Annotated in this window: 122 protein-coding genes, 1 other RNA gene and 2 pseudogenes (2 of these 125 running past the window's edge); 82 read left to right on the top strand and 43 right to left on the bottom strand. The window is 67.7% G+C overall.

The features are described from left to right. From rplD to panC, 41 genes are all read left to right on the top strand, one after another. Positions 1-361, top strand: the 3' portion of a protein-coding gene (gene rplD, locus ACTVZP_RS11595; protein ID WP_443212298.1) for a 50S ribosomal protein L4. It extends 260 nt beyond the left edge of the window; 361 of the gene's 621 nt are visible here — the last part of the coding sequence; its start codon lies off the left edge, out of view; its stop codon occupies positions 359-361. Then, the gene (locus ACTVZP_RS11590; protein WP_443212297.1) at positions 358-654 is read left to right on the top strand and encodes a 50S ribosomal protein L23; all 297 of its coding nucleotides are present in this window, start codon (positions 358-360) and stop codon (positions 652-654) included. The genes rplD and ACTVZP_RS11590 overlap by 4 nt, the downstream gene beginning before the upstream one ends. Positions 655-776: 122 nt before the next feature. Continuing rightward, positions 777-1,616: a 50S ribosomal protein L2 gene (gene rplB, locus ACTVZP_RS11585; protein ID WP_443212296.1), complete on the top strand. Its 840-nt coding sequence runs from the start codon at positions 777-779 to the stop codon at positions 1,614-1,616. Between the two features lie 3 nt (positions 1,617-1,619). Continuing rightward, positions 1,620-1,898, top strand: coding sequence for a 30S ribosomal protein S19 (rpsS, locus tag ACTVZP_RS11580; protein WP_002722496.1), 279 nt, complete (start codon positions 1,620-1,622; stop codon positions 1,896-1,898). 3 nt (positions 1,899-1,901) lie between these two features. Next, positions 1,902-2,282, top strand: coding sequence for a 50S ribosomal protein L22 (gene rplV, locus ACTVZP_RS11575; RefSeq protein ID WP_443212295.1), 381 nt, complete (start codon positions 1,902-1,904; stop codon positions 2,280-2,282). Continuing rightward, complete coding sequence (rpsC, locus tag ACTVZP_RS11570) at positions 2,282-2,998, top strand: 30S ribosomal protein S3 (RefSeq protein WP_443212294.1); 717 nt, start codon at positions 2,282-2,284, stop codon at positions 2,996-2,998. Before rplV ends, rpsC begins: the two co-directional genes overlap by 1 nt. Positions 2,999-3,010: 12 nt before the next feature. Continuing rightward, on the top strand, positions 3,011-3,424 hold the full coding sequence (gene rplP, locus ACTVZP_RS11565) for a 50S ribosomal protein L16 (protein WP_011909481.1): 414 nt from the start codon (positions 3,011-3,013) through the stop codon (positions 3,422-3,424). A 240-nt stretch (positions 3,425-3,664) separates the two neighbouring features. Further along, complete coding sequence (gene rpmC / locus ACTVZP_RS11560) at positions 3,665-3,871, top strand: 50S ribosomal protein L29 (protein WP_002722500.1); 207 nt, start codon at positions 3,665-3,667, stop codon at positions 3,869-3,871. A 13-nt stretch (positions 3,872-3,884) separates the two neighbouring features. After that, complete coding sequence (gene rpsQ / locus ACTVZP_RS11555; protein WP_443212293.1) at positions 3,885-4,127, top strand: 30S ribosomal protein S17; 243 nt, start codon at positions 3,885-3,887, stop codon at positions 4,125-4,127. Positions 4,128-4,200: 73 nt separating this feature from the next. Further along, a complete protein-coding gene (rplN, locus tag ACTVZP_RS11550) occupies positions 4,201-4,569 on the top strand; it encodes a 50S ribosomal protein L14 (protein WP_002722508.1) in 369 nt (122 codons plus the stop codon). Next, a complete protein-coding gene (rplX, locus tag ACTVZP_RS11545; protein ID WP_443212292.1) occupies positions 4,569-4,874 on the top strand; it encodes a 50S ribosomal protein L24 in 306 nt (101 codons plus the stop codon). The genes rplN and rplX overlap by 1 nt, the downstream gene beginning before the upstream one ends. Continuing rightward, complete coding sequence (gene rplE, locus ACTVZP_RS11540; protein ID WP_443212291.1) at positions 4,874-5,434, top strand: 50S ribosomal protein L5; 561 nt, start codon at positions 4,874-4,876, stop codon at positions 5,432-5,434. The genes rplX and rplE overlap by 1 nt, the downstream gene beginning before the upstream one ends. A gap of 19 nt (positions 5,435-5,453) precedes the next feature. Continuing rightward, the gene (gene rpsN / locus ACTVZP_RS11535; RefSeq protein ID WP_002722514.1) at positions 5,454-5,759 is read left to right on the top strand and encodes a 30S ribosomal protein S14; all 306 of its coding nucleotides are present in this window, start codon (positions 5,454-5,456) and stop codon (positions 5,757-5,759) included. A 12-nt stretch (positions 5,760-5,771) separates the two neighbouring features. Beyond that, on the top strand, positions 5,772-6,170 hold the full coding sequence (gene rpsH / locus ACTVZP_RS11530) for a 30S ribosomal protein S8 (RefSeq protein ID WP_002722516.1): 399 nt from the start codon (positions 5,772-5,774) through the stop codon (positions 6,168-6,170). Between the two features lie 10 nt (positions 6,171-6,180). Then, positions 6,181-6,714 (top strand): 50S ribosomal protein L6, encoded by a 534-nt coding sequence (gene rplF / locus ACTVZP_RS11525; protein ID WP_443212290.1) that lies wholly within the window; start codon positions 6,181-6,183, stop codon positions 6,712-6,714. A gap of 11 nt (positions 6,715-6,725) precedes the next feature. Continuing rightward, positions 6,726-7,085 carry a 50S ribosomal protein L18 gene (gene rplR / locus ACTVZP_RS11520; RefSeq protein WP_443212289.1) on the top strand — a complete coding sequence of 120 codons (360 nt, stop codon included), beginning with the start codon at positions 6,726-6,728 and terminating at the stop codon, positions 7,083-7,085. A gap of 11 nt (positions 7,086-7,096) precedes the next feature. Next, entirely contained in the window at positions 7,097-7,660 is a 564-nt protein-coding gene (gene rpsE, locus ACTVZP_RS11515) for a 30S ribosomal protein S5 (RefSeq protein ID WP_002722522.1), read from the top strand. Positions 7,661-7,672: 12 nt separating this feature from the next. Then, positions 7,673-7,861, top strand: coding sequence for a 50S ribosomal protein L30 (gene rpmD, locus ACTVZP_RS11510; RefSeq protein WP_002722524.1), 189 nt, complete (start codon positions 7,673-7,675; stop codon positions 7,859-7,861). A gap of 368 nt (positions 7,862-8,229) precedes the next feature. Beyond that, on the top strand, positions 8,230-8,715 hold the full coding sequence (gene rplO / locus ACTVZP_RS11505; RefSeq protein ID WP_443212288.1) for a 50S ribosomal protein L15: 486 nt from the start codon (positions 8,230-8,232) through the stop codon (positions 8,713-8,715). Positions 8,716-8,815: 100 nt separating this feature from the next. Further along, the gene (gene secY, locus ACTVZP_RS11500) at positions 8,816-10,174 is read left to right on the top strand and encodes a preprotein translocase subunit SecY (RefSeq protein WP_443212287.1); all 1,359 of its coding nucleotides are present in this window, start codon (positions 8,816-8,818) and stop codon (positions 10,172-10,174) included. Between the two features lie 10 nt (positions 10,175-10,184). Continuing rightward, positions 10,185-10,838, top strand: a complete 654-nt coding sequence (locus ACTVZP_RS11495; RefSeq protein WP_443212286.1) for an adenylate kinase — start codon at positions 10,185-10,187, stop codon at positions 10,836-10,838. Between the two features lie 174 nt (positions 10,839-11,012). Further along, positions 11,013-11,381, top strand: a complete 369-nt coding sequence (gene rpsM / locus ACTVZP_RS11490; protein ID WP_443212285.1) for a 30S ribosomal protein S13 — start codon at positions 11,013-11,015, stop codon at positions 11,379-11,381. Between the two features lie 13 nt (positions 11,382-11,394). Then, on the top strand, positions 11,395-11,784 hold the full coding sequence (gene rpsK, locus ACTVZP_RS11485; RefSeq protein WP_011909468.1) for a 30S ribosomal protein S11: 390 nt from the start codon (positions 11,395-11,397) through the stop codon (positions 11,782-11,784). Positions 11,785-11,899: 115 nt separating this feature from the next. Then, positions 11,900-12,916: a DNA-directed RNA polymerase subunit alpha gene (locus ACTVZP_RS11480; RefSeq protein WP_002722536.1), complete on the top strand. Its 1,017-nt coding sequence runs from the start codon at positions 11,900-11,902 to the stop codon at positions 12,914-12,916. A 107-nt stretch (positions 12,917-13,023) separates the two neighbouring features. Next, on the top strand, positions 13,024-13,443 hold the full coding sequence (gene rplQ, locus ACTVZP_RS11475) for a 50S ribosomal protein L17 (RefSeq protein ID WP_443212284.1): 420 nt from the start codon (positions 13,024-13,026) through the stop codon (positions 13,441-13,443). Positions 13,444-13,709: 266 nt separating this feature from the next. After that, positions 13,710-14,321, top strand: coding sequence for an autoinducer binding domain-containing protein (locus tag ACTVZP_RS11470; protein WP_443212312.1), 612 nt, complete (start codon positions 13,710-13,712; stop codon positions 14,319-14,321). A 54-nt stretch (positions 14,322-14,375) separates the two neighbouring features. Continuing rightward, entirely contained in the window at positions 14,376-15,761 is a 1,386-nt protein-coding gene (locus ACTVZP_RS11465) for a trypsin-like peptidase domain-containing protein (RefSeq protein ID WP_443212283.1), read from the top strand. Positions 15,762-15,799: 38 nt separating this feature from the next. Continuing rightward, positions 15,800-17,113, top strand: a complete 1,314-nt coding sequence (locus tag ACTVZP_RS11460) for a replication-associated recombination protein A (RefSeq protein ID WP_443212282.1) — start codon at positions 15,800-15,802, stop codon at positions 17,111-17,113. Positions 17,114-17,144: 31 nt separating this feature from the next. Continuing rightward, positions 17,145-17,519, top strand: coding sequence for a fluoride efflux transporter CrcB (gene crcB, locus ACTVZP_RS11455; protein WP_443212281.1), 375 nt, complete (start codon positions 17,145-17,147; stop codon positions 17,517-17,519). Further along, the gene (locus ACTVZP_RS11450) at positions 17,516-18,556 is read left to right on the top strand and encodes an RluA family pseudouridine synthase (RefSeq protein WP_443212280.1); all 1,041 of its coding nucleotides are present in this window, start codon (positions 17,516-17,518) and stop codon (positions 18,554-18,556) included. The genes crcB and ACTVZP_RS11450 overlap by 4 nt, the downstream gene beginning before the upstream one ends. Beyond that, positions 18,556-19,263 carry an ATP12 family chaperone protein gene (locus ACTVZP_RS11445; RefSeq protein ID WP_443212279.1) on the top strand — a complete coding sequence of 236 codons (708 nt, stop codon included), beginning with the start codon at positions 18,556-18,558 and terminating at the stop codon, positions 19,261-19,263. The genes ACTVZP_RS11450 and ACTVZP_RS11445 overlap by 1 nt, the downstream gene beginning before the upstream one ends. A 228-nt stretch (positions 19,264-19,491) precedes the next feature. Beyond that, positions 19,492-20,508, top strand: coding sequence for an amino acid ABC transporter substrate-binding protein (locus ACTVZP_RS11440; RefSeq protein WP_443212278.1), 1,017 nt, complete (start codon positions 19,492-19,494; stop codon positions 20,506-20,508). Between the two features lie 141 nt (positions 20,509-20,649). Further along, the gene (locus tag ACTVZP_RS11435; RefSeq protein ID WP_443212277.1) at positions 20,650-21,912 is read left to right on the top strand and encodes an amino acid ABC transporter permease; all 1,263 of its coding nucleotides are present in this window, start codon (positions 20,650-20,652) and stop codon (positions 21,910-21,912) included. Position 21,913: 1 nt separating this feature from the next. Beyond that, complete coding sequence (locus ACTVZP_RS11430; protein WP_443212276.1) at positions 21,914-23,242, top strand: ABC transporter permease subunit; 1,329 nt, start codon at positions 21,914-21,916, stop codon at positions 23,240-23,242. Between the two features lie 10 nt (positions 23,243-23,252). Continuing rightward, complete coding sequence (locus ACTVZP_RS11425; RefSeq protein ID WP_443212275.1) at positions 23,253-24,041, top strand: amino acid ABC transporter ATP-binding protein; 789 nt, start codon at positions 23,253-23,255, stop codon at positions 24,039-24,041. 223 nt (positions 24,042-24,264) lie between these two features. Beyond that, on the top strand, positions 24,265-24,633 hold the full coding sequence (locus ACTVZP_RS11420; RefSeq protein ID WP_443212274.1) for a 2Fe-2S iron-sulfur cluster-binding protein: 369 nt from the start codon (positions 24,265-24,267) through the stop codon (positions 24,631-24,633). Positions 24,634-24,963: 330 nt separating this feature from the next. Next, positions 24,964-26,169 (top strand): M24 family metallopeptidase, encoded by a 1,206-nt coding sequence (locus ACTVZP_RS11415; protein WP_443212273.1) that lies wholly within the window; start codon positions 24,964-24,966, stop codon positions 26,167-26,169. 83 nt (positions 26,170-26,252) lie between these two features. Continuing rightward, complete coding sequence (locus ACTVZP_RS11410; RefSeq protein ID WP_443212272.1) at positions 26,253-28,421, top strand: esterase-like activity of phytase family protein; 2,169 nt, start codon at positions 26,253-26,255, stop codon at positions 28,419-28,421. A 519-nt stretch (positions 28,422-28,940) separates the two neighbouring features. After that, complete coding sequence (locus tag ACTVZP_RS11405; protein ID WP_443212311.1) at positions 28,941-29,672, top strand: L,D-transpeptidase; 732 nt, start codon at positions 28,941-28,943, stop codon at positions 29,670-29,672. A 259-nt stretch (positions 29,673-29,931) separates the two neighbouring features. Continuing rightward, positions 29,932-30,765 carry a 3-methyl-2-oxobutanoate hydroxymethyltransferase gene (panB, locus tag ACTVZP_RS11400; protein WP_443212271.1) on the top strand — a complete coding sequence of 278 codons (834 nt, stop codon included), beginning with the start codon at positions 29,932-29,934 and terminating at the stop codon, positions 30,763-30,765. After that, positions 30,762-31,604, top strand: coding sequence for a pantoate--beta-alanine ligase (panC, locus tag ACTVZP_RS11395; protein WP_443212270.1), 843 nt, complete (start codon positions 30,762-30,764; stop codon positions 31,602-31,604). Before panB ends, panC begins: the two co-directional genes overlap by 4 nt. A 113-nt stretch (positions 31,605-31,717) precedes the next feature. Here panC and ACTVZP_RS11390 read toward each other — a convergent pair whose 3' ends face one another. Beyond that, positions 31,718-32,986: an acetylornithine deacetylase/succinyl-diaminopimelate desuccinylase family protein gene (locus ACTVZP_RS11390; RefSeq protein WP_443212269.1), complete on the bottom strand. Its 1,269-nt coding sequence runs from the start codon at positions 32,984-32,986 to the stop codon at positions 31,718-31,720. Positions 32,987-33,105: 119 nt separating this feature from the next. Here ACTVZP_RS11390 and ACTVZP_RS11385 point away from each other — a divergent pair, with 119 nt between their 5' ends. Then, the gene (locus ACTVZP_RS11385) at positions 33,106-33,375 is read left to right on the top strand and encodes a hypothetical protein (RefSeq protein ID WP_443212268.1); all 270 of its coding nucleotides are present in this window, start codon (positions 33,106-33,108) and stop codon (positions 33,373-33,375) included. Between the two features lie 7 nt (positions 33,376-33,382). Further along, on the top strand, positions 33,383-34,033 hold the full coding sequence (locus tag ACTVZP_RS11380) for a DUF1523 family protein (protein WP_443212267.1): 651 nt from the start codon (positions 33,383-33,385) through the stop codon (positions 34,031-34,033). A gap of 136 nt (positions 34,034-34,169) precedes the next feature. On the opposite strand, the gene pheT is transcribed toward ACTVZP_RS11380, so the two are convergent. Further along, positions 34,170-36,587 carry a phenylalanine--tRNA ligase subunit beta gene (pheT, locus tag ACTVZP_RS11375; protein WP_443212266.1) on the bottom strand — a complete coding sequence of 806 codons (2,418 nt, stop codon included), beginning with the start codon at positions 36,585-36,587 and terminating at the stop codon, positions 34,170-34,172. 137 nt (positions 36,588-36,724) lie between these two features. Between pheT and ACTVZP_RS11370 the strand changes: the two genes are divergently transcribed. Then, positions 36,725-36,880, top strand: coding sequence for a hypothetical protein (locus ACTVZP_RS11370; protein ID WP_443212265.1), 156 nt, complete (start codon positions 36,725-36,727; stop codon positions 36,878-36,880). Positions 36,881-37,107: 227 nt separating this feature from the next. Here the strand turns inward: ACTVZP_RS11370 and ACTVZP_RS11365 are convergent, their stop codons facing one another. The 6 genes from ACTVZP_RS11365 to pyk all read right to left on the bottom strand — a co-directional run bounded on the left by ACTVZP_RS11365 (position 37,108) and on the right by pyk (position 41,528). After that, positions 37,108-37,824 carry a hypothetical protein gene (locus tag ACTVZP_RS11365; protein ID WP_443212264.1) on the bottom strand — a complete coding sequence of 239 codons (717 nt, stop codon included), beginning with the start codon at positions 37,822-37,824 and terminating at the stop codon, positions 37,108-37,110. A 32-nt stretch (positions 37,825-37,856) separates the two neighbouring features. After that, positions 37,857-38,939, bottom strand: a complete 1,083-nt coding sequence (gene pheS / locus ACTVZP_RS11360) for a phenylalanine--tRNA ligase subunit alpha (protein ID WP_443212263.1) — start codon at positions 38,937-38,939, stop codon at positions 37,857-37,859. Positions 38,940-39,140: 201 nt separating this feature from the next. Then, a complete protein-coding gene (gene rplT, locus ACTVZP_RS11355; RefSeq protein WP_443212262.1) occupies positions 39,141-39,503 on the bottom strand; it encodes a 50S ribosomal protein L20 in 363 nt (120 codons plus the stop codon). 12 nt (positions 39,504-39,515) lie between these two features. Continuing rightward, complete coding sequence (gene rpmI, locus ACTVZP_RS11350) at positions 39,516-39,716, bottom strand: 50S ribosomal protein L35 (RefSeq protein WP_002722593.1); 201 nt, start codon at positions 39,714-39,716, stop codon at positions 39,516-39,518. Between the two features lie 111 nt (positions 39,717-39,827). Then, positions 39,828-40,061 carry a hypothetical protein gene (locus tag ACTVZP_RS11345; protein WP_443212261.1) on the bottom strand — a complete coding sequence of 78 codons (234 nt, stop codon included), beginning with the start codon at positions 40,059-40,061 and terminating at the stop codon, positions 39,828-39,830. A gap of 21 nt (positions 40,062-40,082) precedes the next feature. Continuing rightward, a complete protein-coding gene (gene pyk / locus ACTVZP_RS11340; RefSeq protein ID WP_443212260.1) occupies positions 40,083-41,528 on the bottom strand; it encodes a pyruvate kinase in 1,446 nt (481 codons plus the stop codon). A gap of 140 nt (positions 41,529-41,668) precedes the next feature. Here pyk and ACTVZP_RS11335 point away from each other — a divergent pair, with 140 nt between their 5' ends. Beyond that, entirely contained in the window at positions 41,669-42,406 is a 738-nt protein-coding gene (locus ACTVZP_RS11335; protein WP_443212259.1) for an N-formylglutamate amidohydrolase, read from the top strand. Between the two features lie 254 nt (positions 42,407-42,660). Here the strand turns inward: ACTVZP_RS11335 and ACTVZP_RS11330 are convergent, their stop codons facing one another. The 3 genes from ACTVZP_RS11330 to dgcN all read right to left on the bottom strand — a co-directional run bounded on the left by ACTVZP_RS11330 (position 42,661) and on the right by dgcN (position 45,656). After that, positions 42,661-43,521, bottom strand: a complete 861-nt coding sequence (locus ACTVZP_RS11330) for a D-amino-acid transaminase (protein ID WP_443212258.1) — start codon at positions 43,519-43,521, stop codon at positions 42,661-42,663. A 2-nt stretch (positions 43,522-43,523) separates the two neighbouring features. Then, positions 43,524-44,486 (bottom strand): N-acetyl-D-Glu racemase DgcA, encoded by a 963-nt coding sequence (dgcA, locus tag ACTVZP_RS11325; protein ID WP_443212257.1) that lies wholly within the window; start codon positions 44,484-44,486, stop codon positions 43,524-43,526. Between the two features lie 168 nt (positions 44,487-44,654). Next, complete coding sequence (dgcN, locus tag ACTVZP_RS11320; protein ID WP_443212256.1) at positions 44,655-45,656, bottom strand: N-acetyltransferase DgcN; 1,002 nt, start codon at positions 45,654-45,656, stop codon at positions 44,655-44,657. A 269-nt stretch (positions 45,657-45,925) separates the two neighbouring features. On the opposite strand from dgcN, the gene ACTVZP_RS11315 reads away from it, so the two are divergent. Continuing rightward, entirely contained in the window at positions 45,926-46,882 is a 957-nt protein-coding gene (locus ACTVZP_RS11315) for an L-malyl-CoA/beta-methylmalyl-CoA lyase (protein WP_443212255.1), read from the top strand. Between the two features lie 90 nt (positions 46,883-46,972). On the opposite strand, the gene ACTVZP_RS11310 is transcribed toward ACTVZP_RS11315, so the two are convergent. Beyond that, entirely contained in the window at positions 46,973-47,437 is a 465-nt protein-coding gene (locus tag ACTVZP_RS11310) for an AraC family transcriptional regulator (RefSeq protein ID WP_443212254.1), read from the bottom strand. Between the two features lie 217 nt (positions 47,438-47,654). On the opposite strand from ACTVZP_RS11310, the gene ACTVZP_RS11305 reads away from it, so the two are divergent. From ACTVZP_RS11305 to ACTVZP_RS11290, 4 genes are all read left to right on the top strand, one after another. Then, positions 47,655-48,614, top strand: a complete 960-nt coding sequence (locus tag ACTVZP_RS11305) for an acetyl-CoA carboxylase carboxyltransferase subunit alpha (RefSeq protein ID WP_443212253.1) — start codon at positions 47,655-47,657, stop codon at positions 48,612-48,614. Beyond that, positions 48,611-48,925, top strand: a complete 315-nt coding sequence (gene sugE, locus ACTVZP_RS11300) for a quaternary ammonium compound efflux SMR transporter SugE (RefSeq protein ID WP_443212252.1) — start codon at positions 48,611-48,613, stop codon at positions 48,923-48,925. The genes ACTVZP_RS11305 and sugE overlap by 4 nt, the downstream gene beginning before the upstream one ends. A gap of 102 nt (positions 48,926-49,027) precedes the next feature. Beyond that, positions 49,028-49,621: a Hint domain-containing protein gene (locus tag ACTVZP_RS11295; protein WP_443212251.1), complete on the top strand. Its 594-nt coding sequence runs from the start codon at positions 49,028-49,030 to the stop codon at positions 49,619-49,621. A 161-nt stretch (positions 49,622-49,782) separates the two neighbouring features. After that, entirely contained in the window at positions 49,783-50,967 is a 1,185-nt protein-coding gene (locus tag ACTVZP_RS11290; protein ID WP_443212250.1) for a PQQ-dependent sugar dehydrogenase, read from the top strand. Between the two features lie 130 nt (positions 50,968-51,097). On the opposite strand, the gene ACTVZP_RS11285 is transcribed toward ACTVZP_RS11290, so the two are convergent. Continuing rightward, on the bottom strand, positions 51,098-52,054 hold the full coding sequence (locus tag ACTVZP_RS11285; RefSeq protein ID WP_443212249.1) for a hypothetical protein: 957 nt from the start codon (positions 52,052-52,054) through the stop codon (positions 51,098-51,100). 10 nt (positions 52,055-52,064) lie between these two features. Further along, positions 52,065-52,535, bottom strand: coding sequence for a transcription elongation factor GreA (greA, locus tag ACTVZP_RS11280; protein WP_443212248.1), 471 nt, complete (start codon positions 52,533-52,535; stop codon positions 52,065-52,067). Between the two features lie 273 nt (positions 52,536-52,808). Between greA and ACTVZP_RS11275 the strand changes: the two genes are divergently transcribed. The 4 genes from ACTVZP_RS11275 (at position 52,809) to ACTVZP_RS11260 (ending at position 57,670) form a co-directional block, all read left to right on the top strand. Continuing rightward, positions 52,809-54,464, top strand: a complete 1,656-nt coding sequence (locus tag ACTVZP_RS11275; protein WP_443212247.1) for an electron transfer flavoprotein-ubiquinone oxidoreductase — start codon at positions 52,809-52,811, stop codon at positions 54,462-54,464. 99 nt (positions 54,465-54,563) lie between these two features. Then, positions 54,564-56,264, top strand: a complete 1,701-nt coding sequence (locus tag ACTVZP_RS11270; protein WP_443212246.1) for a tetratricopeptide repeat protein — start codon at positions 54,564-54,566, stop codon at positions 56,262-56,264. Continuing rightward, entirely contained in the window at positions 56,257-57,093 is an 837-nt protein-coding gene (locus ACTVZP_RS11265) for a 4-(cytidine 5'-diphospho)-2-C-methyl-D-erythritol kinase (RefSeq protein WP_443212245.1), read from the top strand. The genes ACTVZP_RS11270 and ACTVZP_RS11265 overlap by 8 nt, the downstream gene beginning before the upstream one ends. A 79-nt stretch (positions 57,094-57,172) precedes the next feature. Continuing rightward, on the top strand, positions 57,173-57,670 hold the full coding sequence (locus ACTVZP_RS11260) for a hypothetical protein (protein ID WP_443212310.1): 498 nt from the start codon (positions 57,173-57,175) through the stop codon (positions 57,668-57,670). Positions 57,671-57,738: 68 nt separating this feature from the next. Here the strand turns inward: ACTVZP_RS11260 and ACTVZP_RS11255 are convergent, their stop codons facing one another. Continuing rightward, entirely contained in the window at positions 57,739-58,740 is a 1,002-nt protein-coding gene (locus ACTVZP_RS11255; protein WP_443212244.1) for a polyprenyl synthetase family protein, read from the bottom strand. Positions 58,741-58,794: 54 nt separating this feature from the next. On the opposite strand from ACTVZP_RS11255, the gene ACTVZP_RS11250 reads away from it, so the two are divergent. From ACTVZP_RS11250 to ACTVZP_RS11240, 3 genes are all read left to right on the top strand, one after another. Next, on the top strand, positions 58,795-59,010 hold the full coding sequence (locus ACTVZP_RS11250) for a putative signal transducing protein (protein ID WP_443212243.1): 216 nt from the start codon (positions 58,795-58,797) through the stop codon (positions 59,008-59,010). Beyond that, complete coding sequence (locus tag ACTVZP_RS11245; protein ID WP_443212242.1) at positions 59,010-59,771, top strand: tRNA1(Val) (adenine(37)-N6)-methyltransferase; 762 nt, start codon at positions 59,010-59,012, stop codon at positions 59,769-59,771. Before ACTVZP_RS11250 ends, ACTVZP_RS11245 begins: the two co-directional genes overlap by 1 nt. A 98-nt stretch (positions 59,772-59,869) precedes the next feature. Then, positions 59,870-60,040 (top strand): YdcH family protein, encoded by a 171-nt coding sequence (locus ACTVZP_RS11240; protein WP_443212241.1) that lies wholly within the window; start codon positions 59,870-59,872, stop codon positions 60,038-60,040. A gap of 144 nt (positions 60,041-60,184) precedes the next feature. Here ACTVZP_RS11240 and ACTVZP_RS11235 read toward each other — a convergent pair whose 3' ends face one another. The 3 genes from ACTVZP_RS11235 to ACTVZP_RS11225 form a co-directional block, all read right to left on the bottom strand. Beyond that, positions 60,185-60,907 (bottom strand): beta-ketoacyl-ACP reductase, encoded by a 723-nt coding sequence (locus ACTVZP_RS11235; RefSeq protein WP_443212240.1) that lies wholly within the window; start codon positions 60,905-60,907, stop codon positions 60,185-60,187. Between the two features lie 98 nt (positions 60,908-61,005). Beyond that, positions 61,006-62,181, bottom strand: coding sequence for an acetyl-CoA C-acetyltransferase (locus ACTVZP_RS11230; RefSeq protein WP_443212239.1), 1,176 nt, complete (start codon positions 62,179-62,181; stop codon positions 61,006-61,008). Between the two features lie 222 nt (positions 62,182-62,403). Continuing rightward, the gene (locus tag ACTVZP_RS11225; protein ID WP_443212238.1) at positions 62,404-63,198 is read right to left on the bottom strand and encodes an EAL domain-containing protein; all 795 of its coding nucleotides are present in this window, start codon (positions 63,196-63,198) and stop codon (positions 62,404-62,406) included. 123 nt (positions 63,199-63,321) lie between these two features. Between ACTVZP_RS11225 and ACTVZP_RS11220 the strand changes: the two genes are divergently transcribed. Next, complete coding sequence (locus ACTVZP_RS11220) at positions 63,322-63,897, top strand: DNA-3-methyladenine glycosylase I (RefSeq protein WP_443212237.1); 576 nt, start codon at positions 63,322-63,324, stop codon at positions 63,895-63,897. Between the two features lie 14 nt (positions 63,898-63,911). Here ACTVZP_RS11220 and ACTVZP_RS11215 read toward each other — a convergent pair whose 3' ends face one another. Further along, a complete protein-coding gene (locus ACTVZP_RS11215; RefSeq protein WP_443212236.1) occupies positions 63,912-64,850 on the bottom strand; it encodes an L-threonylcarbamoyladenylate synthase in 939 nt (312 codons plus the stop codon). A 108-nt stretch (positions 64,851-64,958) separates the two neighbouring features. Between ACTVZP_RS11215 and ACTVZP_RS11210 the strand changes: the two genes are divergently transcribed. The 4 genes from ACTVZP_RS11210 to ACTVZP_RS11195 all read left to right on the top strand — a co-directional run bounded on the left by ACTVZP_RS11210 (position 64,959) and on the right by ACTVZP_RS11195 (position 68,668). After that, on the top strand, positions 64,959-66,647 hold the full coding sequence (locus ACTVZP_RS11210; RefSeq protein ID WP_443212235.1) for an acyl-CoA dehydrogenase: 1,689 nt from the start codon (positions 64,959-64,961) through the stop codon (positions 66,645-66,647). After that, a complete protein-coding gene (locus ACTVZP_RS11205) occupies positions 66,644-67,672 on the top strand; it encodes an MBL fold metallo-hydrolase (protein WP_443212234.1) in 1,029 nt (342 codons plus the stop codon). The genes ACTVZP_RS11210 and ACTVZP_RS11205 overlap by 4 nt, the downstream gene beginning before the upstream one ends. A 168-nt stretch (positions 67,673-67,840) precedes the next feature. Then, positions 67,841-68,026: an aa3-type cytochrome c oxidase subunit IV gene (locus ACTVZP_RS11200; RefSeq protein ID WP_443212233.1), complete on the top strand. Its 186-nt coding sequence runs from the start codon at positions 67,841-67,843 to the stop codon at positions 68,024-68,026. A 30-nt stretch (positions 68,027-68,056) separates the two neighbouring features. Then, entirely contained in the window at positions 68,057-68,668 is a 612-nt protein-coding gene (locus tag ACTVZP_RS11195) for a hypothetical protein (protein ID WP_443212232.1), read from the top strand. Between the two features lie 37 nt (positions 68,669-68,705). Here the strand turns inward: ACTVZP_RS11195 and ACTVZP_RS11190 are convergent, their stop codons facing one another. Continuing rightward, positions 68,706-69,038, bottom strand: a complete 333-nt coding sequence (locus ACTVZP_RS11190; RefSeq protein WP_443212231.1) for an AzlD domain-containing protein — start codon at positions 69,036-69,038, stop codon at positions 68,706-68,708. Further along, positions 69,035-69,742, bottom strand: a complete 708-nt coding sequence (locus ACTVZP_RS11185; RefSeq protein ID WP_443212230.1) for an AzlC family ABC transporter permease — start codon at positions 69,740-69,742, stop codon at positions 69,035-69,037. Before ACTVZP_RS11185 ends, ACTVZP_RS11190 begins: the two co-directional genes overlap by 4 nt. Before the next feature lie 73 nt (positions 69,743-69,815). On the opposite strand from ACTVZP_RS11185, the gene mobA reads away from it, so the two are divergent. From mobA to ACTVZP_RS11170, 3 genes are read left to right on the top strand one after another with little or no spacing between them, the layout of a single operon-like run. Then, the gene (gene mobA, locus ACTVZP_RS11180) at positions 69,816-70,397 is read left to right on the top strand and encodes a molybdenum cofactor guanylyltransferase MobA (protein ID WP_443212229.1); all 582 of its coding nucleotides are present in this window, start codon (positions 69,816-69,818) and stop codon (positions 70,395-70,397) included. Further along, positions 70,394-71,752, top strand: a complete 1,359-nt coding sequence (gene mobB, locus ACTVZP_RS11175; RefSeq protein ID WP_443212228.1) for a molybdopterin-guanine dinucleotide biosynthesis protein B — start codon at positions 70,394-70,396, stop codon at positions 71,750-71,752. Before mobA ends, mobB begins: the two co-directional genes overlap by 4 nt. Next, positions 71,749-72,339, top strand: coding sequence for a GNAT family N-acetyltransferase (locus ACTVZP_RS11170; RefSeq protein WP_443212227.1), 591 nt, complete (start codon positions 71,749-71,751; stop codon positions 72,337-72,339). Before mobB ends, ACTVZP_RS11170 begins: the two co-directional genes overlap by 4 nt. Positions 72,340-72,403: 64 nt before the next feature. Here the strand turns inward: ACTVZP_RS11170 and ACTVZP_RS11165 are convergent, their stop codons facing one another. Genes ACTVZP_RS11165 through ACTVZP_RS11150 form a run of 4 tightly spaced genes read right to left on the bottom strand, consistent with a single transcriptional unit; the run spans position 72,404 to position 75,064 of the window. Further along, on the bottom strand, positions 72,404-72,769 hold the full coding sequence (locus ACTVZP_RS11165; protein ID WP_443212226.1) for a TfoX/Sxy family protein: 366 nt from the start codon (positions 72,767-72,769) through the stop codon (positions 72,404-72,406). Next, positions 72,769-73,494, bottom strand: coding sequence for a lysophospholipid acyltransferase family protein (locus tag ACTVZP_RS11160; protein WP_443212225.1), 726 nt, complete (start codon positions 73,492-73,494; stop codon positions 72,769-72,771). Before ACTVZP_RS11160 ends, ACTVZP_RS11165 begins: the two co-directional genes overlap by 1 nt. Beyond that, positions 73,494-74,396, bottom strand: coding sequence for a cell division protein FtsX (locus tag ACTVZP_RS11155; protein ID WP_443212224.1), 903 nt, complete (start codon positions 74,394-74,396; stop codon positions 73,494-73,496). Before ACTVZP_RS11155 ends, ACTVZP_RS11160 begins: the two co-directional genes overlap by 1 nt. Beyond that, entirely contained in the window at positions 74,393-75,064 is a 672-nt protein-coding gene (locus ACTVZP_RS11150) for a cell division ATP-binding protein FtsE (RefSeq protein ID WP_443212309.1), read from the bottom strand. The genes ACTVZP_RS11155 and ACTVZP_RS11150 overlap by 4 nt, the downstream gene beginning before the upstream one ends. A 67-nt stretch (positions 75,065-75,131) precedes the next feature. Here ACTVZP_RS11150 and ACTVZP_RS11145 point away from each other — a divergent pair. Both ACTVZP_RS11145 and ACTVZP_RS11140 read left to right on the top strand, forming a co-directional pair. Further along, a pseudogene (locus ACTVZP_RS11145) lies at positions 75,132-75,290 on the top strand (hypothetical protein); the annotation flags it as partial. A 276-nt stretch (positions 75,291-75,566) separates the two neighbouring features. Further along, the gene (locus ACTVZP_RS11140) at positions 75,567-76,151 is read left to right on the top strand and encodes a hypothetical protein (RefSeq protein ID WP_443212313.1); all 585 of its coding nucleotides are present in this window, start codon (positions 75,567-75,569) and stop codon (positions 76,149-76,151) included. A gap of 84 nt (positions 76,152-76,235) precedes the next feature. Here the strand turns inward: ACTVZP_RS11140 and ACTVZP_RS11135 are convergent, their stop codons facing one another. The 6 genes from ACTVZP_RS11135 to argH all read right to left on the bottom strand — a co-directional run bounded on the left by ACTVZP_RS11135 (position 76,236) and on the right by argH (position 82,391). Continuing rightward, positions 76,236-78,785, bottom strand: coding sequence for a TIGR02302 family protein (locus tag ACTVZP_RS11135; protein ID WP_443212223.1), 2,550 nt, complete (start codon positions 78,783-78,785; stop codon positions 76,236-76,238). Positions 78,786-78,813: 28 nt separating this feature from the next. Next, positions 78,814-80,079 carry a diaminopimelate decarboxylase gene (gene lysA / locus ACTVZP_RS11130; protein WP_443212222.1) on the bottom strand — a complete coding sequence of 422 codons (1,266 nt, stop codon included), beginning with the start codon at positions 80,077-80,079 and terminating at the stop codon, positions 78,814-78,816. A gap of 208 nt (positions 80,080-80,287) precedes the next feature. Beyond that, the gene (locus ACTVZP_RS11125; protein ID WP_443212221.1) at positions 80,288-80,605 is read right to left on the bottom strand and encodes a DUF2834 domain-containing protein; all 318 of its coding nucleotides are present in this window, start codon (positions 80,603-80,605) and stop codon (positions 80,288-80,290) included. A 1-nt stretch (position 80,606) separates the two neighbouring features. Further along, positions 80,607-80,825: a hypothetical protein gene (locus ACTVZP_RS11120; RefSeq protein WP_443212220.1), complete on the bottom strand. Its 219-nt coding sequence runs from the start codon at positions 80,823-80,825 to the stop codon at positions 80,607-80,609. 4 nt (positions 80,826-80,829) lie between these two features. Further along, the gene (locus ACTVZP_RS11115) at positions 80,830-80,979 is read right to left on the bottom strand and encodes an argininosuccinate lyase (RefSeq protein ID WP_443212219.1); all 150 of its coding nucleotides are present in this window, start codon (positions 80,977-80,979) and stop codon (positions 80,830-80,832) included. Continuing rightward, positions 80,976-82,391 carry an argininosuccinate lyase gene (argH, locus tag ACTVZP_RS11110; RefSeq protein WP_443212218.1) on the bottom strand — a complete coding sequence of 472 codons (1,416 nt, stop codon included), beginning with the start codon at positions 82,389-82,391 and terminating at the stop codon, positions 80,976-80,978. The genes ACTVZP_RS11115 and argH overlap by 4 nt, the downstream gene beginning before the upstream one ends. Before the next feature lie 21 nt (positions 82,392-82,412). On the opposite strand from argH, the gene ACTVZP_RS11105 reads away from it, so the two are divergent. Next, positions 82,413-82,964: a TlpA family protein disulfide reductase gene (locus ACTVZP_RS11105; protein WP_443212217.1), complete on the top strand. Its 552-nt coding sequence runs from the start codon at positions 82,413-82,415 to the stop codon at positions 82,962-82,964. An 85-nt stretch (positions 82,965-83,049) separates the two neighbouring features. Here the strand turns inward: ACTVZP_RS11105 and ACTVZP_RS11100 are convergent, their stop codons facing one another. Next, the gene (locus ACTVZP_RS11100; protein ID WP_443212216.1) at positions 83,050-83,742 is read right to left on the bottom strand and encodes a glutathione S-transferase N-terminal domain-containing protein; all 693 of its coding nucleotides are present in this window, start codon (positions 83,740-83,742) and stop codon (positions 83,050-83,052) included. A gap of 104 nt (positions 83,743-83,846) precedes the next feature. On the opposite strand from ACTVZP_RS11100, the gene mscL reads away from it, so the two are divergent. Next, complete coding sequence (mscL, locus tag ACTVZP_RS11095; RefSeq protein ID WP_443212215.1) at positions 83,847-84,287, top strand: large conductance mechanosensitive channel protein MscL; 441 nt, start codon at positions 83,847-83,849, stop codon at positions 84,285-84,287. Between the two features lie 214 nt (positions 84,288-84,501). On the opposite strand, the gene ald is transcribed toward mscL, so the two are convergent. Then, positions 84,502-85,620 carry an alanine dehydrogenase gene (gene ald / locus ACTVZP_RS11090; protein WP_443212214.1) on the bottom strand — a complete coding sequence of 373 codons (1,119 nt, stop codon included), beginning with the start codon at positions 85,618-85,620 and terminating at the stop codon, positions 84,502-84,504. 139 nt (positions 85,621-85,759) lie between these two features. Here ald and ACTVZP_RS11085 point away from each other — a divergent pair, with 139 nt between their 5' ends. Next, positions 85,760-86,218: an Lrp/AsnC family transcriptional regulator gene (locus ACTVZP_RS11085; RefSeq protein WP_443212213.1), complete on the top strand. Its 459-nt coding sequence runs from the start codon at positions 85,760-85,762 to the stop codon at positions 86,216-86,218. Positions 86,219-86,318: 100 nt separating this feature from the next. On the opposite strand, the gene ACTVZP_RS11080 is transcribed toward ACTVZP_RS11085, so the two are convergent. The 4 genes and pseudogenes from ACTVZP_RS11080 to rpsU form a co-directional block, all read right to left on the bottom strand. Beyond that, complete coding sequence (locus ACTVZP_RS11080; RefSeq protein ID WP_443212212.1) at positions 86,319-86,933, bottom strand: class I SAM-dependent methyltransferase; 615 nt, start codon at positions 86,931-86,933, stop codon at positions 86,319-86,321. 24 nt (positions 86,934-86,957) lie between these two features. Next, positions 86,958-87,695: a CDP-diacylglycerol--serine O-phosphatidyltransferase gene (pssA, locus tag ACTVZP_RS11075; RefSeq protein ID WP_443212211.1), complete on the bottom strand. Its 738-nt coding sequence runs from the start codon at positions 87,693-87,695 to the stop codon at positions 86,958-86,960. Between the two features lie 3 nt (positions 87,696-87,698). Continuing rightward, positions 87,699-88,400 (bottom strand): annotated as a pseudogene (locus ACTVZP_RS11070) (phosphatidylserine decarboxylase); the annotation flags it as partial. A gap of 239 nt (positions 88,401-88,639) precedes the next feature. Beyond that, a complete protein-coding gene (rpsU, locus tag ACTVZP_RS11065) occupies positions 88,640-88,846 on the bottom strand; it encodes a 30S ribosomal protein S21 (protein ID WP_002720900.1) in 207 nt (68 codons plus the stop codon). Between the two features lie 198 nt (positions 88,847-89,044). On the opposite strand from rpsU, the gene ACTVZP_RS11060 reads away from it, so the two are divergent. After that, positions 89,045-89,737, top strand: a complete 693-nt coding sequence (locus ACTVZP_RS11060; RefSeq protein ID WP_443212210.1) for a COQ9 family protein — start codon at positions 89,045-89,047, stop codon at positions 89,735-89,737. 179 nt (positions 89,738-89,916) lie between these two features. Further along, positions 89,917-90,903, top strand: coding sequence for an NAD(P)H-quinone oxidoreductase (locus ACTVZP_RS11055; RefSeq protein ID WP_443212209.1), 987 nt, complete (start codon positions 89,917-89,919; stop codon positions 90,901-90,903). A gap of 313 nt (positions 90,904-91,216) precedes the next feature. Here the strand turns inward: ACTVZP_RS11055 and ACTVZP_RS11050 are convergent, their stop codons facing one another. Next, positions 91,217-91,837, bottom strand: a complete 621-nt coding sequence (locus ACTVZP_RS11050; protein WP_443212208.1) for a ribonuclease T2 family protein — start codon at positions 91,835-91,837, stop codon at positions 91,217-91,219. 121 nt (positions 91,838-91,958) lie between these two features. Here ACTVZP_RS11050 and ACTVZP_RS11045 point away from each other — a divergent pair, with 121 nt between their 5' ends. Continuing rightward, positions 91,959-92,714 carry a DUF1013 domain-containing protein gene (locus tag ACTVZP_RS11045; protein WP_443212207.1) on the top strand — a complete coding sequence of 252 codons (756 nt, stop codon included), beginning with the start codon at positions 91,959-91,961 and terminating at the stop codon, positions 92,712-92,714. 198 nt (positions 92,715-92,912) lie between these two features. Then, positions 92,913-94,133, top strand: a complete 1,221-nt coding sequence (gene opgC, locus ACTVZP_RS11040) for an OpgC domain-containing protein (protein ID WP_443212206.1) — start codon at positions 92,913-92,915, stop codon at positions 94,131-94,133. A gap of 77 nt (positions 94,134-94,210) precedes the next feature. Here the strand turns inward: opgC and recR are convergent, their stop codons facing one another. The 4 genes from recR to ffs form a co-directional block, all read right to left on the bottom strand. Then, positions 94,211-94,810 (bottom strand): recombination mediator RecR, encoded by a 600-nt coding sequence (gene recR, locus ACTVZP_RS11035; protein WP_443212205.1) that lies wholly within the window; start codon positions 94,808-94,810, stop codon positions 94,211-94,213. Between the two features lies 1 nt (position 94,811). Next, positions 94,812-95,156, bottom strand: a complete 345-nt coding sequence (locus tag ACTVZP_RS11030) for a YbaB/EbfC family nucleoid-associated protein (RefSeq protein ID WP_443212204.1) — start codon at positions 95,154-95,156, stop codon at positions 94,812-94,814. A 12-nt stretch (positions 95,157-95,168) separates the two neighbouring features. Beyond that, positions 95,169-96,917, bottom strand: coding sequence for a DNA polymerase III subunit gamma/tau (locus ACTVZP_RS11025; RefSeq protein ID WP_443212203.1), 1,749 nt, complete (start codon positions 96,915-96,917; stop codon positions 95,169-95,171). Between the two features lie 178 nt (positions 96,918-97,095). Further along, an RNA gene (gene ffs / locus ACTVZP_RS11020) (signal recognition particle sRNA small type) lies at positions 97,096-97,194 on the bottom strand. Between the two features lie 180 nt (positions 97,195-97,374). On the opposite strand from ffs, the gene nudC reads away from it, so the two are divergent. Next, a complete protein-coding gene (gene nudC / locus ACTVZP_RS11015) occupies positions 97,375-98,328 on the top strand; it encodes an NAD(+) diphosphatase (protein WP_443212202.1) in 954 nt (317 codons plus the stop codon). Between the two features lie 38 nt (positions 98,329-98,366). Next, complete coding sequence (locus ACTVZP_RS11010; RefSeq protein WP_443212201.1) at positions 98,367-98,861, top strand: SRPBCC family protein; 495 nt, start codon at positions 98,367-98,369, stop codon at positions 98,859-98,861. A gap of 174 nt (positions 98,862-99,035) precedes the next feature. On the opposite strand, the gene ACTVZP_RS11005 is transcribed toward ACTVZP_RS11010, so the two are convergent. Next, positions 99,036-99,869, bottom strand: coding sequence for a prephenate dehydratase (locus tag ACTVZP_RS11005; RefSeq protein WP_443212200.1), 834 nt, complete (start codon positions 99,867-99,869; stop codon positions 99,036-99,038). Between the two features lie 120 nt (positions 99,870-99,989). Between ACTVZP_RS11005 and ACTVZP_RS11000 the strand changes: the two genes are divergently transcribed. The 6 genes from ACTVZP_RS11000 to ACTVZP_RS10975 form a co-directional block, all read left to right on the top strand. Continuing rightward, complete coding sequence (locus tag ACTVZP_RS11000; protein WP_443212199.1) at positions 99,990-100,514, top strand: c-type cytochrome; 525 nt, start codon at positions 99,990-99,992, stop codon at positions 100,512-100,514. 174 nt (positions 100,515-100,688) lie between these two features. Then, positions 100,689-102,626 (top strand): extracellular solute-binding protein, encoded by a 1,938-nt coding sequence (locus tag ACTVZP_RS10995; protein WP_443212198.1) that lies wholly within the window; start codon positions 100,689-100,691, stop codon positions 102,624-102,626. Between the two features lie 16 nt (positions 102,627-102,642). Continuing rightward, positions 102,643-103,731: a microcin C ABC transporter permease YejB gene (locus ACTVZP_RS10990; RefSeq protein WP_443212197.1), complete on the top strand. Its 1,089-nt coding sequence runs from the start codon at positions 102,643-102,645 to the stop codon at positions 103,729-103,731. A 1-nt stretch (position 103,732) separates the two neighbouring features. Then, positions 103,733-104,839 (top strand): ABC transporter permease, encoded by a 1,107-nt coding sequence (locus ACTVZP_RS10985; RefSeq protein ID WP_443212196.1) that lies wholly within the window; start codon positions 103,733-103,735, stop codon positions 104,837-104,839. Beyond that, on the top strand, positions 104,836-106,476 hold the full coding sequence (locus ACTVZP_RS10980) for an ABC transporter ATP-binding protein (RefSeq protein WP_443212195.1): 1,641 nt from the start codon (positions 104,836-104,838) through the stop codon (positions 106,474-106,476). Before ACTVZP_RS10985 ends, ACTVZP_RS10980 begins: the two co-directional genes overlap by 4 nt. Before the next feature lie 8 nt (positions 106,477-106,484). Beyond that, on the top strand, positions 106,485-106,578 hold the beginning of the coding sequence (locus ACTVZP_RS10975) for a glycosyltransferase (protein WP_443212194.1). The gene runs 1,133 nt beyond the window's last position; 94 of the gene's 1,227 nt are visible here — the first part of the coding sequence; its start codon is at positions 106,485-106,487; its stop codon lies beyond the right edge, outside the window.

Genomic DNA, 106,578 nt, shown 5'->3' with positions numbered 1-106,578 from the left:
CTACAAGGGCCCGACCCCGCGCAGCCACGCCCACGACCTGAACAAGAAGTTCCGGGCGCTGGGTCTGAAGCACGCGCTGTCGTCCAAGGCCACGACCGGCAACCTGATCGTGATCGAGGACATCGCCATGTCCGAGGCCAAGACCGCCCTGCTCGCCAAGGCGGTGAAGGAACTCGGCTGGAAGCGCGTGCTCGTCATCGACGGCGCCGACATCAACGAGAACTTCGCCAAGGCCGCGCGCAACCTCGAGGGCGTCGATGTGCTGCCGTCGATCGGGGCGAACGTCTATGACATCCTGAAGCGTGACACGCTCGTGATCACGAAGGCGGGTGTCGAAGCTCTGGAGGCTCGTCTGAAATGACCGCCAAACCCGAACACTACGATGTGATCCGCAAGCCGGTGATCACCGAGAAGGCGACGATGACGTCGGAAGCCAACGGCGTCGTCTTCGCCGTGGCGATGGACGCGACCAAGCCGCAGATCAAGGAAGCGGTCGAGTCGATCTTCAACGTCAAGGTCAGGGCGGTGAACACCGTCGTGACCAAGGGCAAGACCAAGAAGTTCAAGGGCCGCCCCGGCGTGCGCTCGGACCGCAAGAAGGCCTATGTGACGCTCGAGGAAGGAAACACCATCGACGTCTCGACCGGCCTCTGATACAAGGCCGCCGAATCTCGCGGCCCCGGGCTTCCGGGGCCGTGATTTTTATCATCTGGGGATCTTCGGAGCCCTGTACCGGCCCCTTCCAAGGGGTCTCTAGCTGACGGAAGACAGGAAGCATGGCACTCAAGTCGTACAAACCGACGACGCCTGGCCAGCGTGGGCTGGTTCTGATCGACCGTTCGGAGCTGTGGAAAGGCCGTCCGGTCAAGACCCTCGTCGAGGGCCTGATCAAGACCGGTGGCCGGAACAACACCGGACGCGTCACGATGTGGCACAAGGGCGGCGGGGCGAAGCGCCTCTACCGCATCGTCGATTTCAAGCGTCGCAAGTTCGACGTTCCGGCCGTGGTCGAGCGCATCGAATACGACCCGAACCGCACCGCATTCATCGCGCTCGTGCGCTATGAGGATGGCGAACTCGCCTACATCCTCGCGCCCCAGCGCCTCGCCGTTGGCGACAGCGTCGTCGCCGGCACCAAGACCGACGTGAAGCCGGGCAACGCGATGCCGTTCTCGGGCATGCCGATCGGCACGATCGTGCACAACGTCGAGCTGAAGCCGGGCAAGGGCGGCCAGATGGCCCGCGCCGCCGGCACCTACGCCCAGTTCGTCGGCCGCGATGGCGGCTATGCCCAGATCCGCCTGTCCTCGGGCGAGCTGCGCATGGTGCGCCAGGAATGCATGGCCACCGTGGGCGCCGTCTCGAACCCCGACAACTCGAACCAGAACTTCGGCAAGGCGGGCCGCATGCGGCACCTGGGCGTCCGCCCGACCGTCCGCGGCGTCGCGATGAACCCGATCGACCACCCGCACGGCGGCGGCGAAGGCCGCACCTCGGGCGGCCGTCACCCGGTCACCCCGTGGGGCAAGGGCACCAAGGGCAACCGCACCCGCAAGAGCAAGGCTTCGGACAAGCTCATTGTCCGCTCGCGGCACGCGAAGAAGAAAGGGCGCTGAGCCATGGCACGTTCTACCTGGAAAGGCCCCTTCGTCGACGGGTACCTGCTGAAGAAGGCAGAGAAGTCGCGCGAGTCGGGCAAGAACGAAGTGATCAAGATCTGGTCGCGTCGCTCCACCATCCTGCCGCAGTTCGTCGGCCTGACGTTCGGCGTCTACAACGGCAAGAAGCACGTCCCGGTCAACGTGACCGAGGAGATGATCGGCCAGAAGTTCGGTGAATATTCGCCGACGCGGACCTACTACGGTCACGCCGCCGACAAGAAAGCGAAGAGGAAGTAATCCATGGGCAAGGACAAGAACCCGCGCCGCGTGGGCGAAAACGAGGCTTTTGCCAAGGCGAAGATGCTCCGCACCTCGCCGCAGAAGCTGAACCTCGTCGCGGCCCTCATCCGTGGCAAGAAGGTGGACAAGGCGATCGCCGACCTCACCTTCTCGAAGAAGCGCATCAGCCAGGACGTGCTGAAGTGCCTGCAGTCGGCCATCGCCAACGCCGAGAACAACCATGGCCTCGACGTCGACGAACTGGTCGTGACCGAAGCCTACTGCGGCAAGAACCTCGTGATGAAGCGCGGCCGTCCGCGCGCCCGCGGCCGGTTCGGCAAGATCATGAAACCGTTCAGCGAGCTCACGATCAAGGTGAAGCAAGTCGGGGAGACTGCGTAATGGGTCAGAAGGTCAATCCGATCGGCATGCGCCTTCAGGTCAACCGGACCTGGGACAGCCGCTGGTTCGCCGAGTCGAAGGACTACGGCAACCTGCTGCTGGAAGACCTCAAGATGCGCGAGTTCATCCACGACTACGCCAAGCAGGCCGGCGTGTCGAAGGTGATCATCGAGCGTCCGCACCGGAAGTGCCGCGTGACGATCCACACCGCCCGTCCGGGCGTGATCATCGGCAAGAAGGGCGCGGATATCGAGACGCTGCGCAAGAAGCTCTCGGCCTTCACCAAGTCCGAGCTTCACCTGAACATCGTCGAGATCCGCAAGCCGGAACTGGACGCCCAGCTGGTGGCCGAGTCGATCGCCCAGCAGATGGAGCGTCGGGTGTCCTTCCGTCGCGCCATGAAGCGCGGCGTGCAGAACGCCATGCGCATCGGCGCGCTCGGCATCCGGGTCAACGTCGCGGGCCGCCTCGGCGGCGCCGAGATCGCCCGGACCGAATGGTACCGCGAGGGCCGCGTGCCGCTGCACACGCTGCGCGCCGACATCGACTACGCGACCTCCGAAGCCTCGACCCCCTACGGGATCATCGGGGTGAAGGTCTGGATCTTCAAGGGCGAGATCCTCGAGCACGATCCGCAGGCGCATGACCGCCGGCACTCGGAAGCTCAGGAAGGCGCCGCCCCGCGGCCGCCGCGCCGCGACCGCGAACGCGCGTAAGGGAGCTGAACGATGCTGCAACCTAAACGGACGAAGTTCCGCAAACAGCACAAGGGCCGCATCCACGGCGAGGCGAAGGGCGGGTTCCTCCTGAACTTCGGCGGCTTCGGCCTCAAGGCCACCGAGCCCGAGCGCGTGACCGCGCGGCAGATCGAGGCGGCCCGCCGTGCGATCACCCGCCACATGAAGCGTCAGGGCCGGGTCTGGATCCGCATCTTCCCGGATACGCCGGTGACCTCCAAGCCCACCGAAGTCCGGATGGGTAAGGGCAAGGGCTCGGTCGATTTCTGGGCGGCCAAGGTGAAGCCGGGCCGGATCATGTTCGAGATCGATGGTGTGTCGGAAACCATCGCCCGCGAGGCGCTCCGCCTCGGCGCGATGAAGCTGCCGATCACCACCCGGATCGTGGTCCGCGAGGACTGGTAAGCGTTCCTCGCAACGCTTCGGAGATCGAGGCCCCCGGATGCCGATGCGTCCGGGGGCCTTTTCATCAGGACGGGGCCGGTGCGCGATTCTTTCGCTTGCCCTTCAGGCCAAGCTCCTGTAGCAGGCTGCATCCTGCGGATTCCGGGCCACCGGATTCGCGGATTTGTCATTGATCCACCAGGTTCAAGGTGACCCTGCCAAGGTCGGGGGCCCTCTGGTGATTGAAGAAGGAAAGAGGCGATGACCACCGCCCAGGAACTGCGGTCCAAGACCCCGGACCAGCTCCGCGACCAGCTCGTGGCGCTCAAGAAAGAGGCCTTCAACCTCCGCTTCCAGCAGGCCACCGGCCAGCTCGAGAACACCGCCCGCATGCGCGCCGTCCGTCGTGACGTCGCCCGCATCAAGACGGTCCTGAACGAGATGGCCGCTTCGGCCGCTGCGAACTGAGAGGGAGGCTTCCATGCCCAAACGCATCCTGCAAGGCACCGTGACCAGCGACAAGAACGAGCAGACCGTGACGGTCCTCGTCGAGCGTCGCTTCAAGCACCCGCTGCTGAAGAAGACGGTCCGCCTGTCGAAGAAATACCGGGCGCATGACCCGGAGAACCAGTTCAAGGTCGGCGACGTCGTCCGCATCGAGGAATGCGCGCCCATCTCGAAGACGAAGCGCTGGAAGGTCGTGACCGAAGCCGTCGTGGCTTGACGTCCGCCTTCCTGCCTGAACGAAACCCTGGGGCCGCGGGATCAAGCGGTCCCCAAAGGTCGGGAGAAACCAAATGATCCAGATGCAGACCAATCTGGATGTCGCTGACAACTCTGGCGCTCGCCGAGTTCAGTGCATCAAGGTTCTGGGTGGTTCCCACCGTCGCTATGCCAGCGTCGGCGACATCATCGTGGTGTCGGTGAAGGAAGCCATCCCGCGCGGTCGCGTGAAGAAGGGCGATGTCCGCAAGGCCGTCGTCGTGCGCACCGCCAAGGAAGTCCGTCGTGAGGACGGCACCACGATCCGCTTCGACCGCAATGCCGCCGTCATCCTGAACAACCAAGGCGAACCGGTCGGCACCCGTATCTTCGGGCCGGTCGTGCGCGAGCTGCGTGCCAAGAACTTCATGAAAATCATCTCGCTGGCTCCGGAGGTGCTCTGATGGCTGCGAAGCTGAAGAAGGGTGACCGCGTCGTCGTGCTGGCCGGCAAGGACAAGGGCAAGCAGGGCGAGATCACCGCGGTGATGCCGAAGGACAACAAGGCCGTGGTCGAGGGCGTGAACATCGCCATCCGTCACGCCAAGCAGACGCCGACCCAGCAGGGCGGCCGCCTGCCGAAGGCCATGCCGATCGATCTCTCCAACCTGGCGCTCGTCGATGCCAACGGCAAGGCGACCCGCGTCGGCTTCCGGTTCGAGGGCGACAAGAAGGTCCGCTACGCCAAGACCACGGGGGATGTCATCTGATGCTCGACCAGACCAACTACACCCCGCGCCTGAAGGCGGCCTACGCGAACACCGTTCGCGCCGCTCTGAAGGAACAGTTCGGCTACAAGAACGACATGCAGATCCCGCGTCTGGACAAGATCGTCCTGAACATGGGTGTCGGCGAGGCGGTCAAGGACACCAAGAAGGTGAAGACCGCCGCGGACGAACTCTCGATGATCGCCGGTCAGAAGGCCGTCATCACCCACGCCAAGAAGTCGATCGCCGGCTTCCGCGTGCGCGAACTGATGCCGCTGGGCTGCAAGGTCACGCTTCGCGGCGACCGCATGTACGAATTCCTCGACCGTCTGATCACGATCGCGCTGCCTCGCGTCCGCGACTTCCGCGGCGTCAAGGGCAACTCGTTCGACGGCCGCGGCAACTACGCGATGGGCCTGAAAGAGCAGTTCGTGTTCCCCGAGATCAACTTCGACAAGGTCGACGAGGTTCTCGGCATGGACATCATCATCTGCACCACCGCGAAGACCGACGCGGAAGCGAAGGCGCTGTTGAAGCAGTTCAACATGCCGTTCATCAGCTGATCGCGGGAGAGAGAAGAGTATGGCGAAGAAATCCATGATCGAACGCGAGATCAAGCGCGCGAAGATGGTGCAGCAATATGCTGCCAAGCGCGCCTCGCTGAAGGAGATCACCACCAACGCGGACCTGCCGATGGAGCAGCGCTTCAAGGCGCAGCTCAAGCTGGCGGAACTGCCGCGCAACTCGTCGGCCACGCGGATCCACAACCGCTGCCAGCTGACGGGCCGTCCGCATGCGTATTATCGCAAGCTGAAACTCTCGCGGATCATGCTGCGTGAACTGGCCTCGTTCGGCCAGATCCCCGGCATGGTGAAGTCGAGCTGGTAAGGAGATCGGGATATGTCTGTGAACGATCCGCTCGGCGATATGCTGACCCGCATCCGCAACGCGCAGCTGCGTGGCAAGTCCACGGTGAGCACGCCGGCCTCCAGGCTTCGCGCCTGGGTGCTCGACGTGCTCCAGGCCGAGGGCTACATCCGCGGCTACGAGAAGAAGGAAACCGAGAACGGCCAGGGCGAACTGGTCATCTCGCTGAAGTACTTCGAGGGCACCCCGGTGATCCGCGAACTCAAGCGCGTGTCCAAGCCCGGCCGCCGCGTCTACATGGCCACGAAGGACCTTCCGAGCGTCCGCAACGGCCTCGGCGTGTCGATCATCTCCACGCCGAAAGGCGTCATGTCCGATGCGAGCGCCCGCTCCGCCAATGTTGGCGGCGAAGTGCTCTGCACCGTGTTCTGAGGAGGGTTCAATGTCTCGTATCGGCAAGAAACCCGTTCCGCTGCCGAAAGGCGTGACGGCCTCGATCTCGGGCCAGTCCATCGAAGTGAAGGGCCCCAAGGGCACCCGCAACTTCTCGGCGACCGACGACGTGACCCTCGCCATGGACGAAGGCGCCGTCACGGTGACCCCGCGGGGCACCTCGAAGCGCGCGCGCCAGCAGTGGGGCATGGTCCGGTCGCAGGTCGAGAACCTCGTCACCGGCGTGACCACCGGCTTCAAGAAGGAGCTTGAGATCACCGGTGTGGGTTACCGCGCCCAGATGGCCGGCAACGTGCTGAAGCTGTCGCTCGGCTACTCGCATGACGTCAACTTCGAGGTTCCGGCGGGCGTGACCGTCACGACCCCGAAGCAGACCGAGATCACCGTCGAAGGCATCGACCAGCAGCTGGTCGGCCAGGTGGCGGCGAACATCCGCGAGTGGCGGCGTCCCGAGCCCTACAAGGGCAAGGGCATCCGCTACAAGGACGAGTTCATCTTCCGCAAGGAAGGCAAGAAGAAGTAAGGGGCGCGACAATGGCGAACACGAAAAGAGAGCTGTTCCTCAAGCGCCGCCTGCGCGTCCGGAACAAACTGAAAGCTTCGGCGAACGGACGGCTCCGGCTGTCCGTCCATCGTTCCTCGAAGAACATCAGCGTCCAGCTGATCGACGATGCGAGCGGTGTCACCCTGGCGGCGGCCTCGACCCTCGAAAAGGGCCTGGGCTTCGTCGGCAAGAACAACGTCGAGGCGTCGGCGGCCGTGGGTCGCGCAATCGCCGAGCGGGCGAAGGCGGCGGGCATCGAAGCCTGCTACTTCGACCGCGGCGGTTTCCTCTTTCACGGGAAGATCAAGGCTCTGGCCGACGCTGCCCGTGAAGGCGGCCTGAAGTTCTGAGGAGTAAGACGATGGCAGAGAGAGAGAACCGCCGGGACCGTCGCGACGATCGTTCGCGCGAGGAAACCCCGGAATTCGCCGATCGTCTGGTGGCGATCAACCGCGTCTCCAAGACCGTGAAGGGCGGCAAGCGCTTCGGCTTTGCGGCTCTGGTGGTCGTGGGCGACCAGCGCGGCCGCGTCGGCTTCGGCAAGGGCAAGGCCAAGGAAGTGCCGGAAGCCATCCGCAAGGCGACCGAGCAGGCCAAGCGTCAGATGATCCGCGTCGCCCTCCGCGACGGCCGGACGCTGCACCATGACCAGGAAGGCCGCCACGGCGCCGGCAAGGTCGTGATGCGCGCCGCCGTTCCGGGGACGGGGATCATCGCGGGCGGCCCGATGCGCGCCGTGTTCGAGATGCTCGGCATCCAGGACGTGGTTGCGAAGTCGCTCGGCTCGCAGAACCCCTACAACATGATCCGTGCCACGATGGACGGTCTGAAGCGGGAATCCAGCCCTCGTCAAGTCGCGCAGCGCCGCGGCAAGAAGGTGGCCGACATCCTGAAGAAGCCGGAAGCCGAAGTGGCGGAAGCGTAAGGAGTCCGGACCATGGCGAAAACGATCATCGTGAAGCAGGTCCGGTCGGCAGCGCGCCGCCCGGCCGTTCAGACCGCGGTCCTCAAGGGCCTCGGACTGAACAAGATGCACCGGACCCGGGAACTGGAAGACACGCCGTCGATCCGCGGCATGGTCGCCAAGATCCCGCATCTGGTCGAGATCATCGAAGAGCGCGGCTGAGCCCCGTCTTCGTGTGGATTGGACGCCCCGGATCTTCCGGGGCGTCCTGCGTTCAGGCCCGCAGGGGATGACGTGCATGGTGTGGGCAACGATTCTTGCCCTGCTGGTCGGGCTTGCCGGGGTCAATCCCGTTCCGGGCCCGGCGCATGGTGGCGGCTGTCGAAAGAGTTCGCCCCCGGGGCAATGCTGTCATATGGACCGCAAGCGGGGAGAGGTGCATTGCCATTGAGCGAGGCCCTTTCCTCCCTTGATCCAGGACGGCCAAGAGACTATAGGCGTGCGGCGGCCTGAGGGCCGCTTTCAAACAAGAAATGCCGTGTTCGTCCCATCCGTCGCTGGCGGGGCGGTTCCGGCCAGGAGATAGCGACATGAAACTGAACGAACTTCGCGACAACGAAGGCGCAGCCCGCAAGAAGAAGCGCGTGGCTCGCGGCCCGGGCTCGGGCAAGGGCAAGACCGCCGGCCGTGGTATCAAAGGCCAGAAGTCGCGGTCGGGCGTGGCCCTGAACGGCTACGAAGGCGGCCAGATGCCGCTCTACCGGCGTCTGCCGAAGCGCGGCTTCACCAAGCCGAACCGCAAGGAATATGCCGTGGTCAACCTCGGCCTGATCCAGAAGTTCGTCGACGCCGGCAAGCTGGACGCCAGCCAGCCGATCGACGAGACCGCGATCGTGGCCGCGGGCGTGACCTCGCACAAGCGCGACGGCATCCGGGTGCTCGGCAAGGGCGAGATCACCGCGAAGCTCGCGCTGACCGTCACGGGCGCCTCGAAGTCGGCGGTGGAAGCCGTCGAGAAAGCCGGTGGCTCGATCACCCTGACCGCTCCGGCTGCGGCGGCCGCCAGCGCAGAATAAGGTTGTGGCTGCGCCCTCGGGCGCATACATCACCTCCGAGTTTTCCCGCGCCGCCGACCCGGAGAACGGATCGGCGGCGCCGTCATGAAAGAGACCGGGCATGGCATCTGCTGCAGAGCAAATGGCGGCGAACCTGAGTTGGGGCGCCCTCGGCAAGGCCACCGACCTTCGCCAACGCATCTTCTTCACCATCGGCCTGCTGATGGTGTACCGCCTCGGAACCTACATTCCGGTGCCGGGCATCGACGGCTCGGCTCTGCGCGAGTTCATGGACAGCGCCACCGCCGGGATCGGCGGGATGCTGAACATGTTCACGGGTGGCGCGATCAGCCGGATGGGCGTCTTCGCGCTGGGGATCATGCCCTACATCTCGGCCTCGATCATCGTGCAGCTGATGGCCTCGATGGTGCCGAAGCTCGAGCAGCTCAAGAAGGAAGGCGAGCAGGGGCGCAAGAAGATCAACCAGTACACCCGCTACGGCACGGTGTTCCTGGCGACCTTCCAGGCCTGGGGCATCGCGATGAGCCTCGAGGCGGGCGATCTCGTGACTGATCCGGGGATGTTCTTCCGCGCCGCCTGCGTCATCACGCTGGTCGGCGGCACCATGTTCCTGATGTGGCTCGGTGAGCAGATCACCGCGCGCGGGATCGGCAACGGGATCTCGCTCATCATCTTCGTGGGTATCGTGGCCGAGGTGCCGGCTCATATCGCACAGTTCCTCAGCCAGGGCCGGTCGGGCGCGATCAGCCCGGCGGTGATCGTCGGCGTGATCGCCATGGTGATCGCGGTGATCACCTTCGTGGTCTTCATGGAGCGCGCGCTCCGCAAGATCCACATCCAGTATCCGCGGCGTCAGGTCGGCATGAAGATCTATGACGGCGGCTCGTCGCACCTGCCGGTGAAGGTCAACCCTGCGGGCGTGATCCCGGCGATCTTCGCCTCGTCGCTCCTGCTGCTGCCGGTGACGATCTCGACCTTTTCGGGCCAGCAGACCGGCCCGGTCATGTCGACGATCCTCGCCTATTTCGGCCCCGGCCAGCCGCTCTACCTCGCGTTCTTCGCCGGCATGATCGTCTTCTTCGCCTATTTCTATACGGCGAACGTGGCCTTCAAGGTCGACGACGTTGCCGAGAACCTGAAGAACCAGAACGGCTTCATTCCGGGCATCCGGCCCGGCAAGAAGACCGAGGAATACCTCGAATACGTCGTGAACCGGATCCTCGTGCTCGGCTCGGCCTATCTGGCGGCCGTCTGCCTGCTGCCCGAGATCCTGCGCAACCAGCTCGGCATTCCCTTCTACTTCGGGGGAACGTCGGTGCTGATCGTGGTCTCGGTCACGATGGATACGATCAACCAGGTCCAGTCGCACCTGCTCGCCCATCAGTACGAGGGGCTGATCGAGCGGTCGCAACTGAGGGGAAGGAAGCGGACCGGAGCAAAGGCTCCGACCCGCCGCTGAGGGAAGAGTAATGGTGAATGTGATACTTCTGGGGCCGCCGGGTGCGGGCAAGGGCACACAGGCAAAGCGGCTCGAGGAAGGCCGTGGCATGGTGCAGCTCTCGACCGGCGACATGCTGCGCGAGGCCAAGACCTCCGGCTCGGAGATGGGCCGGCGTGCGGCCGAGGTGATGGACCGGGGCGAACTCGTCACCGACGACATCGTCATCGGCCTGATCCGCGAGAAGCTGCAGTCGCCGTCCGCCGGTGGCTTCATCTTCGACGGCTTTCCGCGCACCCTGAAGCAGGCCGACACCCTTGGTGAACTTCTGGCCCAGACAGGTCAGCAGCTCGACGCCGTGATCGAGATGCAGGTGGACGACGCGGCGCTCGTCGCACGGATCACCGGCCGCTACTCCTGCGGCAACTGCGGCGCGGTCTATCACGACGAGACGAAGCCCACGAAGGTCGAAGGGGTTTGCGACGTCTGCGGCTCGACCGATCTGCGCCGCCGCGCGGATGACACCGCCGAAGCGCTCTCGAAGCGGCTGATGGAGTACTACAAGAAGACCTCGCCGCTCATCGGCTACTACTACGCGCGGGGGCAGCTGTCCTCGGTCGATGGACTGGCCGAGATGGACGAGGTCTCGGCGGCGATCGCGAAGGTTCTTGACAAGCGCGGGTGACTTTGCATCCGGCCTTGACGGCCGGATCAAAAGCCCATAGATCACGGCGTCCCGCGAGGGAATCGTCCGGGGCGGCATCCCGTCCTGCGGCGAACAGTCCGGAGCGACTGCCGTCTCCGGTGGTTGTGAAAAAAGGTCCTGGCATTACGGGACCGCAACAAAAGGAAGAAACGTTTGGCACGTATTGCTGGCGTCAACATCCCGACCGCGAAACGGGTTCCGGTCGCGCTCACCTACATCACGGGAATCGGCCCCTTCATCGCCGGCCAGATCTGCGAAGCCACGGGGATCGACCCGTCGCGCCGCGTGAACGACCTGACCGATGCCGAAGTTCTGGCGATCCGCGAGTACATCGACGCGAACATCACCGTCGAGGGCGACCTGCGTCGCGAGACCTCGATGAACATCAAGCGCCTGATGGACCTCGGCTGCTACCGCGGCCTGCGTCACCGTCGCGGCCTGCCGGTGCGCGGCCAGCGCACCCACACCAACGCCCGCACCCGCAAGGGCCCGGCGAAAGCCATTGCCGGCAAGAAGAAATAAGGGGCGCTGAGACATGGCTCGTGACAAGACCCGCATGAAGCGCAAGGAACGCAAGAACATCGCCGCCGGCGTTGCTCATGTGAACTCCTCGTTCAACAACACCAAGATCCTGATCTCCGACGTGCAGGGCAACGCGATCTCCTGGTCGTCGGCCGGCACGATGGGCTTCAAGGGCTCGCGCAAGTCGACGCCCTACGCCGCCCAGATGGCTGCCGAGGACGCCGCCAAGAAGGCCCAGGAACATGGCATGAAGACCATCGAGGTCGAGGTGCAGGGCCCGGGCTCGGGCCGCGAATCGGCGCTGCGCGCGCTGGCCGCTGCCGGCCTCAACATTACCTCGATCCGCGACGTGACGCCGATGGCGCACAACGGCTGCCGTCCGCCGAAGCGCCGTCGCGTCTGACGTCACACTCATCGGGTCGGGCCGTGCCATCTGGCGCGGCCCGATCGACTTGTTCAGATCCTCGGGCGTTGCCGGCTAACGGACATGGGCTGGCGACAGGTATGGAGGCAAACGCATGATCCACAAGAACTGGGCCGAGCTGATCAAGCCGACGCAGCTGGTCGTCAAGCCGGGTGCCGATCCGGCCCGGGTCGCCACCGTGATCGCCGAACCGCTCGAGCGCGGCTTCGGCCTGACACTCGGCAACGCGCTGCGCCGCGTGCTGCTCTCGTCGCTGCAAGGTGCCGCGATCACCTCCGTCCAGATCGACAACGTGCTGCACGAGTTCTCGTCCGTTGCGGGCGTGCGCGAGGACGTGACCGACATCGTGCTGAACCTCAAGGGCGTCTCCATCAAGATGGAAGTCGAGGGCCCGAAGCGGCTTTCGATCTCGGCCAAGGGGCCGGGCGTGGTGACGGCCGGTGACATCTCCGAATCGAATGGCATCGAGATCCTGAACAAGGATCACGTGATCTGCCACCTCGATGAAGGCGCGGACGTGTTCATGGAGCTGACCGTGAACACCGGCAAAGGCTATGTCGCCGCCGACAAGAACCGGCCGGAAGATGCGCCGATCGGCCTCATTCCGATCGACGCGATCTATTCGCCGGTGAAGAAGGTGAGCTACGAGGTCACGCCCACCCGCGAGGGTCAGGTGCTCGACTATGACAAGCTGACCATGCGGATCGAGACCGACGGCGGCCTGACTCCGGACGACGCCGTGGCCTATGCCGCGCGCATCCTCCAGGATCAGCTGTCGATCTTCGTCAATTTCGAAGAGCCGGAATCGGCCACCCGCCACGATGTTGAGGATGGGCTGGAATTCAACCCGCTCCTCCTCAAGAAGGTGGACGAGCTCGAATTGTCGGTGCGTTCGGCAAATTGCCTGAAGAACGACAATATCGTCTACATCGGCGACCTGATCCAGAAGACGGAAGCCGAAATGCTGCGCACGCCGAACTTCGGCCGCAAGTCGCTGAACGAGATCAAGGAAGTGCTCTCGGGCATGGGCCTCCACCTCGGCATGGATGTCGAGGACTGGCCGCCGGAGAACATCGAGGACCTCGCCAAGCGCTTCGAAGACCAGTTCTGAGGGCGGGGGCTTCGGCCCCCCTCTCGCTTCCCGGGCAATTCCGCCCCAATGACGCCCTCCGCAACGCACGAAGGGCCGGACAAAGCAAAACGCGATAGGAGACTCCCATGCGTCACGCCCGCGGCTACCGCCGCCTGAACCGCACCCACGAGCACCGCAAGGCGCTCTTCGCCAACATGGCCGGCTCGCTGATCGAGCACGAGCAGATCAAGACGACGCTGCCGAAGGCCAAGGAACTGCGCCCGATCATCGAAAAGCTGGTGACGCTCGCGAAGCGCGGCGACCTGCACGCCCGCCGCCAGGCGGCAGCCCAGCTGAAGGAAGACCGGCACGTCACGCGCCTGTTCGAGATTCTGGGGCCGCGCTATGCCGAGCGCGCCGGCGGCTATGTCCGTGTCCTGAAGGCTGGCTTCCGTTACGGCGACATGGCGCCCATGGCGATCATCGAGTTTGTCGACCGCGATCCGAACGCGAAGGGTGCCGCCGACAAGGCACGCGTTGCCGCAGAGGAAGCGCTGGAAGAATAAGGCCGCTGCTGCGGACGACCATTACCGGGCCCGCCTCTTCGGAGGCGGGCCTATTTCTTTTTGTGATAGCGGCTTATTCGATCCACCGCCTTACGGATGCCGTCTCGGCAAAAGGCAGCGTGACGCCGACTGATTCACCATTGCTAAAAAACGTGTTTGCTTCATGAGGTGATTGCAATAAAGCTGTGACTGTGGATGGTGCCTTGCTCGGTCTAAAAGTCGGCGCTTGTCCATCCCAATCGGTTTCGCTGCGTATTGTTTCCCAAATGACGCTAAATTCAAAACTAGATCTGGAAGTCAGCCAGTTGCGGCGCATCGCCACTTCGGGCTACTTCATGGGTCTGCATATTCGTTTTGCTTCGCCGTTGATCACGTTGCAATCATACCGGGAAGATTGGATCGAGTATTACACGGAAAAAGGATATGTATTGTATGATCCGTCGATCCAGTGGGCGCTGAGCAAGCAGGGTGTTTGCCGTTGGCGCGATCTTGCAGCCCATGATCGGCAAGGCGTTTTCGATGCCGCGCGAAAATTCGACCTCAACTACGGCATTACCTGCTCCTGGGAGTCGGAAGCCTCGCGGAGTATCGGGAGTTTCGCGCGAGCAGATCGGGAATTCACCGACCGCGAGATGGAGCTCGTTTTTGCGCTCTTTCAGCGTGTGCATGACCTCACGCTTCCGCCGGACCGGTTGACCCAGCCGCAGATCGAGGCGTTGCGCTGCATCGCCAACGGTGACCGTCACGCGGCGGCAGCCCTGAAGCTCGGCATTTCCGAAAGCGCGCTGAAGGCCCGCATCGCAGGAGCGCGCCAGCGCCTCGGCGCCCGCACGACGGCCGAGGCAATCCAGCGCGCCAAGGACTACCGGCTGATCTGACGCTTGCGCCGGCGCGGGGGCTGCCTACATATCGCCCCGTTCCATGAGGTTCCCATGCGCCAGGTCCTGCTCGTCCTTTCCGTGATCGTCTCGCTGTTTCCCGTGGCCGCCTCGGCCGAGACACGGGTGCCGGAGTCTGCTGCCGAGATCTCGTTGACCTTTGCTCCGGTGGTCCGCTCGGCCGCACCCGCGGTCGTGAACATCTATGCCACGCGGGTCGTCGCGCAGCGGGTGAGCCCCTTCGCTGCGGATCCCTTCTTCGACCAGCTGTTCCGTGACTTCGGTCGCCGCCAGCCGCGGGTGCAGAACTCGCTCGGTTCGGGCGTGATCGTCTCCGCGGACGGGGTGGTGGTCTCGAATTACCATGTGGTGGGGCAGGCGGACGCCATCCGCGTGGTGCTGAACGACCGGCGGGAATACGAGGCCGAGGTGATGCTGGCCGATCAGGACAGCGACCTGGCGGTGCTGAAGCTGAAGGGGGCGGATGGTCTGCCGCATCTGCCGCTTCGCGACTCGGACGGGGTCGAGGTGGGCGAGCTGGTGCTGGCCATCGGCAACCCTTTCGGCGTGGGCCAGACCGTCTCGCAGGGGATCGTCTCGGGGCTTGCGCGGTCGGGCCTGTCGATAGATGGCGGGCGCGGCTACTTCGTGCAGACCGACGCGGCGATCAACCCCGGCAATTCCGGCGGGGCGCTGGTGGACACGGCGGGGCGGCTCGTGGGCATCAACACCGCGATCCTCACCCAGTCCGGCGGCTCGAACGGGATCGGCTTCGCGATTCCGGCGAACCTCGTGCGCAGCTTCCTCGCGCAGGCGGAGGCGGGCGAGAGCCGCTTCCAGCGACCGTGGGCCGGGGTCAACGGTCAGGCTGTCGACGCGGCCATGGCCGAGGCGATGGGGCTCGACCGCCCCGAGGGTGTGGTATTGACCGAGCTCGACGCGGCGAGCCCCTTCCGCGCCGCGGGCCTGCGGCCGGGCGACGTGGTGGTGGCGCTCGGCGGCCAGCGCACCGACAGCCCGCAGGAGGTGATGTTCCGCCTTTCCTCAATGGGCATCGGCTCGCAGGCCATTGTCACCTACCTTCGCGACGGCGAGAGCCGCGAGACAAGGGTCGCGCTGATCGCGGCGCCCGAGACGCCCCCGCGCGAGACGCTGATCCTGCGCGACTCGGTCTTCGCCGGCCTCACCGTCGAGCGGCTGAACCCGGCGGTCCGCGCCGAGCTGAACCTGCCGCTGACGCTCGAGGGCGTGGTGGTGCGCGGGGCGGAGGCGACGGCCGGGCGCGCGGGCCTTCGGCCCGGCGACATCCTGCTCGAGATCAACGGCCGCCGCATCGAGCGTCCTCGCGACGTGGAGGCGGCCGCGCGAGAGCGGGTGCGCTGGTGGCAGATCGACGTGCTGCGCGACGGACAGCCGCTGCGTCTGCGCTTCCGTCTCTGACCCTTCCCCCGCCCCCGCGGCGCGCGTAGGCTTCGCCCATGTCCGACCTCTTCGACCGAGAGCCCGCGCCCGCGCAGCCCGATGCGCCCCGACCGCTCGCCGACCGGCTGCGGCCGAAGACGCTGGCCGAGGTGATCGGGCAGGAGAAGGTGCTGTCACCCGACGGGCCGCTGGGCGCCATGCTGGCCTCGGACAGCCTCTCGTCGCTGATCCTCTGGGGACCGCCGGGCGTGGGCAAGACCACAATCGCGCGGTTGCTCGCGAAGGAGACCGACCTCGCCTTCGTGCAGATCTCGGCGATCTTCACCGGGGTCCCCGACCTGCGGAAGGTGTTCGAGGCCGCCAAGCTCCGGCGCGCGAACGGGCAGGGGACGCTGCTTTTCGTTGACGAGATCCACCGTTTCAACAAGGCCCAGCAGGACGGCTTCCTGCCCCACATGGAGGACGGGACCATCCTCCTCGTGGGCGCCACGACCGAGAACCCGTCCTTCGAGCTGAACGCGGCCCTCATGTCGCGGGCGCAGGTGATCGTGCTCGAGCGGCTGAGCCTCGCCGATCTCGAGCGCCTCGCCCAACGGGCCGAGCAGGAGACGGGACGTGCCCTTCCGCTCGACGGCCCCGCGCGCGAGGCACTGCTGGAGATGGCCGACGGAGACGGCCGGGCGCTTCTGAACCTCGTCGAGCAGGTGATGGCCTGGAAGGTCACGGGCCACCTCGACCGCGACCAGCTTGCCACCCGGCTCATGCGGCGGGCCGCGAAATACGACAAGTCGGGCGAGGAGCATTACAACCTCATCTCGGCGCTGCACAAATCCGTGCGAGGGTCCGACCCCGATGCCGCGCTCTACTGGTTCGCCCGGATGCTCGAGGGCGGCGAGGATCCGCGCTTCCTCGCCCGGCGCATCACGCGGATGGCGGTCGAGGACATCGGCCTTGCCGATCCGCAGGCGCAGGGGATCTGCCTCGAGGCCTGGGCCACGTACGAGCGGCTGGGCTCGCCCGAGGGCGAACTCGCGCTGGCCGAGGCGCTGGTCTATCTGGCGCTCAGCCCCAAGTCGAATGCGGTCTATACCGCCTACAAGGCCGCGCGGGCGGCGGCGAAGCAGACCGGCTCCGAGCCGCCGCCGAAGCACATCCTGAATGCGCCGACGAAGATGATGAAGGAGATCGGCTACGGCTCGGGCTACCAGTATGACCATGATGCCGAGGACGGCTTCTCGGGCCAGAACTACTTCCCCGAGGGCATGAAGCGCCCGGTCTGGTATCTGCCGCAGGAGCGGGGTTTCGAGCGGGAACTGAAGAAGCGCACCGACTATTTCTCCAAGCTCCGCGCCAAGCGGCAGGGCGGTTGACATTGAGCTGTGCGGGGAACAGAGAAGCGCGATGATCAGCTCTCTTCTACAGGTGGCGCTTGGTGGCGCCCTCGGCGCGTCGGCGCGCTATCTGACCAATGTCGGCAGCATGCGTCTCTTCGGCTCGGGCTTCCCGGCCGGGACCATGATTGTCAACGTCGCAGGCTCGTTCCTGATGGGCGTGCTGGTGGTGGTGCTGGCCCACAAGGGCAACCGTTACGCGCCACTCCTCATGACGGGGATGCTGGGCGGCTTCACCACCTTCTCGGCCTTTTCGCTGGATGCGGTCACGCTCTACGAGCGCGGGCAGGTGGGGCTGGCCGCGACCTATGTGGTGCTTTCGGTGGTGCTGTCGCTCGCGGGGCTGATGGCGGGCATGGCGGCGGTTCGGGGATTGATGGCATGAGCAGCGTGCAGCTTCTGAAGGTGACGGCAGATGAAGGTGAGCAGCGGCTCGACCGCTGGTTCAAGCGCCGCTTTCCGCAGGTGACGCAGGGCGCCGTCGAGAAGATGTGCCGGACGGGGCAGGTGCGGGTGGACGGCGCGCGGGCCAAGGCTTCGGACCGCGTGGCCGAGGGGATGGAGATCCGCGTGCCCCCGCTGCCCGACCCGGACGCGCCGCGTCCGCAGGCATCGCGGGTCACGAAGTCCGACGAGCAGATGATCCAGGATTGCGTGATCTACCGCGACAATGACATCATCGTGTTGAACAAGCCCGCGGGTCTGCCCTCGCAGGGCGGCTCGGGGCAGGGCGAGCGCCATGTCGACGGGCTGACCGAGGCGCTGAAGTTCGGCTACAAGGAGCGGCCGAAGCTGGTGCATCGGCTCGACAAGGACACCTCGGGTGTGCTGGTTCTGGCGCGCACCGACCGCGTGGCGCGGGCGCTCTCCGAGAGCTTCCGCCACCGCAACACGCGCAAGATCTACTGGGCGCTGGTCGCGGGCGTGCCCAGCCCCAAGCAGGGCTCGATCAAGTATGCGCTGATGAAGGCGCCGGGCCACGGGCGCGGCGGCGAGGGCGAGAAGATGCTCTGCATCCATCCCGCCAAGGTGGGCGATCATCCCGAGGCCAAGCGGGCGCAGACCGACTTCTTCACCCTCTGGTTCCTTGGCAGCCGCTGCGCCTGGATGGCGCTGTCTCCGATCACCGGGCGCACGCACCAGCTGCGTGCCCACATGGCCGAGCTGGGTCATCCGATCGTGGGCGACGGGAAATACGGCGGGTCGAGCCAGGACAATATGGGCGACGGCTGGGGCGCGCAGATCGGCGGCGAGGTGAGCCGCAAGCTGCATCTCCACGCGCGCAGCCTGACCATCGAGCATCCGATCCGGAAGGAACCCGTGACCTTCACCGCACCTCTGCCGCCGCACATGACCAAGACGTGGAAGCTGCTCGACTGGAAGGAGGGCGACGTGCCCGAAGATCCGTTCGGGGCGCGCTGATGTCGGGCTGGGCGGCGAAGCGCTTCTGGAAAGAGGCGAGCGTGGTGGAGGAGGGCGAGGGCTGGACGGTCTGGCTCGACGGGCGCAGCGTCCGCACGCCGGCCAAGCGGCCGCTGATCCTGCCGACGCGGGCGCTGGCCGAGGCGGTCGCCGCCGAATGGCAGGCGCAGGAGGCCACGATCCGGCCCGAGACGATGCCTTTCACGCGCGCCGCCAATTCTGCGCTCGACAAGGTCGCCCCGCAGTTCGACGAGGTGACGGAGATGCTCGCCGACTACGGCGGCACCGACCTCGTCTGCTACCGCGCGACCGGCCCCGCGGCCCTCATCGCGCGGCAGGCCGAGGCATGGGATCCGATTCTGGCCTGGGCAGCCGAGGCCTTCGGCGCCTCGCTCGAGGCCACGTCCGGCGTGATGCACCGCCCCCAGCCGGAGGTGAGCCTCGTTCGGCTGTCTGCCCGCGTCCGCACACTTTCTCCGTTCCAGATCGCGGCCTTCCACGACCTCGTGGCGATCTCCGGTTCGCTTCTGCTCGCCTTGGGCGTGATCGAGGGACATATCCTTCCGGAGGAGGCCTGGGAGTTGTCGCGGGTCGACGAAAACTGGCAGATCGAGCAGTGGGGCGAGGACGAGGAAGCGGCTGAAATCACCGCCGCCCGGCGCAGCGCCTTCCTCCAGGCTGCGCGATTCTACGCATTGTGTGGATGACCATTCTCCGGCAGGAGCAGGGGCATCGTCGCAATTTCGCACAATAGATTCGCAAAGACGTGAATTTGCTGCGATATTGACCGCTTCAGCGGTTTGACTTGACGATTGAAACGGCTTCGGTCGACACTGACATCCACTGTGAGGAAGGTGTCCTCCACAAGAGACGTCCTCGCTCACCGGGGATCAAAGAACCGCTCTGCATCGGGCGGCAATCAGGAAGAGGTACGCATGAAAAAATCCGTTTTTCTCGGCACGCTGACCGTCGCGGGCCTTGCTGCCGGCCTTGCGTCGGCGGCGACGCTCGATGACGTGAAAGCGCGTGGCGAGCTGAATTGCGGTGTTTCGACCGGTCTGACCGGCTTTTCCTTGCCAGATGCCAACGGCAACTGGACCGGGTTCGACGTAGCACTCTGCCGCGCGGTCGCGGCGGCCGTCCTCAGCGACGGCACGAAGGTCAAGTTCGTGCCCACCACCGGCCAGACGCGCTTCACCGCGCTCGCCTCGGGCGAGGTCGACATGCTGGCCCGGAACTCGACCTGGACCTTCTCGCGCGACACGGACCTGAAACTCGATTTCGTCGGCGTCAACTACTATGACGGCCAAGGCTTCATGGTGCGCAAGGACCTCGGCGTGACCTCCGCCAAGGAACTCGACGGCGCCACCGTCTGCATCCAGACCGGCACCACGACCGAGCTGAACCTCGCCGACTGGTTCAAGGTGAACAACCTGAGCTACACGCCCGTCGCCGTCGAGACGAACGCGGAAGGCGAGCAGCAATACGCCGCCGGCGCCTGCGACGCCTACACGACGGACGCCTCGGGCCTTGCCGCCACCCGCGCGGCCTTCGCCGACCCGGAAAACCACATCATCCTTCCCGAGATCATCTCGAAAGAGCCGCTCGGGCCGGCTGTGCGGCATGGCGACAACGAATGGGCCGACATCGTCCGCTGGACGCTGAACGCCCTGATCGCGGCCGAGGAATACGGCGTGACCTCCGCCAACATGGAGGAACTGGCCGCCAACTCGCCGAACCCCGAGATCCGCCGCCTGCTCGGCGTCGAGGGCGACCTGGGCCAGATGATCCGCCTCGACAACGACTGGGCCAAGCGCGCCATCGCGGTTGCCGGCAACTACGGCGAGATCTTCGCTGCCACCATCGGCGAGGCAACCCCGATCGGCCTTGCCCGCGGCCTGAACGCACAATGGACGCAGGGCGGCCTGCTCTACGCTCCGCCGTTCCGCTGATCTGACGAGGGGCGCCCGATCCGGGCGCCCCTTCCACAACCTCCCGCCAGAAGCGGGGCAACAACGATCGGAAGCAAGGGGCGCAACGACGCCATCACGCCGGAACACCGGCCCTGCGATCCGAGCAATGGGGAATACTGCATGGCAAACGTCGCGGACGCGCCGAAGGAGTCCTTTCGGCTCAGCATGCTGCTTTACGATACGCGGTATCGTTCGCTGACCATCCAGGTCTTCGTGTTTTTCCTGTTCATGGCCGGAGCGGCGTGGCTGGTCGACAACACCATGCGCAACCTCGAGGCGCTGGGCAAGGACTTCGACTTCGGCTTCCTGTGGAACCGCGCGGGCTACGACATCAGCCAGCGGCTCGTGGACTACACCAACGACAGCACGCATGGCCGCGCCATGCTCGTGGGACTGCTGAACACGTTGCTCGTGGCGCTGCTGGGCTGCATCGCCGCAACGGTGATCGGCGTCGTGGTCGGTGTCCTGAGGCTGTCGAAGAACTGGCTCGTCGGGCGGCTGATGACCGTCTATGTCGAGGTGTTCCGCAACGTGCCGCTGCTGCTGTGGATCCTATTGATCTACGCCGTCTTCACCGAGGCCACGCCCGCACCGAACGCCTTCCGCCCGAACCCCGAGACGGGCCTCGCGGACCGGTCGATGTTCCTCGACGCGATCGCCGTGACCAACCGCTACACCGCCGTTCCGAACCCGGTCTTCAGCCGCGAGATCGGCTGGCTCGATCTCGGGCTGTTCTACGTCAACATGGACGTGCTGGCCGTCATCGCAGCCATCGTGCTCGGATGGTTCGTGAACCGCAGCGTCAAGGCCCGCGCCACCCGCATCCAGGAGGAGACGGGCGAGCGTCCGGCGACCTGGTGGTCCTCGCTGCTGCTGCTCGTCGGCCTTCCGGTCGCGGTCCTCGTGGCCCTGGGCTTCCACCTCGAGTTCCCGGAACTGCGCGGCTTCAACTTCGTCGGCGGCCTCAACGTCTCGAACTCCTTCATGGCGCTCTGGCTCGCGCTGTCGCTCTATACCGGGGCCTTCATCGCAGAGATCGTCCGCGCCGGCATCCTCGCGATCTCGCGCGGGCAGTCCGAGGCCGCCTTCGCGCTCGGCCTGCGCCCGGGCCGGACGATGAACCTCGTCATCCTGCCCCAGGCGCTCAGGGTCATCATCCCGCCGCTGATCTCGCAATATCTGAACCTGACGAAGAACTCGTCGCTGGCCATTGCCGTGGGCTACCTCGACCTCCGGGGCACGCTGGGGGGCATCACGCTGAACCAGACCGGGCGAGAGCTCGAATGCGTGCTGCTGATGATGCTGATCTATCTCGCCATCAGCCTCGTCATCTCGGCGGTGATGAACGTCTACAACTCGGCCGTGAAGCTGAAGGAGCGCTGAGATGAGCGATACTCACGCCCAGACGGTGCCCTTCGTCCGCGAGACCATGCTGCCGCCTGTCGCGCCGCCCACGAACGAGGCGGGCGTCATTCATTGGCTGCGCCGGAACCTCTTCTCGGGTCCGCTCAACATCGCCCTGACCCTGATCGGCGCATTCGCCATCTACTACATGCTGCACGGGATCGTGCCCTGGTTGATGCATTCGGTCTGGGCGGCGGACAACCTCGCGCAGTGCCGCCAGATCATCGCCGAGCGCTGGGGCGAAGGCGCCACCGGCGCCTGCTGGGCCGTGATCCGCGAGCGCTGGACGCAGTTCCTCTACGGGTTCTATCCGAACCACCTCTACTGGCGCCCCACCGCGACCTTCTTCCTGCTGTTCGTGGCCCTCGCGCCGGTGCTCTTCGCCTGGGTGCCGCGCAAGCTGATCTGGTTCAGCCTCGCCTATCCGTTCCTTGCCTTCTGGCTGCTCTGGGGCGGGTCGATCTTCCTGCCGCTGGTGGCTGCCGCGGGCTTCGGCATCGGCTTTCTTGCGTTCTCGCAGCTTCAGCGTTTCGGCGCCATCGCTGCGGCGGCCGGCGCCGTGCTGCTGCCGATCCTGTGGTGGCTCTTCCTTGCAGGCGACGTCTCGGCCGATCTGTCCGGTCTCGTAGGCCGCACGGCTCCACTCTGGCTCGAGCAGGTCCGGTCGGACAAGTTCGGCGGCTTCGTCCTCGCCGTGACCATCGGCGTCTCCGGCATCGTCCTCTCGCTGCCGCTCGGCATCGTGCTGGCGCTGGGGCGGCAATCGGACATGTTCCTGATCAAGAGCCTCTCGGTGTCCTTCATCGAGTTCATCCGGGGCGTGCCGCTGATCACGCTGCTCTTTACCGCCTCGCTCCTGCTGAACTACTTCCTGCCGCCGGGAACGACCTTCGACATCATCCTGCGCGTCATCATCATGGTGACGCTGTTCGCGGCGGCTTACATCGCCGAGGTGATCCGGGGAGGTCTTGCGGCACTGCCGCGCGGACAATACGAGGCCGCCGATGCGCTCGGCCTCGACTACTGGAAGGCGCAACGCCTCATCATCCTGCCGCAGGCGCTGAAGATCTCGATCCCCGGCATCGTCTCGACCTTCATCGGCATGTTCAAGGATACGACGCTGGTGGTCTTCGTGGGCCTGCTGGACCCCCTCAAGGGTATCACCGACGCGGTGCGCGCCTCGACCGACTGGAAGGGCATCTACTGGGAGCCCTACATCTTCGTCGGCCTGATCTTCTTCGCCTTCAACTTCGCCATGTCGCGCTACTCGATGCACCTCGAGCACCGGCTGAAGACCGACCACCGCTAGGAGCCCGCCCATGAACGAGGCCATCGAACGCAGCATCGACCGCAGCCACATGCTGGTGAGCGACGAGGTCGCCATCCAGATCAGCCAGATGAACAAGTGGTATGGCAGCTTCCACGTGCTCCGCGACGTGAACATGACCGTGCACAAGGGCGAGCGGATCGTGATCTGCGGCCCCTCCGGCTCAGGCAAGTCCACGCTGATCCGCTGCATCAACCGTCTGGAAGAGCATCAGTCCGGCCAGATCGTCGTGGACGGGATCGAACTCACATCGGACCTCAAGAACATCGACAAGGTGCGCTCCGAGGTCGGCATGGTGTTCCAGCACTTCAACCTCTTCCCGCATCTGACCATCCTCGAGAACTGCACCCTCGCGCCGATCTGGGTCCGCAAGACGCCCCGCAAGGAGGCCGACGAGGTGGCGATGCACTACCTGAAGAAGGTCAAGATCCCCGAGCAGGCGCACAAGTATCCCGGCCAGCTCTCGGGCGGCCAGCAGCAGCGCGTGGCCATCGCGCGGTCGCTCTGCATGAAGCCGCGAATCATGCTCTTCGACGAGCCGACCTCGGCGCTCGACCCCGAGATGATCAAGGAGGTGCTCGACACGATGATCGAACTCGCCGAGGAGGGGATGACCATGCTCTGCGTGACCCACGAGATGGGGTTCGCACAGGCCGTGGCGAACCGCGTGATCTTCATGGATCAGGGCCAGATCGTCGAGCAGAACGAGCCGGGCGAGTTCTTCCGCAACCCGAAGTCCGAGCGGACGAAGCTCTTCCTCAGCCAGATTCTCGGCCACTGAGCCGCGCCGGACCCATCTGCCGAATTCATGGGCGTCACCCTGAGGGGTGACGCCTTTTTCGTCCCGATGCCCGATCTTCGTGCAGGCGTGGCTTCCCGGTAAGGGCGCAGATGCGACGGCAGGTAAGGCCATGCCGACGTGGAAGGTTGGTATCGTTCCCCTGGGAGAAGCCTCGCCCGGCCCGCGAGGAGGGGACGGGCGCCCAGAGAAGGGACAAGCACACATGGCCAATATCACCTTCACCTCGCCGATCATGCACGGACCCAAGACGGTCTATGCCGTGGCCGGCGACACCAAGACGATTCTCGCCGTCGCCGAGGAGCACAAGATTCCGATCCCCTTCGAGTGCAAGGATGGCAACTGCGCCTCCTGCCTGATCGAGGTGACTTATGACGAGCCCTCGATGCGCAAGGGGATCACGCTCACAGAAAAGGAAAAGGCCAAGCTGCGCGAACTCGGCAAGATCTCCTCGAAGGAGATCGCTGACGCCGAGGTGCTCGACCTGCCGCCGCGCTACCGACTGGCCTGCCAGTTCATCGCGCGCGACGAAAACGTGACGGTGGCCTTCACCGGCGAACCCGGCGGCGCCTGAGGCGCCCGCAGGCCAGCATCGTGCGGGCGCCTCAGGCGCCTGCACGGGGGCCGAACCGCAGGCGCCTGAGGTCCGCTGCGCACGACGCCTGAGGCGCCCACGCGGAGGCTGGCCCGCGCCGCTTGACAGGACGACGGCGGCGCGGGATGAAACGACACGGCCCGCAGTCCCGGCAGGGCTTCGGGGCGAGAAAAGGCGCACGCGGCGATGGCGTCGCTGCGGGGAAGGCCAGGGCTTTCCAGCGCCGGCGGGGTTCGCCCCGTGTCCGTCCTGTACGCCGGGACTCTTGCGGGGTCCCCTGAACGCGGACCCCCTTCGATGAGGTCCGAGATGGAACGTCCCGAAAACTACCGCTTCCACAACGGCGAGAAGGCGTCCCTGCCCTTTGCGCCCGAGGAATACGAGGCCCGGCTCGAGGGTCTGCGCGACCTGATGGAGCTGCATTCGCTCGACGCCGTCGTGCTCACCTCGATGCACAACGTGGCCTATTACTCCGGCTTCCTCTACTGCTCGTTCGGGCGGCCCTATGCCTGCGTGGTGACGCCCACCGACTGCGTGACGGTCAGCGCCGGCATCGACGCGGGCCAGCCCTGGCGGCGGAGCGTCGGCGACAACATCACCTACACCGACTGGCAGCGCGACAACTTCTGGCGGACGGTCTCGCAGGTCACGGGCACCGGCCGTGCCATCGGCTGCGAGGCCGACCAACTGACCATGGTGCAGGCCGAGAAGCTGAACGCCTTCCTGAAGCCCAAGCGGGGCATGGATATCGCCCCCGGCACGATGGCGCAGCGCATGGTGAAATCTCCGGCCGAGATCGCGCTTATCCGCCACGGGGCGCAGGTGGCGGATGTGGGCGGCCACGCAATCCGCGACGCGATCCGCGAGGGCAGGGCCGAACTCGAGATCGCCATGGCGGGCCGCGACGCGATGGAGCGCGAGATCGCGAGCCGCTTTCCCGAAGCCGAATACCGCGACACCTGGGTCTGGTTCCAGTCGGGGCTGAACACCGACGGCGCACACAACCCGGTCACGAACCGGGTGCTCCGGCGTGGCGACATCCTCTCGCTCAACTGCTTCCCGATGATCTCGGGATATTACACGGCGCTCGAGCGGACGCTCTTCCTCGGCGAGGTGGACGAGGCCAGCCTGAAGATCTGGGAGGCGAATATCGCCGCCCACGAATACGGCATGTCGCTTCTGAAGCCCGGCGCCTCCTGCGCCGAGGTCACGACGAAGATCAACGCCTTCCTTTCCGAGCGCGACCTGCTGCGCTACCGGACCTTCGGCTACGGCCATTCCTTCGGGCTGCTTTCGCATTACTACGGCCGGGAGGCCGGGCTGGAACTGCGCGAGGACATCGACACGGTGCTCGAACCGGGGATGGTGATCTCGATGGAGCCCATGCTGACGCTGCCCGAAGGCCAGCCCGGCGCAGGCGGCTACCGCGAGCACGACATCCTCGTCATCACCGAGGAGGGCAACGAGAACATCACCGGCTATCCCTACGGTCCCGGCTTCAACGTCGTCGGCTGACGTCACCGAACCGTCATCCGCCTGTCGCGCGGCCTTCGCGAAAGCGGGCCATCCCTCGGTCAAAACGTCCAGAGGGGTGGTCCATGAACCTGAAACTTGCCGGTATGACCTCGGTCCTTGCGCTGGCCGCGGCGCCGCCGGCGCTGGCCGAGACCAGCTTCAACCGCATCGCGACCTTCGCCACGACCGCCAACATGGCCGAGGGCGAGGATCTCTCGCGCAGCACCTCGGCCGAGATCATCTCGGTGTCCGAGGACGGGATGACGCTGATCTACACCGACAGCCCCCTGGGCGTGGTGGGCCTGATCGACATCACCGACCCCGAGGCACCGAAGCCGCTCGGCAACATAGACATGGGCGGAGAGCCCACCACCGCGGTGATCGCGGGCGACCGCGCCTTCGTCGCCGTCAACACGTCCGAGAGCCATGCCAACCCGTCGGGCAAGCTCGTGACGGTGGATCTCGAGAGCCGCAAGGAAACGGGCACCTGCGATCTCGGCGGCCAGCCGGATTCGGTCGCCAAGGCACCAGATGGCTCGTTCCTCGCCATCGCGATCGAGAACGAGCGCGACGAGGAGGTGAACGACGGCGCACTGCCGCAGATGCCGGCGGGCTTCCTCGTGAAGCTGCCGCTTGAAGGCGGCGAGGCCGATTGCGGCGCCCTGCAGAAGATCGACCTGACCGGCCTTGCGGGCACTGCGCCGGAGGACCCGGAACCCGAGTTCGTCTCGATCAACGAGGCGGGCGAGATCGCCCTCACGCTGCAGGAGAACAACGAGATCGTCCTCGTCGGCGTCGATGGAACCGTGAGCCACTTCCCGGCGGGCACGGCCGACCTCGAGGGGATCGACACGAAGAAGGATGGCCGCCTCTCCTTCACCGACAGCCAGCAGGGTCGCCTGCGCGAGCCCGACGGCCTCAAGTGGATCGGGACCGATCACGTCGCCACCGCCAACGAGGGCGACTGGCAGGGCGGTGCGCGCGGCTGGACGATCTTCGCGCGGGACGGCAGCGTGGTCTGGGATTCGGGCGCGGACCTCGAGCGGGCAATCGCCGCCATCGGCCACTATCCCGAGCACCGCTCGAAGTCGAAGGGCGTCGAGATCGAATCGGTCGAGGTCGCGACCTTCGACGGCACACCCATGGCCTTCGTCGTCTCGGAGCGTGCCTCGGTCGTGGCGGTCTACGACCTGACCGACATCGCGGCGCCGCGGCTCCTGCAGCTTCTTCCCTCGGGCATCTCGCCGGAGGGGGTGGTGGCGATCCCCGACCGGAACCTCCTCGTCACCGCCAACGAGGCCGACCTGCGCGAGGACGGCGGCGCACCCGCCCATGTCATGATCTACCGGCTGGGCGAGGGGGCCGCGGCCTATCCGACGATCACCTCGGAGGGCAGCGATCCGCTGATCGGCTGGGGGGCCCTCTCCGCGCTCGCCGGCGACCCGCAGGTGCCGGGCACGCTCTGGGCGGTGTCGGACAGCGTCTATTCGATGGCCCCCACGATCTTCCGCATCGACGCCACGGCGACGCCCGCGCGGATCACCGACGCAATCCCCGTGACCCGCATGGGCGCGCCCGCGCAGAAGCTCGACCTCGAGGGGATCACCCCGGACGGCGAGGGCGGCTTCTGGCTCGCCTCGGAAGGCAATGCCGCCAAGCTCGTGCCGCATGCACTCTACCACGTCGACGGCAAGGGGCGCATCGACGAGGAGATCCCGTTCCCGGCCGAACTGCTGGCGGGCGAGACGCGCTTCGGCCTCGAGGGCATCGCCAAGATCGGCGACCGGCTCTGGATGGCGGTGCAGCGCGAGTGGAAGGACGACCCGAAGGGGCAGGTGAAGCTGCTGTCCTATGACCTCTCGGACGAAAGCTGGGGCGCGGTGCGCTATCCGCTCGACACGCCGGCCGAAGGGGCCTGGATGGGCCTCTCCGAGCTCACCGTCCACGACGACTGGGTCTGGTTCATCGAGCGCGACAACCGCGTGGCCGACGGGGGCGCCACCAAGCAGCTGACCCGCGTGGCCCTGTCCGAACTCGAGCCCGCGCCGCTGGGCGGCGACCTGCCGGTGGTGACGAAGGAGGTCGTCCGCGATCTCGTGCCCGAGTTGAAGCAACTCCACGGCTACATCGCCGACAAGGTCGAGGGCTTCGCCTTCGATGCGGCGGGCGAGGCCTTCCTCGTCACCGACAACGACGGCACCGACGATTCCTCGGGCGAGACGCTGTTCTGGAAGGTCGGCGCGCTGGATTGACCGCTCCGGGGCGGGCGTATGCGCCCGCCCCGCCGCACATCAGCGGAGCGGCCGTGGGGCCGCTCTCAGCGCGCGAGGCGCAAGCGGTTTGACCCGCTCCTGAGCCATCTCGCCAATCCGCGGCCTCCCCCCGCGCGAGGCGTCAACGGACGGTAGCGAGGATATGGTGCCGGTCAACGCGGCTGCTCCCCGCGCGCGAGGCGTCAACGCCAAATGAAGACAGCTCGCGTCACCGCGCGAGGCGCAAGCCGGGACCGCCATCCCCCGCAATGCTCAGGCGCGGGCTGCTCGCCGCGTGTGAGGCACGCGCGCCAGCACCCGCCTGTCTGCCGTCATCGGATCAAGGCTGTCCCACATCAGACGGCCGTTCGGCCGGCCGAAGTGATCCCCTTGCGCCACGCTTCCGCCTTTCCTGACCCGCAGGACTTGACGGAGCGGCACGGGGCATGTCCGATCTTCTTCAATTTCCGCCACAAAGATGGGTTGACCGTGACCGGCCGCATTCTCTCCTACGCGCTGATGGCGCTTCTGCCCCTTCTCGCCGCCTGCGCGCAGGCGCCTTCCGCGCCGACGCCCCCGCCGGAGCATCCGCTGTATCCCGGAATTCAGGACGGCGAATTCTTCATTCAGCCGGTGCCAGTCCGCTACCTCACGCCCGAGACGGTGCGGCAGGAGGTGGTCTACACTGGCCCGGAGCGGCCGGGAACCATCGTGGTCGACAGCTTCGCCCGGCGGCTCTACTACGTGCTCGAGGACGGTCGCGCCATGCGCTATGCCATTGCCGTCGGCCGCGCGGGTCTCGCCTTCCGCGGCGGTGCCACCGTGCAGCGGAAGCGCGAATGGCCGTCGTGGCAGCCCACGGCCAACATGATCCGAACCCAGCCGGAAATGTATGCGCCTTATGCGGCCGGGCTGCCGGGCGGGCTCGAGAACCCGCTGGGCGCGCGGGCGCTCTACCTCTACCGGGGTGGGCGCGACACCATGTTCCGCATCCACGGGACCGTGCAGAACGCCTCGATCGGGCATGCGACCTCGGCGGGCTGCATCCGGCTCTTCAATCAGGATGCGATCGATCTCTACAATCGCGTGAGTCTCGGCACTCCTGTCAAGGTGCGGACCGAGGACGACTCGCTGCGCCTCGAGGGACCGGTGCATGACGACGCTTACGGTCGCATCGCGATGGGACCGACCGAGCCGCTGACGGCAGAAGAGCAGATCCTGCTTTCGGGCGTCCCGGCCTCCGCCCGCTGAGACGGCCGATCCGTCGCGGACCGAAGCCGGAGTTGACGGGAGCGGGCTGCGTCCCGCCCCGCAGTCCCGTGATGCCTTGCAGGAGCACCTTCAGGGCGTTCGGCGCGGTGCCGCCGCGCGCTCTCGGGTGCAGGGCCGACGACCGCCATCGCCCATCCCGTTGAAGAAGATGCCTTCCCCCGGACGCTTGCCTTCTGGCCCTTCCGGCAGTTGGCCATTATACCCGGTGCCGACGTTCCTCTGGGAGGAGACCAGACCGATGAGCGTGAACAGCTCCGCCCGCCCCGTGATGGCGGCCGACATCCTGGCGCGGAAGGGCGGCGAGCCGCTCGTCTGCCTTACCGCCTACACCACGCCGATGGCCCGCCTCGTCGATGCGCATTGCGACATCACGCTGGTGGGCGACAGCCTCGGCATGGTCGTCCACGGCCTGCCCACGACGCTGGGCGTGACGATGGAGATGATGATCCTCCACGGCCAGGCGGTCGCGCGCGGCACCTCGCGCGCGATGCTGGTGATCGACATGCCCTTCGGCAGCTACGAGGAGAGCCCGGCGCAGGCCTTCGCCAATGCCCGCCGCCTGATGGCCGAGACCGGCTGCGCGGCGGTCAAGCTCGAGGGCGGGCGGCACATGGCCGCGACGATCCGATTCCTCGTCGAGCGCGGCATCCCGGTCATGGCGCATATCGGCCTCACCCCGCAGGCGGTGAATGCGCTTGGCGGCTACAAGGTTCAGGGCCGCGGCGAGGATGCCGAGCGGGTGATGGAGGATGCGGTGGCGGTCGCCGAGGCGGGTGCCTTCTCGGTCGTGCTCGAGAAGGTGCCGGACGGACTTTCCCGGCGCATCACCCAGCGCGTGGCGATCCCGACCATCGGCATCGGCGCCTCGGCCTCCTGTGACGGACAGGTGCTGGTGCTGGACGACATGCTGGGTCTCTTTACCGATTTCCGGCCGAAGTTCGTCAAGCGCTTCGGCGAGCTTGGCCGGTCTGCCGACGAGGCCATCGCCGCCTATGCGGCCGAGGTCCGGTCCCGCAGCTTTCCCGCGCCCGAGCACGTTTTCCCCGACGAGGTGAAGGGGAAGCAGCCGTGACACCCGCGATCCTGCGGACGGTGGCCGAGCTCCGCGCCCGCGTCTCGGACTGGAAGGCGGCGGGCGGCACGGTGGGGGTCGTGCCGACGATGGGCGCGCTGCACGAGGGGCACCTGAGCCTCGCGCGCCGCGCCCGCACCGCCTGCGACCGGGTGATCGTGACGGTCTTCGTGAACCCGAAGCAGTTCAACAACCCGGCCGATCTCGAGAAATATCCCCGGACCGAGGCGCAGGACGCGGCCCTTCTGGCCGGGGTGGGGGTGGATGCGATCTTCGCCCCGGCGCCCGACGAGGTCTATCCCCGCGGCTTCGCCACCAGTGTCTCGGTTTCCGGTGTCAGCGAGCCGCTGGAGGGCGCACACCGGCCGGGCCATTTCGACGGGGTGGCGACGGTGGTGGCGAAGCTCTTCGGCATGACCCGCGCTGACCGCGCCTTCTTCGGCGAGAAGGACTGGCAGCAGCTCATGGTGGTCCAGCGGTTGGTGGCCGACCTGAACATCCCCATCGCCGTCGAGGGTTGCCCGACCGTGCGTGAGGCGGACGGCCTCGCCATGTCCTCGCGCAACGTCCGCCTCTCGCCCGAGGGCCGCGCGCAGGCGCCAGCGCTCTGCCGTGCGATGGTTGCGGCGGCCGCAGAGATGCGGGCCGGCGTGCCGGTGGCCCGGGCGCTGGAGACGGCGCGGGCCGAGGTTCTCGCGGCGGGCTTCGACACGGTGGACTATCTCGAACTGCGCAGCGCGGACCTCCTCCTGCCGCTTGAGCGGCTCGAGGGCGAGGGACGGCTTCTGGCCGCGGCCACGCTGGAGGGCGTGAGACTGATCGACAACATCGCCGTCTGACGGCGTTCCACGGCTTCCGCTTCGGCCGGAAGAGGCCGCCATGCCTGCGGCCTCTCCCTGTGCGGGGAGCCGCCTGGGCCGTGGCGTCTGCCGCGCGGCCGGACCCTTGCGAGCTAACGGTCGAGCAGGTCTGCAAGCACCAGCGCCATGACCTTGGCGCTGTCGAGCATGTCCCCGATGCCCACCCACTCGTCCGGCTGGTGCGCGAGGTGCAGCAGCCCCGGCCCGTAGGCGATGCAGTTCTTCAGCCTGCCGATGCGGTCGATGTGCTTCTGGTCGTAGGTGCCGGGCGAGACGACGTATTCCGCCTGCCGCGCAAGCACGCGCTCGATGGCGGCAGCGGTCGAGCGCACGACAGGCGCATCCTGCTCGGTCATGACCGGCTGCACCTCGAAGAGGTCGCGGATCTCGAACGCAAATCCGGGGCGGGTCTCGGCGAGACGGGCCGCGAGGTCGTGCAGCTCGGCCTTCACCTGCGGCAGGTCCTCCTCGATCAGGAAGCGCCGGTCGATCACGATCCGGCACCGGTCGGCCACGCAGGGCGCGGGCAGGCCGGTATAGCCCGGCTCGGGTTCGGGTTCGCCGCCATGGATCGAGTTGATGTTGAGCGTCGACTGCCGCGCGCCCTCGGGCGTTACCGGCATGGCGGTGGTGCGGCCGGCGAGCAGCGGATAGAGCCGCGCCTCGATCTCGGACAGCAGCGCGCTCATGTGCCGGATCGCGCTGTCGCCGAGGAAAGGCATCGAGCCATGGGCGATCCGGCCCTTTGTCTCGACCTCGGCCCACCAGACGCCGCGATGGCCGAGGCAGATCCGGTCCTTGTGCAGCGGCTCGGGGATCAGCACATGCTGGACATGGGCGAAGCGTCCCTGCTCGGCAAGATGGGCCACCCCGCCGAAGCCGCCCGATTCCTCGTCGGCGGTGGCCGAGATCTCGACACTTCCGGCGAAATCGGGGCAGGCGGCGAGGAAGGCCTCGGCCGCGATGACCGAGGCGGCGAGCCCGCCCTTCATGTCGCAGGCGCCACGGCCATAGAGGCGGTCGCCCTCCACCGTGGCCCCGAACGGGTCGCGGGTCCAGCCATGGCCCACCTCGACCACGTCGTGGTGCGAGTTGAAATGCACGCAGTCGCCCGGCCGCGGACCCTCGCGTCGCGCGATCAGGTTCCAGCGCGGATGCGTGTCGGAGTCGCCCGGCGCGCCGGTGGCGCGCACAAGCTCGACCTCGAAGCGGGGCGAGAGCCGTGCCTCCAGCATCTCGCAGATCTCGCGGTAGTTCCGGCCGGGCGGGTTCAGGGTGGGGATGCGCACGAGATCCTGCGCCAGCGCGACCAGATCGGCGCGGCGGACCTCGACTTCGGCGATCAGGCGGCTGTCGTCCATCCTGTCACAGTGCCCCGCCCGCCGCCCGAGGGCAACAGCGCGGCCTTCTGCCAGCTACCGCGACGATTGGCCCCGCGCTAGAAGGGCGCGGCGGCCCCCTCGGCCGGAAGGAGAGTGCGATGATCCTCGGATTCCTGCGCGTGGCGCTGATCGGTGCCGTGGTGCTGACGGTCTTCTACGCCCTGCTGTCCATCTACTCCCGCTCGCTCAGACGCGAGGCGCTGGAGAAGGAGTATGACGCTGGCTATGGCGATGGCGCGCGCGAGGCCTATATCGAGGCAGGCATGAGGAAGTACGAGAAGGGCTTGCGGAAGAAGCTGATCCTGCTCGTCTACATCGTGCCGGCCATTATCTTCACGGTCGTGTTCTGGACCCTGAATTACTCGTGAGGTTGTCATGCGTTATCTGAAATGGGCTCTTCTGGCGCTGGGAGCAGTCCTTGTCCTGTCGGTGCTGCACTATAACCTGCCGCGGCACGACGTGGTGCGGATCGTTGGCACCAACATCCAGCGCATCGATCCGGGCGACACGCAGGTCTTCGGCACCCTGAACTCCGGCGCGGATTCGCAGCCCGGAGCAACCTTCGGCAACGTGATCTACGCGATCTTCCCGGACGGGACGCCGATGGTCTATCGCAACGAGGACACCGAATGGGGCTGGCCGCCCTACTTCAAGTTCAACAGCTCGGACATCCAGGCCAAGGCCGAGGACCTGACCTCGACGGCCGCCGACCCGACCTGGGTGGTCGTGACCCGCTACGGCTGGCGGGTCCAGCTCATGAGCATGTTCCCCAACGCGGTGAAGCTGCGTCCGGTGGACAGCCCCGAGGTTTCCGTGATCCCCTGGTTCAACATCTTCTTCTTCATCGTTCTGGGCGGGCTGCTGATCCTCGTGCGCGGCATGTGGATGCAGTTCCGCGAACGCACGATCGATCCTGCGCTCGAGGACATGGGAGACGCATGGGACCGCGAGTCGGGGATGGCGCGCAAGCGCACCCGCACCAACGTGGGCCGGTTCAAGGCCTGGATGCGCTCGCTGAAAAGCTAGCCCGCGCCGTCGTGGTGCGACCGGGGGCCGATGGCCGCGCGGCGCAAGCTCATCGGGCACGACGCGCGGTGCACCCTGAAAGACAAGAGGCGCCGGGGTCCCTTGGACTCCGGCGCCTCCTCGTTTGGCGAGATCCTCAGCCGCGCAGCGTCGCGCCGGTGGCCTTCGAGACCTTCTCGACGATCCTGGCCGACACGGCTTCGATATCCTTGTCGGTCAGCGTCTTGTCCGTCGGCTGCAGTCGCACGGTCAGCGCAAGCGACTTCTTGCCCGCACCCATCTGTGCCTCGGCCTTCTCGCCCGTGAACTGATCGAAGACCCGGACGCTCTCGATCAGCGCCTTGTCCGCGCCCTGCGCCGCATTGACCAGTGTCAGCGCCTCGACCGAGGCATCCACCACGAAGGCGAAGTCGCGCTCGACCGCCTGCAGGTCCGACAGCTTCATCGCAGGGCGGGTCGGCGTCTTGACCTTCGGCAGCGGGACATTGGCCACGAGGATCGTGAAGGCCACCGCCGGCCCCTTCACGTCCATCTCGCGCAGGATCCTCGGATGGACCTCTCCGAAGGTCGCGAGCACGTTCGGCCCGAGGCCCACCACGCCCGACCGGCCCGGATGCCACCAGCCCGGCACCTTGCGGCTCACCTGCATCTTCGCGGGCGCGCCCACGGCGGCGAGCACCGCCTCGGCATCGGCCTTCGCATCGTAGACATCGACCGGGCGGCGCGAGCCGAAGGGATCACGCGGTGCCGAGGCGCCAACCAGCAGGCCCGTCGCCTGCAGGTGTTGCTCGCCCGGCTCGCCGCCCGTGAAGACCGGCCCGATCTCGCAGAGCGCCACGTCGGCAAAACCGCGCGCCTGGTTGCGGGCCGCCGCGCGCAGCAGGCCCGGCAGCAGGTCAGGGCGCAGGTGGGTCATCTCGGACGAGATCGGGTTCTCGACCCGCACCGCATCCGTGCCGCCGCCGAAGAGCTTCGCCGCCGTCTCGTCGATGAAGCTGTAGGTCACGCATTCGTTGTAGCCGAGCGCCGCCAGCGTCCGCCGCGCCGCCTGTTCGCGCACCTGCAGAGGCGTCAGGATCGGCTTCGGCACGCCCGCCTGCGCGCGGGGCAGGGGTTTGCCCTGAAGCTTCGTGAGGGATGCAACGCGGGCGATCTCTTCCACCAGATCCGCCTCGCCCTGAACGTCCGGCCGCCAGGAGGGCGGCGCAGCCATCTCGCCGTCCAGCGTGAAGCCGAGCGCCTCGAGCGTCGCGCGCTGCTCGGCCTCGGGGATCTCCATGCCGACGAGGCTCACTACGCGCTTCGGGTCGAAGCGGTAGGCGCGGGATGTGTCCGGCACGGCGCCGTCCATCACCACCTCCGAGGCCTCGCCGCCGCAGAGATCGAGGATCATCCGGGTGGCCAGTTCCAGCCCCGGCAGGGTGAAGGCCGGGTCCACACCGCGCTCGAAGCGGTAGCGCGCATCCGAGACGATCTTCAGCGCGCGCCCCGTGGCGGCAATGGTGATCGGATCCCAGTAGGCGCTCTCGAGGAAGACCTCGGTCGTCTCCTCGGTGCAGCCCGACAGCTCGCCGCCCATGATGCCCGCCAGCGACTCCGGCTGCTCGGCATCCGAGATCAGCATCTGGCCCGCCCGGAGCGTATAGGTCTTGCCGTCGAGCGCCAGCAGCTCCTCGCCGCCCTCTGCTGCATGGATGCGCAGGCCGCCCGTGATCTTCGCCACGTCGAAGACGTGGAGCGGGCGGTTCAGGCCGATGGTGAAGTAGTTGGTGATGTCCACGAGCGTCGAGATCGGGCGCAGCCCCACCGCGCGCAGCCGCGCCTGCAGCCAGTCAGGCGAGGGGCCGTTCTTCACGCCGCGGATGGTGCGCCCGGCGAAGAGCGGGCAGCCCTTCACCTTCAATTCGTCGCTGATCGTCACCGAGACGGGCGAGGGGAAGAGGCCGGGCACCGGCTCGATGGTCAGCGGCTTCAGCCGGCCGAGGCCGCGGGCCGCGAGGTCGCGCGCGAGGCCGCGGACGCCCAGGCCGTCGGGACGGTTCGGGGTGATCTTCACCTCGATCACCGGGTCGTTCACACCCTTGTAGTCGATGAAGCGCATCCCCATCGGCGCATCCGTGGGCAGGTCTATGATCCCGTCGTGATCGTCCGACAGCATCAGTTCGCGCTCCGAGCAAAGCATGCCGTTCGACTCGACCCCACGGATCACGCCGGGCTTGAGATCCACGCCGGTGCCCGGGACATGGGTTCCCACCGGGGCGAAGACCCCCACGAGGCCAGTGCGGGCATTCGGTGCGCCGCAAACCACCTGCACCTCCTCGGAAGGCGCGTCGGGGCCCTTCGGCCAGGTCTCGACCCGGCAAAGGCGGAGGCGGTCGGCATTCGGATGCGGTTGCGCCTCGATCACGCGGCAGATCCGGAAGGCGCCGAGCACCTTGGCCGGATCCTCGACGCCCTCGACCTCGTGGCCGAGGTCGGTGAGGGCGGTCACGATCTGGTCGAGCGGGGCCTCGGTTTCGAGGTGATCCTTCAGCCAGGACAGGGTGAATTTCATCGGGCGCCCCTCGGAATTGGTTGCGGTCCGGGCCTTAGCGCAAACGGACGGGAAGGGGAAGGCCGCGGGACGCGCCGCTCGGCTGCGACGCAGGTGGACGTCAACCTTTTCTTCGTAATCCGGTGCTAGCGGGAAGTATGGACCATTGGCTCGCTCTCCCCGCCGACCGCCGCCGCTCCGTTGGCATGATGCGCCTCTGCCTCCTGATGGGGCTGATGGCGCTGCTCTGGCTGCAGGATCTCCACGGCGTGAGTGCGCGGCACGATGCCGCCGCGATGGTTGCCTTGCCGTAGAAGGATCGGGGATGGTCAGACACCCGGGCCTCCCGTTCAGAGACGGGGTGGACATTCGGGAAAGCGGCAATCGGTGCAAGGTTCGGAGCGTCGTCTGCACCAGCCGCTTTTCGGTCGGCGGATCTGCCACGCCACGTCGCGGTGCTGGACGAGGCTCCACAAGCCGGCGCTCTCGGGCGCAGCCGGGCCGTAAGGCTCCGGGCGCGGGAGGCGCCCGGAGCGGCGGATCAGAAGCCGATCTTCGGCAGCGTCAGCGCCGGCAGGCTCAGCTCGGGCAGCGCGAAGCGCGGCATCGTGAGCTCGGGCAGGTGCGCGCGAACGGCGGCCCAGTCGATATAGGTCGAGAGATAGCCGACCGTCAGCATGGCGAGCACCAGCAGCATCAGCCGGAAGCCCTGCGCAGAGAAGCGGAAGGCCAGCTCCTTGCGGTAGAGATCCTCGATCAGCTGGTCCTGCAGACGGCTGGCGGCGGTCGCATCGTCGGCGCTGTTCGTCAGCACCCGGTGCGTCTCGATCTGGTCGACCTGCGACAGGCCGAAGCCCAGCCGCAGCACGAAGGGCACGCAGCAGACGGCGAGCCCGATCAGGAGGAGCCGACCGGGCTGCCAGCTCGGGATCGAGAAGGCGAGCGTGAGCTCGGCCCCCAGAAGGACCGCCCAGAGGGCCACGAGCGTGGCGCTGCGGATTTCGGTCTTGCGGAGGAAGGACTGCAGCACCTCCTGCGCCTCGGGGCTGCGGTCGGTGACGTTGCCGGGCGAATTCGCCTGAAGCTGGCCGTACAGCTGGAACCGCTTCCGCCACATCGGATAGCGCCGGGCGGCGGGATATTCGGGATAGCGGAACTGGCGGCGCAGCTCGAGATAGTAGATCGCGGCGAAATACCAGACGACGAGGGTCGCCGCGATGACGTTCTGGATAGTGACGATTTGATGTACGGTAACCATGGCTGGACCCTTTACAAGATCCGGTCAGGGTATCAGCGGCTGAGGCCCCCGGCCAGATCGGGCATGTCCAAAGCGGCAAAGCCATAGTGACGCAGCCAGCGCAGGTCGCTCTCGAAGAAGGCGCGAAGGTCGGGGATGCCGTATTTCAGCATGGCGATGCGGTCGATGCCCATGCCGAAGGCGAAGCCCTGCCAGATGTCCGGATCCACGCCCGCGGCCGCGAGCACCTTGGGATGCACCATGCCGGAGCCCAGGATCTCGAGCCAGCTTTCACCCTCTCCGATCCTGAGCTGTCCGCCCTCCCAGGAGCAGCGGATGTCGACCTCGGCCGAGGGCTCGGTGAAGGGGAAGTGCGAGGCGCGGAAGCGCAGCTCGACCGACGGCACCTCGAAGAAGGCGCGGCAGAATTCCTCGAGCACCCACTTGAGGTTGGCCATGGAGATGTCGCGGTCGATGGCGAGCCCCTCGACCTGGTGGAACATGGGCGTATGGGTCTGGTCCATGTCCATGCGGTAGACGCGGCCGGGCGCGATCACCCGGATCGGCGCGCCCTGCGCCTGCATGGCCCGGATCTGCACCGGCGAGGTATGGGTGCGCAGGACGTGCGGCGGGCGGTCGTCGCCCTCGGCGCGCGCCATGAAGAAGGTGTCGTGCTCCTGCCGGGCCGGATGCTCGGGCGGGATGTTCAGCGCGTCGAAGTTGAACCAGTCGCTCTCGACCTGCGGGCCTTCCGCCACGGCGAAGCCCATGTCGGCGAAGATCGCGGTCAGTTCCGCCATGACTTGGCTCACCGGGTGGATCGTGCCTGCGCGGCGCGGCCGGCCGGGCAGCGTCACGTCGAGCCATTCGGTCTTCAGCCGCGCATCGAGCGCCGCATCGGCCAGCCCCTGCTTGCGGGCGCGCAGGCTTGCGTCGATCTCGTCCCGCAGGCGGTTCAGCGCGGCGCCGGTGGTCTGGCGCTCCTCGGGCGACATCTGGCCCAGCTCGCGCATCTTCAGGCTGATCTCGCCCTTCTTGCCCAGGGCAGCCAGACGGACCTCCTCGAGCGCGGCCTCGTCGGCGGCGCTGGCGATGGCCTCGATATATTTGCCTCTGAGCGTGTCGAGCGCGGTCATGTCAGCCTCCGGTGCAGGTGACGGCGTGCTATCGGCAGAGGGTCGGTTTGTCCAGAGCAGGAGGTTCCGCGTCCCGACAGGAAGCGCCGGTGTCCCTCGGCGAGCAAGACGCGGCGGCATGCCCCGCACCGCGCCGGTGACGCGCATGAAAAAGCCCCGCGGCCCGGGCGGGCGCGGGGCTGTCGGCGGATCCTGCCTCGATCAGGCCAGCGCGGCCTTGGCCTGCGCGGCGATCGAGTTGAAGGCTTCCGGCTCGTGCACGGCGAGATCGGCGAGGACCTTGCGGTCCACCTCGATTCCGGCCTTCGCCAGGCCGTTGATGAAGCGCGAATAGGTCATCTCGACGTCGAAGAGACGCACGGCCGCGTTGATGCGCTGGATCCACAGGGCGCGGAAGTTGCGCTTGCGGGCCTTGCGGTCGCGGGTCGCGTACTGGTTCGCCTTGTCGACGGCCTGGGTCGCGGTACGGAAGTTCGTGGAGCGGGCGGCGTAGTAGCCTTTCGCCTGCTTGATCACCTTGCGGTGGCGGGCGTGCGTGACCTTGCCGGACTTGACGCGGGACATGTGAAGCTCTCCTTACCGGTCGTAGGGCATGTATTTCTTGACGATCTTCGCGTCGGCGTCGGACAGGATCATGGTCCCGGTCACATCGCGGATGAATTTCGTCGAGCGTTTGATCATGCCGTGGCGCTTGCCGGCCGGGCCGGCCTTCACCTTGCCGGTGGCGGTGAAGCTGAAGCGCTTCTTCGCCGCGGACTTGGTCTTCATCTTGGGCATTTCCATCTCCTCTTGCGAGTGGGTCAAGCACGACTCGGCATGCCTCTTAGGCCGGCCGTGCGGGTGTAAGACGCGCCCTATAGGGGCGAGCGTCCCCCGGTGCAAGCGGATTCAGCGCAGAAGCCGCCCGAACACGTTCGAGAAGGCGCGCGGGATGTCGGCCATGTCGTAGCCGCCCGGGCGGCCCTCGAGGGCGAGCACGATGAGCGTGCCCGCGACGAGGACGAGGATGGCGCCCGCGCGGGGCGGGCGGCCATCCACGGCGGCCGAGAACAGCGCCGGGACGGCAAGGACGCCGACCATGACACCCATGACGAGAAAAAGCTCGCTGTTCAAAACCTTCACCCTTGTGCGCCTCGTGCGAGACTACTCGGGATCGCCGCTGTAGATCAATCGTTCGTCACAGGGCGCGACGCGCAGGATGTTCGTCGTGCCGCGCACGTTGAAGGGCACGCCGGCCACGACGGCGATCTGCTCGTGCTCGTGGGCGAAGCCGTCCGAGAGTGCCGCGCGGGCGGCGCAGATCACCGCCCCCTTGAAGCGCTCCTGCGGCTCGGTCAGGACGCAATGCGTCCCCCAGGTGAGCGAGAGGCGACGCGCGGTTTCGACCAGCGGCGTGAGGGCGAGGATCGGCACCCGCGGACGCTCGCGCGCCACCAGCGAGACCGTCTTGCCGGTCTGGGTGAAGCAGCAGATGGCCTTGATCGGCGTGTTCTCGGCGATCTCGCGGGCGGCGGCCACGATGGCGTCGGCCACGCTCGTGCGCTTGGCCGAGCGGCTGGCCTCGATGATGTCGCGATAGACCGGGTCGTTCTCGACCGAGATGGCGGTGTTGTTCATCGTGGTCACGGCCTCGATCGGATAGGATCCGGCCGCGGATTCCGCCGAGAGCATCACAGCATCGGCGCCTTCGTAGATCGCGGTCGCCACGTCGGAGACCTCGGCCCGCGTCGGCATCGGCGAGTCGATCATCGATTCCAGCATCTGCGTGGCGACGATCACCGGCTTGGCCGCCGCGCGCGCGCCACGCACGAGACGCTTCTGGATCGGCGGCACGGCCTGCACCGGCAGTTCGACGCCCAGGTCGCCGCGCGCCACCATGATCCCGTCGGAGACCGCAAGGATTGCGTCAAAAGCCTTCACGGCGGCCGGCTTCTCGATCTTCGACAGGATCGCCGCCCGGCCGCGGGCGAGGCTGCGGGCTTCCTCGACATCCTCGGGTCGCTGGACGAAGGAGAGTGCCAGCCAGTCCACGCCGAGTTCGCAGACGAATTCGAGGTCGCGGCGGTCCTTTTCCGACAGGGCCGCCAGCGGCAGCACCACGTCGGGCACGTTCACGCCCTTGCGGTTCGAGATGGTGCCGCCCACCGTCACCACGCAGTCGGCGAAGTCCGGGCCGCAGTCGCGCACCTCGAGACGGATCTTGCCGTCGTTGACGAGCAGGCTCGACCCCGGCTCCAAGGCTGCAAAGATTTCGGGATGCGGCAGGTTCACCCGCTCGAGCGTGCCCGGCGCGGGATCGAGATCCAGCCGGAAATGGGCCCGCTCGACCAGCTCTTCCGAACCGTTGGCGAAGGTTCCGACGCGGAGCTTCGGCCCCTGAAGATCGGCGAGGATGCAGACCGGGGTTCCCGTGTCGGCCTCGATCCGGCGCAGCATCTGGTGGCGCGCGCGGATGTCGTCGTGCGAGCCGTGGCTCATGTTCAGCCGGAACACATCCGCGCCGGCCTCGAAGAGTGCGCGGATGGTGGCGTAGTCGTTGGAGGCCGGCCCAAGGGTGGCCACGATCTTTACATTGCGAAGGCGTCTCATCGTGCCTCGTTTCCTCGTAGTTCCATCGATGTCGTGGTGGGCCGGTTCCTCTATGGCCCAAAGCCCGCGGCACGGCAACTGGCGCTTTTTCCGATTGCGTCCTAAACCGGACCTCTGACAGGGATGTGACGGAGCGCCTGATGACCGCCTTCGAGATCGTGGGAGCCGACCGCCCCTCGCGCTGGCTCGTGACCTGCGACCATGCCTCGAACCGGGTTCCGTCCGAGGTGGCAGGGGGCGACCTGGGCCTCCCGGCGGCCGAGATGGAGCGGCACATCGCCTATGACGTGGGGGCTGCGGGGGTGGCGCGGGCGCTGGCCGGGCTGCTGGACGGCCCCTGCGTGCTCTCGACCTTCTCGCGGCTGGTGATCGACCCGAACCGCGGCGAGAAGGACCCGACGCTGGTCATGCGGCTTTACGACGGCACGATCATCCCGGCGAACCGGCATGTGGATGCGGCCGAGGTCGGGCGGCGCCTCGAGATGCTCCACCGGCCCTATCATTCGGCCCTGGCGCGGCTGGCCGCGCGGCGGGCCGACACGGTGATCGTCGCGATCCACTCCTTCACGCCACGGCTGCAGGGCCGGGCGCCGCGGCCCTGGCATGTGGGTATCCTGCATTCGCCGCTGAACGACCGCTTCAGCCGGGCGCTGATCGAGAGGCTGCGGGCCGAGGCCGATCTCTGCATCGGCGACAACCAGCCCTATCTCGGCCACCTGCCGGGGGACTCGATCGACCGGCACGCGCTGCAGCGCGACCGGCTGAACACGCTGATCGAGCTGCGCCACGACCTGATCCGGGAAGAGGCGGAGCAGCGGGCCTGGGCCGAGCGGCTCGCGCCGATCCTCGAGGAGGTGCTTGCGGACCTGCCGGACTGAGATCCGGGCTCGGCCGGCGCTGCCGGTCGGGGGCATCGGCTGCTGCCCGCTGCCCTTCCTGTCTCAGTGGCTCCGGCCTGCGTGTGGCCCGCGCCGTCGAGCGCGGATGGCATCGTTTCGAGAACCCCCCGGCTCATGTGCCGCCCGGTCAGGGCGGAGAAGCTGAGGGTCCGTTCCTGCTCAAGGGGCCGTCGGTGGCCCAAAGCAGAACGGGCGGCCCAACGGCCGCCCGTTTCCGTCCGGGAAGGGATGCCTCAGACGGCGGCCTTCAGGCTCTCGTCGAGGTAGATCTCGCGCAGGCGGGCCGCGACGGGGCCGGGGGTGCCCGCGCCCACCGCCTTCCCGTCGACCTCGATCACCGGCAGGACGAAGGCCGAGGCCGAGGTGAAGAAGGCCTCGTCGGCCGACTGCGCCTCCTCGATGGTGAAGGGGCGTTCCTCCACCTCCATCTGCGCCTCGCGCGCGAAGCGGACGACGGCGGAGCGGGTGATCCCGTGCAGGATGTCGTTCGAGAGGTTGCGGGTGATGATCTTGCCGCCCTTCACGATATAGACGTTGTTCGAGGTTCCCTCGGTGACGAAACCGTCCTCGACGAACCAGGCATCGTCCACATGGGCCTTCTTGGCGGCCATCTTGGCCATCGACGGATAGAGCAGCTGCACCGTCTTGATGTCGCGGCGACCCCAGCGGATGTCCGGGATCGAGATCACCCTGATGCCCACCTTGGCGACGGGGTTGGCCGCGAGGCCCGGCTTCGACTGCGTGAAGAGCACGACGGTCGGCTTCGTGTCGGCAGGCGGGAAGGCGAAGTCGCGGTCGCCCGGATTGCCACGGGTGACCTGGAGGTAGATCATCCCCTCCTCGACGCCGTTGCGTGCCACCAGCTCGCGGTGCACCTCCAGCAGTTCCTCCGCGCTCATCGGCATCGCCATGTCAAGCTCGCCCAGCGAGCGTTCGAGGCGCGCGACGTGGCCGGCGAAGTCGATGAGCTTGCCGCCGAGGACCGAGGTCACCTCGTAGACGCCGTCGGCCATGAGAAAGCCCCGGTCGAAGATCGAGACGGTGGCTTCTTCCTCGGGGAGATACTCCCCGTTCACATAGACGGTGCGGCTCATGTTCAACCCCAGAGTTCGGCGGATGGAGGATGGATGCCGGCTTCGTCGAAGACGAGCGGCTGATCGCGGTCTTCGGCCAGAAGCAGGGGGCCGTCAAGGTCGACGTAAGCCGCACCCTGCGCAACGAGGGTCGCGGGCGCCATGGCGAGCGAGCTGCCGACCATGCAGCCCACCATCAGCCCGTAGCCCTCGGCCAGCGCCGCCTCGCGCAGCGCCAGGGCCTCGGTCAGGCCGCCGGTCTTGTCGAGCTTGATGTTGACCACGTCATACTTGCCTCTGAGCGCGGGCAACGAGTGGCGGTCGTGGCAGGATTCGTCGGCGCAGACCGGCAGCGGGCGGGCGATCTCGGACAGCAGGTCGTCCTGCCCCGCGGGCAGCGGTTGCTCGACCAGCGCCACGCCGAGGCGCAGCAGGTGTGGCGCAAGGTCGGTGTAGATCTCGGCCGTCCAGCCTTCGTTGGCATCCACGATGATGCGCGTGTCCGGCGCGCCCGCGCGGACGGCCTCGAGCCGGGGCATGTCGTCAGGCGTGCCGAGCTTGATCTTCAGGAGCGGCCGGTGCGCGTTCCGCGCCGCCGCTGCCTGCATCCTCTCGGGCGCATCGAGCGAGAGGGTGAAGGCCGTGACCTGCGGTTGCGGCGCGGGCAGACCCAGAAGCTGCCAGACCCGCTTGCCGGTATCCTTCGCCTCGAGATCCCAGAGCGCACAGTCCACCGCATTGCGCGCGGCACCAGCTGGCAGCAGCGTCTGCAGGTTGGCGCGGGTGAGGTTCTCGGGCAGCGTCGCGATCTGGTCGGCGACGCTCTCGAGCGTCTCGCCGTAGCGGGAGTAGGGCACGCATTCGCCCCGCCCGGTGAGACCCGCGCGCTCGACCGCGACGGTCAGCACCCGCGCTTCGGTGCGCGATCCGCGCGAGATGGTGAAGACCTCGGCGAGACGGAAGCTCTCGGGGGTGACGGTGATCATGGCGGTTCCTCCGGCCGTTCGTATCGGGCGCCGCGGGACCGTCAGTCACGCGGAGTGGTTCCGGGCGGCGCGGCCGGGCTGGAAGCGGCGGTTGCCACGCCTGATCGCCGCCGGCGCGCCCGTTGCAGAAGGGGCCGCCCGGCAGCCGGTCGTCGCCCCGGCGGGAAGCTACACTGCGATCAGCGCGTCGACCAGACGCCCTGCTCCGTGCCGGAACGGATCGACCGTGGGCAGGCCCGTCCGGGCCTCGACCTCGGCGCAATAGGCCAGTGCTTCCTCGTCGGAAAGGGCGGCCGTGTTGATCGCACAGGCGACGGCCACGCAGGCCGGGTTCGCGACGCGCGCCATGGCGAGAGCCGCGTCACGAACCTGCTCGATGCTCGGCAGCGTGTAGTCGGGCAGGCCGCGCATGTGGGTCCGCGTCGGCTCGTGGCAGATCACCAGCGCATCCGGCTGCCCGCCGTGGATCAGCGCGAGCGTGACGCCCGAATAGCTGACGTGGAAGAGCGAGCCCTGGCCCTCGATCAGGTCCCAGTGATCGGGATCGTTGTCCGGCGTCAGATGTTCGATCGAGCCTGCCATGAAATCCGCGACCACCGCGTCGAGCGGCACGCCGCCGCCGGTGATGAGGATGCCCGTCTGTCCCGTCGCCCGGAACGTGGCCTTCAGCTTGCGCTGCCGCATCTCGCGGTCGATGCAGAGGGCGGTATACATCTTGCCGATCGAGCAGTCGGTGCCGACGGCCAGCATCCGCTTGCCCGTGCGCTTGCGCCCGTTCGCGATCGGATAGTCCTCCATCGGCACCCGGACATCGTGGAGCGTCCGGCCCGTGGCATGGGCGACGGCGGCGAGGTCCTCCTCGTCACGAAGCAGGTTGTGCAGGCCGGAGGCGAGATCGAAGCCTTCCTCGAGCGCCGCAACCAGCACCTTCTTCCAGGCCTGCGAGATCACGCCGCCGCGGTTCGCCACTCCGATGACCAGGGTGCGGCAGCCCGCGGCTTTCGCCTCGGCCAGGGTCATGTCCGGCAGCCCGAGATCGGCCTTGCAACCTTCCATCCGGAACTGCCCCACCGCAAATTCCGGCCGCCAGTCCCTGATGCCCTGCGCAACCTTCGCGGCCAGGGCGTCCGGCGCATCGCCGAGAAAGAGCAGGTAGGGGGTCTGGATCATGATGGACATCCTCGGGTTGATCGTGCGGATCATGCGCGGGACGCTGCGGAATTGCATCGCATTCTCTGCGTCTGCATTTACTTCTTGTGGGACAATCTTCGGATTTTCTGCCAGATGGCAGCAGAATTCTCCGCTATGCCGCGATATTGCGCAAGCATCGGTTCCGTGCACGATGCGCTTTCTGCGCCTGCGAAAGTCGCTTGCGTCGTCGCGCGCAATATAATAACGAATTGCGCAAGCCACATGAAACTTCCTTGCCGAGAGATCGAATGAGCTTCAGACTCCAGCCTGCACCTCCCGCCCGTCCGAACCGCTGCCAGCTGTTCGGCCCCGGCTCGAGGCCCGCGCTGTTCGAGAAGATGGCAGCTTCGGCGGCCGATGTAATCAATCTCGACCTGGAAGATTCGGTTTCGCCCGACGACAAGCCGCAGGCCCGCGCCAACATCATCGAGGCGATCAACGGGCTCGACTGGGGGAAGAAGTATCTCTCGGTGCGAATCAACGGCCTCGACACGCCGTTCTGGTATCGCGACGTGGTGGACCTGCTCGAACAGGCGGGCGAGCGCCTCGACCAGATCATGATCCCGAAGGTCGGCTGCGCGGCGGATGTCTATGCCGTGGATGCGCTGGTAACTGCCATCGAGCGCGCCAAGGGCCGGACAAAGCCCGTAAGCTTCGAGGTCATCATCGAATCGGCCGCCGGCATTGCACATGTGGAAGAGATCGCCGCCTCTTCGCCACGGCTTCAGGCGATGAGCCTTGGCGCGGCCGATTTCGCCGCGTCGATGGGCATGCAGACCACGGGTATCGGTGGGACGCAGGAAAACTACTACATGTTGCATGACGGGCAGAAGCACTGGTCCGATCCCTGGCACTGGGCGCAGGCGGCGATCGTGGCAGCGTGCCGGACCCACGGCATCCTGCCCGTCGACGGGCCCTTCGGCGACTTCTCGGACGACGAGGGCTTCCGTGCGCAGGCCCGCCGTTCGGCGACGCTCGGCATGGTGGGCAAGTGGGCGATACACCCGAAGCAGGTGGCCCTCGCGAACGAGGTATTCACCCCCTCGGAGAAAGCGGTAACCGAAGCGCGGGAAATTCTCGCGGCGATGGAAGCTGCGAAGCAGCGGGGCGAGGGAGCGACTGTCTACAAGGGAAGACTTGTTGACATCGCGTCCATCAAACAGGCAGAAGTGATCGTAAGGCAGGCGGAAATGATATCCGCTTGAGTCATACCGGAGCTGCGGCGAGTTGGGAGGCAAACCGCAGCGCATCGGGAGGACGCGCGCCCCGGACCCCGGTCCGGGGCGTTGCTGTGTTCAGAGCAACGGAACGCAGATCTCTGTCACCAGAGCATCCGACGGCGTCTCCATCGCGGCATTGAGGTAGATCTCGATCACCGGCCCCTCCGCCTGAATCTCGCGCATCTCCGGCAACCACTTGCCGACGAGATACTGATGGGCCTTCGACAGCCCCGAATAGGGACCGATGTATCGCAGGACCGCGTAGCGGCCCCCGGTCAGCCGCAGCTCCTCGAGCGGCGGCGGGATGTCCATCGCGTCGGGCACGGCGATGGCGGCATGGCTGTGCAGCGCCTCGGGAGGCACCAGCACGGGATTGTCCCAGTAGACGGCGATCATGCAGCCGGCCTGCGAGAGCAAGCCGCGCTCTTCGAGGACCTGGCAGGTCTGGCCGAAGGTGCAGCCGATCTCGTCGAACGAGCCTGCGTGGCGCAGGGCGGCAAGGCGCCGAGGGGACTTTTCGCGGATATGCACCGGGTACATGGCCTGGCTCCTCAACTCGTCTCTGATCGTGATCCGATGTTGACCGATTCCATGCGCTTCGCTCGTGTGGCATCTTGACCGGCGCGGGCCGGCGGACGCGACGTCGCGCCATCCGACGGACCATGCGGCGCCCCTGCGGCGGCGCGTCCCAGTCGTCATGTTGCATTTGCGCCCGCCCGGTTGCATATGTCGTGCCGGTCCGTACGGAGTGTCCGCGATGAACTATCTCGAATTCGAAAAACCTCTCTCCGAGATCGAGGGGAAGGCCGAAGAACTTCGCGCGCTCGCGCGGGGGAACAAGGAGATGGACGTCGAAAAGGAGGCCACCGCGCTCGACCGCAAGGCCGAGACGCTGCTGAAGGACCTCTACAAGGACCTCACTCCGTGGCGGAAGTGCCAGGTGGCGCGCCACCCCGACCGTCCGCACTGCAAGGACTACATCGAGGGCCTGTTCACCGAATACACGCCGCTCGCGGGTGACCGGAACTTTGCCGACGACCATGCGATCATGGGCGGCCTCGCCCGGTTCAACGACAACCCGGTGGTGGTGATCGGGCAGGAGAAGGGCCACGACACCAAGACCCGGATCGAGCGCAATTTCGGCATGGCGCGGCCCGAGGGCTATCGCAAGGCGATCCGGCTGATGGACATGGCCCATCGCTTCCGGCTGCCGGTGATTACCCTCGTCGATACGCCCGGCGCCTATCCGGGCAAGGGCGCGGAAGAGCGTGGCCAGGCCGAGGCCATCGCACGGGCGACGCAGAAATGTCTCGAGATCGGCGTGCCGCTGGTGACCGTGGTGATCGGTGAGGGCGGTTCGGGCGGCGCCGTGGCGCTGGCGACGGCGAACCGGATCGCTATGCTTGAGCACTCGGTCTATTCGGTGATCTCGCCCGAGGGCTGCGCCTCGATCCTGTGGAAGGACGCCGAGAAGATGCGCGAGGCGGCCGAGGCGCTGCGCCTGACCGCGCAGGACCTGCACAAGCTGGGCGTGATCGATCGGATCATCAAGGAGCCGCTGGGCGGCGCGCAGCGCGGCCGCCGCGAGACGGTCGAGGCCGTGGGCAAGGCCATCGAGATGATGCTGAAGGAGCTGGTGGGCCGCAAGCCCGAGTGGCTGATCAAGGACCGCCGCAACAAGTTCCTCGATATGGGATCCAAGGGTCTGGCGGCTTGACGCCCTGGCTGCTGGTGCTGGTTGCGGGTCTGCTGGAAACCGGCTGGGCGCTGGGGCTGAAATACTCCGAAGGCTTCACGCGCCCGGTTCCGAGCGTGCTGACGCTGGTCGGAGCGACGGCCAGCTTCTGGCTCCTGAGCCTCGCAATGAAGAGCCTGCCGGTCGGCACCGCCTATGCCGTCTGGGTGGGCATCGGTGCCGTCGGCACCGCACTTCTCGCCATGGCAATCTTCGGAGAGCCCGCGTCGCCGCTCCGCATCGCGGGGATCGCCCTGATCGTGGCGGGAATCGTGGCGCTGAAGCTCGCCTGAGGCGGGCACTGCTTTCCGACAATTCGACGCAACAGGCAGCGCTGCGGCAAGTGTTCCGCAACTTCCGTCTACGAGCTTTCGCCTCAGCAGCGGAGGCGAACCATGTTCATGAAGATCTGGCACGGCGACAGGCTTACCGTCCGGTGGGTGCCGGACGAGGACGCCGGAACGGCGGGTGCCGAGGGTATCTTTCCCGACCGCGGAAGGATTCTCACCGAAACCGGCCCGCAGCCGGTGGCATCTCTCGTTCCCGGCGACCGCCTGTGGTGCAAGGGCGACCGCTTCCTGCCGGTCCTTGCGGTCGATCGCCGGATCCTTCGTCCTGAACCGCTTGCGGATCCCCGGCTCTGGCCGATCTGGATCGCGCCCGACGCGCTGGGCGCGGATCAGCCCGCCCGCCTGCTGGTGGTCTCGCCGGACCAGAGGATGGTCCTGTCGGGGGCGAGCACGGCCGAGGGCATGTTGCCGCCGGAAGTGTCGGTGCCCGCGGTGGCGCTCGTCAACGGTCGCAGCATCAGGCAGCGTCCGCTGGAAGCCCCGCTTTCGGTCACGCGCCTCTTCCTCTCCGAGGCGCTCTGCGTGCAGGTGGACAACCTGCTTCTGGTCGCGGCGCGGCGACGGGCGCTTCTTGGGTGCGACGCGGCGGACGATGCCGCTTCCGCAAGAGGCGCCCGCGGCCGGGTGGGCGAAGGCTGACGTCCCGGCCGGCGGCACGCCTGTCTGCGCAAATGATCCGCTCACGGAGCCGGGGCCCGCGTGGTCCCGTTTCTCACGCGACCGTCACGAGGGGGTGAGGGAGGGGAACGACTCTTTCGACTGCCCGTTGCCCGGCCAGAAAAACGACAGGGAGACGACCGATGAACCGCCTTTACCCGCTTGCGCTCTTGCTGGCTCCGGCTGCCGCCTTCGCCCAGCCGGTCGAACAAGGTGCCCCCGCCACGGACTTCGAGCCCGCCTTCGAGAACCAGACCCGCGCCCCGGCGCTGGCGGACAGTTCTGTCGAGGCGCGTTCCTTCGTCGAGGGGTTGGAGCATCCCTGGGGCATCGGTTCCTTGCCCGACGGCGGATGGCTCGTGACGGAGCGGCCGGGGCGGCTGAGGATCGTCTCGGCCGATGGCACACTTTCCGACCCCGTATCCGGCCTGCCCGAAGTGGATGCGCGCAAGCAGGGTGGCCTGCTCGACGTGGCTGCAGGGCCGACCTTTGCCGAGGACCGGATGATTTACTGGACCTATGCCAAGCGCGTCGACGGCGGAACGGTGACTGCGGCGGCCCGGGGCGTGCTTTCCGAGGATCAAACCGAACTGACCTCGGTCGAGGACATCTTCGTGCAGCATCCACCCTCGCAGGCCCCCATGCATTACGGCTCGCGGATCGCCTTCGACGGCGAGGGGCACGTCTTCATCACGACCGGCGAGCATTCGATCCGCGCCGAGCGGGAACGTGCGCAGGATCTCGGCACCAGCTACGGCAAGGTGATCCGGCTGGCGCTCGACGGTTCTGCGCCGTCGGACAATCCCTTCGTCGGCGGCGAAGGTCTGGACACGATCTGGACCTACGGTCACCGCAACATCCAGAGCGCTGCTTTCGCCCCGGATGGCCGGCTCTGGATCATCGAGCACGGGCCCAAGGGGGGCGACGAGCTGAACCTGATCGAGCCGAAATCGAACTACGGCTGGCCCGAGGTGAGCTACGGAGTCAACTACGACGGAACCCCCGTGGGCACCGGCGAGGCGCGGGCGGAGGGCTTCGTCGAGCCTGTCTATTACTGGGATCCCGTCATCGCGCCGGGCGGCATGACCTTCTACGAGGGTGCAGCCTTCGAGGACTGGCAGGGGGATCTGCTGGTCGGCTCGATGAAGCCCGGCGGTCTGGTGCGGCTGACGATCGACGGCGACCGCGTGACAGGCGAGGAGCGTCTGCTGGCGGAGGTCGGACGGGTTCGCGACGTGCAGGAGACCGGGGATGGCGAGCTTCTTCTGCTGATCGACGCGCCGGACGGAGGCATCCTCCGCGTGACGCCGGCCACTCCCGAAGGCTGACGGGCGACCGGCTCCAACTGTGAGGGGATCGGCCGCGTCCTGGACAGGCGATGCCTGCAATTGCCGTTTGCGCCCAAGGTCCTTGCGCGGCTCCTGCGGAGTCTGCCGAGGGGCCAGAGCCCGCTCGTGGTCAGTCGAAGGTGCCCGAGGCGCGGCCGATCAGCATGAAGGCACGGGCCGTCCGGGTTTCCGCCATTTCGGCAATCTCGGCGTCCGTGGCCTGTCTCGCGAAATGCGAGAAAGTCCTGTCGAAGGCACGCAGGAAATGGTGCGAAGCGTCCCGGAACACCGGATCCTCGCGCATCTTGGTCGCAACCGGTCCCAGCACATCCTTGTCATGGATGCCGCCGAGGTCCGAGATCGGCCGTCCGCGTTCGCCCTCGGCGAAGCGGCGCCAGATCTCCGGCCGCGCGCGGTCGGGCACCAGATCCTCCATGAAAAGGCCGAGCTGGCTCAGCAGGGTCAACACGTCCTGTGCGGCGCGGATGAGCTTCGCGGAAGCCTGATCCTCGAGCGCGCGGCGCAGCGCGCGAAATCCTGCCCGATCCTCGACGCTCTCGGGGAAATTCATCGCGCGGACCAGATCGGCCACCGTCAGCGGCGCACGCTGGCGTGGCCCGTTCAGCGCGAGTGCCGGCTGGTCCTGCGGTGTTGCAGTGGGCGTCGGATCCGCCGGTGCCGGGAAGAGGTCCGCGAGGCGCTGCTCGAACTGGTGCAGGGTGCCGGCCATCTCCTCGACCCGCTTCTCCAGCGCCACGCGTGCCGCTCCGCCCTGCTGGCTGACCAGATGAGCCTTCCGCATTGCATCGACGGCACTGGCCATCCGCTCGTTCTCGGACCTGAGCTGGCGGATCGTGCGGAGGAACAGGACCATCGCGACCGTGATCACCAACGGAACGACGACGGCCAGGACGGCGAGAACATGGGCGAAGATCCCGCCACCGCCCCGGAAGATCAGGTGCAGCGCGACCGAGAGCGTCCAGAGCAGACCCGCACCGGCCACGCCCGCCTCGAGCGGCGAAAGGGCTGCCAGGCGCTCGCGGGCGTAGAACCCAAGATCGACGGACTTGTCCTGCGGCTCGGTCATGGCGCTGCCGTCAGACGAAGCGGACCGAGACCACCTCGTATCCGCGCTCGCCGCCCGGGGTCTTGACCTCGACCGTGTCGCCTTCGTCCTTGCCGATCAGGGCACGCGCGAGTGGCGACTTGATGTTGAGAAGCCCCGCCTCGATATCGGCCTCGGCCTCGCCGACGATCTGGTAGGTCTTCTCTTCCTCCGTCTCCTCGTCGATGATCGTGACGGTCGCGCCGAACTTGATCGAGCCCGACAGACGCGCCGGGTCGATCACCTCGGCCAGCGACAGAATCGATTCCAGCTCCTTGATGCGGCCTTCGATGAAGCTCTGCTTCTCGCGTGCGGCGTGATATTCGGCGTTCTCCGACAGATCGCCATGCTCGCGCGCCTCGGCGATGGAGCGGATGACGGCCGGACGCTCCACCGTCTTGAGCGTCTTGAGTTCGTCGTCGAGCGCGGTGAAACCCGCGCGGGTCATCGGGATCTTTTCCATCGGCCTTCACCAGAAAAACAGAAAGCCACGGCCCGGGCAGGACCATGACCTTGCGCATGTGTTCGGTTCACCTGATCCGAAGGGGCGGACGAATGCAAGGGGGTCGTTGGCTTGCACGCGGCCGCTCGCGCGGGCGCGGCATTGTCGCGGCACCGCGGCGAAAGGATCGCCGCGTTACGATTGACCTCGCGCCATGCATGTTGCAGGAACGACGGGATGTCTTGATTAGCGCTTTCCAGCCGGGTCGCCCGAGGCCCGCCAGAGGACCGACTGATGACCGAGCATACCTCCCGCGAGCAGATGGAATACGATGTCGTCGTCGTGGGGGGCGGCCCGGCGGGCCTGTCGGCGGCGATCCGTCTGAAGCAGCTCGACCCCGACCTGTCCGTGGTGCTGCTCGAGAAGGGGTCCGAGGTCGGTGCGCACATCCTATCGGGTGCGGTGCTCGATCCTGTCGGCCTGAATGCCCTGATTCCCGACTGGAAGGAAAAGGGCGCGCCGCTGAACACGCCGGTGACGGAGGACCACTTCTTCGTCCTCACCCCCACGGGTCAGACCATGCTGCCGTCCTGGCCGGTGCCGAAGCTCATGGACAACCACGGCAACTACGTCGTGTCGATGGGCAATGTCTGCCGCTGGCTTGCGACCCAGGCCGAGGAACTCGGCGTCGAGATCTTCCCCGGCATGTCCTGCTCGGAGCTGGTCTACGGCGAGAACGGCGAGGTGCGCGGCGTGGTTGCGGGCGAGTTCGGCAGGCAGTCCGACGGCACGCCCGGCCCGAGCTACGAGCCGGGGATGGAACTTCTCGGCAAGTATGTCCTGCTGGCCGAAGGCGTGCGCGGCTCGCTCTCCAAGCAGGTGATGGAGAAATTCGACCTCCGCAACGGCTACGGGCCGCAGAAATACGGCCTCGGCATGAAGGAGATCTGGGAGATCGACCCGGCCAAGCACAAGCAGGGCCGGATCTGGCACACGATGGGCTGGCCGCTGGGCAAGAACGCGGGCGGCGGCTCGTTCATCTACCATGCCGAGAACAACCAGATCTTCATCGGCCTCGTCGTCCACCTGAACTACGAGAACCCGCATCTCTATCCCTATCAGGAGTTCCAGCGCTTCAAGCACCATCCGATGGTGGCCGAGTTGCTGAAGGGCGGAAAGCGCGTGGCCTATGGTGCCCGCGCCATCTCCGAGGGCGGCTACCAGTCGCTGCCGAAGATGGTGTTCCCGGGTGGTGCGCTGCTCGGCTGCTCGGCCGGCATGGTCAACGTGCCGCGCATCAAGGGCAACCACAACGCCATGCTCTCTGGCAAGGCCGCGGCCGAGGCAGCCCATGCCGCGATCAGGGCCGGCAGGCAGGGCGACGAGCTTTCCGACTACGAGAAGGCCGTGCGCAAGGGGCCGATCGGCAAGGACCTGTGGAAGGTCCGCAACGTGAAGCCTATCTGGTCGCATCTCGGGCTCTACGCCTCGATGGCGCTGGGCGGCCTCGACATGTGGACGAACAGCCTCTTCGACTTCTCGTTCTTCGGGACGATGAAGCACAAGAAGACCGACGCCGCCGACACGGGCCTCGCCAAGGACTTCGCCCCGATCCAGTACCCGAAGCCCGATGGCGTGCTCTCCTTCGACCGGCTGACCAACGTGGCCTTCTCCTTCACCAATCACGAGGAAAGCCAGCCCGCGCATCTGAAGCTGAAGGACCCGTCGATCCCGATTGCTGTCAACCTGCCGAAATTCGCCGAACCTGCGCAGCGCTACTGCCCGGCCGGCGTCTACGAGGTGGTGAGCGAGGATGGCCGCGATCCGCGCTTCGTGATCAACTTCCAGAACTGCGTGCACTGCAAGACCTGCGACATCAAGGACCCGAGCCAGAACATCGACTGGGCCACGCCGCAGGGTGGGGACGGTCCGAACTATCCGAACATGTGAGCCTCTGACAATTGCGAGAGCGGCCCCCTTCCGCACCTGCGCGCATTGCCTTGCCCGCGCGGCAAGACTAGCGTTGCCGCAAAGCGGAGGCGAATTCTCATGGCGAACATCCTGATGCGGCCGGTCCTTGGTCTGGCGCTCGCGGCGCTTCTGCCGGTGGCGGCTGGGGCGCAGGAAGAGGATGCAGGTGCCTACCTCGCTGCCCGCGTGGCTGCCGCCGGCAGCGACTATCGCGCAGCGGCCGACTGGTTCACCCGGGCGCTTGCCTCCGACCCAGCAAATCCCAGCCTGATCGAGGGCGCCCTGATTTCCGACTTCTCGCTCGGCGAGATCGACAAGGCGGTGCCGCTCGCCACTCAGCTGGTGGAGGCGGGAGCGGGGGCGCAGGCCGCGGCTCTGGTGCTGCTCGCCGACCGCGCCACGCGCGAGGACTATTCGGCCATCCTTAAGGGCGAGCCCACCGGGCTGGGCCCGTTGGTGGACAGGCTTTCGCTCGCCTGGGCCGAGTTCGGAGCAGGGCGGATGTCCGAGGCGCTCGCGGCCTTCGACAGCCTTGCCAGGACCGAGGGGCTCGAAGCTTTCGGACTTTATCACAAGGCGCTCGCGCTTGCCGCGGCCGGCGATTTCGAGGGGGCCGACGAGATCCTGTCGGGCCGCGACGGAAATGCGCTGAGGGTGATGCGGCGCGGCTCGATCGCGCATGCGCAGATCCTCAGCCAGCTCGACCGCAATGCCGAGGCCATCGACATGCTCGACAAGAGCTTCGGCACCGACGCCGATGCAGGGATCGATGCGCTGAAGGCGCGGCTCGCCGCCGACGAGACACTGCCCTACGATGTGGCGCGGAACGCCTCCGACGGCATGGCCGAGGTCTTCTTCACGCTTGCGGGCGCCCTGAGCGGAGAGGTGGACGACGGATCGACCCTTCTCTACGCGCGGACCGCGACCCACCTGCGCCCCGACCACACCGAGGCGTTGCTGCTCTCGGCGCAGATCCTCGACAACCAGGGCCAGCACCAGCTCGCGTCAGAGACCTACGCGCGGATCCCGACGTCCGACCCGATGTTCTTCGTGGCCGAGATCGGCCGCGCCGACGCGCTGCGCGCGGACGGCAAGACCGAAGCCTCGCTCGAGGTGCTGCAGGGTCTGGCCCGCAGCCGCAGCGAGCTGATGCAGGTGCATCTCGCCCTTGGCGATGCGCTCCGCCGCGAGGAGCGGTATGCCGATGCCGTCACGGCCTACGATGCCGCTCTCGCCCGCGTGCCCGCGCCCGAGCGACAGCACTGGCCCATCTTCTACAGCCGCGGCATCAGCCACGAGCGCCTGTCGCAGTGGGCCGAGGCCGAGGCTGACTTCCGGCGTGCGCTGGAACTCAATCCCGACGAGCCGCAGGTGCTGAACTACCTCGGCTATTCCTTCGTGGACCGCGGCGAGAACCTCGACGAGGCGCTTTCGATGATCGAACGCGCCGTGGCCGCCCGGCCCGAGAGCGGCTACATCATCGACAGCCTTGCCTGGGCCTATTTCCGGCTCGGCCGCTACGCCGATGCTGTAGAGCCGATGGAGAAGGCCTCGCTGCTCGAGCCGGTCGATCCCATCGTCACCGACCACCTCGGCGATGTGTACTGGGCCGTCGGGCGCAAGCTCGAAGCCCGTTTCCAGTGGCGCCGCGCGCTCTCCTTCGATCCCGAGGACAAGGAGGCGCAACGCATCCGCCGCAAGCTCGAGGTCGGCCTCGACGCGCTGCTGGCGGAGGAAGGCGCGAAACCCTTGTCCGTAGCCGTAAGAGCGAATGACTGAAGCCTTTGCCCGCGCCAAGATCAACCTGACCCTGCACGTCACCGGCCAGAGACCCGACGGCTACCACCTCCTCGACTCGCTCGTGGTCTTCGCCGATGTGGGCGATACCGTCAGGGCCGAGCTGGCCGAGCGGCTGAGCCTCGAGATCACCGGGCCCCGGGCGGCCGAGCTTCCGGCCAGCGACGACAACCTCGTTCTGCGGGCGGCCCGTGCGATGGGCGGGCAGGCGGCGCGGCTCACGCTGGAGAAGCAGCTGCCGGTCGCCTCCGGCATCGGCGGGGGCTCCGCGGATGCGGCGGCCACGCTGAGGGCGCTCGCTGCGCTGTGGAAGGCGCCCCTGCCGGACGCTGCCGCCGTGCTGAGGCTCGGCGCGGACGTGCCGGTCTGCCTCGCCGAGCGGGCGGTGCGGATGTCGGGGGTGGGGGAAATCCTTGCGCCGCTCAAGGCTCCTCTGCCTTCCGCGTGGCTCGTTCTGGCGAACCCCGGTGTCGCGGTGCCGACGCCGCCGGTCTTCAAGGCGCTCACCTGCCGCTCCAACCCGCCCATGCCTGACAACCTTCCGGATTGGGCGACGGCCGAGGACCTCGCGGACTTCCTCGCGGGGATGCGCAACGATCTCGAGGAGCCGGCCATTTCGCTCGCCCCAGAGATCGCGGACACACGGGCCGCGCTCGCAGCGCAGCCCGGATGCCTGACTGCCCGCATGTCGGGCTCGGGCGCCACCTGCTTCGGTCTCTTTTCCGCCGAACGACCCGCACGCGCGGCGGCCGAGGCGTTGCGCGCCGCCCATCCCGGCTGGTGGGTCGAACCCGGACGCATGACTGGCTGACCGGGCATCAACCGTTTGGCAGAGGGGCGATTCTGCCTCAGGCTGGTCTGGTTCAGCCGGAGATGCCGATGTGTTCCTGATGCGCCTTCTTCTCGCCCTGTCTCTCTGGCCTGCGCTTGCGACGGCTCAGGTAGACGCCACGCCCGCCAGCGATCCGGCGCGATTCATCGCGCTCGAGACCGTGGCGCGGACCGATGCCGCCGTGGAGAGCTTCGCGCGCAGCCTCGAGGCAACGGCCATCGCCGAGGCAGAGGCGGGCCCCGGCAGGCCGGTCGATGTCGGAGGCGAACTGGTCGAATTCGCTGACGGCCGGCGCCTGCTGCGCGTCTCGCTCTGCGGCGGCGCCTGGTTCGGCATTCTCGGATGCCACTCGAGCCTGCACCTGATGCCGGCGGGTGGACAGGGCTTCATGCGTGTGCTCGACCTGATCGGCGCTCCGTCGATGTGGTTCGACAGCCGCGAAGGTGTCGGCGGCTGGCCCGACCTCATCTTCGAAGGACAGCGCGCGGACCATCCTCCCTATATCCGCTGGCGCTGGACGGGTGCGACCTTCGACAAGATCTGGCCCCCGGGTTGAGGGCTTGTCACGGCTGCGGATCGCCGAGCAGCCGCGCGGCGATCTCACTTCCGCGATCGTCAATGCCCTCAGGCGATGCGCTCGACCACGAAATCCGCAAGGTCGTGCAGCATGTCGCGCAGCGGATGTTCGGGCAGGAGCGTGAGCGACTCGCGGGCCGTCGCCACCCAGCCGAGCGCATCCTGCCGTGCGGCCTCCATGGAGCCGTGGCGCGCCATGATCGCATGTGCCTCGGCGAAGTCGCCTTCGCGCTGGTCGCCCTTCTCGATGACCCGCTGCCAGAAGGCGCGCTCCTCGGTATCGGCCCTGGCCACGGCCTTGATGACCGGAAGCGTCAGCTTCCGCTCGCGGAAATCGTCGCCGGTGTTCTTGCCGATCTGTGCATCCGCCCCGCCGTAGTCGAGCAGGTCGTCCACGATCTGGAAGGCGATGCCGAGGGCGTCGCCATAGGCGTGCAGCGCGTCGACCTGCGCGTCCGTGACGCCCGCGATGACGCCGCCCACCTCTGTCGCGGCCGCGAACAGCGCCGCTGTCTTGCCCCGCACCACCTGGAGATAGATCTCCTCGGTCGTGCGCAGATCCTGCGCGGCGGTCAGCTGCAGCACCTCACCCTCGGAGATCGTGGCCGAGGCATTGGCGAGGATGTCCATCACGCGGAGCGACCCGGTCTCGACCATGAGCTGGAAGCTGCGGGCAAAGAGGTAATCGCCGACGAGGACCGAGGACTTGTTGTCCCACAAGAGGTTGGCGGTCGGCTTTCCTCGGCGGCGATGGCTTTCGTCCACCACGTCGTCATGCAGGAGCGTCGCCGTGTGGATGAATTCGACGGTGGCTGCGAGATGGATGTGATAGGGACCCTCGTAGCCGCAGAGCCGGGCCGCGGCCAGCGTCAGCAGCGGGCGCAACCGCTTGCCGCCCGCCTCGACGAGATGCGCGGTGACCTCGGGAATGCGGGGCGCGTGTTTCGAGGCCATCCGCTCGCGGATCAGCGCGTTGACGGCTGCCATGTCCTCGGCCAGCCATGCGGCGAGCCGTTCATGCGGCTTTTGCGAAACCTCGTCCAATCCCATCCCGATCCTGCAACCTGCTCGACAAACCGAAGAGTTGCCGACAATGTCCCCGACATGAAGGAACTGTTGCGCACGACCGACCCGACGATCATCGCCTTCGCCACCGCGCTCCTTCAGGGCGAGGATATAGACGCCTTTCCGGTGGACGTCCACATGAGCGTCCTCGAAGGCTCGATCGGCATTTTGCCGCGGCGGCTCTTTGTCCCCGAGGAGGACTGGGAAAGGGCCTGCCGGGTGATGGCCGACAACGGTATCCAGACGACGCCCTGATGTTCTCGCCGGACGAGCTGACGGACGACGGGTTCCTCGGCGGGAGGCTGAGAGTGCTGCAGCCGCGGCGCGGATATCGTGCGGCGACCGACCCGGTCCTGCTCGCGGCCGCCGTGCCGGCAGTGGCAGGACAGAGCGTGCTCGAACTCGGTTGCGGGGCAGGCGTGGCGAGCCTCTGCCTCGGCTGGCGCGTGCCGGGCCTTCGTCTCGCGGGGCTGGAACTGCAGCCGGCCTATGCGGCGCTCGCCCGCGAGAACGCGCTGCGCAACGATCTGGCGCTCGAGGTCGTCGAGGGCGACCTGACGGCGATGCCATCCGGCCTGCGCCGGAGCTTCGACCACGTGATCGCCAATCCTCCCTACTATCCGGCAGGCGGTGGAACACGCGCCGCCGACGCGGGACGCGAGCGGGCGATGCGCGAGGCGACGCCCCTTCCGCTCTGGATCGAGGCGGCCGTGCGTCGGCTTGCGCCCCGCGGCATTCTGTCGCTGATCCTCGGCGCGGATCGCCTGCCGGATGCACTCTCTGCCCTCGATGTGCGCATGGGCTCCACCGTTCTGCTGCCATTGCAGGCGAGGGAAGGGCGCGCAGCCAAGAGGATCATCCTCCAGTCGCGCAAGGGCGGACGCGCGGCATTTCGCCTGCTTCCGCCCTTCATCCTGCACGAAGGTGCCCGTCACGAAGGCGACCGGGAGGCTTTCACCCCGGTCGCTGCCCACATCCTGCGCAACGGCGGCGAATTCCCGCTAAGGTTGAGCTGATCTGGCGCGAGAGGCCGCCAAAAGGCCCGAGTTTACGTGACACGACTCAACCTTTGTGATGAACTCATGACACTCGGATCATGCACAGGAGGACGAGAATGACTGTCGCTTCGCATCTGCAGGAACTTCGCCGCAGGCACGAGACCCTCTCTGAGCGCGTGGAGAAAGACCAGCGTAATCCGGCCATCGACGCCCTGAAGATCTCCGAGATGAAGAAACAGAAGCTGAAGCTGAAGGAAGAGATCGCCCGTCTGTCTCAGGCGTGCTGAGTGCGCGGCGCCGGGCCTGAGGCGCCGGTGCCCCGATCCTCTGCGGCGAGGATGTTTTCAGCCGCCGGTTGATCCCGCCATGACCAGAATGCAAGAGCCGCGCAGGGATGACCTGCGCGGCTCGTCTGTTCTTCGGCGCCGCACTCAGGCGAAATACTGGCCGCCATTCGCGGTGATGGTCGAGCCGGTGACGAAACCCGCGTCGTCCGAGGCGAGGAAGACGACGCAGCGCGCGATCTCTTCAGGCTCGCCGAGGCGGCCGGTCGGGATCTGGGCGATGATCGACTCGCGCACCTTCTCGGGCACCGCCATCACCATCTCGGTCGCGATGTAGCCGGGGCAGATCGCGTTGACGGTGATCCCGGCGCGCGCACCCTCCTGCGCCAGCGCCTTGGTGAAGCCGAGGTCGCCCGCCTTGGCGGCGGAATAGTTCGCCTGCCCGGCCTGGCCCTTCTGGCCGTTGATCGAGGAGATGTTGATGATGCGGCCGAACTTGCGGTCGCGCATCCCGGACCAGACCGGATGCGTCATGTTGAAGAGGCCGGAGAGGTTCGTGTCGATGACCTCCTTCCACTGGTCGCGCGTCATCTTGTGGAACATCGAGTCGCGCGTGATGCCCGCGTTGTTCACGAGGACCGCGACGGGGCCGAGGTCGGCCTCGACCTGCGCGATGCCGGCTGCGCAGGCGTCATAATCGGCTACGGACCATTTGTAGGTCTTGATGCCGGTCTCTTCGGTGAACTTCCGCGCTGCCTCGTCATTGCCCGCGTAATTCGCGGCGACCGTGTAGCCCGCATTCTTCAGCGCCACCGAGATCGCGGCGCCAATGCCGCGCGACCCGCCAGTCACCAGAGCAACCTTGGACATGTTTCCTCCTCTGAATCTCTGTCCTTTGAAAGACTGTTATAGAAACGGAATAGGGTGCGCAATATTATTGCGCACCCATTCTTGCCTGCAGCGGAAGATCAGGGACGCTCGAGGCACATGGCGACACCCATGCCGCCACCGATGCAGAGGGTTGCGAGGCCCTTCTTGGCATCGCGGCGCTGCATCTCGAACAGCAGCGTGTTCAGAATGCGCGCGCCCGAGGCGCCGATCGGGTGGCCGATGGCGATCGCGCCGCCGTTCACGTTCACGATCGACGGATCCCAGCCCATGTCCTTGTTGACCGCGCAGGCCTGCGCGGCAAAGGCCTCGTTAGCTTCTACGAGGTCGAGATCGCCGACCTTCCAGCCGGCCTTCTCCAGCGCCTTGCGGCTGGCATGGATCGGGCCCACGCCCATGATCGACGGATCGAGGCCGGCCGTCGCATAGGAGGCGATGCGGGCAAGCGGCTTCAGCCCGCGCTTCTCGGCCTCGTCGGCGCTCATGACCAGCACGGCGGCTGCGCCGTCGTTGATGCCCGAGGCGTTGCCGGCAGTCACGCTGCCATCCTTGGCAAAGGCCGGGCGGAGCTTGGTCATCCCGTCGAGTGTCGCGCCATGGCGGATGTACTCGTCGGCATCCACCGTGACTTCACCCTTCCGGGTCTTGATGACGAAGGGCACGATCTCGTCGGCGAACCGGCCGGCCTTCTGCGCCGCCTCGGCCTTGTTCTGGCTGGCGAGCGCGAATTCGTCCTGCATGTCGCGGCTGATCTGCCACTGGTTCGCCACGTTCTCGGCGGTCTGGCCCATGTGGTAGCCGTTGAAGGCGTCCCAGAGCCCGTCCTTGATCATGGAATCGATGAAGCTCAGGTCGCCCATCTTCTGGCCCGCGCGGAGGTGCGCCACGTGGGGCGCGAGGCTCATGTTCTCCTGCCCGCCGGCCACGACGATGGCCGCATCGCCGAGCTGGACATGCTGGGCCGCCAGCGCCACCGAGCGCAGGCCCGAGCCGCAGACCTGGTTGATGCTCCAGGCCGCGCTTTCCTTGGGCAGGCCCGCCTTGACATGCGCCTGACGCGCCGGGTTCTGGCCCTGACCCGCGGTCAGCACCTGGCCGAGGATGGTCTCGCTGACTTCCGACTTGTCGATCCCCGCACGGGCGACCACGGCCTCGATGACGGCGGCGCCGAGATCATGGGCGGGCGTGCCTGCGAAGGCTCCGTTGAAGCTGCCGACGGCCGTGCGCGCCGCCGACACGATTACCACGTTGGTCATGTCCGATCCTCTCCCTTGAGCCGGTGCCGGCAGAGGGCATTCTCCGCCGCTTCGCAGAAATTGGGTAAGCACCGGGAGGCCATTGCGCAAGATGTTTGCGCTCGCGGCCGTGTCCGGTGTCGCGGAGGGACGCGCAAAGGCGTCGTCAACCGGCTGCATCGGCAAAGGCGGGGCAGGAGTATCGAATAGCGCGCAGGCCCTGCTTGGGCGGCGCCTTTTCGGTCAGGCGGACAGGCGCGCGCCCGCAGCCTCCCACGAGGGTTGGGTGCGCGGGGCGCCGAACAGGTAGCCCTGCAGGCAGTCGACGCCTGCGGCGCGAAGCCACTCCGCCTCGTCCGCGGTCTCGACGGATTCGGCCACGGTGAACATGTCGAAGTGGCGGGCCACCGAAAGCATCGCCTGGGTCAGCACCTGGTTGTCCGGATCGCGGTGGATGTTCCGGATGAACTGGCCGTCAATCTTGATGATGTCGAAGAAAAAGTCTTTCAGATAGCGGAAGGCGGTGAAACCGGCGCCGAAATCGTCGAGGGCGAAGGAGATCCCGTCGCGCTGAAGCTCGTCCATGAAGGCGATCACCAGCTCGGGCACCTGCATCGCCGAGCTTTCCGTGATCTCGAGGATGAGACGCGGCCCGAGGCTCGCATCTGCCCGCACGGCGCCTTGCAGCGTCTGCATCCAGCGTGTGTAGCCGATGGATCGGGCGGACATGTTGATCGACAGCTTGATCCCCGGATTCCGGGACAGCGCCGCAAGGCCCATCTCGAGCGAGGCGCAGTCGATCAGGCGGCCCAGTTCCTGCGTCTCGATGGCCGACATGAAATCGCGGGCCGGAATGATCCGGCCGGTCTCGTCCAGCACCCGGATCAGACCTTCGTGAAACACGGTCCTGGACGTGTCGCGCGCGATGACCACCGGTTGCCAGGCCAGCACAAGCCGCTCGGCCCGCAGGGCCTGCTCGACCATGCGCAACGTCTGCCGCTCGATCTCGTCCATGGCGAATTCGAGCGGCGTTCCCATCGGGGACGAACCTGGTCTGAGTTCCTGTGCCATTCCCGAAACCTTCCCTGCCTCGAATCCGATGACAGATTGCAGACACAACCGTAAAGAAAAAGTTCAGGCAAACATCTCTATCATTCGGATATGAACCCCATACGCTGCACCTGGTGCGGGCAGGACCCGCTCTACATCGCCTATCATGACGAGGAATGGGGGGTTCCGGAACGGGACGCCCGCGCCTTGTGGGAGAAGCTCATTCTCGACGGGTTTCAGGCGGGCCTCGCCTGGATCACCATTCTGAGAAAGAGGGACGCCTTCCGCACGGCCTTCCATGGCTTCGAGCCCGCGGTCATCGCCTCCTGGGGCGAGGACGAGGTCGTGCGGTTGCTCGGTGATGCCGGCATCGTGCGCCACCGGGGCAAGATCGAGGCGACGATCGGCAACGCCCGCGCCTTCATCGCCATCGAAGAGAAGGGCAGCTTCGCGGACTTCCTGTGGAAGCACGTGGACGGGCGCCCGATCCAGAACCGCTTCACGAGCATGGCCGAGGTGCCGACCGAGTCGCCGGCCGCACGCGCCATGTCGAAGGAGCTGAAGGCGAACGGCTTCCGCTTCTGCGGGCCGACCATCGTCTATGCCTTCATGCAGGCGACAGGCATGGTCAACGACCATATCGTCGACTGCTGCGCCCACGACCGTTGTGCGCGTCTCGGCGGCTGACCGGCCTGCGGGCCTCAGGGGCGCGGAGCGGCCGCCCGGCGGAGGCGGTCGTTGATCGCGCGGCCCAGCCCCCTCTCGGGCACCGGGGCGACGGCGATGGGCTGCCCCAGACGGTCCGCCTCGCGCAGCAGATGGAAAAGACTGGCCGCGGCCTCAACGAGATCGCCCGAGGGCGACAGGTTCAGCGGCCCGCCCGTCGCGCCGAAGCCGATCCAGGTCTCGTCCGGCTCGGGCCGGAGCACCTCCAGCCTCAGCGGCACGCCCGGCGCATAATGCGAGGCAAGCTGGCCGGGCGACGACGGCCGTTCGGCATTTCCGCCGGTCGCAAGCCGGCGCCCGAGGCAGTCCTCGATCGCTTCCACGGGCAGGCCACCCGGACGGAGGAGGAGCGGCGGGTCACCCGGCGCGACGATGGTCGACTCGACCCCCACCTCGCTGGCGCCGCCGTCGAGGATCGCGTCGATCCGGCCGGCGAGCCCCTCCATCACGTGCTCGGGCCGGGTCGGGCTGACGCGGCCCGAAGGATTGGCCGAAGGCGCCGCCAGCGGGCCGCCGAAGGCGCGCAGCAGCTGCCGGGCGAGAGGATGCGCCGGCACCCGGATCGCGACGGAGGAGAGGCCGGCCGAGACGAGCGGCGAGACCGGCGTGTCGCCGAGCGGCAGGACGAGGGTGAGCGGTCCGGGCCAGAAGGCGTCGGCCAGACGCTCGGCCTCGGCATCGAAGCGCGCGTGGCGGCGGGCAGCGGCAAGATCCGGCAGATGCACGATCAGCGGATTGAACTGCGGACGGCCCTTCGCCTCGAAGATCCGCGCGACGGCTCGGTCGTTGCGCGCATCGCCGGCCAGCCCGTAGACCGTCTCGGTCGGCAGCGCGACGAGCCCGCCCTCCGCGAGCAGGCGGGCGGCCTCGGCGATGCCTTCGGGCGTGGCGGGCAGGAGGCGGGTGTCGGTCATCGCGTGACGCAGCGTTCAAGCTTGAGGATCGGGGGGCGTGCAGTAGGCTTCGGGCTGACTTAGACCCGTCCGCCGCCTTTGCCAAGGCAGGCCCTCCCGGAGGACATCATGCCGTATCGCGCCCCGCTGGCAGACTTTCGCTTTCTTCTGGGCCATGTGGTGGGCCTCGGACAGGTTGCGGCGACGGAACGGTTTTCCGAGGCGACACCGGAGACGGTCGAGGCGATCCTCGTCGAGGCCGGCAAGCTCTGCGAGGAGGTGCTGGCGCCCCTGCAACGGCCGGGGGACATGCATCCGGCTCGGCTCGAGAACGGGGTGGTGCGGACGCCGCCCGGTTACGCCGAGGGCTTTCGGGCCATTGCCGAAGGCGGCTGGGTGGGGATCTCGGCCGATCCCGAACATGGCGGCATGGGCCTGCCCATCTCGGTGACGACGGTGGTGAACGAGATGATGGCCTCGGCCTGCCTGTCGCTTCAGCTCAACCCCTTGCTGACGCAGGGCCAGATCGAGGCGCTGGAGCATCACGCCTCGGACGAGCTGAAGGCGCTCTACCTTCCGAAGCTCATCTCAGGCGAGTGGAACGGCACGATGAACCTGACCGAGCCGCAGGCGGGCTCGGATGTGGGCGCGGTCCGGACGCGGGCGGAACCGCTCGGCGACGGGACCTATGCGGTGACCGGGCAGAAGATCTACATCACCTGGGGCGACAACGACTTCAACGCCAATGTCTGCCATCTGGTGCTGGCGCGGCTGCCCGATGCCGCGCCGGGAACGCGGGGCATCAGCCTCTTCCTCGTGCCGAAGTTCCTTCCAGATGCCGATGGCAACCCGGGCCCGCGCAACGCGGTGACGGTGGTCAGCCTCGAGGAGAAGCTGGGCCTGCACGGATCGCCGACGGCCGTCATGGACTATGACGGCGCGAAGGGCTGGCTCGTCGGCGAGCCGCACAAGGGAATGGCTGCGATGTTCACGATGATGAACAACGCCCGCCTCGGCGTCGGCGCGCAGGGCGTGGGGGTGGCCGAGGCGGCAACCCAGGCCGCCGTCACCTATGCGCTGGAGCGCCGGCAGGGCGGGCAGGGCACGATCTTCGAACACGCCGATGTGCGCCGGATGCTCGCGGTGATGAAGGCCGAGACCTTCTCGGCCCGCGCCATCGCCCTTGCCTGTGCCGTGGCGCTCGACATGGGGCGGGCGACGGGTTCGGCCGAGTGGAAGGCGCGGGCCGCGCTGCTCACGCCGATCGCCAAGGCCTACGGCACCGACATCGGCATCGAGGTCGCCTCGATGGGGGTGCAGGTCCACGGCGGTACCGGCTTCATCGAGGGCACGGGGGCGGCGCAGTTCCTGCGCGACGTGCGGGTGACGGCGATCTATGAGGGCACCAACGGCATCCAGGCGATGGACCTCGTGGGCCGGAAGATGATGGATGGCGGCGAGGCCGCCTTCCGCCTCCTGCAGGAGATCGAGGACGCGGCCGAGACCGCGCGCCACAGCCTGCCGGATCTGGCCAACGACGTCTGGGCTGCCTCCGAGGCGCTGCGGGATGCGACCGAGACGCTTGTCGGGCAGGAGATGCAGGACCGCTATGCCGGGGCCGTTCCCTATCTGCGCGCCTTTGCCCGCGTGCTGGGCGCGCATTTCCACCTCACGGCGGCAGTCGCCGACCCCGCGCGCGAGCCGTTGGCAAGGGTCGCGATCCGCAGGCTGCTTCCGGAGCATGCGGCGCTGCTTGCGCAGGTGCGCGAGGGGGCGGCGGGTCTCTACGCGCTTTCGCCCGAGGATCTGGCGGCGTGACCTGCCAGATCCGCACGCCGTTCGAGGTCCCGCCTGCGGAAGGCGATGCGGTTCCTCTGGCCGAGGGCGTGCTCTGGCTGCGCCTGCCGCTGCCGATGCAGCTCGACCATGTGAACGTCTTCGCGCTCGACGACGGGGACGGCTGGACGCTGGTGGACACCGGCTTCGACAGCAGGCGCGGGCGGGCGATCTGGCAGCGGCTGATGGAGGGTCCGCTCGGCGGCCGCCCGATCCGCCGGGTGATCGTGACCCACTATCACCCCGACCACATCGGCATGGCGGGGTGGTTCCAGTCGACGGGCGCCGAACTGACTACCACCCGCACCTCCTGGCTCTATGCCCGGATGCTCGTGCTCGACGTCCAGACGGTGCCTGCGCCCGAGACGCTGGACTTCTGGCGCTCAGCCGGGATGCCTCCGGACATGCTGGCCGAGCGCGCGGCGGAACGGCCCTTCAACTTCTCGGACATGGTGGCGCCTCTGCCACTCGGCTTCACGCGGATCGTCGAGGGCGACGAGCTGACCGCGGGCGGGCGGCGCTGGCGGGTCCGCATCGGCCATGGCCACGCGCCGGAACATGCCACGCTCTGGAGCCTCGACGACGACCTCGTGCTCGGCGGCGACCAGCTTCTGCCGGGGATCTCGGCGAACATCGGCGTCTATGCCTCGGAGCCCGATGCCGATCCGCTGGCGGACTGGCTCGCCTCCTGCCGCGCCTTTCAGGCGCATGCCGAGGACCGCCACCTGATCCTGCCGGGACACAAGCTTCCCTTTACCGGCCTGCCGCTCCGCCTGCGCCAGATGGTCGAGAATCACGTGGGCGCGCTCGACCGGCTCCGCGCGCATCTGGCGGAACCACGGACGGCGGTCGGCTGTTATGTCCCGCTGTTCGGGCGCGAGCTGACGGGGTCGGCCTACGGGATGGCGCTGGTCGAGGCGGTGGCGCATCTGAACCACCTCTGGCACCGGGGCGAGGCCAGCCGGACGCGTGGCGCGCGGGGCGAGTGGATCTGGCGGCGGGCATAGCCGTGCACCTCGCATGCTGGAAGGCGGGCGGGCAGGATGGCAGAGGCGGCGCTCTGTGCGTGGCCATGCCCGCGACCTGCAGAGGACTGACCGCCTGATCCGGCCTCCGAGCGACGGCGTGAAGCCCTGAGGGGGCGAAGGCGTGACAGAAGCGAGGAAATCGGATAGATGGCAGAAGATAACAAGGGAACCGGACCGATGGCAGATCATACGCACCCCGCCCACGGGCATGTGCCCGGCAGCATGGACATCAGCCAGCAGGAAAAGACCTTCGCAGGCTTCATCCGCATGGTGTCATGGGCCGTCGTCGGCATCCTCGCCCTGCTGATCTTCGTGGCCCTCGTGAACGGCTGACCTCGGGCAGACCACGTCAGCGGACATACGATGCGCCATCTCCTCTTCTGTGCCGCCTTCCTGGCGCTGGCCGCCTGCGGCGGTGCCGAGCCCGTCTGGGCGCCCGACGATCAGGTCGCCCGTGCCCGGTTCGTCTCGGGCGAGCCTACGTCGCTCACCCTATTTACCGTAACCCGGGTGACGGACGGATCGGGGGCCCATTCGGGCCTTCTCATCAACGGATCGCAGGTCGTCATGTTCGACCCCGCGGGGTCATGGCACCATCCGGCGCTGCCCGAGCGCAACGACGTCCATTTCGGCGTCACGCCGAAGGTCGAGGCCTTCTACATCGACTACCATGCACGCGAGACCTTCGACGTCCACGAGCAGACCGTCATGGTTCCGCCGGAGGTCGCCGAGGCCGTGCTGCGTCACGCGATGGCCTACGGAGCGGTGCCGAAGGCCAACTGCGCGCGGGCGATCTCGATCATCCTGCACGGCACGCCGGGACTGGAGCAGATCGGCGTCACCTGGTTCCCGAACCGCCTGCGCGAGGAGTTCGGCCGTCTGCCGGGTGCGACCACCCGCACGATCCATGACGACGATGCGGATGACAATCACGGCGTGCTGATCGTGCAGCATGGCGATCCGCGGCTCGGCTGAGGCTGCTCCGGATGATGGCCCGCGTTCGCGCCGGCGGTCAGAGTGCCAGAAGCCAGGGCGTCAGGTAGAGAACGGCTGCGCCTCCGAAGATCGCGGCGAAGACGTTGCGCGTGAGCAGTCCCACGGCAACCGTCGCCACCGCCGCGGCGAGGCGTGCGGGATCCGTCTCGCCCCCCGTGGCCTGCGGCCAGAGAACGAGCGGCGCGACCAGACCCGGAAGCACGGCCACCGGCGTATAGCGCAGCATGCGCAGCGCCCAGACGGGCAGCGAGCGACTGCCGATCAGCCCGAGGAACGAGAACCGCAGCAGGAAGGTGCCGAGGCCCAGCACGATCATCACGATCCAGACCTGTGTCGTGTTCTCGATCATGCCATGCGCCTCCGCTCGGTCCAGGCCTCGACCTGAGCCCCCGTCACCATCGCGGCCAGCGCGGCCACGAGCAGTCCGCCATTGTAGGGCACGAAGGCCAGCGCCAGCGACAGCGCCACCGAGACGAAGGCCGAGGCGATATGGGCCGGCGTCCGCAGCAACGGCGCGATCATGGCGAGGAACGTGATGGGCACCGCGAAATCGAGCGCGAACTCGGGCGGGATGCTCGTGCCGAGCTTCGCGCCGACATAGGTCGCGACATACCACAGCGGGCAGACCGGCAGCACCGTGCCGAAGAAGAAGGCGATCTTCTCGCCAAGGCTCTGCTGCGGGCGGCGGTCGTATTCGATCATCGACGCGGCATAGGTCTGGTCGACGAGGCAATAGGCCATCAATGCCCGCAGCCCCACCGGCGCCTGTCCCAGATGCGGCGTCAGGGACGCGGAATACATCGCCATCCGCAGGTTCACCGCCAGCGAGGTGGCGAGGATGATGATAGTCGGCGCATGGTCGGCCATCATCTGCACCGCTGCGAACTGCGCCGCGCCCGCAATGACGATGATCGAGAAGCCCATGACTTCGACGATGTCGAGGCCCGCCTCGGTGCCCACGACGCCGAAGAGCAGCCCGAAGGGCGCGATGACCAGCGAGAAGGGGGCTGCGGCCCAGAGGCCGCGCAGGAATGCCGAGCGTCGGACGGACATGGGAAACCTTCGGGTTGTCGGCCGTATCTCTTGCGCTTAGGGCTTCTGGTCGGGCGATGCAATCGGAGGCGCCATGAGACTCTTCGGACTGATCCTCGCAGGCGGTCAGGGCCGCCGCATGGGCGGCACCGACAAGGCCTTCCTCGCGCTGGCCGGCAAGCCGCTGGTGCAGTTCGCGGTCGAGCGGCTCGGACCGCAGGTCGAGGAGCTCGCGATCAGCGCGAACGGCGATCCCGCGCGCTTCGCGGCGCTGGGCCTGCCGGTGCTGGCCGACGAGCATCCGCAGGGTCCGCTCTCGGGCGTGCTTGCCGGCCTGCGCTGGGCAGCGGCCGCAGGGGCCGATGCGCTGGTGACGGCGCCGGTGGATACGCCGTTCCTGCCCGGCGACCTCGCGCCGCGGCTCTGGCTTGCCGGGGATGGCGGCTGCGCCGTGGCCGAGGCGGGCGGGCGCGTCCATCCGGCCTGCGGCCTCTGGCCGGTGGCACTGGCCGGGGATCTCTCGGACTGGCTTGCGGCGGGCGAGGCGCGCGTCATGGGCTTCGCGGCGCGGCATGGGGCCGCACGGGCTGGATTTCCCGACGAAAACGCCTTCCTCAACCTGAATGCGCCGGATGATCTCGCCCGCGCCGAATCGATGCTGCGGAAGGGTGCATGAGGGTCTACGGAATCATCGGCTGGAAGGACGCGGGTAAGACCGGCCTCGTCGAGCGGCTGGTCGCGGCCGTCGCGGCAAGGGGCTTTACGGTCTCGACCGTCAAGCACAGCCATCATGACGTGGATCTCGACCGACCGGGAACCGACAGCCATCGCCACCGCACGGCGGGCGCGACCGAGGTGGTGCTGGCCGGACCCCGCCGCCTGACCTTCATGCAGGAGCATCACGGGGAAGCGCCCCGCCTTGCCACGATCCTCGACCGGATGGCGCCGGTCGATCTCGTGCTGGTGGAGGGCGGGAAGTCCGAGCCACACCCCAAGATCGAGGTGTTCCGCCAGACCAACGGGAAGGAGCTGATCCAGCCGGGCGATCCTTGGGTGCGGGCCGTGGCGAGCGACGTGGCGCTGTCGCTCTCGGTGCCGGTCCTCGATCTGGACGACGCGGAGGCCGTGGCCGATTTCATCCTTGCCGATACCGGGCTCGTGCGGTCGGGCTTCGACACCGTCATCGCCGTGGACTGGTCGGGCGCCTCGGTGCCTTCGCCGCGCAAGCCCTCGTCGGATGCGATCTGGATCGGCGTGGCCTCGCCGCTTGGCGAGACGGTCAGCTACCACCGCACGAGGGCCGATGCCGAGGCACATCTGAGCGATCTCTTCGCCTTCGAACTTGCCGCGGGGCGTCGGGTGCTGGCGGGCTTCGACTTCCCCTTCGGCTATCCGCAGGGCTTCGCGCCGCGCCTGACCGGCGAAGCCTTTGCGCCCGCCCTGTGGGACTGGCTGGAGCAGCGGATCGAGGACGGGCCGGACAACGCCAACAACCGCTTCCAGCTGGCCGACCGGATCAATGCGGACTTCCCCACGTCCGGCCCGTTCTGGGGCCGCCCCGGCGGACTGGAACTCGCGAACCTGCCCGACCGCAAGCTGTGCGACCACGAGGCCCTCGGCATTGCCGAGCGGCGGCGGGTCGAGCTTGCCGTGCCGAGGGCCCATCCGGTCTGGAAACTCTACACGACCGGCTCGGTCGGCTCGCAGGCGCTGCTGGGCCTGCCGGTGATCGCGCGCCTCCGCCGCCGCTTCCATGCCTCGGCATGGCCCTTCGAGGGCGGCTCCGGGCCGCTGGTGGTGGCCGAGATCTACCCGTCGCTCCTCGGGCCGCAGATCACCAAGGCGACGCGAGAGGGCGAGATCAAGGACTCGGCGCAGGTGCGGCTGATGGCGCGCGCGCTCTGGCGCATGGCCCGGGATGGCTCGCTCAACGATCTCCTCGCGGACGTGCCCGACTGGCCGGGTCGCGCCGAAGAGGGCTGGATCCTCGGCGCGGGTCATGCCGAGCAACTCCGGCTTGCCCTGATATGAAGGTCGCGCTGCTGCACGGCCTGCCTGCATCGCAGAGGCAACTGGCTGCGGAACTCTACTGGCAGGCCTTCGGCGGCAAGCTCGGCGGTGTCATGGGGCCGGAGCCGCGGGCGCTCGCCTTCCTGCAGCGGGTCATGCGGTCGGATCACGTCATCGCCGCTCTCGATGGCGAGGGGCGCTTGATCGGCCTCGCGGGTTTCAAGACGCCGACGGGCGGGTTCGCCGGAGGCACCTTCGCCGACATGCGGGCGGTCTATGGCACATGGGGCGGCACCTGGCGCACCCTCATCCTCCGGGCACTGCAGGGCGACGTCGACAACGAGCGGTTCCTGCTCGACGGGATCTGCGTCGCGCGCGAGATGCGCAGCCAGGGGATCGGCAGCGCGCTTCTGGCCGAAATCTGCGCCGAGGCCACACGGCGCGGCTACCCGGCCGTGCGGCTCGACGTCATCGACACCAACTGGCGCGCCCGCGCGCTCTACGAGCGGACGGGCTTCGTCGCCGTCCGCAGCCACGGGATCGGCCCCCTGCGCCACATCTTCGGCTTCAACGCCGCGATCACGATGATCCGCCACGTCGCGGGCTGATCCGGCCTGCCGGCGCGGGGCTGCGGACCGGGTCTTCCGGGGCACCGGCCGGTCTGCTCCCGCCTCAGCCGTGTTCGGGTTTCGCGGGTCGTTGCCCGGAGGCGCGGTCCTTCCGCTTCCGGAGTGCAGGCACGGGCAGCACCTCTGCCAGCGCCCGCACGGCACGGACCAGCGTCTCCTCGTCGTCAAGCTCGTCCGCGATGGCAATGTAGAGCCTGGCCCCCGGATAAGGCCGTCCGGTGGCGGCCTCCGGCAGGAAGGCCCGCGCCTCCGGCAGGTCCTTCAGGAACAGCTGGTCGTCGCAGATGAACCCAACCACCCGGCCGTCGAGATAGACCGCATATTCGCCGAACATCCGGCGAAGCGAGATGGCGCCCGCGTCGCGGAGGGCGTCGGCGATCTGTGCCGCCGTGCGGGGATCGGTCGCCATCAGCGCGCCTGCGCCTCGGCGATGAGCCGGTTGGACGTCGTCTCGATGGCTCCCTCGAGCTCGACCATGAAGGCGGCGGCGGTGTGACCCGGCGGGATCGGCGGCAGGAATTCCACCACCGCGGTGCCGGGGCGGCGATAGATCCCGTGCCTGGGCCAGAAGACGCCCACATTGGCCGCGACGGGATAACAGTCCTGTTCCAGCTGGCCATAGAGCGCGGCCGTGCCCATCTTGTAGGGCAGGTGCTTGCCCGGAGCGACCCGCGTACCCTGCGGATAGATGATGAGCTGACCCGGCGTCTCGCGACCCTTCTCGACGTCGGCCATCATCTTCTTCACGGCTGCACCGCGCTTGCCGCGATCGACGGGGATGAACCCGGCGCGGATCGCCATCCAGCCCATCAGTGGGATCCAGGCGAGTTGCTTCTTCATGATGAACCGCGGCGCGGGCAGGACCGAGAAGAGCACGATGGAATCAAGAAAGCTCTGGTGCTTCGATGCGATGAGGGCGGCGCCCGTCGGGACCTGTCCTCGCACCTCGGTCTTCAGGCCCGCGATCCAGCGCAGCGCGAACCGCGTCCACCGGGCGAAGAGCCGCATCCAGACCGGCGCCCACTTCCTGTCCACCAGCACCAGCGGCGTGAAGGCCAGGGCGATGAGGATCATCGAGGCGTACATGACGATGTTGAAGACGAAGGACCGGATCCATTGCAGCGCTGTGCGCATCAGGTGAGTTCCTTGAGCTTTCGGAATGCGGCGGCGCGGGTCGCGGCGAAGGCGGTCACTGCGGCAACCGGCGGCAGCAGGAACGGCAGGAGCCATCCTGCGCCTTGGAATCCCAGCCCGGTGAGAAAGCCGCCCGCCGCATCGGCCGATGGCAGGAGCGCCACGGCGAGAAGCCCTGCCACCGTGCCCGCGGCAGCTCCGGTCAGCGCCCTGAGCGTGAAGCGCCGCACGAAGGCGCGCACGATGTAGATGTCGCGCGCACCGACGAGGCGCAGCACGCCAATCACCTTCGCGTTGGCCGCGAGCGAGGCATTGGCGGCCAGCGTGATCATCGCGGCCGTGCTGGCCAGGATCAGCAGGATCGACACCGCCCCCAGCAGCCGCAACCGCGAGGCCGCGACCGCGAGCGGCTGGCGCCACCGCAGGTGGTCGTCGAGCACCGCGCCCGGCGCCTCGGCCGCGAGCCGCTGGCGCAGGCCCTCCGCGTCGTAGCCCTCTCCCTCTTCCTGCAACTCGATCAGCCGCGGGATCGGCAGCGTGTCGAGGGGCAGATCCGCGCCGAACCAGGGCTCGAGCAGCGCATGCTCCTCCTCGTCGGTCAGCGCGCGGGCCGAGGCCACGCCGGGCGTCGTGGCGAGCAGGTCGAGCGCCGCGCGGGTCTGGACCTCCATCTGCTCCTCGGGCGCCGAGATCCGGATCGTGGCGGTCCGCTCCAGCGCCTCGCCCCAGCGGTCGGCCAGACGCCCCGCCGCCAGCGAAAGGGCGAGCGCGAAGACCGCGAGGAAGGCCATGGTTCCGGCAGTGAATCCGGTGAGCCACGCGGTGTGTCCCGAGGGTGGCACCACGCGGTCGGCCTGCCGGTCCGGGGTCGTGATCTCGCTCAGAAGCTCGCGGAAGGTCACAGATCGGCCCCCGCAAGCTGGATGCGCCGGTTCGAGATCCGCAGGACGCGCGCCGCCACCTGCTGCTTGGCATTGCGGATGAGGTTGAGGTCGTGCGTGGCGACGAGGATCGTCGTGCCCATCCGGTTCAGCTCCACCAGCAGCTTCAGGAGCCTGAGCGACATGTCCCAGTCGAGGTTGCCCGTGGGCTCGTCGGCCAGAAGCACGTCGGGCGAGGTGATGATCGCGCGGGCCACCGCTCCCCGCTGGCGTTCGCCGCCCGAGAGCGACGGCGGCAGGGCATCGGCCAGCTGGCCCAGCCCGACCCAGGACATCAGATCCGCCAGATCCTGCGCGTTCGTGTCGCGGCCCGTGACGGTGAGGGGCAGCGTAACGTTCGCCGCAAGCGGGAGATGGTCGAGAAACTGGCAATCCTGATGCACCACGCCGATGCGCCGGCGCATGCGCGCCACCTCGTCGCGCCCGAGTGCGCGCACCTCGCGGTCGAAGATGGTCACGCTGCCGGCCGTGGGCAGCAGTTCCGCATAGCAGAGCTTGAGGAATGTGGACTTGCCGGAGCCCGAAGGCCCCGTCAGGAAATGGAACGAGCCGGGCGTGAGGCGCAGAGATATCTCGGACAGGAGCTCGGCCCCGCCATAGCTGTAGGCGACATTGTCGAAGGCGATCACGCCCGTCACTCCCCTTGGCGTCTCCGCGGATGCGGCCGCAGTCTTAACCAGCCCGTGCGCGGTTTCAATGCGGCTCGATGCGGCCTCGGCCACAAAGGCTTGGATGGTCGCCATATCGGCGCTACAAGATGACGCAAGAAACAAGGCCGGGGGCAGGAAGAGGGACATGCGGCTGATTTGCCCGAGTTGCGATGCGCAATACGAAGTGTCCGACGATGCAATCCCGCCGGAGGGGCGTGACGTCCAGTGCTCGAACTGCGGTCATGGGTGGTTCCAGCGCCCCGTGTCGCTGATCCGACCGGAGGGCTCCGCGCCGAGGCCGTCGCCTGCCGCTCCGATCCCTGCCGCGGCCCCGCCTTCCTACGATCCCGCGCCCGAGCCGGAACCGAACGCGGAGCCGGCAGACACGCAGGCTCCGCCTCCCCCGGCCGACCCGTCACCTCGTCCCGCCCCGGCGTTTGGCCATGCCGGTGGAACCGACCTCGAGGACGACGAGGAGGACATGTCCGCCGGACCCGTGCCCGAACCCGTCGCACCCCCGAGCCGCAGCCTCGACGAAAGCCTGCTCGCCGTCCTGCGTGAGGAAGCGGAACTTGCCGCCCGCCAGCGCCGTGGCGAGGACACGGATGTGGAGCCCGTTCGGACGGCGCCTTCGGCCATTCCGGAGGCGCCCGCCGGTCCAGTGGCGGCCGGTCCGGGCAGGCCCGCTGCTGCCACGGCAGGCCCAAGTGCTCCGATCGGTGGCGCGGCCATCGCAGAGCCCATGCCGCGTCCGCGTCGCGACCTGCTGCCGGACATCGAGGAGATAAATTCGAGCCTCCGCTCCAACGTCGCCCGCCCTCCGGAAGAGGCCCTGCCCGATGAGGAGCCGGTGCGCGGGTCGCGCGCCGGCTACCGGACGGGGTTCTTCCTGATGATCTTCATCGCCCTCATCCTTGCCACGGCCTATGTCATGGCCCCCCGTATCGCGGCCGAGATCCCCGAGGCCGAACCGGCGCTGCGAAGCTATGTTGCGGGCGTGGACGAGGCGCGGCTGCTGCTCGATCGCCTGCTTCGCGCGGCGGTCGAGATCCTGCGCGGCGACTGACCCGGAGGCAAACCCCTCCCCCGGAGGCCAGTCCTTCATTCTCGTGCAAATATCCTCGGGGGCGCGGGGGCAGACAGCCCCCGCTCAGTACATGTCGAGAAGCCGCCGGAGATACTCTCGCTCGATCTCGGGGCGCGACAGGTCGCCGGACCGGCGGCGGATCTCGTCCAGCAGGTCCTGCGCCCGCCGGTAGACGTCCTCGCCCTGAAGCATGTTCCGGTCCGAGCCGATCCGGCCGGTTTCGCCCGGTTCGCGCCCGAGCGGGTCGCGCTGGCTGTTGGGATCGGCCCGCCCGAAGGCCTCGCCCTCGCCCTGTCCGTTCTGCTGGCGCTGCTCCTCGGCCATGGCCTCGCCGAATTCGCGCATGCCCTCGCGCAGCGACTCCATCGCCTCGGCCTGCCGGTCGAGCGCGCCGGGCAGGTCCCCGTCCCGAAGCGCCCGCTCCGCCTCGCGCATCGCCCGGCCTGCATCGTCGAGCGAGCGCCGGCCGTTCTCGCCGCGCTGGCTGCCCTGGCCCGGCAGCGACTGGTCCTGCATGCCGTTCAGGCGGTCGCGAAGCTCGCGCTGGCGTTCGGCGAGGCTCTGGCCGTCTCGGCCCTCGCCCTGCTGACCCTGGCCCTGCCGGTTCTGGCCCTGCTGACCCTCGCCCTGCTGGCCTTCACCCTGCTGGCCCTGCGGCCCGCGCTGCAATTCCTGGAACGAGTCGTCCGACAGGCCCTGCTGGTCGCGCAGCGTTTCGGAGAGGTCGCGCATCGCCTGGCTGCCCTGACCCTGACCCTGGCCCTCGCCCATCGTGACCTGCATGTTCTCCATCAGCTGACGCATCATCTCCATCAGCTCGGCCGCTTCGGCCATCTTGCCCTGCTCCATCAGCTCCTGAAGCTTGTCGAGCATCTCCTGCAGCTGGTCGCCCGACATCTCCATGCTCTGCCGGTTCTCGGACTGCTGCTGGTCGGGATTGCGCTGCGCTTCCTCGGCCAGTTCGCGCATGTAGTTGTCGAGCGCCTGACGCATCTCCTCCATCAGCTGCTCGATCTCGTCCTGCGACGCCCCGTTGCGGATCGCCTCGTCGAGCCGGTCCTGCGCGCGCCGCAGCGCCTCGAGCGCCGAGGCGAGATCGCCCTCCTCGACCATCAGCGCGATTTCCCAAAGCTGCTCGGCGATCTCGTCGCGCGCGGCCGGGGCGAGAGTGGCGGCACCGGCATCGAGCTGGCGCATCAGCACGCGGGTGCGCAGGAAGGCGCGCGGGTTGCGGAAGAGACCTTCGGGCGCATGCGTCACGGCATGGAGGATCTGCGCGGTGCGCGGCCCGTTGGCGCGGTTCCACAGCAGGTCGCGCCGCATCTCGATCAACGCCGCGGCCAGCGGGTCGAAGAAACGCCGGCCCGGCAGCACCACCTTCAGCGGCTCCGCCAGCCCCTCCTGCATGGCCGCATCGGTGACCGAGAGGTTCAGCACAACGGGAAGGTTCGCGAAGGGATGCTTGGCCAGATCCTCGACCAGCGTCTCGCTGAACTCGACGCGGCTGCCCGCGATGGGCAGCGGCAGGTCGAGCGTCACCGGCTCGCGCGGTTCCGGGTCGATGGCGAGGCCATGGCGGCGGTCGACCTCGGGCAGGTCGAGCAGGATCGTCGCCTTGCCGCCGGTGACGCCGTAGTCGTCCTGGGCCGAGAACGAGAGCTTCATCTGCCCGTCGGCCTCACGTTCCATGTTGCCGTCGGCGGTCACGAGCGGCGGACGATCTGCCAGCGCCATGATCTTCCAGCTGCGCCCGCCGGGTCCGTCGATGGTGACCGCGCCGGTCTGGCGGACCTCCACGTCCTGCGCGGGCCCGGGCGGCGCTTCGCCCGCCGGGCGGCCCGACACGCTCTCGGTCACCGTCAGGTCGCCCAGTTCGCCATAGAGGCGGATCTGCAGGCGGCTTCCGACCGGGAGAGTGATCTCGGCGTCGTCGATCTCGTTCAGGTAGAGCGAGGGCTTGCCGGTGTAGGAGGGGGGCTGCGCCCAGACCTCCCAGCTGGGTCCCACCATGGCTTCGGCACCGCCGCCGGCGATGCCCGTCACCGAAGCCACGCGCCAGACCGAGCCGAAGATCAGCGCGACGACCAGGGCGGTCAGCGCGAGGTAGCGCAACGCGAAGGGATCACGCGGTGCAAGCCGCAGGTCAGGACGGACCGGTCGCGCCTCGGCCGCGCGCTCGGCCATGCGGCGGCGGTGCGTCTCCCAGATCGCGCGCGACCAGGGATCGCCGCTGCCGATCGCCTGCTCGTCGGTCATCGAGGAGATCGGCCGCCCCGGCAGCGAGGCATCGAGCCGGGCCATCGCATCCGCCCGCGTCGGCTTGCGGAACGCGCGAACCCCGAAGGCCACCGCCACGAAAGCCCCCAGGCCCGCCAGCACCAGAGCCCCGCGCACCCAGTCGAGGGGAAGCAGATCCTGCAGCCCGAAGACTAGAGCTGCCAGAGTGGCGATCAGGATCGTCCAGACCGGCCAGAAGCTCCGCGCCAGCCGCTCGGCCCACAGACCCGCCAAGGTCAGCCGGAGCGGCCAGACCAACCGCGCCAGCGCCGCCCGGGTGGCCGGATCGGTCACAGATGTCTGGGCTGCCTCGCGGTCGCGGGTTTCCTGGGCCATGCGCCTCGCCTGACTGAGGCTGCGCGCGTCACAGCCATTCCGGGATGCTATCGCGTGCGAGCATTTCGTCAAACGTCGGTCTTGCCCGAATGACGGCGAAGTGATCCCCGCCCACCAGCACCTCGGGAATGAGGGGGCGCGAATTGTATTCCGACGCCATCACCGCGCCATAGGCGCCGGCCGAACGAAAGGCCACGAGGTCTCCCTCGGCCAGCGCCGGCAGGGCACGGGCCTTCGCGAAGGTATCGCCGGTCTCGCAGATCGGGCCCACCACATCGTAGGCCTGGGTCTCGGCCGCCGGAGCGGGCTCCTCGACCGGCACGATGTCGTGGTGTGCGCCATACATCGAGGGCCGCAGGAGGTCGTTCATCGCCGCATCGAGGATCAGGAAGTCGCGCCCCTCGCCGCTCTTGACGTAGATGACCCGGCTCACCAGCACCCCCGAGTTGCCCGAGATCAGCCGGCCCGGCTCGATCTCGATCTCGCAGCCGAGGTGGCCCACGGTGCGCTTGATCAGCGCGCCGTAGTCGAGTGGCAGGGGAGGGGCCTCGTTCGACCGCGTATAGGGGATGCCGAGCCCGCCGCCGAGGTCGAGCCTGCGGATCTCGTGGCCCTCGGCGCGCAGGCGGCCGGTCAGTTCGGCGACCTTCAGGTAGGCCTGCTCGAAGGGCTCGAGTTCGGTGAGCTGTGATCCGATGTGGACGTCGATGCCCACGACCTCGAGCCCCGGCAGCGCCGCGGCCTCGGCATAGACCTCGGAGGCGCGCTCGATCGGGATGCCGAACTTGTTCTCCTTCTTGCCCGTCGCGATCTTCTCGTGCGTGCGGGCGTCCACGTCCGGATTGACCCGAACCGCGACGGGCGCGCGCAGCCCCATGGAGTGGGCCACCTCGGACAGTGCCCGCATCTCGGGTTCGGATTCGACGTTGAACTGGCGGATGCCGCCTTCGAGCGCGGTGCGCATCTCCTCGCGGGTCTTGCCGACGCCCGAGAAGACGATCCGGTCGCCGGGCACTCCCGCGGCCTTCGCCCGCCGATATTCGCCGCCCGAAACCACGTCCATGCCCGCGCCGAGGTTGCCGAGCAGCTTCAGCACCGCGAGGTTCGACAGCGACTTGATCGCGAAGCAGACCATGTGCGGCAGCGGCGTCAGCGCCTCGGTGAAGAGCCGGTAGTGCCGCTCGAGCGTGGCCGAGGAATAGCAGTAGAAGGGCGTGCCGACGGTGGCGGCGATGTCCGAGAGCCGCACGTCCTCGGCGTGGAGCGACCCGTTACGGTAGAGAAAATGGTCCATGATCTTTCAGCTTGCAGGGGCCGGCAGGGTCGGCGAGCGGGTCGCGGAAGGCGGAAGGCGGAAGGCGGAAGGCGGAAGGCGGAAGGCGGAAGGCGGAAGGCGGAAGGCGGGACGAGGAGATCAACAGGCGAGGGCGAAGCACGGGGGTGGCCCGACTGTGTCCCGGAGCCGCTCCCTGTTCGGGAACCTCTCCCGTGTTCGCATCTCCTCAGGTAATCGGGCGCGAGCGGAGGAAGAGGTAGAGCGGGAGCCCGCAGGACACGCCGATCAGGAAGGTGGCGGGGATCGCCACCAGCGCGATCCAGTTCTTTCGGGTGAAGGTCTCCGCCAGGATCCAGACCGTGAGCGTGATGGCCGAGATCGTGAGATCCCACACGAGGCCCGTGGTCGAGGCGTTCACATACCAGGCGTCAATCATGCCGCCGAAGCCCTCGCCCGTCGTCACCATGTAGGAGACGAAGTGATACATCGGGTGGGTCGCGCCCCAAAGTGCGAGGGCCAGGAAGATCATGCGCAGCGGTGACATGTCAGAAACCTCCTCCGACGGCGACGCCAACATTTCCGATGCCGGTGCCAACCGAGGCCCCGTGCGGGTTCACGCCGACGCTCGTCCCGGCGACACGGGTCGACATGCGGGGATGAACCCGCACGCCACCGGGACCGACGCCGACGCCGAGCCCGAGTTGGGGTGCGTTCGGATCGGTGCAGGCGGCGAGGCCCAGCAGCAGGAGGAGCGCCCGGAGCATGGCGTCAGTTGCTCCGGATGCCGAACTCGGCGGTTCCGCCGATGGAGAGCCCCGGCTGGACCTCGACCGGCTGGTCGGTGCCGGGGCGCAGCGGCGGGCCGTCGATGCCGCAGCCCGCGAGGGCAAGGATGACGAGGATCAGCGAAGCCTTCATGCGGCATCTCCCATCTGCTCTTTCCAGCGCGCCACCTGCGCGCGGACGTTATCGGGGGCGGTTCCGCCATAGGAGGTCCGGCTGCGCACCGAGTTCTCGACCCCCAGCACGGCAAAGACGTCCTCGCGGATGCCGGAATGGACCTCCTGCATCTCGGCAAGCGAGAGGTCGGGCAGGTCGCAGCCCTTCGCTTCGGCGCGGGCGACGAGGCTGCCGGTGACGTGGTGCGCGTCACGGAAGGGCAGGCCCAGCTCGCGCACCAGCCAGTCGGCGAGATCGGTTGCCGTCGAGAAGCCCGAGGCCGCGGCGGCGGCGAGGCTCTCGCGGTTGGCCTGCATGTCACCGACCATCCCGGTCATGGCGGCCAGCCCCAGCATCAGCGTGTCGGCGGCGTCGAAGACCTGCTCCTTGTCCTCCTGCATGTCCTTGGAATAGGTCAGCGGCAGGCCCTTCATCACGGTGAAGAGCGCGACGGCCGCGCCCAGCACCCGGCCGAGCTTGGCCCGCAGGAGTTCCGCAGCGTCCGGGTTCTTCTTCTGCGGCATGATCGACGAGCCGGTGGTCCAGCGGTCCGAGAGGCGCACGAAGCGGAACTGCGCCGAGGACCAGATCACCAGCTCTTCGGCGAATCGCGACAGATGCAGGGCGCAGATCGCCGAGGCCGACAGAAATTCGAGGGCGAAGTCCCGGTCCGAGACCGAATCGAGGCTGTTGGCCGTGGGCCGGTCGAAGCCGAGCGCCGCCGCCGTCATGTGCCGGTCGATGGGGAAGCCGGTCCCGGCCAGAGCCGCGGCGCCCAGCGGGCATTCGTTCATCCGCGCGCGGGCATCCACGAAACGCGAGCGGTCGCGGGCCAGCATCTCGACATAGGCCAGCATGTGATGGCCCCAGGTCACCGGCTGCGCGGTCTGCAGGTGCGTGAAGCCCGGCATGACCCAGTCGGCCCCGGCCTCGGCCTGCGCGAGGAAGGCCCGCATCAGCGCCTCGATCCCCGTGATGGCCGCGTCGCACTGGTCGCGGACCCAGAGACGGAAGTCCACCGCCACCTGGTCGTTCCGGCTCCGCGCGGTGTGAAGCCGCCCGGCGGGCTCGCCGATCAGCTCCTTCAGCCGCGCCTCCACATTCATGTGGATGTCCTCGAGCTCGACCCGGAAGGGGAAGCCGCCCGCCTCGATCTCTGACAAAACGGTGAGAAGCCCTTCCCCGATTGCCTCGGCATCCCTAGAAGTCAGGATACCCTGCGCCGCAAGCATGGCGGCATGGGCACGAGAGCCGCGGATATCCTGCGCGTAGAGCCGCTTGTCGAAGCCGATCGAGGCGTTGATCGCCTGCATGATCGCGTCGGGCCCCGCGGCGAAGCGACCGCCCCACATGGCGTTGGCGGCGGAGGAAGATACGGGCGCGTCGGACATGGGAAGCCTTCGGGAGGTGAAATGCTGCGTCTGTTGATTGCCGTGATCTACACGTCCTTGACCTTCGGTGCAAACGGCGCGGCGGCGGGTCCGGCCGAGGCGCAGGCGCTGCTTTCGGGCGACATGAGGAAGCTGGTGATCCACGCGGAGCCGAAGCCGCTGCCCGAGGCGACGCTTGCCGATCTCGACGAGAAGCCGCGGTCGCTCTCGGACTGGCACGGGCGCTGGGTGGTGGCGAATTTCTGGGCCACCTGGTGCGCCCCCTGCCGCGCGGAGATGCCGACGCTCGACCGGCTCGAGGCCGCGATGGGCGGCGACGCCTTTGCGGTGGTGACGGTGGCGACCGGCCGCAACGCTGTGCCCGGCATCCGCAAGTTCTTCGACGAGGCCGGTGTCACGCATCTTCCCGTCCTGCGTGACCCGAAGTCGGCGCTCGCCCGGCAGATCGGCGTCATGGGCCTGCCCGTGACGCTGGTCATCGATCCGCAGGGCCGCGAGGTGGCCCGGCTGATCGGCGATGCCGACTGGGATTCGCCCGAGGCCATGGCCGTGCTGGCGGCCATGACCAAATAGCGGAAGGCGAACCGGGCGAGCCTGGCTTGCCCCCGCTTCACCGCCTGCCGGGGCCGATACGGTGGCGCCGGGTGGCGAAAGTCCCTCAGCGCGACGGGATGCTCAGACCGCGCTGGACGGCCGGACGCTCGAGGAAACGGTCCAGCCATCCGGGGACGTTCGTCAGGTCCGACCAGCCGGCGATCTCGGCGGCCTGGTAGTAATCGCGCAGCGTGCGCAGCCAGGGGCAGATCGCGATGTCCGCGATCGAATAGTCGCCCGCGATCCACTCGCGTCCCTGCATCGCATGGTCGAGCACCTTCAGCAGGCGCGCAGTCTCGGCCCGGTAGCGTTCCTTCGGGCGCGGATCCTCGATCTCCTTTCCGGCGAAATGGTGGAAATAGCCGAGCTGTCCGAACATCGGGCCGATCCCGCCCATCTGGAACATGAGCCACTGCAGCACCTCGTAGCGCCGTTCCGCCGACATGAGGCGCCCGGTCTTCTCTGCGAGATAGACGAGGATCGCCCCGCTCTCGAAGAGGGCCAGAGGTTCGCCGCCGGGGCCCTGCGGGTCGATGATGGCGGGGATCTTGTTGTTCGGGTTCAGGGAAAGGAACTCTGGACTCGTCTGGTCGCTTGCCTCGAAGTCCACCAGATGGGCATCATAGTCCAGACCAAGCTCTTCGAGCGCGATCGAGGCCTTCACGCCATTCGGCGTCGTCAGCGAGTAGAGCTGGATCGCTTCCGGCCGACGTGGCGGCCAGCGGCGGGTGATGGGGAAGGAGGCAAGGTCGGTCATCGGGATCTCCGGTCGGGGCAGGGATAAATCATGAGTGCCGGAAGCAGGTAATCGGAAGCAGGCCGGAGGCAAATGCTCTGGCAGGGACAGTCAGGAAAACGTTCATGAGCATAATCGACGAATTCAAGTCCTTCATCGCGAAGGGAAACGTCATGGACATGGCGGTCGGCATCATCATCGGCGCGGCCTTCACCGGCATCGTCTCGAGCCTCGTCGCGGACCTGATCAATCCGATCATCGGTCTGGTCACCGGGGGGATCGACTTCTCGAACCTCTTCCTGAATCTGGGCGAGGGAGACTACGCGAGCCTCGCGGCCGCGCGCGACGCGGGCGCTCCGATCTTCGCCTATGGCTCGTTCATCACCGCGGTGATCAACTTCCTGATCATCGCCTGGGTGGTCTTCCTGCTGGTGAAGGTCGTGAACCGCGTGAAGGACGCGGCGATCCGCAAGAGCGCGGCAGAGGCGGAGGCGCAGCCTGCCGGTCCGACGCAGGAACAGCTTCTGGCCGAGATCCGGGACCTGCTGAAGAAGCGCGCAGCCTGACCGGCACGCATCACCTCACAGCGACGGCACCAGGGGCGCATGGCCCTCTGGCGGGGCATTCCGCCCGAACCGGTGTCCGGGATCGAGCGGCCACTCCAGGTGGTCCGTTCCCCGGCAGGGACGGAAGCCTGCATCCGGCCATTACGTCAGCCGCATGCGCCGACTGGAGAAGCAGAACCGAGAGCCCGCGCCCTGCCGCCGATGCGCGATCCGCCTACATCTTCAGGGCAAGCTGTGGCGAGAGCACGTCGATCTCGAGCGCACGCCCCACCGCGTAATAGGTCAGGTGCCCCGCATGCGTGTTGAGGCCGGCCAGCAGGTGCGGATCGTCCTCGCAGGCCCGCTTCCAGCCCTTGTCGGCCAGCGCCAGCAGGAAGGGCATGGTCGCGTTCCCGAGCGCGAGCGTCGAGGTCCGGGCCACGGCTCCGGGCATGTTCGCCACGCAGTAGTGCATCACCCCGTCCACCTCGTAGACCGGATCCTGATGCGTCGTCGGACGCGAGGTCTCGAAACAGCCGCCCTGATCGATCGCGACGTCCACGATCGCGGCCCCCGGCTTCATCGACGAGAGCTGCGCGCGGCTCACCAGTTTCGGCGCGGCTGCGCCGGGGATCAGGACCGCGCCAATGACCATGTCGGCCTCGGCCACCTGCTCCGCCGTGTTGCCGGCCGAGGCGTAGGAGGTGCGGAAGAGCCCGCCGAAAGCTTCGTCGAGCGCCCGCAGCCGTGGCAGCGAGCGGTCGAGAACGGTCACGTCGGCGCCCATCCCGGCCGCGATCCGTGCGGCATGGGTACCCACCACACCGCCTCCGATCACGGCGACCTTCGCCGGACCCACACCCGGAACACCGCCGAGCAGGACGCCCCGTCCGCCGTTCGCCTTCTGCAGCGTCCAGGCGCCCACCTGCGGCGCCAGCTTGCCGGCGACCTCGGACATGGGCGCGAGCAGCGGAAGGCCACCACGCCCATCGGTGACGGTCTCATAGGCAATCGCGGTGACGCCCGACTCCAGCAGGTCGCGCGTCTGCTCCGGATCGGGAGCGAGGTGGAGGTAGGTGAAGAGGACCTGCCCCGCGCGCAGGCGCCTGCGCTCGACCGCCTGCGGCTCCTTCACCTTCACGATCAGGTCGGCCGCGGCGAAGAGTTCCTCCGCCGTGGGCACGAGCCGCGCGCCGGCCGCGAGATAGTCGGCATCCGGAAAGCCCGAGCCCGCTCCGGCGCCAGCCTCGACGATCACCTCATGGCCATGGGACACGGCCTCGCGCGCGGCATGGGGCGTCAGGCCCACCCGGAACTCCTGCGGCTTGATCTCCTTCGGGCAGCCGATCCTCATCACATTCCTCCCTGCGTGATTTTGTCTCAGGATGCACCGGGACGGGCGGTGGTGCTTTGAAATCTCGCGTGACGACGCCGGGGCACGTCGGTAGGTTCTCTTGCCAGACCCGCCGAATGCCGAAGAAGATTGCAGGTAAATGGAACTCGACGCGACAGACCGCCGGATCCTGACCGTCCTGCAGAAGCAGGGCCGCATCACCAATGCCGACCTGTCCGAGCGGGTGAACCTCTCGCCCTCGGCGTGCCACCGCCGTGTGCAGCGGCTGGAGGAGGAGGGGTTCATCGCCGGCTACGTCGCGCTTCTTGATGCGCGCAAGCTGGCGAGGCCGACCACGGTCTTCGTCGAGATCACCCTGCAGGGGCAGGCGGACGACCTGCTCGACCGCTTCGAGCGCGAGGTGGCGCGGGTGCCGGACATCCTCGAATGCCACCTGATGGCGGGGACGGCGGATTACCTGCTGAAGGTCGTGGCGCAGGACACCGAGGATTTCGCCCGCATCCACCGGCAGTATCTCTCGCGCCTGCCGGGTGTCGCGCAGATGCACTCCAGCTTCGCGCTGCGCACCGTCTTCAAGACGACGGCGATCCCGGTCTGACGCGCGCCCGCCCGCAGCAGGCGAAGGGTCTACGACGGCGGCCGGGGCAGGTTGCCGGCGCGCTATGGCGCGCGCCGGGCGAGATGCGGACCCGACGGCCTCAGCGCCGCCGGAAGCGCAGGAAGGTGAAGAGGCCGCCGGGCCCCATCGGCGCCTGCTCGACCACCTCGAGGCGCTGGTCGCCCGTCACGCGCTCGATCGCGAAGTCCGAATGCCAGCCGAGCGTGTTCTCGAACCGGGCCAGCGCCTTCTCGACCGCCGCGAGCGGACCCTTGTCGCGCGCGAAATGGTTCACGATCACGACCTCGCCGCCCTTCCTGCAGACACGGGCCATCTCGGAGACCACGCGCTCGGGTTCGGGGACGACCGACACGAGGAACATGGCGACGACGGTGTCGAAGGTCTCGTCGGGGAAGTCGAGCTCGCGCGCATCCATCTGCCGGAGGTGCTTCACGGGCTTCAGCCCCAGTTCCTCGACCTTTTCGCGCGCCTTGGCCAGCATCTCGTGCGAGAAGTCGATGCCCGTGACATCGACCCGGTGGCTGTAGAGCGGCAGCGACAGGCCGGTCCCGACCCCCACCTCCAGCACGCGGCCGCCGCGCGCGTTGACATGGGTCGCCGTCCGGCGCCTCGGGCTCTCGCTCACCTTGCCGAAACTGAAATCGTAGATAGGCGCCCAGCGCTTGTAGCTCCGGCTCACCGCGTCAAGTTCCATGCGTCCGTCCCTCTTTCGTTGCTGTCAGGCGCGCCAGCGGCGCAGGTAATTCGCGATGGCAAGGCCGGTCACGCCCAGATAGGCGAGGCCGAGCAGCACCATCAGCAGCCAGAACCGCGTGACGAGAAGGCCGATCACGATGACCGTGCCGATCAGCACGAAGATCGCCTTGTCACGGGGAATGCGCATCGATTTGGGCGAGATCGTGGGGATCCGGCTCGTCATCAGCAACCCGACCACCGCCAGATAGATCCCGTAGGCCACGGGGAAGTCACGTGCGTCGATCAGCCCCTGCAGCGTCATGAAGACAGGCAGCAGCGCAAGCAACGCGCCGCCCGGCGCGGGAACACCGGTGAACTGAGGCTTCGCGCCCGGCGGCAGCGGCGTGTCGCGGTTGATGTTGAACCTCGCAAGCCTCAGGCAGCCGCAGATCGTGTAGACCAGCACGAAGACCCAGTTGGTGCTGTAGGTGCCGGCGAGCGCGAACTGGAAGACGAGGATCCCCGGTGTCACGCCGAAGTTCAGGAAGTCGGAGAGCGAGTCGAGCTCGGCCCCGAAGTTCGACTGTGCATTCAGCCGCCGCGCGATCAACCCGTCGAGCCCGTCGATGGCGGCCGCGAAGACGATCAGCATCGCGGCGAGGTCGAAGCGGCCCACCATGATGAAGCGGATCGCGGTCAGCCCGGCGCAGAGCCCGGTGATGGTGACCAGGTTCGGCAGAAGCATCAGGATCGGCAGGGTCCGCTCGTCGCGCCGCAGCATGGCTCAGCGCGCCGCGCCGGAGCGGCGCGCCTCCGTGCTGGTCAGGTCGGCGATCACGGTTTCGCCCGAGGTCATGACCTGGCCGATGCAGACGAGCGGCTGGACGCCTTCGGGCAGGTAGACATCGAGGCGCGAGCCGAAGCGGATCATCCCGAACCGCTCGCCGGTCAGCAGCGGCGTGCCCTCCTTCACGTCGCAGAGGATGCGGCGCGCCACGAGGCCCGCGATCTGCACCACGGCGATCTGCCGCCCGTCGGCAAGGCGGATGGCCAGCGCGTTGCGCTCGTTGTCCACGCTCGCCTTGTCGAGCGAGGCGTTCAGGAACTTGCCCGGGCGGTAGGCGACGGCCGTGACGGTGCCGCCGATCGGCGCACGGTTCACGTGGCAATCGAAGACGCTCATGAAGACCGAGACGCGGGTCATCGGCTCCGGCCCCATGCCGAGTTCGGCCGGGGGAACGGCAGGCTCGATCAGCGAGACGACGCCGTCGGCCGGGCTCACCATCAGCCCCTCGCGGGTGGGCGTCACGCGGACCGGGTCGCGGAAGAAATAGTAGCACCAGACGGTGAGGATCACGCCGATCCAGCCCAGCGGCTCCCATGCGAGGAAGAGGAGCAGCGTGATGCCCGCGAAGATCGCGACGAATTTGGTGCCCTCGCGGTGCATCGGCTTGATGAAGGTCGAGAGCATGTCGATCGCCATGGCGGTAGTGCCTTCCGAACTGGATCTTTGCGGTGTCGCTCCCGGCCTGCGGTCGGGGAGCCTCGGCTGAGACTGAAGCCGTTAACGGCGGGATAAAACCATGCGGGCGCCTCTTTGCAACCCTTGGTGGCGATCCTCCGCCGCGCGCCTGTGCCGCACCCGAAAGAAAAACCCCCGACACTTTCGCGACGGGGGTCCGATGTCGGCGAGCCCTTGGGCCCGCCCAGCTTCGCGCTGACGTCTCAGAGAGCGCCTTCGCGTTGCGCCTTCTTGCGCGCGAGCTTGCGCGCACGGCGGACCGCTTCGGCTTGCTCGCGGGCGCGCTTGACCGACGGTTTCTCGAAATGCTGCTTGAGCTTCATTTCGCGGAACACGCCTTCGCGCTGGAGCTTTTTCTTCAGGGCCCGAAGGGCCTGTTCGACGTTGTTGTCGCGGACGCTGACCTGCATGTGGTTGTCACCACCTTCCTAGGTTAGAGTTGCAAGATAAGCAGGTCGGGCGCCTATATCAAAGACCGGCAGGCTTGTCCACCATGCGCCATGCCCGGTAAAGGCGGTGGAACCGCTGGACAATCGGCCCATTTCTCCGTCAGCAGTAGCGATGACAAGGGTGGCAAGTCACCCCCAGGGAACCGGAAAGGGAAGGCCATGGACACAAGGGATGGAAACGAGAAGGCCCGTGACGCGATCCTTGATGCCGCGATGATGCACGTGCCTTTCGACGGCTGGTCGGAAGCGACGCTTCGCGCCTCGGTGCGCGATTCGGGCGTGGCGCCCGGTCTTGCGAAGGCGCTCTTCCCGCGGGGCGGGGTGGATCTCGCGCTTGCCTACCACCACCGCGGCGACGAGCGGATGCTCGAGAAGGCCGCACAGGTGGATCTGGCGTCGATGCGGTATTCCGAGCGCGTCGCCGCGCTGATCCGCTTCCGTCTCGAGGCCGCCGAGGACAAGGAACTGGTGCGCCGCGGATCGACGCTCTTCAGCCTTCCCCAGCATGCGGGCGACGGCGCACGTGCGCTCTGGGGAACGGCCGACAAGATCTGGACCGCGCTCGGCGACACGTCGCGGGACGTGAACTGGTACACGAAGCGCGCGACGCTTTCGGCCGTCTACGGGGCGACGGTGCTCTACTGGCTGGGCGACGACACGCCGGGCCACTACGCCACCTGGGAGTTTCTGGACCGTCGCATCGCCGATGTGCTGCGGTTCGAGAAGCTGAAGACCGAGGCGCAGCGCAATCCGCTGGTGCGGGCGATGACGGCCGGTCCGCGGATGGTGATGCGCCGCGTGCAGGCGCCGACCACGCCCGCCGATGTTCCCGGGCGGTCGAGCCACTACTGAACGTGGGTTGTGGCGCAGGTGAGGACGGGGGCGCGAAGGCGACCCCTTGTCCGCACCCATAGCGGGCGGCATGACGCTGCGCAGCTACGCCGCATCCCAGAGCTTGCCCCGGACTTGCCATGATTACCGCCGATCCGGCGACAGCGCCGGACCGGACCGACCAGCACGAGGAGAGACGCGTGAGCCTGCCCCAGACGATGCGTGCCGTGGAAATTTCCCAGCCCGGAGCGCCCGAGATGCTGCGGCCCTGCACGGTTCCCGTGCCGGTGCCGGGGCACGGCCAGATCCTGATCCGGCTGGCCTATGCCGGGGTGAACCGACCCGATGCGCTGCAACGCGCGGGCGCCTATGCACCGCCGGCGGGCGCCTCTCCTCTACCGGGGCTCGAGGGCGCGGGAACCGTTGCGGCGGTGGGGCCGGGTGTCACGCGCTGGACGGTGGGCGAGGCGGTCTGCGCCCTTCTGCCAGGCGGCGGCTATGCCGAGTATGCAGTGACGCCCGCCGAGCATGCCTTGCCGGTCCCGGCCGGGATGGACCTGCGCGAGGCTGCCTGCCTGCCCGAGACCTGTTTCACGGTCTGGTCGAACGTGGCGCTGCGCGGCGGGCTGCGCGCCGGAGAGCGGTTCCTTGTCCACGGCGGCTCGTCGGGCATCGGGACGACGGCGATCCAGATCGCGAAGGCGCTGGGGGCACGCGTCTTCGCGACCGCGGGTTCGGAGGAAAAATGCGCGGCCTGTCGCGACCTCGGCGCCGAGCGGGCGATCAACTACCGCGAGGAGGATTTCGTGGCGATCCTGAAGGCCGAGGGCGGGGCGGACCTGATCCTCGACATGGTGGGCGGCAGCTACCTGCCGCGCAACGTGAAGGCGCTGGCGACCGAGGGGCGGCTGGTGCAGATCGCCTTCCTCGAGGGGACGAAGGTGGAACTGAACTTTGCCGAGGTGATGATGCGGCGGCTGACGATCACCGGCTCGACCCTGCGTCCGCAGAGCGACCTTGCCAAGGCGCGCTACGCCCGCGATCTCGAGGCGCAGGTCTGGCCCATGATCGCGAAGGGCGCGCTCCGCCCCGTGATGGACAGCGAATTCCCGCTCGACCAGGCGGCCGAGGCCCATGCGAGGATGGAAGGCTCGTCGCATATCGGCAAGATCGTCCTGAAGATCTGACCTGTCGCACCGGCCGGGGGGTGCCGGAGCCGGGGGCATCGAACCCCCGCCTCCGGCGCTGCCGCGGCCAGGCGGAAGACGTGGCCGAGCCTGGCTGCGGGAGGTAAACCCCGGGCTCGCGACCCTTCCCTCTCGAACTCCAGCGCCGAGCCACCCGGACCCTGCGCCGCCTCCGCTGCCGGGAACGTGCGGCCGGATCCGCTTCACGATCCGTGGTCGCGGCCCGCTTCCTTCACTCTACTGAAACATCCTTCACTCTGCTCAAATATCCCGGGGGTCCGGGGGCAGCGCCCCCGGCTGGGTCCGCTGGCGATCACGGGTGGTCCATCATCGCCTTCGGCAGGCCGCAGTCTCGGCGTGCATCCGGCGCGCAGGCGCGGAAGCGGAGGTCCTGCGTCAGACAGATCCGCACCTCCTGGATGTATCCTGCCTCGCAGGTGACGGTGATCCCCTCGGGCGCGAGACCGGGATTGGCGTCCGTGAAAGCCTCTTCCAGCACGCGGGGCGGCAGGGCGATGTCCTCGCGCAGCCGGAGAAGCGGCTCCGGCACCTTCACCCTGCCGACGGCTGCGCGCATCAGGGCGTAGTAGTCGACAGGCGGCAGGCCCGAGCATCGGCCGTGCTTCTTCCACTGGTACCAGGCGAGACCGGGCGGGATCAGGTCGGACATCGCCTCCGTCTCGCGCCGCGAGGGATCGCGCTCGACCGTGCGGCAGAAGGCGGGCCAGCCCTCCTCGCCCTGCGGCCATAGCCCGTGCAGCACGAAGCCGCGGCCCCAGCTGCATTCCTCGGCCCCGCGTGCCTCGCCCTCGACCGCGCACCAGGTGGGCTCCCAGCTCAGCGCCAGGATGTAGTGGGTGAAGTCACCCGCCCGGTCCTGATCGGCAAGAGCGGGACCGGCGGCCAGCGCGAGCATCAGGGCCAGACTGCGCATTTCCACTTCCCCTCGCGGATGATCGGGATTATATGCCAGCGTGAACTTCCCGAAAACGAGAAGACGCGGCCAGGCCGCAGCCGTTTTCCCGGCCCGGTCAAGATTTGCAGAGGATCGTCCGATGAACAAGCCGCTGATGTCCAAGGCCACCGCAGTCTGGCTGATCGACAACACCACCCTTTCGTTCAGGCAGATCGCCGACTTCTGCGGCATGCACGAGCTCGAGGTGCAGGGGATCGCCGACGGCGACGTGGCGACCGGCGTGAAGGGCTTCGATCCGGTGGCGAACAACCAGCTCGACCAGATCGAGATCGACAAGGGCGAGAAGGATCCGCTCTACCGGCTGAAGCTCAAGTTCAACCCTGCTGCCGTCGGCGAGGAGAAGCGCCGCGGGCCGCGCTACACGCCGCTCTCCAAGCGGCAGGACCGCCCGGCTGCCATCCTCTGGCTGGTGAAGTTCCACCCGGAACTCTCGGACGGCGCGATCTCGAAACTGGTCGGCACCACCAAGCCGACGATCCAGTCGATCCGCGAGCGCACGCACTGGAACATCGGGACGATCCAGCCGATCGACCCCGTGGCGCTGGGCCTCTGCCGCCAGTCCGAACTCGATGCCGCCGTGCAGCAGGCGGCGCGCCGCAAGGCCGCCGAAGGCGCCGTCATGAGCGATGACGAGCGGCGCAAGCTTGTCTCGACCGAGCAGTCGCTCTCGATGCCGGACGAGCCGCGGATGCCCTCGGGCCTCGCCGGTCTCGAGCAGTTCGGCCGCAGCGAGGAAGAGAAGCGGCCCGCCGATTTCTCCGATGCCGATTCTTTCTTCAATCTGCCTCATGGCGATGATGCGGATGAGGAAGACGACGAGGATCCGCGCCGCTGATAGGCGGCCTCCCGCCGTTTCTGCGGCGCAGCGCACTTCAGGATTGAACAATATCTCCCGACTGGGGAGTATTCGGGCGGCCGCCACAAGCGGTCGTCATTTTTATTAGTTCGTGTCGCTTGCTGCCATTCGCCCTTCCCGCCCTGGGGGCTGCCTCCGTCTGACGGTCGTGCAGTCGCCTCCACTGCAGGACCGACCATGCCGCCGAAGTCTATCCGATCCGCCGCGCCACGCATCAATGGCGTCGACGTCACCCGCTCGCTTGCCATCATGCTTGCGATGCTCAGCCACACCCTGATCGAGTTCGAGGTCTTTCACGCCTGGCAGGGACCGGCGGCGACCTTCACGCGCTTTGCGATGCAGACCGCACCCGTGACCTTCATCTGCCTCTTCGGCGCCATGCTCGAGATCGTCTACGCCCCGCGTTTCGCTTCCGGAGGCGCAGAGGCCGCCACGCGGCAGCTCTGGACGCGCGCGCTCCAGTGCTACCTGCTCTATGCGCTGACGGTGATCGCGCTCCACGTCTCGGGCGGGCAATCCATCGGCTACACGATCCGCTGCCTGCTGATGCTGGGGATCACGCCCTATGCCGACATCCTGAAGTTCTACGCGCTGGCGCTTCTGGCGGCGCCGTTGCTGCTTCGGCTGAGGCTCTCCTACGGTCTCGGCGCGATGCTCGCCATCGCGCTGGCCGTGCCGGCGGCCTTTCCGCTGCTGTCGCAACTGCCGGAGCCGCCGATGCTTTTCGGGCGCGACTATCTCGTGAAGCCCGCGAGCTTCCTCTACGGCGGCAGCAATCAGGCGGGTGGGCCGTCGGTGCTGCATGGGCTGGCGCTGGTGGCGGCAGGCATGGTGCTGGGGCGCGGTGTGCGCCTCCTGCTGGCCGCGGACGGCGAGGAGCGCCGTCTCGGGGGCGCGATCCTCGGGTTGATGCTGGGGCTGACGGTTCTCGCGTCCGGTCTGATGTGGAACTGGCAGGCGCCCTACGAGACGGTTTCAGCCATCGCCGACATGAGCCTGCGCAACGACAACCACCCGATCTACGCGAGCATCGGCCTCGCGGCGACGCTGGTCGAAGTCCTGCTGGCGGTGCTGCTCTTCGACCGGCTGGGCCGGCGCTGGGGAAAGCCGGTGCTCTTCCTCGGCCGGACGAGCCTCTTCACCTTCTCCTTCGGGAACATCCTGCTCTACCTCGCGCCCGAGACCGTGCCGGCACTGGGCGGTGGCCTGCCGCTCGCCCTTCTGTTCTTCACGATCATGCTCGGGCAGAGCTGGATCTTCCTGCGCCTCATGACGCCGGTGACCGAGGACACGAGCAGGGTCTGGGGCAGCATCGCGACCGCGTTCCAGCGCGTGATGCGCTGGATGCAGCGGCCTGTCGACCGGACGGTGTCGCGCCTCGTCCCTGCCACCGGATGAGGCGAGGGCTCCGTGCCCCTGCATCCGGCCGGGGGCGTTGCATCCCGTGACGTCGGACGCCTCCGCGGCCGGAGAGGTCAGAACCTCCGGCGCGCGCGGAGCGCGGCCCCGATGGTGCCGTCGTCGAGATAGTCGAGCTCGCCCCCGATCGGCACGCCCTGCGCGAGCGACGTGACCTGCACGCCCGTGGGCTCCAGCACATCGGCGATGTAATGGGCGGTCGTCTGGCCGTCGACGGTGGCGTTGAGGGCAAGGATCACCTCGGTCGTGCCTTCCTCGCGCACCCGCTCGACGAGGCGGGGAATGCGCAGTTCCTCGGGCCCGACCGAATCCAGCGCCGACAGGACCCCGCCCAGCACGTGATAGCGGCCGCGGAAGGCGCCTGCGCGCTCCAGCGCCCAGAGGTCGGCCACGTCCTCGACCACGCAGAGCTCACCCGAGGCGCGGCGCTCGTCGCGGCAGATGTCGCAGAGGTCGGTGCTCGTGATGTTGCCGCAGCGCAGGCAGTCGCGCGCCGTGGCGGCGACCTCGGCCATTGCCTGCGCGAGGGGGGCCATGACGGCCCCCCGCTTCTTCAGCATGAGAAGAACCGCCCGGCGCGCCGAGCGGGGCCCGAGGCCCGGAAGCCGCGCCATCAGCTCGATCAGCCGCTCGATGTCGCCCGGGGCCTCGGCCATGTCAGAAGGGCAGCTTCATGCCCGGCGGAAGGCCGAGACCCTCGGTCAGCTTGCCCATCTCTTCCTTGGCGCGGTCGGAGGCCTTCGACTGTGCATCCTTGATCGCGGCAAGGATCAGGTCCTCGACCACTTCCTTCTCGGAGGCGACGAAGATCGACGGGTCGATCTCGATGCCGGTCAGCTCGCCCTTCGCCGTGGCCGTGGCCTTCACGAGCCCCGCGCCGGACTCGCCGGTGACCGTGACGTTGCCCAGATCCTCCTGAAGCTGCGCCATCTTCTCCTGGAATCCCTGCGCGGCCTTCATCATCTTGGCCATGTCGCCAAGACCGCCCAAACCCTTCAGCATTCGTTGCTCCTCTCAATTGTCCTCGAACGGGTCCCACTCGTCCTCGACCTCGGGCAGTGCCTCGGCCGCGGCCTGTTCCTCGAGCTTGCGGATCTCGGCGATCCGCGCGCCCGGGAAGGCGGCCATCACCGCCTGGACGAGCGGGTTTTCCAGTGCGCGCGCCTCTTCTTCAAGGCGCCCCTTGTCGCGCTCTTCGGCAAGCGTCGGCGAGCCGCCGCCCGAGACGACCGAGATCCCCCAACGCGCGCCGGTCCAGCCCTGCAGCCGCTGCGAGAGACGGGCGGCGAGGTCGGGGGCGGCGTCGGGCGCGGGCTCGAACTCGATCCGGCCGGGCGCGAAGCGGACGAGCCGCACGCCGGTCTCGACCTCGTAGAGCAGCTTCATGTCGCGCTTCTGGCGGATCAGCTCGACCATCTGCTCGAAGCTCTGGCAAAGGACGGCGCCGGGCGCGAGTGCCATGGCGGTGGCCGCCCCCGAGGCCTGCGGCGCATGGGCCGAAGCCCGCGGTGCGGCGGCCTGCATGCGCGCCATCGGCGCGGCACCGTTGCCGGGAGCGGCTGCCTGTCCGCCTCCTCCCACAGGACCCGCGGGCCGCGGCTCGGACTGGAGCCTGCGGATCAGCGCCTCGGGATCGGGGAGATCCGCCACATGGGTCAGGCGGATCACGGCCATCTCGGCCGCCATCATGGCATTGGGCGCAAGCGAGACTTCCTCGATGGCCTTCAGCAGCATCTGCCACATGCGCGTCAGCACCCGCATCGGCAGCCGCTCGGCCATTTCGAGGCCCCGCGTGCGTTCGTCGGGCGGCGTGGTCGGATCCTCGGCGGCCGCGGGGCTGATCTTGACGATCGAGATCCAGTGCGTGATCTCGGCCAGATCGCGCAGCACGGCCATGGGGTCGGCCCCGTCGGCATACTGGCCGGAAAGCTCGGCCAGCGCGCCCGCGGCATCGCCCTTCATCACCAGATCGAAGAGATCGAGCACCCGGCCGCGGTCGGCCAGCCCCAGCATGGCGCGCACCTGATCGGCGGTCGTCTCGCCCGCTCCGTGGGCGATGGCCTGGTCCATCAGGCTCATCGCGTCACGCACCGAGCCCTCGGCCGCGCGGGTGATGAGCGCCATGGCGTCGCGCGTGAGGCGCGCGCCCTCCTTCCCGGCCACCTTCTCCAGATGGGCCATCATCACCTCGGGCTCGATCCGCTTCAGGTCGAACCGCTGGCAGCGCGACAGCACCGTGACCGGCACCTTGCGGATCTCGGTTGTGGCGAAGATGAACTTCACATGGGCGGGCGGTTCCTCGAGCGTCTTGAGCAGCGCGTTGAACGCGCTGGTCGAGAGCATGTGGACCTCGTCGATGATGTAGATCTTGTAGCGCGCCGAGGCCGCCCGGTAGTGGACCGAGTCGATGATCTCGCGGATGTCGCCCACGCCGGTGCGCGAGGCCGCGTCCATCTCCATCACGTCGACATGGCGGCCCTCGGCGATGGCCCGGCAGGCCTCGCAGACCCCGCAGGGCTCGGTGGTCGGGCCGCCCGTCCCGTCAGGGCCCACGCAGTTGAGGCCCTTGGCGATGATCCGCGCCGTCGTCGTCTTGCCCACGCCCCGCACGCCGGTCATCACGAAGGCATGGGCGATCCGGTCCGCCGCGAAGGCATTCTTCAGCGTGCGCACCATCGCCTCCTGTCCGATCAGGTCGGCGAAGGTCTGCGGGCGGTATTTGCGGGCAAGGACCTGATAGCCTTGCTCGGGTGTGTCGGACATCGGGCCTCGGCGGATTCGGGGTCGGCATCGAGATTAGGGCGGGGGAGAAGCGGCGTCCACCCGAAGGGCGGTCCTCTCCTTCAGGCATTCAGCCTCTGCCCTCCAGCGACCGACGCCGGCCGGCCGGCCAGGGGCATGCGCGTCGGGACGGCGGTCGGCATGCAGGATCGATGCGGGGAGGTGAGAGGCTGGACATCGACCCAGACGGGGCTCGTTACGGCTGCTTCCTTCCGGACCTGACCGGGTTGGCGAGGCGCCTGCCCGCGCCAACCTCTCGCGGTCGATATAGGCCGGGACGCCCGCCTTTGCAAGCGCCCGCGCAGGCGGCGCAGGTGCCCGCGGCCGATGGTCCGGCCTCTTCGGGCGGCAACGTCTGCGCGGGCCCCTTGGCCGCCCTTGTCCGGCATGGCATGACGGTCGGCGGGCACAGCGAGGCCCGGCTTGCGGGAGAGGCGGAATGCGGATCGCGGAGACGGTGACCTTCGGGGGCTCGGGGCTCGACCGGGCCGGGCGCCTCCGCTGCGATGCCGAGGGGCTTGCGGCGAAGCTCGCTGAGGGCCGCATCCTCCCCGTCTGGCGCGGCCGCCCGCTCTGCGCCGATGACGGGCAGCTGGGCTGGCTCGCTGCGGGCCATCCGGTGCTGGCGGGATCCGAGGAGCCGGTCTTTCTCGGGCTCGACGACGGCGAGCCGCGCTTCGCGGCCGACATCTCGCACTGGTCGCCCGAAGCCGGTGCCGAGGCGGTGCAGGCGGGCTTCTTCGATCCCTCGTTCCAGAGCCATCCGGCGCTGCCCGGGGCGCTGGGATTCGGCGAACTGCGTGGCGTCATGCTCCGGCTTTCGCCGCGGGAGGCGGAGTTGGCTGCGACGGCGAAGGCGCTGGTGCAGTGGCACCGCAGCCACCGCTTCTGCTCGGCCTGCGGAGCGCCCTCCGCGCCGTCAGAGGGCGGCTGGCACCGGCGCTGCACCGCCTGCGGCGCGCAGCACTTTCCCCGCACGGATCCGGTCGTCATCATGCTGATCACCCATGGCAACCGCGCCCTCGTCGGCCGCTCGCCCGGCTGGCCGGAGGGGATGTACTCCTGCCTCGCGGGTTTCGTCGAACCGGGCGAGACGATCGAGGCCGCCGTCCGCCGCGAGGTGATGGAGGAGGCGGGCGTGACCGTCGGCGCGGTCCGCTACCTCGCGAGCCAGCCCTGGCCCTTCCCGGCCTCGCTGATGCTGGGCTGCCACGGCATCGCTCTGACCGAGGAGATCACGCTTGACCCGGCCGAGCTCGAGCAGGCCCGCTGGATCTCGCGCGAGGAGATGGTGCGCGTGATGGCCGGGCATCACCCCGAGGTCAAACCCGCGCGGAAGGGCGCCATCGCGCATTTCCTGATCGCCAACTGGCTTGCGGACCGGCTGGATTGACGCGAAAAGGCGGGCCGGGACGCTTGTAGGGACAGGTCATGCGGCTGAGCACCAAGGAAGACGTCGAGGCGCCGATCAATTTCGTCTGGAAGCAGCTTGCGGATTTCGGCAACTGGGAGCGTGCGGCCCAGCGGCGCGGCGTCGAGGTCCAGCGGCTCGAGGGCACGCCGGCCGAGGGGCCGGGCATGGCGTGGCTGATCCGCTTCGGCTACCAGGGCAAGCCGCGTGAGGTGGACATGCGCCTCGCGGGTGTCGAACCGGGCCAGCGGCTGCTGTTCCAGGCGACGGGCCATTCCATGAAGGCCGACCTGACGCTCGATTTCGTCGAGCTCGCGCCGCGGCGGACCCGTGTCTCGGTAGTGTCGGAGGTGAAGCCGCAGACCATGACGGCGCGCGTCTTCATGCAGACGCTTCGGCTCGCCAAGGGCAAGCTGCAGGAGAAATACGACAAGCGGATCGCGAGCTTCGCGGCCGACATCGAGGATCGCTGGAAGGCCCGCCGCAAGGCCGAGCCGCAGGATCCCGAGGCCTGAGCCAGAGCCGGCCCGCGCGGGGCGCATGCCGATCACCCGAGCCGGGCGCAGCCTGCCGTGAGCACCGAGGTGCTCGCCGCAAGGTGCGCAAGCCTGCAGGGACCCGAGGCACTTGCCGCCGGATGGGCGGACCGCAGGAACAGGGCATTCGCGACGCTCCGGCCGGGCGCGACCTCAGCCCCTGCCGGGGTCTGCCGGATAGACGCCGAGGATCTCGGACTGGCTGGTGAAGTAGCGCAGCTCGTCGAGCGCCAGCGCCACGTTGGCATCCTCGGGATGGCCCTCGATGTCGGCGTAGAACTCGGTCGCCGTGAAGGATCCGCCGACCATGTAGCTTTCCAGCTTGGTCATGTTGATCCCGTTGGTGGCGAAGCCGCCGAGCGCCTTGTAGAGCGCGGCCGGGATGTTGCGCACGCGGAAGGTGAAGGTCGTCACCATCTTGCCGGGGCCGCGGCGCGTCCAGTCCGCCTCGCGCGACATGACGAGGAACCGCGTGGTGTTGTTCGACTGGTCCTCGATGTGGCGCGCCACGACGTCGAGCCCGTAGATCTCGCCCGCGAGTTCCGACGCAAGGGCGGCAAGCGGCGGCTCGCCCGTCTCGGCCACGAGCCGCGCCGAGCCGGCGGTATCCGCCCCCGTGGTCGGACGGATCCCGTGCTGACGCAGGAAGGTCCGGCACTGGCCGAGAAGGACCGTGTGGCTCATCGCGCGCTCGATCCGCTCGATCGGCGTACCCCGGACGGCGAGCAGGTTGATGTGCACGCGCACGAAGGCCTCGTCGATGATCCGGAGGCCGGAGCCCGGCAGCAGCGAGTGGATATCGGCCACCCGGCCATAGGTCGAGTTCTCGACCGGCAGCATTGCAAGCTCGGCTTCGCCCGAACGGACGAGCTCGATCGCGTCCTCGAAGGTCCGGCAGGGCACGGCCTCCATGGCCGGTCGTGCCTGGCGGCAGGCCTCGTGCGAATAGGCTCCGGGCTCTCCCTGGAAGGCGATTCGGCCGGTCATGGCTTGGGTCTCCGCGATCAAAAACAGGTTGTCCCCGCGTCCGGCGGCGCTACTACACCTTGAAAGCAAGGGGAAGAAGCGGATACATGTCCGGCGGACCCAAACCGAGGTAAATGCGACATGTTCGACACGATGACCCTGACGAAGGCGGTCGGCGCCGGTTGCGGCGCGCTCCTGGTGTTCCTTCTGGGATCCTGGGCGGCTGGCGGGCTCTACACCTCCGGGGAGGGTCATGGCGAGGACGTGACGCAGGCCTACGTGATCGACACGGGCAGCGATGCCGAGGCGGAAGAGCCCGCAGCCGAGGCGGTGCCGTTCGCGGAACTCGTCGCCGCGGCCGATGCGGCGGCGGGGCAGAAGGTCTTTGCGAAATGCGCCGCCTGTCACAAGGTCGACGGCTCGAACGCGACCGGGCCGCATCTCGACGGCGTGGTCGACCGCGGGGTGGCCTCTGTCGACGGCTTCGCCTATTCGGATGCGATGGTCGCGCATGCCGGTGAGGCTCCGAACTGGACGCTGGACGAACTGGGGGCCTTCATCGAGAACCCCAAGGGGCACGTGCCCGGCACCAAGATGACCTTCGCGGGCCTTCCCAAGGAGCAGGACCGCGCCAATGTGGTCGCCTATCTGGCCTCGCTCCAGTAACAGGGTGGCCGATCCGGTTTCAGAGGGCCGTCCGATCGGGCGGCCCTCGCGCATTTTTGCGGCCGGAGCCATGATCCTGTAACGCAATCGCAACTTGAGGAGGTCGCGGGTTGCGCCGTAGCATGACGCGAGCGGCGCCGGGCCCGCGACACGGCACGAGGCAGGGAGAACGGTATGGGTGGAGTCACGGCGCGCACGGCGCAGGGCAGGGTCGCAGCCTCTGGACTTCCCGACGTGCGGTCATGGCTTCTCGGTGGATTGGGCATCCTCGCCGCCGTCGCGGCCGCCCTTCCGGCACGGGCGCAGGACGAGCAGAAGATCATCACCTCGCACGGGATCTCGACCTTCGGCGACCTGAAGTATCCGGCGGATTTTGCCCATCTCGACTACGTGAACCCGGACGCGCCAAAGGGGGGCGAGATCTCGGAATGGGCCTTCGGCGGGTTCGACTCGATGAACCCCTATTCGGTGAAGGGCCGGGCCGCCGCCTTGTCCTCGGTCATGTACGAGTCGATCCTCACCGGGACGGCGGACGAGATCGGTGCGGCCTACTGCCTTCTCTGCGAGACGCTGGAATATCCCGAAGACCGGAGCTGGGTGATCTTCAACCTCCGTCCCGAGGCGCGGTTTTCGGACGGAACGCCGGTGACGGCCGAGGACGTGGTCTTCTCCTACGAGACCTTCGTGACCAAGGGGCTGACGGACTTCCGCACCGTCTTCGCCCAGCAGGTCGAAAGCGCCGAGGCGCTCGATGAACACCGCGTCAAGTTCACCTTCAAGCCGGGCATCCCGACGCGCGACCTGCCGCAGGACGTGGGCGGCCTGCCGGTCCTGTCCAAGGCGCAGTACGAGCGCGAGGGCCTCGACCTCGAGGAGGGCAGCCTGAAGCCCTTCCTCGGCTCGGGCGCCTACATGCTGGACGAGAGCCGCATGCAGGTCGGCCGGACGGTCGTCTACCGACGCAACCCCGACTACTGGGGCAAGGATCTGCCGATCGCCCGCGGGACGGGCAACTTCGACACGATCCGCATCGAATACTACGCGGACTACAACGCGGCCTTCGAGGGCTTCAAGGGAGGCAGCTATACCTTCCGCAACGAGGCCTCCTCGATCCTCTGGGCGACTGGCTACGACTTCCCCGCCATCACCAGCGGGGCGGTGAAGAAGGTCGAGCTGCCGCAGGGCACCAAGGCCAGCGGGCAGGGCTGGATGCTCAACCTGCGGCGCGAGAAGTTCCAGGACCCGAGGGTGCGCGAGGCGCTGAACCTCATGTTCAACTTCGAATGGTCGAACAAGACGCTGTTCTACGGTCTCTACAGTCGCGTCCAGTCCTTCTGGGAGAACAGCTATCTCGAGGCCGAGGGCGCGCCGTCCGAGGCCGAGGTCGCCCTTCTGAAGCCGCTGGTGGACGAGGGGCTGCTGCCGCAATCGATCCTCACCGACCCGCCGGTCAGCCCGCCCACCTCGGGCGAGCGGCAGCTTGACCGGAGGAACCTGCGCGCCGCGAGCAAGCTGCTCGACGAGGCAGGCTGGCCGGTCGGATCCGACGGGCTGCGGCGCAACGCGGCGGGAGAGGTGCTGCGCGTCGAGTTCCTGAACGACAGCCAGACCTTCGACCGCGTCATCAGCCCCTTTGTCGAGAACCTGCGGGCGCTTGGCATCGACGCCATGATGACGCGGGTGGACAATGCGCAGATGGAGAGCCGCACCCGTCCGCCGAGCTACGACTTCGACATCACCACCGGCAACGCGCGCACCAACTACATCTCGGGGTCCGAGCTGAAGCAGTATTACGGATCGGAGACGGCCGATGTCTCGAGCTTCAACATGATGGGCCTGAAGGACCCGGCGGTGGACCGGATGATCGAGAAGGTGCTGGCGGCCAACTCGTCGGAGGAGCTGGAAGTGGCCACCAAGGCGCTGGACCGGGTGCTTCGGCTCCAGCGGTTCTGGGTGCCGCAGTGGTTCAACGCGAACTACACCGTCGCCTATTACGACATGTTCGAGCATCCCGAGACGCTGCCACCCTATGCGCTGGGAGAACTGGACTTCTGGTGGTTCAACGCCGAGAAGGCGCAGGCGCTTCGCGATACTGGCGCGTTGAGACAGTAAGGGCCGCATTCCCCCCATGGGAGCCTACATCCTCCGGCGAATCCTGCTGATCGTGCCGACGCTGTTCGGCATCATGGTCATCAACTTCGTCCTGACCCAGTTCGTGCCCGGCGGCCCGATCGAGCAGGTGCTCGCCCGGCTCGAAGGGCAGGGCGACGTGTTCCAGACCGTAGCGGGCGGCGGCGACGCCGGCACCTCGACCGCCCCCACCACGCAGGCGGACGAGCGCTACGTCGGCTCGCGCGGGTTGCCCCCCGAGTTCATCGCGCAGCTCGAGCGGCAGTTCGGCTTCGACAAGCCGCCGCTGGAACGCTTCCTCGACATGATGTGGAACTATCTTCGCTTCGACTTCGGCGAGAGCTACTTCCGCTCGATCTCGGTCGTGGATCTGGTGCTGGAGAAGATGCCGGTCTCGATCACGCTCGGCCTCTGGTCCACGCTGATCGCCTATCTTGTCTCGATCCCCTTGGGCATTCGCAAGGCGGTGAAGGACGGCTCGTCCTTCGACACCTGGACCAGCGGCGCCATCATCGTGGCCTATGCGATCCCGGGCTTCCTCTTCGCGATCCTGCTTCTCGTGCTCTTCGCGGGCGGCTCCTACTGGCAGTGGTTCCCGCTTCGGGGACTCACTTCCGACAACTGGGAGAGCCTGTCGCTCGGGGGCAAGGTCGTGGACTACTTCTGGCACATCACCCTGCCGGTCCTCGCCTCGACCATCTCGGCCTTCGCGACGCTGACGCTGCTGACGAAGAACTCGTTCCTCGACGAGATCCGCAAGCAATACGTGATGACGGCGCGCGCGAAGGGGCTGGCCGAGCGGCGCGTGCTCTACGGCCATGTCTTCCGCAATGCCATGCTGATCGTGATCGCAAGCTTCCCGTCGGTCTTCGTCTCGGTCTTCTTCGGCGGCAGCCTGATCATCGAGACCATCTTCTCGCTCGACGGGCTCGGCCGGCTCGGCTTCGAGGCGGCGGTGGCGCGCGACTATCCGGTGATCTTCGGCACGCTCTTCGTCTTCGGCCTCCTCGGCCTCGTCATGGGGATCCTCTCCGACCTGATGTATGTCTGGATCGACCCGCGCATCGACTTCGGGACAAGGGGCTGAGATGGCGCTCTCCCCGCTCAACCAGCGTCGCTGGCGGAACTTCAAGGCGAACCGCCGCGCCTATGTCTCGCTCTTCGTCTTTGCCGTGCTCTTCGGCCTGTCGCTCTTTGCCGAACTGCTCGCCAACGACAAGCCGCTGCTCGTCAACTACAGGGGCAGCCTCTACACGCCGATCACGCATTTCTATCCCGAGACGGTCTTCGGCGGCGACTTCCAGACCGAGGCCGCCTACCGCGATCCCGAGGTGCGCTGCCTGATCCGGTCGGGCGGGCTCGAGGCCTGTTTCGACGATCCGGAGGCGATCATCGCCGAGGTCGAGACCGGCAGTGTCGAGGGCGAGCCGGTCGAGGCGGGCTGGATCCTCTGGCCGCCCATCCCCTACAGCTACGACACGATCAACGACATCGGCCGTGCCGCGCCCTCTCCGCCAGATGCCGACCACTGGCTCGGCACCGACGACACCGCGCGCGACGTGCTGGCCCGCGTGATCTACGGCTTCCGCCTGTCGGTGGCCTTCGCGCTGATCGTGACCTTCCTCACCTCGGTCATCGGCATCGCCGCGGGCGCGGTGCAGGGCTATTTCGGCGGCCTCACCGACCTGATCTTCCAGCGCCTGATCGAACTCTGGGGCTCCACCCCCTCGCTCTACATCATCATCATCGTGGCGGCGATCTGGCAGATGGATTTCTGGCTGCTCGTGGGCCTCATGGTGCTCTTCGGCTGGACGAGCCTGATCGGCGTCGTCAGGGCCGAGTTCCTGCGCGCGCGGAACTTCGAATACGTCCGGGCTGCCCGCGCGCTCGGTGTCTCGGACCTCGTGATCATGTTCCGCCACGTCCTGCCCAACGCGATGGTGGCCACGCTGACCATGCTGCCCTTCATCATCACCGGCACCATCGGCAGCCTCGCCGCGCTCGATTTCTTGGGCTTCGGCCTGCCGTCCTCGGCCCCCTCGCTGGGAGAGCTGACGCTCCAGGCCAAGCAGAACCTGCAGGCGCCCTGGCTCGGCTTCACCGCCTTTTTCGCCTTCGCGATCATGCTCTCACTCATGGTGTTCATCTTCGAGGGCGTGCGCGACGCCTTCGACCCCAGGAAGACCTTTCAATGAAGGCGCCGACGACCGAACGGCCCGAGGGTCCGGCCTCGCCCGTGCTCGAGGTCAGGGATCTGGTGGTGCGCTTCCGGCAGGACGGGCGCGTGGTCGAGGCGGTGAAGGGCGTGTCCTTCTCGGTCGGGCGTGGCGAGACCGTGGCGCTGGTGGGCGAGAGCGGATCAGGCAAGTCGGTCACGGCGCTCTCGACCGTCTCGCTGCTGCCGGACAGTGCCGAGGTGGCGGGCTCGGTTCTCTATGAGGGGCGCGAGATGGTGGGCGCACCGGCCGCTCAACTCCGGCAGGTGCGCGGCAACGACATCAGCTTCATCTTCCAGGAGCCGATGACATCGCTCAATCCGCTGCATACGATCGAGCGCCAGATCGGCGAGAGCCTCGCCCTTCACCAGGGCATCACCGGCGAGAAGGCACGCGCGCGGATCGTCGAGCTTCTGACCAAGGTCGGCATCCGCGACCCGGAGAGCCGTCTCGGCGCCTATCCGCACCAGCTCTCGGGCGGGCAGCGGCAGCGGGTGATGATCGCCATGGCGCTGGCCAACGGCCCCGATCTGCTGATCGCCGACGAGCCGACGACGGCGCTCGACGTGACGATACAGGCGCAGATCCTGGACCTTCTGGCGGATCTCAAGCGCGACGAGAGCCTCAGCCTTCTCTTCATCACCCATGATCTCGGCGTGGTACGCCGGATTGCCGACCGGGTCTGCGTCATGCAGGGCGGCGAGATCGTCGAGCAGGGCCCGGCCGAGCAGATCTTCCGCGCGCCGCAGCATCCCTATACGCAGAAGCTGCTCGCGGCCGAGCCGACGGGCCGACCCGATCCGGTGCCGGAGGGTGCGGCCGAGATCCTGAGGACGGAGGGGCTGAAGATCTGGTTTCCGATCCAGCGCGGCCTGTTGCGGCGCACCGTGGGCCATGTGAAGGCGGTAAACGGTGCGAGCCTCTCGATCCGCAAGGGCGAGACGCTGGGCGTGGTGGGCGAAAGCGGCTCGGGCAAGACGACGCTCGCGCTCGGCATCCTGCGGCTGATCGAGTCGGAAGGACCGGTCCTCTTCCTCGGGCAGGAGATCCACACCCGCCGGGCCCGCGCGCTGCGCGACCTGCGCCGCGACATGCAGATCGTGTTCCAGGACCCCTACGGCAGCCTATCGCCCCGGATGACGGTCGAGCAGATCATCGCCGAAGGGCTCGGCGTCCACGGGGTCGAGAAGGGCCGCAACCGCCGCGAGATGGTGGCCGAGATCATGACCGAGGTCGGCCTCGACCCGGCGGCCATGGGGCGCTATCCGCACGAGTTCTCGGGCGGGCAGCGTCAGCGCATCGCCATCGCCCGCGCCATGATCCTGCGCCCGAAGTTCGTGGTGCTGGACGAGCCCACCAGCGCGCTCGACATGACGGTGCAGGTCCAGATCGTCGACCTGCTGCGTGACCTGCAGCGCAAGTGGGGTCTCGCCTATCTCTTCATCAGCCACGACCTCCGGGTGGTGCGCGCTCTCGCCCACAAGGTGATCGTGATGAAGGAGGGCGATGTGATCGAAGCCGGCGATGGCGTGTCGCTCTTCGAGCGACCGACGACCGACTACACCCGCACCCTGCTCGCCGCAGCCTTCGGAGGGTCGGTGCCACAAGCCGTCTGACGAGTGACATGAAGATCCTGTTCGTCCACCAGAACTTTCCCGGCCAGTTCCTGTATCTCGCGCCCGAGCTTCAGCGTCGAGGCCACGAATGCCTGGCGCTCA

It is taken from the genome of Rhodobacter sp. NSM, from assembly GCF_052244495.1.
Taxonomy (GTDB): Bacteria; Pseudomonadota; Alphaproteobacteria; order Rhodobacterales; family Rhodobacteraceae; genus Cereibacter_A.
Note: the sequence above shows the minus strand (reverse complement) of the source record. Positions and strands in the feature narration are given on the sequence as shown.

Bases quoted from the DNA above. Each gene is read 5' to 3' on its own strand.
- ACTVZP_RS11590 (WP_443212297.1), top strand. From the start codon at position 358: ATGACCGCCAAACCCGAACACTACGATGTGATCCGCAAGCCGGTGATC.
- ACTVZP_RS11115 (WP_443212219.1), bottom strand. From the start codon at position 80,979: ATGAAGGCTTCGCTGATCCTCGTCATCCTTGCCCTCGCGGGCTGCGGC.
- ACTVZP_RS11330 (WP_443212258.1), bottom strand. From the start codon at position 43,521: ATGAGCCGCACCGTCTATGTGAACGGGGAGTATCTCCCCGAGGAAGAA.
- ACTVZP_RS11260 (WP_443212310.1), top strand. From the start codon at position 57,173: ATGCGCCTTCTTCTCGCCCTGTCTCTCTGGCCTGCGCTTGCGACGGCT.
- ACTVZP_RS11430 (WP_443212276.1), top strand. From the start codon at position 21,914: ATGAGCGATACTCACGCCCAGACGGTGCCCTTCGTCCGCGAGACCATG.
- panB (WP_443212271.1), top strand. From the start codon at position 29,932: ATGAGCGTGAACAGCTCCGCCCGCCCCGTGATGGCGGCCGACATCCTG.
- ACTVZP_RS11495 (WP_443212286.1), top strand. From the start codon at position 10,185: ATGGTGAATGTGATACTTCTGGGGCCGCCGGGTGCGGGCAAGGGCACA.
- ACTVZP_RS11190 (WP_443212231.1), bottom strand. From the start codon at position 69,038: ATGATCGAGAACACGACACAGGTCTGGATCGTGATGATCGTGCTGGGC.
- ACTVZP_RS11270 (WP_443212246.1), top strand. From the start codon at position 54,564: ATGGCGAACATCCTGATGCGGCCGGTCCTTGGTCTGGCGCTCGCGGCG.
- ACTVZP_RS11080 (WP_443212212.1), bottom strand. From the start codon at position 86,933: ATGGAACTTGACGCGGTGAGCCGGAGCTACAAGCGCTGGGCGCCTATC.
- rpsE (WP_002722522.1), top strand. From the start codon at position 7,097: ATGGCAGAGAGAGAGAACCGCCGGGACCGTCGCGACGATCGTTCGCGC.
- ACTVZP_RS11390 (WP_443212269.1), bottom strand. From the start codon at position 32,986: ATGGACGACAGCCGCCTGATCGCCGAAGTCGAGGTCCGCCGCGCCGAT.
- ACTVZP_RS11000 (WP_443212199.1), top strand. From the start codon at position 99,990: ATGTTCGACACGATGACCCTGACGAAGGCGGTCGGCGCCGGTTGCGGC.
- ACTVZP_RS11165 (WP_443212226.1), bottom strand. From the start codon at position 72,769: ATGGCGACCGATCCCCGCACGGCGGCACAGATCGCCGACGCCCTCCGC.
- rplO (WP_443212288.1), top strand. From the start codon at position 8,230: ATGAAACTGAACGAACTTCGCGACAACGAAGGCGCAGCCCGCAAGAAG.
- rpsS (WP_002722496.1), top strand. From the start codon at position 1,620: ATGGCACGTTCTACCTGGAAAGGCCCCTTCGTCGACGGGTACCTGCTG.
- rpsH (WP_002722516.1), top strand. From the start codon at position 5,772: ATGTCTGTGAACGATCCGCTCGGCGATATGCTGACCCGCATCCGCAAC.
- ACTVZP_RS11385 (WP_443212268.1), top strand. From the start codon at position 33,106: ATGATCCTCGGATTCCTGCGCGTGGCGCTGATCGGTGCCGTGGTGCTG.
- ACTVZP_RS11160 (WP_443212225.1), bottom strand. From the start codon at position 73,494: ATGCGCACAGCGCTGCAATGGATCCGGTCCTTCGTCTTCAACATCGTC.
- rplE (WP_443212291.1), top strand. From the start codon at position 4,874: ATGCTCGACCAGACCAACTACACCCCGCGCCTGAAGGCGGCCTACGCG.
- rplF (WP_443212290.1), top strand. From the start codon at position 6,181: ATGTCTCGTATCGGCAAGAAACCCGTTCCGCTGCCGAAAGGCGTGACG.
- rplX (WP_443212292.1), top strand. From the start codon at position 4,569: ATGGCTGCGAAGCTGAAGAAGGGTGACCGCGTCGTCGTGCTGGCCGGC.
- ACTVZP_RS11230 (WP_443212239.1), bottom strand. From the start codon at position 62,181: ATGACCAACGTGGTAATCGTGTCGGCGGCGCGCACGGCCGTCGGCAGC.
- ACTVZP_RS11415 (WP_443212273.1), top strand. From the start codon at position 24,964: ATGGAACGTCCCGAAAACTACCGCTTCCACAACGGCGAGAAGGCGTCC.
- mscL (WP_443212215.1), top strand. From the start codon at position 83,847: ATGAGCATAATCGACGAATTCAAGTCCTTCATCGCGAAGGGAAACGTC.
- ACTVZP_RS11295 (WP_443212251.1), top strand. From the start codon at position 49,028: ATGTTCATGAAGATCTGGCACGGCGACAGGCTTACCGTCCGGTGGGTG.
- ACTVZP_RS11140 (WP_443212313.1), top strand. From the start codon at position 75,567: ATGTCCGCCGGACCCGTGCCCGAACCCGTCGCACCCCCGAGCCGCAGC.
- rplQ (WP_443212284.1), top strand. From the start codon at position 13,024: ATGCGTCACGCCCGCGGCTACCGCCGCCTGAACCGCACCCACGAGCAC.
- opgC (WP_443212206.1), top strand. From the start codon at position 92,913: ATGCCGCCGAAGTCTATCCGATCCGCCGCGCCACGCATCAATGGCGTC.
- rpsK (WP_011909468.1), top strand. From the start codon at position 11,395: ATGGCTCGTGACAAGACCCGCATGAAGCGCAAGGAACGCAAGAACATC.
- dgcA (WP_443212257.1), bottom strand. From the start codon at position 44,486: ATGATCACCGTCACCCCCGAGAGCTTCCGTCTCGCCGAGGTCTTCACC.
- dgcN (WP_443212256.1), bottom strand. From the start codon at position 45,656: ATGATCCAGACCCCCTACCTGCTCTTTCTCGGCGATGCGCCGGACGCC.
- ACTVZP_RS11245 (WP_443212242.1), top strand. From the start codon at position 59,010: ATGTTCTCGCCGGACGAGCTGACGGACGACGGGTTCCTCGGCGGGAGG.
- ACTVZP_RS11440 (WP_443212278.1), top strand. From the start codon at position 19,492: ATGAAAAAATCCGTTTTTCTCGGCACGCTGACCGTCGCGGGCCTTGCT.
- ACTVZP_RS11285 (WP_443212249.1), bottom strand. From the start codon at position 52,054: ATGACCGAGCCGCAGGACAAGTCCGTCGATCTTGGGTTCTACGCCCGC.
- greA (WP_443212248.1), bottom strand. From the start codon at position 52,535: ATGGAAAAGATCCCGATGACCCGCGCGGGTTTCACCGCGCTCGACGAC.
- ACTVZP_RS11465 (WP_443212283.1), top strand. From the start codon at position 14,376: ATGCGCCAGGTCCTGCTCGTCCTTTCCGTGATCGTCTCGCTGTTTCCC.
- ACTVZP_RS11310 (WP_443212254.1), bottom strand. From the start codon at position 47,437: ATGTACCCGGTGCATATCCGCGAAAAGTCCCCTCGGCGCCTTGCCGCC.
- ald (WP_443212214.1), bottom strand. From the start codon at position 85,620: ATGAGGATCGGCTGCCCGAAGGAGATCAAGCCGCAGGAGTTCCGGGTG.
- ACTVZP_RS11135 (WP_443212223.1), bottom strand. From the start codon at position 78,785: ATGGCCCAGGAAACCCGCGACCGCGAGGCAGCCCAGACATCTGTGACC.
- ACTVZP_RS11215 (WP_443212236.1), bottom strand. From the start codon at position 64,850: ATGACCGACACCCGCCTCCTGCCCGCCACGCCCGAAGGCATCGCCGAG.
- ACTVZP_RS11025 (WP_443212203.1), bottom strand. From the start codon at position 96,917: ATGTCCGACACACCCGAGCAAGGCTATCAGGTCCTTGCCCGCAAATAC.
- ACTVZP_RS11445 (WP_443212279.1), top strand. From the start codon at position 18,556: ATGTCGGGCTGGGCGGCGAAGCGCTTCTGGAAAGAGGCGAGCGTGGTG.
- rplN (WP_002722508.1), top strand. From the start codon at position 4,201: ATGATCCAGATGCAGACCAATCTGGATGTCGCTGACAACTCTGGCGCT.
- rplR (WP_443212289.1), top strand. From the start codon at position 6,726: ATGGCGAACACGAAAAGAGAGCTGTTCCTCAAGCGCCGCCTGCGCGTC.
- rpsC (WP_443212294.1), top strand. From the start codon at position 2,282: ATGGGTCAGAAGGTCAATCCGATCGGCATGCGCCTTCAGGTCAACCGG.
- ACTVZP_RS11195 (WP_443212232.1), top strand. From the start codon at position 68,057: ATGCGCCATCTCCTCTTCTGTGCCGCCTTCCTGGCGCTGGCCGCCTGC.
- ACTVZP_RS11305 (WP_443212253.1), top strand. From the start codon at position 47,655: ATGAACTATCTCGAATTCGAAAAACCTCTCTCCGAGATCGAGGGGAAG.
- ACTVZP_RS11045 (WP_443212207.1), top strand. From the start codon at position 91,959: ATGAACAAGCCGCTGATGTCCAAGGCCACCGCAGTCTGGCTGATCGAC.
- ACTVZP_RS10990 (WP_443212197.1), top strand. From the start codon at position 102,643: ATGGGAGCCTACATCCTCCGGCGAATCCTGCTGATCGTGCCGACGCTG.
- ACTVZP_RS11435 (WP_443212277.1), top strand. From the start codon at position 20,650: ATGGCAAACGTCGCGGACGCGCCGAAGGAGTCCTTTCGGCTCAGCATG.
- ACTVZP_RS11085 (WP_443212213.1), top strand. From the start codon at position 85,760: ATGGAACTCGACGCGACAGACCGCCGGATCCTGACCGTCCTGCAGAAG.
- ACTVZP_RS11225 (WP_443212238.1), bottom strand. From the start codon at position 63,198: ATGGGAACGCCGCTCGAATTCGCCATGGACGAGATCGAGCGGCAGACG.
- recR (WP_443212205.1), bottom strand. From the start codon at position 94,810: ATGGCCGAGGCCCCGGGCGACATCGAGCGGCTGATCGAGCTGATGGCG.
- ACTVZP_RS11010 (WP_443212201.1), top strand. From the start codon at position 98,367: ATGCGGCTGAGCACCAAGGAAGACGTCGAGGCGCCGATCAATTTCGTC.
- pheS (WP_443212263.1), bottom strand. From the start codon at position 38,939: ATGACCGCGCTCGACACGCTCAGAGGCAAATATATCGAGGCCATCGCC.
- ACTVZP_RS11255 (WP_443212244.1), bottom strand. From the start codon at position 58,740: ATGGGATTGGACGAGGTTTCGCAAAAGCCGCATGAACGGCTCGCCGCA.
- rpsN (WP_002722514.1), top strand. From the start codon at position 5,454: ATGGCGAAGAAATCCATGATCGAACGCGAGATCAAGCGCGCGAAGATG.
- ACTVZP_RS11265 (WP_443212245.1), top strand. From the start codon at position 56,257: ATGACTGAAGCCTTTGCCCGCGCCAAGATCAACCTGACCCTGCACGTC.
- ACTVZP_RS11185 (WP_443212230.1), bottom strand. From the start codon at position 69,742: ATGTCCGTCCGACGCTCGGCATTCCTGCGCGGCCTCTGGGCCGCAGCC.
- ACTVZP_RS11235 (WP_443212240.1), bottom strand. From the start codon at position 60,907: ATGTCCAAGGTTGCTCTGGTGACTGGCGGGTCGCGCGGCATTGGCGCC.
- ACTVZP_RS11315 (WP_443212255.1), top strand. From the start codon at position 45,926: ATGAGCTTCAGACTCCAGCCTGCACCTCCCGCCCGTCCGAACCGCTGC.
- ACTVZP_RS11275 (WP_443212247.1), top strand. From the start codon at position 52,809: ATGACCGAGCATACCTCCCGCGAGCAGATGGAATACGATGTCGTCGTC.
- ACTVZP_RS11105 (WP_443212217.1), top strand. From the start codon at position 82,413: ATGCTGCGTCTGTTGATTGCCGTGATCTACACGTCCTTGACCTTCGGT.
- ACTVZP_RS11030 (WP_443212204.1), bottom strand. From the start codon at position 95,156: ATGCTGAAGGGTTTGGGCGGTCTTGGCGACATGGCCAAGATGATGAAG.
- rpmI (WP_002722593.1), bottom strand. From the start codon at position 39,716: ATGCCCAAGATGAAGACCAAGTCCGCGGCGAAGAAGCGCTTCAGCTTC.
- ACTVZP_RS11425 (WP_443212275.1), top strand. From the start codon at position 23,253: ATGAACGAGGCCATCGAACGCAGCATCGACCGCAGCCACATGCTGGTG.
- ACTVZP_RS10985 (WP_443212196.1), top strand. From the start codon at position 103,733: ATGGCGCTCTCCCCGCTCAACCAGCGTCGCTGGCGGAACTTCAAGGCG.
- ACTVZP_RS11335 (WP_443212259.1), top strand. From the start codon at position 41,669: ATGACCGCCTTCGAGATCGTGGGAGCCGACCGCCCCTCGCGCTGGCTC.
- rplB (WP_443212296.1), top strand. From the start codon at position 777: ATGGCACTCAAGTCGTACAAACCGACGACGCCTGGCCAGCGTGGGCTG.
- rplP (WP_011909481.1), top strand. From the start codon at position 3,011: ATGCTGCAACCTAAACGGACGAAGTTCCGCAAACAGCACAAGGGCCGC.
- rpsU (WP_002720900.1), bottom strand. From the start codon at position 88,846: ATGCAGGTCAGCGTCCGCGACAACAACGTCGAACAGGCCCTTCGGGCC.
- ACTVZP_RS11470 (WP_443212312.1), top strand. From the start codon at position 13,710: ATGACGCTAAATTCAAAACTAGATCTGGAAGTCAGCCAGTTGCGGCGC.
- rpmD (WP_002722524.1), top strand. From the start codon at position 7,673: ATGGCGAAAACGATCATCGTGAAGCAGGTCCGGTCGGCAGCGCGCCGC.
- ACTVZP_RS11365 (WP_443212264.1), bottom strand. From the start codon at position 37,824: ATGGTTACCGTACATCAAATCGTCACTATCCAGAACGTCATCGCGGCG.
- crcB (WP_443212281.1), top strand. From the start codon at position 17,145: ATGATCAGCTCTCTTCTACAGGTGGCGCTTGGTGGCGCCCTCGGCGCG.
- ACTVZP_RS11460 (WP_443212282.1), top strand. From the start codon at position 15,800: ATGTCCGACCTCTTCGACCGAGAGCCCGCGCCCGCGCAGCCCGATGCG.
- ACTVZP_RS10980 (WP_443212195.1), top strand. From the start codon at position 104,836: ATGAAGGCGCCGACGACCGAACGGCCCGAGGGTCCGGCCTCGCCCGTG.
- argH (WP_443212218.1), bottom strand. From the start codon at position 82,391: ATGTCCGACGCGCCCGTATCTTCCTCCGCCGCCAACGCCATGTGGGGC.
- ACTVZP_RS11370 (WP_443212265.1), top strand. From the start codon at position 36,725: ATGGACCATTGGCTCGCTCTCCCCGCCGACCGCCGCCGCTCCGTTGGC.
- mobB (WP_443212228.1), top strand. From the start codon at position 70,394: ATGAGGGTCTACGGAATCATCGGCTGGAAGGACGCGGGTAAGACCGGC.
- ACTVZP_RS10995 (WP_443212198.1), top strand. From the start codon at position 100,689: ATGGGTGGAGTCACGGCGCGCACGGCGCAGGGCAGGGTCGCAGCCTCT.
- ACTVZP_RS11250 (WP_443212243.1), top strand. From the start codon at position 58,795: ATGAAGGAACTGTTGCGCACGACCGACCCGACGATCATCGCCTTCGCC.
- secY (WP_443212287.1), top strand. From the start codon at position 8,816: ATGGCATCTGCTGCAGAGCAAATGGCGGCGAACCTGAGTTGGGGCGCC.
- ACTVZP_RS11060 (WP_443212210.1), top strand. From the start codon at position 89,045: ATGGACACAAGGGATGGAAACGAGAAGGCCCGTGACGCGATCCTTGAT.
- rpsQ (WP_443212293.1), top strand. From the start codon at position 3,885: ATGCCCAAACGCATCCTGCAAGGCACCGTGACCAGCGACAAGAACGAG.
- ACTVZP_RS11380 (WP_443212267.1), top strand. From the start codon at position 33,383: ATGCGTTATCTGAAATGGGCTCTTCTGGCGCTGGGAGCAGTCCTTGTC.
- ACTVZP_RS11005 (WP_443212200.1), bottom strand. From the start codon at position 99,869: ATGACCGGCCGAATCGCCTTCCAGGGAGAGCCCGGAGCCTATTCGCAC.
- ACTVZP_RS11170 (WP_443212227.1), top strand. From the start codon at position 71,749: ATGAAGGTCGCGCTGCTGCACGGCCTGCCTGCATCGCAGAGGCAACTG.
- pssA (WP_443212211.1), bottom strand. From the start codon at position 87,695: ATGCTGCGGCGCGACGAGCGGACCCTGCCGATCCTGATGCTTCTGCCG.
- ACTVZP_RS11240 (WP_443212241.1), top strand. From the start codon at position 59,870: ATGACTGTCGCTTCGCATCTGCAGGAACTTCGCCGCAGGCACGAGACC.
- ACTVZP_RS11480 (WP_002722536.1), top strand. From the start codon at position 11,900: ATGATCCACAAGAACTGGGCCGAGCTGATCAAGCCGACGCAGCTGGTC.
- ACTVZP_RS11125 (WP_443212221.1), bottom strand. From the start codon at position 80,605: ATGTCACCGCTGCGCATGATCTTCCTGGCCCTCGCACTTTGGGGCGCG.
- rplT (WP_443212262.1), bottom strand. From the start codon at position 39,503: ATGTCCCGCGTCAAGTCCGGCAAGGTCACGCACGCCCGCCACCGCAAG.
- lysA (WP_443212222.1), bottom strand. From the start codon at position 80,079: ATGGACCATTTTCTCTACCGTAACGGGTCGCTCCACGCCGAGGACGTG.
- ACTVZP_RS11210 (WP_443212235.1), top strand. From the start codon at position 64,959: ATGCCGTATCGCGCCCCGCTGGCAGACTTTCGCTTTCTTCTGGGCCAT.
- nudC (WP_443212202.1), top strand. From the start codon at position 97,375: ATGCGGATCGCGGAGACGGTGACCTTCGGGGGCTCGGGGCTCGACCGG.
- pyk (WP_443212260.1), bottom strand. From the start codon at position 41,528: ATGAGACGCCTTCGCAATGTAAAGATCGTGGCCACCCTTGGGCCGGCC.
- ACTVZP_RS11405 (WP_443212311.1), top strand. From the start codon at position 28,941: ATGGCGCTTCTGCCCCTTCTCGCCGCCTGCGCGCAGGCGCCTTCCGCG.
- ACTVZP_RS11200 (WP_443212233.1), top strand. From the start codon at position 67,841: ATGGCAGAAGATAACAAGGGAACCGGACCGATGGCAGATCATACGCAC.
- rpmC (WP_002722500.1), top strand. From the start codon at position 3,665: ATGACCACCGCCCAGGAACTGCGGTCCAAGACCCCGGACCAGCTCCGC.
- mobA (WP_443212229.1), top strand. From the start codon at position 69,816: ATGAGACTCTTCGGACTGATCCTCGCAGGCGGTCAGGGCCGCCGCATG.
- pheT (WP_443212266.1), bottom strand. From the start codon at position 36,587: ATGAAATTCACCCTGTCCTGGCTGAAGGATCACCTCGAAACCGAGGCC.
- ACTVZP_RS11050 (WP_443212208.1), bottom strand. From the start codon at position 91,837: ATGCGCAGTCTGGCCCTGATGCTCGCGCTGGCCGCCGGTCCCGCTCTT.
- rplV (WP_443212295.1), top strand. From the start codon at position 1,902: ATGGGCAAGGACAAGAACCCGCGCCGCGTGGGCGAAAACGAGGCTTTT.
- ACTVZP_RS11220 (WP_443212237.1), top strand. From the start codon at position 63,322: ATGAACCCCATACGCTGCACCTGGTGCGGGCAGGACCCGCTCTACATC.
- ACTVZP_RS11450 (WP_443212280.1), top strand. From the start codon at position 17,516: ATGAGCAGCGTGCAGCTTCTGAAGGTGACGGCAGATGAAGGTGAGCAG.
- ACTVZP_RS11120 (WP_443212220.1), bottom strand. From the start codon at position 80,825: ATGCTCCGGGCGCTCCTCCTGCTGCTGGGCCTCGCCGCCTGCACCGAT.
- ACTVZP_RS11100 (WP_443212216.1), bottom strand. From the start codon at position 83,742: ATGACCGACCTTGCCTCCTTCCCCATCACCCGCCGCTGGCCGCCACGT.
- ACTVZP_RS11290 (WP_443212250.1), top strand. From the start codon at position 49,783: ATGAACCGCCTTTACCCGCTTGCGCTCTTGCTGGCTCCGGCTGCCGCC.
- ACTVZP_RS11420 (WP_443212274.1), top strand. From the start codon at position 24,265: ATGGCCAATATCACCTTCACCTCGCCGATCATGCACGGACCCAAGACG.
- ACTVZP_RS11410 (WP_443212272.1), top strand. From the start codon at position 26,253: ATGAACCTGAAACTTGCCGGTATGACCTCGGTCCTTGCGCTGGCCGCG.